General features: G+C 65.5%; 105 protein-coding genes and 2 pseudogenes (1 of these 107 cut by a window edge). 53 read left to right on the top strand and 54 right to left on the bottom strand.

The genetic code is table 11. The annotated features are described in order from the left end of the window. Positions 1-226 precede the first annotated feature (226 nt). Positions 227-619, bottom strand: coding sequence for a TonB-dependent receptor (locus P8R42_06210; protein MDG2304240.1), 393 nt, complete (start codon positions 617-619; stop codon positions 227-229). Here P8R42_06210 and P8R42_06205 point away from each other — a divergent pair. Then, positions 592-1,377 (top strand): protein-disulfide reductase DsbD family protein, encoded by a 786-nt coding sequence (locus P8R42_06205; protein ID MDG2304239.1) that lies wholly within the window; start codon positions 592-594, stop codon positions 1,375-1,377. The genes P8R42_06210 and P8R42_06205 overlap by 28 nt on opposite strands. Before the next feature lie 191 nt (positions 1,378-1,568). On the opposite strand, the gene P8R42_06200 is transcribed toward P8R42_06205, so the two are convergent. Both P8R42_06200 and P8R42_06195 read right to left on the bottom strand, forming a co-directional pair. Next, complete coding sequence (locus tag P8R42_06200; protein MDG2304238.1) at positions 1,569-2,345, bottom strand: SDR family NAD(P)-dependent oxidoreductase; 777 nt, start codon at positions 2,343-2,345, stop codon at positions 1,569-1,571. 27 nt (positions 2,346-2,372) lie between these two features. Next, positions 2,373-4,829, bottom strand: coding sequence for a TonB-dependent receptor (locus P8R42_06195; GenBank protein ID MDG2304237.1), 2,457 nt, complete (start codon positions 4,827-4,829; stop codon positions 2,373-2,375). Between the two features lie 140 nt (positions 4,830-4,969). Between P8R42_06195 and P8R42_06190 the strand changes: the two genes are divergently transcribed. After that, positions 4,970-5,818 (top strand): TauD/TfdA family dioxygenase, encoded by an 849-nt coding sequence (locus tag P8R42_06190; GenBank protein ID MDG2304236.1) that lies wholly within the window; start codon positions 4,970-4,972, stop codon positions 5,816-5,818. A gap of 10 nt (positions 5,819-5,828) precedes the next feature. Here P8R42_06190 and P8R42_06185 read toward each other — a convergent pair whose 3' ends face one another. Both P8R42_06185 and P8R42_06180 read right to left on the bottom strand, forming a co-directional pair. After that, positions 5,829-6,266, bottom strand: coding sequence for a GNAT family N-acetyltransferase (locus P8R42_06185; GenBank protein MDG2304235.1), 438 nt, complete (start codon positions 6,264-6,266; stop codon positions 5,829-5,831). Further along, positions 6,263-7,807 (bottom strand): glycosyltransferase family 39 protein, encoded by a 1,545-nt coding sequence (locus tag P8R42_06180; GenBank protein MDG2304234.1) that lies wholly within the window; start codon positions 7,805-7,807, stop codon positions 6,263-6,265. The genes P8R42_06185 and P8R42_06180 overlap by 4 nt, the downstream gene beginning before the upstream one ends. A 229-nt stretch (positions 7,808-8,036) precedes the next feature. Between P8R42_06180 and P8R42_06175 the strand changes: the two genes are divergently transcribed. Beyond that, positions 8,037-9,449, top strand: coding sequence for a beta-propeller fold lactonase family protein (locus tag P8R42_06175; protein MDG2304233.1), 1,413 nt, complete (start codon positions 8,037-8,039; stop codon positions 9,447-9,449). On the opposite strand, the gene P8R42_06170 is transcribed toward P8R42_06175, so the two are convergent. Together P8R42_06170 and P8R42_06165 are read right to left on the bottom strand one after the other, a co-directional pair. After that, positions 9,446-10,078 (bottom strand): hypothetical protein, encoded by a 633-nt coding sequence (locus tag P8R42_06170; GenBank protein ID MDG2304232.1) that lies wholly within the window; start codon positions 10,076-10,078, stop codon positions 9,446-9,448. The genes P8R42_06175 and P8R42_06170 overlap by 4 nt on opposite strands. Before the next feature lie 185 nt (positions 10,079-10,263). Further along, positions 10,264-10,965, bottom strand: coding sequence for a GNAT family N-acetyltransferase (locus P8R42_06165; protein ID MDG2304231.1), 702 nt, complete (start codon positions 10,963-10,965; stop codon positions 10,264-10,266). An 18-nt stretch (positions 10,966-10,983) separates the two neighbouring features. Here P8R42_06165 and P8R42_06160 point away from each other — a divergent pair, with 18 nt between their 5' ends. From P8R42_06160 to P8R42_06135, 6 genes are all read left to right on the top strand, one after another. Further along, positions 10,984-11,838: a phytanoyl-CoA dioxygenase family protein gene (locus tag P8R42_06160; GenBank protein ID MDG2304230.1), complete on the top strand. Its 855-nt coding sequence runs from the start codon at positions 10,984-10,986 to the stop codon at positions 11,836-11,838. Between the two features lie 133 nt (positions 11,839-11,971). Beyond that, entirely contained in the window at positions 11,972-12,910 is a 939-nt protein-coding gene (locus P8R42_06155) for an alpha/beta hydrolase (GenBank protein MDG2304229.1), read from the top strand. Between the two features lie 179 nt (positions 12,911-13,089). Next, positions 13,090-14,286, top strand: coding sequence for a hypothetical protein (locus P8R42_06150; protein ID MDG2304228.1), 1,197 nt, complete (start codon positions 13,090-13,092; stop codon positions 14,284-14,286). Continuing rightward, positions 14,283-14,693, top strand: coding sequence for an FKBP-type peptidyl-prolyl cis-trans isomerase (locus P8R42_06145; GenBank protein MDG2304227.1), 411 nt, complete (start codon positions 14,283-14,285; stop codon positions 14,691-14,693). Before P8R42_06150 ends, P8R42_06145 begins: the two co-directional genes overlap by 4 nt. 335 nt (positions 14,694-15,028) lie before the next feature. Further along, on the top strand, positions 15,029-16,495 hold the full coding sequence (locus P8R42_06140) for a DEAD/DEAH box helicase (protein ID MDG2304226.1): 1,467 nt from the start codon (positions 15,029-15,031) through the stop codon (positions 16,493-16,495). 45 nt (positions 16,496-16,540) lie between these two features. Next, positions 16,541-16,972: a nitroreductase/quinone reductase family protein gene (locus P8R42_06135; GenBank protein ID MDG2304225.1), complete on the top strand. Its 432-nt coding sequence runs from the start codon at positions 16,541-16,543 to the stop codon at positions 16,970-16,972. 30 nt (positions 16,973-17,002) lie between these two features. Here P8R42_06135 and P8R42_06130 read toward each other — a convergent pair whose 3' ends face one another. Beyond that, positions 17,003-17,863 carry a hypothetical protein gene (locus P8R42_06130; GenBank protein ID MDG2304224.1) on the bottom strand — a complete coding sequence of 287 codons (861 nt, stop codon included), beginning with the start codon at positions 17,861-17,863 and terminating at the stop codon, positions 17,003-17,005. 85 nt (positions 17,864-17,948) lie between these two features. On the opposite strand from P8R42_06130, the gene P8R42_06125 reads away from it, so the two are divergent. Together P8R42_06125 and P8R42_06120 are read left to right on the top strand one after the other, a co-directional pair. After that, complete coding sequence (locus P8R42_06125; protein ID MDG2304223.1) at positions 17,949-18,191, top strand: hypothetical protein; 243 nt, start codon at positions 17,949-17,951, stop codon at positions 18,189-18,191. A gap of 12 nt (positions 18,192-18,203) precedes the next feature. Beyond that, positions 18,204-18,953 (top strand): enoyl-CoA hydratase-related protein, encoded by a 750-nt coding sequence (locus tag P8R42_06120; protein ID MDG2304222.1) that lies wholly within the window; start codon positions 18,204-18,206, stop codon positions 18,951-18,953. Here the strand turns inward: P8R42_06120 and P8R42_06115 are convergent. Further along, positions 18,907-19,308, bottom strand: coding sequence for a hypothetical protein (locus P8R42_06115; GenBank protein ID MDG2304221.1), 402 nt, complete (start codon positions 19,306-19,308; stop codon positions 18,907-18,909). The genes P8R42_06120 and P8R42_06115 overlap by 47 nt on opposite strands. 75 nt (positions 19,309-19,383) lie before the next feature. Beyond that, on the bottom strand, positions 19,384-20,712 hold the full coding sequence (locus P8R42_06110) for a dihydroorotase (protein MDG2304220.1): 1,329 nt from the start codon (positions 20,710-20,712) through the stop codon (positions 19,384-19,386). 71 nt (positions 20,713-20,783) lie between these two features. Here P8R42_06110 and P8R42_06105 point away from each other — a divergent pair, with 71 nt between their 5' ends. The 3 genes from P8R42_06105 (at position 20,784) to P8R42_06095 (ending at position 22,076) form a co-directional block, all read left to right on the top strand. Then, the gene (locus tag P8R42_06105; GenBank protein MDG2304219.1) at positions 20,784-21,479 is read left to right on the top strand and encodes a carboxypeptidase regulatory-like domain-containing protein; all 696 of its coding nucleotides are present in this window, start codon (positions 20,784-20,786) and stop codon (positions 21,477-21,479) included. 273 nt (positions 21,480-21,752) lie between these two features. Then, positions 21,753-21,908, top strand: coding sequence for a hypothetical protein (locus P8R42_06100; protein ID MDG2304218.1), 156 nt, complete (start codon positions 21,753-21,755; stop codon positions 21,906-21,908). A 6-nt stretch (positions 21,909-21,914) separates the two neighbouring features. Next, a complete protein-coding gene (locus P8R42_06095) occupies positions 21,915-22,076 on the top strand; it encodes a cupin domain-containing protein (GenBank protein MDG2304217.1) in 162 nt (53 codons plus the stop codon). Positions 22,077-22,088: 12 nt separating this feature from the next. Here P8R42_06095 and P8R42_06090 read toward each other — a convergent pair whose 3' ends face one another. The 8 genes and pseudogenes from P8R42_06090 to P8R42_06055 all read right to left on the bottom strand — a co-directional run bounded on the left by P8R42_06090 (position 22,089) and on the right by P8R42_06055 (position 29,879). Beyond that, the gene (locus P8R42_06090) at positions 22,089-23,402 is read right to left on the bottom strand and encodes a CoA transferase (protein MDG2304216.1); all 1,314 of its coding nucleotides are present in this window, start codon (positions 23,400-23,402) and stop codon (positions 22,089-22,091) included. A gap of 82 nt (positions 23,403-23,484) precedes the next feature. Beyond that, positions 23,485-23,586: pseudogene (locus tag P8R42_06085) on the bottom strand (CoA transferase). 55 nt (positions 23,587-23,641) lie between these two features. Next, complete coding sequence (locus P8R42_06080; protein MDG2304215.1) at positions 23,642-24,730, bottom strand: acyl-CoA/acyl-ACP dehydrogenase; 1,089 nt, start codon at positions 24,728-24,730, stop codon at positions 23,642-23,644. Between the two features lie 2 nt (positions 24,731-24,732). Continuing rightward, positions 24,733-25,938, bottom strand: coding sequence for an acyl-CoA dehydrogenase family protein (locus P8R42_06075; protein MDG2304214.1), 1,206 nt, complete (start codon positions 25,936-25,938; stop codon positions 24,733-24,735). A gap of 40 nt (positions 25,939-25,978) precedes the next feature. Then, positions 25,979-26,773: a TIGR03084 family metal-binding protein gene (locus P8R42_06070; GenBank protein MDG2304213.1), complete on the bottom strand. Its 795-nt coding sequence runs from the start codon at positions 26,771-26,773 to the stop codon at positions 25,979-25,981. A 42-nt stretch (positions 26,774-26,815) separates the two neighbouring features. Continuing rightward, positions 26,816-27,550 carry an enoyl-CoA hydratase-related protein gene (locus P8R42_06065; GenBank protein MDG2304212.1) on the bottom strand — a complete coding sequence of 245 codons (735 nt, stop codon included), beginning with the start codon at positions 27,548-27,550 and terminating at the stop codon, positions 26,816-26,818. A 200-nt stretch (positions 27,551-27,750) separates the two neighbouring features. Continuing rightward, positions 27,751-29,205 (bottom strand): sulfatase, encoded by a 1,455-nt coding sequence (locus P8R42_06060; GenBank protein ID MDG2304211.1) that lies wholly within the window; start codon positions 29,203-29,205, stop codon positions 27,751-27,753. Next, a complete protein-coding gene (locus P8R42_06055) occupies positions 29,202-29,879 on the bottom strand; it encodes a sterol desaturase family protein (protein MDG2304210.1) in 678 nt (225 codons plus the stop codon). Before P8R42_06055 ends, P8R42_06060 begins: the two co-directional genes overlap by 4 nt. A 209-nt stretch (positions 29,880-30,088) precedes the next feature. Between P8R42_06055 and P8R42_06050 the strand changes: the two genes are divergently transcribed. From P8R42_06050 to P8R42_06040, 3 genes are read left to right on the top strand one after another with little or no spacing between them, the layout of a single operon-like run. Beyond that, positions 30,089-33,835, top strand: a complete 3,747-nt coding sequence (locus tag P8R42_06050) for a hypothetical protein (GenBank protein MDG2304209.1) — start codon at positions 30,089-30,091, stop codon at positions 33,833-33,835. A gap of 16 nt (positions 33,836-33,851) precedes the next feature. After that, a complete protein-coding gene (locus tag P8R42_06045) occupies positions 33,852-35,153 on the top strand; it encodes a HEAT repeat domain-containing protein (protein MDG2304208.1) in 1,302 nt (433 codons plus the stop codon). Then, entirely contained in the window at positions 35,140-35,562 is a 423-nt protein-coding gene (locus tag P8R42_06040; protein ID MDG2304207.1) for a hypothetical protein, read from the top strand. The genes P8R42_06045 and P8R42_06040 overlap by 14 nt, the downstream gene beginning before the upstream one ends. A 9-nt stretch (positions 35,563-35,571) precedes the next feature. Here the strand turns inward: P8R42_06040 and P8R42_06035 are convergent, their stop codons facing one another. Continuing rightward, a complete protein-coding gene (locus P8R42_06035) occupies positions 35,572-36,318 on the bottom strand; it encodes an SDR family NAD(P)-dependent oxidoreductase (GenBank protein MDG2304206.1) in 747 nt (248 codons plus the stop codon). Positions 36,319-36,410: 92 nt separating this feature from the next. After that, entirely contained in the window at positions 36,411-36,545 is a 135-nt protein-coding gene (locus tag P8R42_06030; protein ID MDG2304205.1) for a hypothetical protein, read from the bottom strand. 178 nt (positions 36,546-36,723) lie between these two features. On the opposite strand from P8R42_06030, the gene P8R42_06025 reads away from it, so the two are divergent. Genes P8R42_06025 through P8R42_06005 form a run of 5 tightly spaced genes read left to right on the top strand, consistent with a single transcriptional unit; the run spans position 36,724 to position 40,009 of the window. Continuing rightward, positions 36,724-37,179 (top strand): universal stress protein, encoded by a 456-nt coding sequence (locus P8R42_06025; GenBank protein MDG2304204.1) that lies wholly within the window; start codon positions 36,724-36,726, stop codon positions 37,177-37,179. A 45-nt stretch (positions 37,180-37,224) separates the two neighbouring features. Continuing rightward, complete coding sequence (locus P8R42_06020) at positions 37,225-37,629, top strand: GFA family protein (protein ID MDG2304203.1); 405 nt, start codon at positions 37,225-37,227, stop codon at positions 37,627-37,629. A gap of 48 nt (positions 37,630-37,677) precedes the next feature. After that, entirely contained in the window at positions 37,678-38,715 is a 1,038-nt protein-coding gene (locus P8R42_06015) for an LLM class F420-dependent oxidoreductase (GenBank protein MDG2304202.1), read from the top strand. A 40-nt stretch (positions 38,716-38,755) separates the two neighbouring features. Beyond that, positions 38,756-39,583 (top strand): ion transporter, encoded by an 828-nt coding sequence (locus tag P8R42_06010; protein MDG2304201.1) that lies wholly within the window; start codon positions 38,756-38,758, stop codon positions 39,581-39,583. A 3-nt stretch (positions 39,584-39,586) separates the two neighbouring features. Beyond that, complete coding sequence (locus P8R42_06005) at positions 39,587-40,009, top strand: hypothetical protein (protein MDG2304200.1); 423 nt, start codon at positions 39,587-39,589, stop codon at positions 40,007-40,009. A gap of 104 nt (positions 40,010-40,113) precedes the next feature. Here the strand turns inward: P8R42_06005 and P8R42_06000 are convergent, their stop codons facing one another. The 3 genes from P8R42_06000 to P8R42_05990 form a co-directional block, all read right to left on the bottom strand. Further along, positions 40,114-40,320, bottom strand: coding sequence for a hypothetical protein (locus tag P8R42_06000; protein MDG2304199.1), 207 nt, complete (start codon positions 40,318-40,320; stop codon positions 40,114-40,116). Then, positions 40,320-40,706 (bottom strand): alpha/beta hydrolase, encoded by a 387-nt coding sequence (locus tag P8R42_05995; protein ID MDG2304198.1) that lies wholly within the window; start codon positions 40,704-40,706, stop codon positions 40,320-40,322. Before P8R42_05995 ends, P8R42_06000 begins: the two co-directional genes overlap by 1 nt. 142 nt (positions 40,707-40,848) lie before the next feature. Beyond that, positions 40,849-41,676, bottom strand: a complete 828-nt coding sequence (locus tag P8R42_05990) for an inositol monophosphatase family protein (protein ID MDG2304197.1) — start codon at positions 41,674-41,676, stop codon at positions 40,849-40,851. Positions 41,677-41,727: 51 nt separating this feature from the next. Here P8R42_05990 and P8R42_05985 point away from each other — a divergent pair, with 51 nt between their 5' ends. The 8 genes from P8R42_05985 (at position 41,728) to P8R42_05950 (ending at position 52,328) form a co-directional block, all read left to right on the top strand. Beyond that, positions 41,728-44,955, top strand: coding sequence for an efflux RND transporter permease subunit (locus P8R42_05985; protein MDG2304196.1), 3,228 nt, complete (start codon positions 41,728-41,730; stop codon positions 44,953-44,955). Next, complete coding sequence (locus P8R42_05980; protein ID MDG2304195.1) at positions 44,948-46,042, top strand: efflux RND transporter periplasmic adaptor subunit; 1,095 nt, start codon at positions 44,948-44,950, stop codon at positions 46,040-46,042. The genes P8R42_05985 and P8R42_05980 overlap by 8 nt, the downstream gene beginning before the upstream one ends. Further along, a complete protein-coding gene (locus P8R42_05975) occupies positions 46,039-47,466 on the top strand; it encodes a TolC family protein (GenBank protein MDG2304194.1) in 1,428 nt (475 codons plus the stop codon). The genes P8R42_05980 and P8R42_05975 overlap by 4 nt, the downstream gene beginning before the upstream one ends. A 305-nt stretch (positions 47,467-47,771) precedes the next feature. Continuing rightward, positions 47,772-49,574, top strand: coding sequence for a biosynthetic-type acetolactate synthase large subunit (ilvB, locus tag P8R42_05970; GenBank protein ID MDG2304193.1), 1,803 nt, complete (start codon positions 47,772-47,774; stop codon positions 49,572-49,574). Further along, positions 49,571-49,855: an ACT domain-containing protein gene (locus P8R42_05965; GenBank protein MDG2304192.1), complete on the top strand. Its 285-nt coding sequence runs from the start codon at positions 49,571-49,573 to the stop codon at positions 49,853-49,855. Before ilvB ends, P8R42_05965 begins: the two co-directional genes overlap by 4 nt. Continuing rightward, the gene (locus tag P8R42_05960) at positions 49,852-50,091 is read left to right on the top strand and encodes a hypothetical protein (GenBank protein MDG2304191.1); all 240 of its coding nucleotides are present in this window, start codon (positions 49,852-49,854) and stop codon (positions 50,089-50,091) included. The genes P8R42_05965 and P8R42_05960 overlap by 4 nt, the downstream gene beginning before the upstream one ends. 83 nt (positions 50,092-50,174) lie before the next feature. After that, on the top strand, positions 50,175-51,476 hold the full coding sequence (locus tag P8R42_05955; GenBank protein ID MDG2304190.1) for a hypothetical protein: 1,302 nt from the start codon (positions 50,175-50,177) through the stop codon (positions 51,474-51,476). A gap of 42 nt (positions 51,477-51,518) precedes the next feature. Continuing rightward, complete coding sequence (locus P8R42_05950; GenBank protein MDG2304189.1) at positions 51,519-52,328, top strand: enoyl-CoA hydratase-related protein; 810 nt, start codon at positions 51,519-51,521, stop codon at positions 52,326-52,328. Between the two features lie 12 nt (positions 52,329-52,340). On the opposite strand, the gene P8R42_05945 is transcribed toward P8R42_05950, so the two are convergent. Then, a complete protein-coding gene (locus P8R42_05945) occupies positions 52,341-53,111 on the bottom strand; it encodes a glucose 1-dehydrogenase (GenBank protein MDG2304188.1) in 771 nt (256 codons plus the stop codon). A gap of 48 nt (positions 53,112-53,159) precedes the next feature. Between P8R42_05945 and P8R42_05940 the strand changes: the two genes are divergently transcribed. Next, positions 53,160-53,981, top strand: a complete 822-nt coding sequence (locus P8R42_05940; GenBank protein ID MDG2304187.1) for a crotonase/enoyl-CoA hydratase family protein — start codon at positions 53,160-53,162, stop codon at positions 53,979-53,981. On the opposite strand, the gene P8R42_05935 is transcribed toward P8R42_05940, so the two are convergent. After that, positions 53,982-54,308 carry a response regulator gene (locus tag P8R42_05935; GenBank protein ID MDG2304186.1) on the bottom strand — a complete coding sequence of 109 codons (327 nt, stop codon included), beginning with the start codon at positions 54,306-54,308 and terminating at the stop codon, positions 53,982-53,984. It abuts the gene before it with no gap. Between P8R42_05935 and P8R42_05930 the strand changes: the two genes are divergently transcribed. Next, positions 54,228-54,503 carry a hypothetical protein gene (locus tag P8R42_05930; protein MDG2304185.1) on the top strand — a complete coding sequence of 92 codons (276 nt, stop codon included), beginning with the start codon at positions 54,228-54,230 and terminating at the stop codon, positions 54,501-54,503. The two genes, P8R42_05935 and P8R42_05930, sit on opposite strands and share 81 nt — an antisense overlap. Here the strand turns inward: P8R42_05930 and P8R42_05925 are convergent. Next, on the bottom strand, positions 54,482-55,705 hold the full coding sequence (locus P8R42_05925; protein ID MDG2304184.1) for a serine hydrolase: 1,224 nt from the start codon (positions 55,703-55,705) through the stop codon (positions 54,482-54,484). The genes P8R42_05930 and P8R42_05925 overlap by 22 nt on opposite strands. A 76-nt stretch (positions 55,706-55,781) precedes the next feature. Here P8R42_05925 and P8R42_05920 point away from each other — a divergent pair, with 76 nt between their 5' ends. Then, on the top strand, positions 55,782-56,342 hold the full coding sequence (locus tag P8R42_05920; GenBank protein ID MDG2304183.1) for a hypothetical protein: 561 nt from the start codon (positions 55,782-55,784) through the stop codon (positions 56,340-56,342). A 16-nt stretch (positions 56,343-56,358) separates the two neighbouring features. Here P8R42_05920 and P8R42_05915 read toward each other — a convergent pair whose 3' ends face one another. Continuing rightward, positions 56,359-56,781, bottom strand: coding sequence for a hypothetical protein (locus tag P8R42_05915; protein MDG2304182.1), 423 nt, complete (start codon positions 56,779-56,781; stop codon positions 56,359-56,361). Between the two features lie 318 nt (positions 56,782-57,099). After that, complete coding sequence (gene pdxH / locus P8R42_05910) at positions 57,100-57,744, bottom strand: pyridoxamine 5'-phosphate oxidase (protein ID MDG2304181.1); 645 nt, start codon at positions 57,742-57,744, stop codon at positions 57,100-57,102. Positions 57,745-57,954: 210 nt separating this feature from the next. On the opposite strand from pdxH, the gene P8R42_05905 reads away from it, so the two are divergent. Then, positions 57,955-58,110, top strand: coding sequence for a hypothetical protein (locus P8R42_05905; GenBank protein MDG2304180.1), 156 nt, complete (start codon positions 57,955-57,957; stop codon positions 58,108-58,110). A gap of 573 nt (positions 58,111-58,683) precedes the next feature. Here the strand turns inward: P8R42_05905 and P8R42_05900 are convergent. Next, on the bottom strand, positions 58,684-59,109 hold the full coding sequence (locus P8R42_05900) for a hypothetical protein (GenBank protein ID MDG2304179.1): 426 nt from the start codon (positions 59,107-59,109) through the stop codon (positions 58,684-58,686). A 164-nt stretch (positions 59,110-59,273) separates the two neighbouring features. Here P8R42_05900 and tgt point away from each other — a divergent pair, with 164 nt between their 5' ends. Further along, entirely contained in the window at positions 59,274-61,316 is a 2,043-nt protein-coding gene (tgt, locus tag P8R42_05895; protein MDG2304178.1) for a tRNA guanosine(34) transglycosylase Tgt, read from the top strand. 9 nt (positions 61,317-61,325) lie between these two features. Here the strand turns inward: tgt and P8R42_05890 are convergent, their stop codons facing one another. After that, on the bottom strand, positions 61,326-63,374 hold the full coding sequence (locus P8R42_05890) for a DUF3604 domain-containing protein (GenBank protein MDG2304177.1): 2,049 nt from the start codon (positions 63,372-63,374) through the stop codon (positions 61,326-61,328). 48 nt (positions 63,375-63,422) lie between these two features. On the opposite strand from P8R42_05890, the gene P8R42_05885 reads away from it, so the two are divergent. Beyond that, positions 63,423-64,364, top strand: coding sequence for a TauD/TfdA family dioxygenase (locus P8R42_05885; GenBank protein MDG2304176.1), 942 nt, complete (start codon positions 63,423-63,425; stop codon positions 64,362-64,364). 142 nt (positions 64,365-64,506) lie between these two features. After that, positions 64,507-68,013 carry an Ig-like domain-containing protein gene (locus P8R42_05880; protein ID MDG2304175.1) on the top strand — a complete coding sequence of 1,169 codons (3,507 nt, stop codon included), beginning with the start codon at positions 64,507-64,509 and terminating at the stop codon, positions 68,011-68,013. 23 nt (positions 68,014-68,036) lie between these two features. Here P8R42_05880 and P8R42_05875 read toward each other — a convergent pair whose 3' ends face one another. Together P8R42_05875 and P8R42_05870 are read right to left on the bottom strand one after the other, a co-directional pair. Beyond that, positions 68,037-68,675 carry a methyltransferase domain-containing protein gene (locus tag P8R42_05875; protein ID MDG2304174.1) on the bottom strand — a complete coding sequence of 213 codons (639 nt, stop codon included), beginning with the start codon at positions 68,673-68,675 and terminating at the stop codon, positions 68,037-68,039. Next, the gene (locus P8R42_05870; protein MDG2304173.1) at positions 68,672-69,013 is read right to left on the bottom strand and encodes a thioesterase family protein; all 342 of its coding nucleotides are present in this window, start codon (positions 69,011-69,013) and stop codon (positions 68,672-68,674) included. The genes P8R42_05875 and P8R42_05870 overlap by 4 nt, the downstream gene beginning before the upstream one ends. Positions 69,014-69,099: 86 nt before the next feature. Here P8R42_05870 and P8R42_05865 point away from each other — a divergent pair, with 86 nt between their 5' ends. Further along, complete coding sequence (locus P8R42_05865) at positions 69,100-70,578, top strand: MFS transporter (GenBank protein MDG2304172.1); 1,479 nt, start codon at positions 69,100-69,102, stop codon at positions 70,576-70,578. On the opposite strand, the gene P8R42_05860 is transcribed toward P8R42_05865, so the two are convergent. The 5 genes from P8R42_05860 to P8R42_05840 form a co-directional block, all read right to left on the bottom strand. Further along, positions 70,571-71,662 carry a phosphotransferase gene (locus P8R42_05860; GenBank protein MDG2304171.1) on the bottom strand — a complete coding sequence of 364 codons (1,092 nt, stop codon included), beginning with the start codon at positions 71,660-71,662 and terminating at the stop codon, positions 70,571-70,573. The genes P8R42_05865 and P8R42_05860 overlap by 8 nt on opposite strands. Then, complete coding sequence (locus P8R42_05855) at positions 71,659-72,141, bottom strand: nuclear transport factor 2 family protein (GenBank protein ID MDG2304170.1); 483 nt, start codon at positions 72,139-72,141, stop codon at positions 71,659-71,661. Before P8R42_05855 ends, P8R42_05860 begins: the two co-directional genes overlap by 4 nt. A 10-nt stretch (positions 72,142-72,151) precedes the next feature. Next, positions 72,152-72,526 carry a hypothetical protein gene (locus P8R42_05850; GenBank protein MDG2304169.1) on the bottom strand — a complete coding sequence of 125 codons (375 nt, stop codon included), beginning with the start codon at positions 72,524-72,526 and terminating at the stop codon, positions 72,152-72,154. Positions 72,527-72,717: 191 nt separating this feature from the next. Then, complete coding sequence (locus tag P8R42_05845) at positions 72,718-73,446, bottom strand: dienelactone hydrolase family protein (GenBank protein MDG2304168.1); 729 nt, start codon at positions 73,444-73,446, stop codon at positions 72,718-72,720. 100 nt (positions 73,447-73,546) lie between these two features. Continuing rightward, entirely contained in the window at positions 73,547-73,957 is a 411-nt protein-coding gene (locus tag P8R42_05840) for a hypothetical protein (GenBank protein ID MDG2304167.1), read from the bottom strand. A 232-nt stretch (positions 73,958-74,189) separates the two neighbouring features. Between P8R42_05840 and P8R42_05835 the strand changes: the two are divergent. Further along, positions 74,190-74,411, top strand: a pseudogene (locus P8R42_05835) (alpha/beta hydrolase). 16 nt (positions 74,412-74,427) lie between these two features. Here the strand turns inward: P8R42_05835 and P8R42_05830 are convergent. The 7 genes from P8R42_05830 to P8R42_05800 form a co-directional block, all read right to left on the bottom strand. Continuing rightward, positions 74,428-75,216, bottom strand: a complete 789-nt coding sequence (locus P8R42_05830) for a phytanoyl-CoA dioxygenase family protein (protein MDG2304166.1) — start codon at positions 75,214-75,216, stop codon at positions 74,428-74,430. Between the two features lie 337 nt (positions 75,217-75,553). Beyond that, complete coding sequence (locus tag P8R42_05825) at positions 75,554-75,748, bottom strand: hypothetical protein (GenBank protein MDG2304165.1); 195 nt, start codon at positions 75,746-75,748, stop codon at positions 75,554-75,556. Positions 75,749-75,801: 53 nt separating this feature from the next. After that, positions 75,802-77,571 carry a CocE/NonD family hydrolase gene (locus tag P8R42_05820; GenBank protein ID MDG2304164.1) on the bottom strand — a complete coding sequence of 590 codons (1,770 nt, stop codon included), beginning with the start codon at positions 77,569-77,571 and terminating at the stop codon, positions 75,802-75,804. Further along, positions 77,568-78,389 carry an arylamine N-acetyltransferase gene (locus P8R42_05815; protein ID MDG2304163.1) on the bottom strand — a complete coding sequence of 274 codons (822 nt, stop codon included), beginning with the start codon at positions 78,387-78,389 and terminating at the stop codon, positions 77,568-77,570. The genes P8R42_05820 and P8R42_05815 overlap by 4 nt, the downstream gene beginning before the upstream one ends. Positions 78,390-78,521: 132 nt before the next feature. Then, the gene (locus tag P8R42_05810) at positions 78,522-80,300 is read right to left on the bottom strand and encodes an ATP-binding protein (GenBank protein MDG2304162.1); all 1,779 of its coding nucleotides are present in this window, start codon (positions 80,298-80,300) and stop codon (positions 78,522-78,524) included. A gap of 18 nt (positions 80,301-80,318) precedes the next feature. Further along, complete coding sequence (locus P8R42_05805) at positions 80,319-80,999, bottom strand: response regulator (GenBank protein MDG2304161.1); 681 nt, start codon at positions 80,997-80,999, stop codon at positions 80,319-80,321. Positions 81,000-81,056: 57 nt separating this feature from the next. Next, positions 81,057-82,688: a PQQ-binding-like beta-propeller repeat protein gene (locus P8R42_05800; protein MDG2304160.1), complete on the bottom strand. Its 1,632-nt coding sequence runs from the start codon at positions 82,686-82,688 to the stop codon at positions 81,057-81,059. Positions 82,689-82,810: 122 nt separating this feature from the next. Between P8R42_05800 and P8R42_05795 the strand changes: the two genes are divergently transcribed. Then, on the top strand, positions 82,811-83,203 hold the full coding sequence (locus tag P8R42_05795) for a hypothetical protein (protein MDG2304159.1): 393 nt from the start codon (positions 82,811-82,813) through the stop codon (positions 83,201-83,203). Here P8R42_05795 and P8R42_05790 read toward each other — a convergent pair. Then, complete coding sequence (locus P8R42_05790; GenBank protein ID MDG2304158.1) at positions 83,200-84,483, bottom strand: glutaminyl-peptide cyclotransferase; 1,284 nt, start codon at positions 84,481-84,483, stop codon at positions 83,200-83,202. The genes P8R42_05795 and P8R42_05790 overlap by 4 nt on opposite strands. A gap of 42 nt (positions 84,484-84,525) precedes the next feature. Between P8R42_05790 and P8R42_05785 the strand changes: the two genes are divergently transcribed. Continuing rightward, positions 84,526-86,598: a hypothetical protein gene (locus tag P8R42_05785; protein ID MDG2304157.1), complete on the top strand. Its 2,073-nt coding sequence runs from the start codon at positions 84,526-84,528 to the stop codon at positions 86,596-86,598. A gap of 230 nt (positions 86,599-86,828) precedes the next feature. After that, positions 86,829-87,119, top strand: coding sequence for a hypothetical protein (locus P8R42_05780; GenBank protein MDG2304156.1), 291 nt, complete (start codon positions 86,829-86,831; stop codon positions 87,117-87,119). Between the two features lie 231 nt (positions 87,120-87,350). Here the strand turns inward: P8R42_05780 and P8R42_05775 are convergent, their stop codons facing one another. Both P8R42_05775 and P8R42_05770 read right to left on the bottom strand, forming a co-directional pair. After that, a complete protein-coding gene (locus P8R42_05775; GenBank protein ID MDG2304155.1) occupies positions 87,351-88,937 on the bottom strand; it encodes a hypothetical protein in 1,587 nt (528 codons plus the stop codon). 13 nt (positions 88,938-88,950) lie between these two features. Further along, positions 88,951-89,955, bottom strand: a complete 1,005-nt coding sequence (locus P8R42_05770) for a hypothetical protein (protein ID MDG2304154.1) — start codon at positions 89,953-89,955, stop codon at positions 88,951-88,953. A gap of 118 nt (positions 89,956-90,073) precedes the next feature. On the opposite strand from P8R42_05770, the gene P8R42_05765 reads away from it, so the two are divergent. Then, positions 90,074-90,250 carry a hypothetical protein gene (locus P8R42_05765; GenBank protein MDG2304153.1) on the top strand — a complete coding sequence of 59 codons (177 nt, stop codon included), beginning with the start codon at positions 90,074-90,076 and terminating at the stop codon, positions 90,248-90,250. 9 nt (positions 90,251-90,259) lie between these two features. After that, a complete protein-coding gene (locus P8R42_05760) occupies positions 90,260-90,595 on the top strand; it encodes a hypothetical protein (GenBank protein ID MDG2304152.1) in 336 nt (111 codons plus the stop codon). A gap of 21 nt (positions 90,596-90,616) precedes the next feature. Here the strand turns inward: P8R42_05760 and P8R42_05755 are convergent, their stop codons facing one another. Further along, complete coding sequence (locus P8R42_05755; GenBank protein MDG2304151.1) at positions 90,617-92,794, bottom strand: DUF6351 family protein; 2,178 nt, start codon at positions 92,792-92,794, stop codon at positions 90,617-90,619. 329 nt (positions 92,795-93,123) lie between these two features. On the opposite strand from P8R42_05755, the gene P8R42_05750 reads away from it, so the two are divergent. Next, on the top strand, positions 93,124-93,789 hold the full coding sequence (locus tag P8R42_05750) for a hypothetical protein (protein ID MDG2304150.1): 666 nt from the start codon (positions 93,124-93,126) through the stop codon (positions 93,787-93,789). Between the two features lie 360 nt (positions 93,790-94,149). Here P8R42_05750 and P8R42_05745 read toward each other — a convergent pair whose 3' ends face one another. Next, the gene (locus P8R42_05745) at positions 94,150-96,138 is read right to left on the bottom strand and encodes a DUF3604 domain-containing protein (GenBank protein MDG2304149.1); all 1,989 of its coding nucleotides are present in this window, start codon (positions 96,136-96,138) and stop codon (positions 94,150-94,152) included. A gap of 193 nt (positions 96,139-96,331) precedes the next feature. Between P8R42_05745 and P8R42_05740 the strand changes: the two genes are divergently transcribed. Further along, entirely contained in the window at positions 96,332-97,399 is a 1,068-nt protein-coding gene (locus P8R42_05740; protein ID MDG2304148.1) for an SMP-30/gluconolactonase/LRE family protein, read from the top strand. Between the two features lie 71 nt (positions 97,400-97,470). On the opposite strand, the gene P8R42_05735 is transcribed toward P8R42_05740, so the two are convergent. After that, positions 97,471-98,718, bottom strand: coding sequence for an MFS transporter (locus P8R42_05735; protein ID MDG2304147.1), 1,248 nt, complete (start codon positions 98,716-98,718; stop codon positions 97,471-97,473). A gap of 277 nt (positions 98,719-98,995) precedes the next feature. Between P8R42_05735 and P8R42_05730 the strand changes: the two genes are divergently transcribed. The 6 genes from P8R42_05730 (at position 98,996) to P8R42_05705 (ending at position 103,450) form a co-directional block, all read left to right on the top strand. After that, positions 98,996-99,265, top strand: a complete 270-nt coding sequence (locus P8R42_05730; GenBank protein MDG2304146.1) for a hypothetical protein — start codon at positions 98,996-98,998, stop codon at positions 99,263-99,265. 196 nt (positions 99,266-99,461) lie between these two features. Continuing rightward, positions 99,462-99,869, top strand: a complete 408-nt coding sequence (locus tag P8R42_05725; protein ID MDG2304145.1) for a hypothetical protein — start codon at positions 99,462-99,464, stop codon at positions 99,867-99,869. A 15-nt stretch (positions 99,870-99,884) separates the two neighbouring features. Continuing rightward, positions 99,885-100,508, top strand: coding sequence for a TlpA disulfide reductase family protein (locus P8R42_05720; protein ID MDG2304144.1), 624 nt, complete (start codon positions 99,885-99,887; stop codon positions 100,506-100,508). A 401-nt stretch (positions 100,509-100,909) separates the two neighbouring features. Then, complete coding sequence (locus tag P8R42_05715; GenBank protein MDG2304143.1) at positions 100,910-101,608, top strand: SDR family NAD(P)-dependent oxidoreductase; 699 nt, start codon at positions 100,910-100,912, stop codon at positions 101,606-101,608. 50 nt (positions 101,609-101,658) lie between these two features. Then, on the top strand, positions 101,659-102,684 hold the full coding sequence (locus tag P8R42_05710) for a hypothetical protein (GenBank protein ID MDG2304142.1): 1,026 nt from the start codon (positions 101,659-101,661) through the stop codon (positions 102,682-102,684). Between the two features lie 25 nt (positions 102,685-102,709). Continuing rightward, on the top strand, positions 102,710-103,450 hold the full coding sequence (locus P8R42_05705; protein ID MDG2304141.1) for a hypothetical protein: 741 nt from the start codon (positions 102,710-102,712) through the stop codon (positions 103,448-103,450). A gap of 84 nt (positions 103,451-103,534) precedes the next feature. Here the strand turns inward: P8R42_05705 and P8R42_05700 are convergent, their stop codons facing one another. Beyond that, positions 103,535-104,398: an LLM class F420-dependent oxidoreductase gene (locus tag P8R42_05700; protein ID MDG2304140.1), complete on the bottom strand. Its 864-nt coding sequence runs from the start codon at positions 104,396-104,398 to the stop codon at positions 103,535-103,537. A gap of 257 nt (positions 104,399-104,655) precedes the next feature. Here P8R42_05700 and P8R42_05695 point away from each other — a divergent pair, with 257 nt between their 5' ends. Next, the gene (locus P8R42_05695) at positions 104,656-104,835 is read left to right on the top strand and encodes a hypothetical protein (GenBank protein ID MDG2304139.1); all 180 of its coding nucleotides are present in this window, start codon (positions 104,656-104,658) and stop codon (positions 104,833-104,835) included. Between the two features lie 119 nt (positions 104,836-104,954). Here the strand turns inward: P8R42_05695 and P8R42_05690 are convergent, their stop codons facing one another. The 3 genes from P8R42_05690 to P8R42_05680 form a co-directional block, all read right to left on the bottom strand. Next, a complete protein-coding gene (locus P8R42_05690) occupies positions 104,955-105,872 on the bottom strand; it encodes a DUF1080 domain-containing protein (protein MDG2304138.1) in 918 nt (305 codons plus the stop codon). A gap of 152 nt (positions 105,873-106,024) precedes the next feature. Next, positions 106,025-106,453: a hypothetical protein gene (locus P8R42_05685; GenBank protein MDG2304137.1), complete on the bottom strand. Its 429-nt coding sequence runs from the start codon at positions 106,451-106,453 to the stop codon at positions 106,025-106,027. 108 nt (positions 106,454-106,561) lie between these two features. Then, positions 106,562-106,645: the 3' portion of an MFS transporter gene (locus P8R42_05680; protein MDG2304136.1), read on the bottom strand. The gene runs 1,191 nt beyond the window's last position; the window shows 84 of its 1,275 coding nt (coding positions 1,192-1,275); its start codon lies off the right edge, out of view; the stop codon is at positions 106,562-106,564.

Here is a 106,645-nt window from a genome sequence, read left to right as displayed (position 1 = left end):
GCGATTTTTGTTTAGTCGCGGTTGAAAATCGCATCGAGTCGGACGGAAGCTGCAGCGCGACTAAACAAAAATCGCGAGACTAACCAACGTCCCCACCCAACGTCCGACTGGGAACGAGTACTGGACGGCGGATGTGGGTTTGCAGCTTGGGCGCGTTGCCGAAGCTCTCACCCGACCGGTTGATGGTCGACGCGTCGAAGTCACTCGCCGCGGTCGGGAAGTCGCCTTACTCGCTGGACAGAAGTCCTACCGAGCCGTTGGTTCGTAGCCCGGCGGCAGGGAGGGCGAGCAGATCGACCTCGGCGCCCTTCGTCGTCGCGGTGGCTGCGCTGAGCGTCGTCTGCTCGAGGTCGGGAGCGCCGTCGCCGTTCTGGTCGCCGAGATCCCGAATGGCCGTCACCTGGATGTCGTCGTACTTCCCGTGGAACGCCGAAATATTGAGCGTCGCGCGTTGATCGAAGCTGATCGTTTTCACGCCGACCTCGAAGGAGTCGAGGAACTCGGGTTGGAACTCGGTTGCGTCGTTCGCGATGAGAAGCCCGGTGAACCCACCGCCGCGAAACCCGCGCGCGTAGGTGAAGTCCCCATGAGGTGATCGACGGGAGTATCGAAGAACCAATTCTGCGGCGCCGTCAGAGCGAGTTCGGAATCCTCAACACGTTCATCGACGAAGCCGACGGGCTCTTCTCCGGCATTCCGTATCCGGGCACGTACGTTCTCGACGAAGACGGAATCGTGCGCGAGAAATTCTTCCCGCGTCATCTGGCAAACCGCGAGAGTGCCGACACTGTCCTCGAGTCCTCTCTCGGCCGGGTCTTGATGGGAGACGACGACCCCTCCGCGAACGGCGGCGACGACGACGTGAAGATCACCGCGTTCTTCCACGGTGGCCCACTCAAGTCCGGCCCCCTGCGGCGTCTCGTCGTGCGCTTCGAGCTGCGCGACGGACTTCACATCTACGGTGAACCGGTTCCCGACGGTATGGTGGCGACGCAGGTCACGGTCGAGGGCCCGGAGGGGTTGGTCGTACAAGCGGCCATCCTCCCGCCGACCGAGCCCTTACGGCTCGACGCACTCGATGTGGATCTTCAGGTGTGGAATGGGACCGTCGACATCCCAATCCCCAGATGGGCGAACTCGAAGCTCGTTTGCCTCATGCGTCCGGTCGAGCCGAACGTCGTGACGCTCGGAGTGACGGTGCGCTACCAGGCGTGCGACGACAATACCTGCTTGACCCCTCGCACCGAGAAGCTCCAAGTGGCCGTGCCTCTTGCGCCCCATGTGGTGCCGAGGTTCCTCGGAGATACCGGTCCTCAGGCGGCTTCGATGGACTCGGAGAAGCACCTGGAAGACATGATGGAGCGGTCGCAGCACTAGGGGGACTTCGTAATCGTCACTCTTGTGGCGCCACGTCTGGGGAGCCTTCGGTAGTCCGGCTTGATCTCCCGCGACCCGGTCGTGCACATCCGCCCACGTATCGAAGTGGGCCTTCCCGAGTCGCGGGAGGGGGCCTCACCGAAGCTCGGCCTTATGACGACCAGGTGCTCTCACGGGTACAGGAAGCGCGTTCAATCCCCGTTGATTCGGCGACCGCCATCAATCGTGATGAGGTCGCCGGTGTGGAACTTCGACGCGTCACTCATCAAGTAGACGACGATCCCGCCGAGGTCCTCGGGTGTGCCCATCCGCGGAATCGGGGTTCTCTGTTCGGCCATCGCCTTGAGGCCGGATTCCGGCCCGCCGGTCATGTCGGTGGCGATGAGCCCGGCGCACACCATGTTCGCGCGGATCCCCTGGCCGCCGAGTTCGACGGCGAAGTTGCGAATCATGGCACCGATGGCGCTCTTGGCCGAGGCGTAGTGGCCGACACCGAAGGTCCCGAGGAAATTCGTGAGACTCCCCGTCGCGATGAGCGAGCCGCCGGGGTCGCCGGCCTCGGCGCGCTTCACCATGTGGCGCGCCCCTTCGCGAAGCGTGACGAAGGATCCCATCTGGGAGATCGCGACGTGTCGCGCGAGTTCTTCGGTCGAGAGATCAACCATCGCCGTGTATCCGGCGAAACCGGCGTTCGCGATCACGCAATCGAGGCGGCCGAACTCCCCGAGCGCGCGTTCGAACCCCGCGATCTGAGCGGCTTCGTCGGCGACATCGATCTCATCGGTGAGGACACGCACGCCGAACTCTGCGAGCTGGGCGGCGGCCTCCGCGTTTCGAGCGGCTCGCCTTCCCCACACGACGACGTTGCCGCCGGCCTGCGCGATCGCTGTTGCATAACCGAGGCCGATGCCGGAGTTGGCGCCTGTGATGAGCGCTGTCTTACCGGTGAGGTCGAATGGATTGGCCATGGGGGAGAGACGTACTGGAGCGCGTCCCTAAAGGCGATAGCTGATCTCCGCCCCGTACGTCCGTGGCGCTGCGAAATACGGCAGGCCGATTCCCCACGACGATGCAACCGACGCGAGACCGAACGTCAAGTAGCGCTGGTCCGCGAGGTTCCTGCCCCACAACGCGATCTGCGCGCGGTCGTCCAGAAAGTCGAAGCTCAGGCGCGCGTGCAGGAGATTGTAGCCCGCCTGGTTGGTCGACGTCAGTTCCTCACCCTCGAAGTGCATGAAGCTCTGGTAGTACCAATCGACTCGCGGCGTGAGCCAGCCGTCGAGCCAGTCGGGACCGTCGCCGTCGATCTCGAACGAGTACTGCGCCGAGACATGCGTCTGTAGCTTGGGCGAAGCGCGGAAGGTCTGCCCGGCCCGACTGATCGTCTTTCCGGTGACGTCGTCGATCGCGTTGGGAAAGGAGTCGAAGCTCGTGTCGAGCAGTCCGACTGACCCGTTGAGGCGGAGACCGGCGGTCGGGAACGCGATCAGCTCGAGCTCGGCGCCCTTCGTCGTGGCCTTTGCCGCGTTCTGCGTGAGCTGCACGAGGTTTGGGACCTCATCGCCGGGCATCGTCAGGTCCTGCACGGAGGTGACCTGAATGTTGTCGTACTTGCCGAGGAAGACCGACGCGTTGAACGTGATGCGTTGCTCCCATCCGATCGTCTTCACTCCGAACTCGAACGAGTCGAGCGTCTCCGGTTCGAATGAGTCAAGGCTTTCGGCGGACGGGTTGAAGATGGCGTTGAAGCCGCCACCTTTGAAGCCGCGCGAGTACGTGAAGTAGCCCATGAGGTGATCGAGCGACATCGGCTCGAGCCAGCCCTCCGGAGCACGGAGCGACAGCGACCCCATGGGCGTCCACGAGGTGAAGATCGCACTGTTGCCCGTGTCCAACTCGGGAGGGGTGTCGGGGTTGGTTGGGTCGGAGACCCGGACGTCGGCGCTCTTCTTGTCTTCGGTGTAGCGCAGGCCGCCGGTGACGCTCACCCATTCCATGATTTCGTAGGTGGCCTGTGCGAACGGAGCCCACGTCCAGTTGTCGATCTCGTTGTTGTTGTTCCGGACGAAGTTCAGGACGCCGAGGCCTGACGCCACCGTGCGACTGTCGAGGCCTTTCTCCCAGAGGGCGAAGAACCCGAGGACATAGTGCAGGTCGCCGCCCAGGGCGCTCCCGCCGAGCTGGACTTCCTGGCTGATCTGGCGCTGGAATCCGGGCGGACCGTCGAGGGGATTGGTCCCACCCGCACTCGACAGCTGTACGGCGGGGAAGCGGGTTCCATCGAGTTCCATCCGCAAGCGGGTCTTCTGCTCGCGCCACGAGGTGATGGACTTGGCCTCGAGCGCCTGGAGCGGGCCGAGGTCACCGATGTCCCAGGTGGCGGTGCCCCATGTTCCGTAGCTCTCGACGGCGGACAGCTGGCTGGTGTTGCCCTCGAACTCAAAGGGCTCGGAGGCTTCGCAGGCCTCGAGGTAGCCCGGGTAGACATTTACGAGTGGTGCGTCCGCATTCGCGACGCGGCAACGAGGTCCGAGTCCAGCGTTCTGGTCGCTTGCCCAGCTGCCGGAGACATCGATCGAGAGATCTTCGACTGGCAGGAATCGCAGGCTGCCGAGAAAGGCGAGAGAGTTCCGATTCGAGAGCGTCTGTCCGACGAGCGTGTTGTCGACGTAGCCGTTCGTCTGTCTCGAGGCGAAGGCGACGCGTGAGAAAAGCTTGTCCTTGAACCAGCCGAGCGAGACCGGAACGTTAAGCATCATGCGTCCATCGAACGTTCCGAGGTTTCCGGGCCGGACCATCGCGAAGGCCTCGAGCTCCGGCGAGGGCTTGATCGTGGTGATGTTGATCGCGCCGCCGACCGTATTTTTCCCGAACAGTGTTCCCTGTGGTCCGCGCAGTACCTCGACTTGCTGCACGTCGACGGTGTCCATGATCGAGCCGAGCGCTCGAGGGATGAAGACTCCGTCGACGTAGATCCCGACGCCCGGGTCGAACGCGATCTCGTTCGTCGAGGTGCCGATGCCACGAATGCGGACCTGCGCGGCCTGTCCGTTGTTCGACGTGAGGAACTGGAGGTTCGGCACCAGCTCTTGGATCTGATCGAGACGCACGACGCCGGCCTCGCGCAGTGTGTTCTCCGACAGGGCGGTGACCGAGACGGGGGTGTCCTCGAGAAGCTCGTCGCGTTTGCGGACGCGCACGACGATCTCCTCGATGCGGTCGCGTGCGTGCTTCGAGAGATTCGCGTTGCCCCCGGCGTTCATCGCCTCGGCTTGGGCGGGTCCGGCGTCCGCCTCACCCTCGGGGCCGCCAATGTCCCCCTGGGTTTCGATGTTCTCCAGGTATTCTGATGGGCTCGCCGGTGCGGGCTGGGCGGCGGCGAGCGTCGCGCTCCACAGAAGTAGCGAGAGGGCAATGCCCACGGAACCAAGGGGTCGGCCGCCGTTGCTCATGAGCGGTCTAACTACCACGAGTTCCCCTGGGCGCTGAAATGCTTGGGCCGCAGGGCATCTGCTGCGCCCGTTCGCGCGTCGGCGAGCCCGGGTGGGGCGCCCATCTTGACTGCGCGGCGCTTGCCGAGCATCGTTCTCCCATGACCACAGATGCGGCGGCCTGGGCGAATTACAGGACCATCACGATCGACCCGCTCTCGCCGACGGTTGGCGCGGAGATCGGCGGCGTTCGGATGAGCGGCGACGTGTCGTCGGAGCAGATCGGCGAGATCCGGCGCGCACTCCTCGAGTGGAAGGTGATCTTCTTCCGCGACCAAGATGTGAGCATCGAAGAGCACATCGCGTTTGGACGTTTGTTCGGAGAACTCGAGATCCACCCGTTCGCGACCAACCTCGAGGGCTACCCCGAAGTCGTCGTGATCCACCACGATGAGAAGTCGCGGTTCGGTCAGAACGACTGGCACAGCGACGTGACGTGGCGGCTGGAGCCGTCCCTCGGGTCGATCTTGCGGGCGACCATCGTGCCTCCGGTGGGTGGTGACACCCTGTTTTGTGACATGAACGCGGCCTACGACGGACTCGCCGACGACATCAAAGAGAAGATCGATGGAATGACGGCCGTGCACTCGTATACGCGATTGTTCGGCGGTCGGCTCCCGGAGAAAGAGCGCGCGGAGATGCGCGAGAAGTATCCGGATGCGCGTCACCCAGTGGTGCGGACGCACCCGGAGACGGGTGCCAAGTCGCTCTACGTGAACTCGTCGTTCGTCTCGCACCTCGACGGCGTGGACGAGGTCGAAGGATGCCGGCTGTTGCGCTTGCTCTATCGCCAGTCGGCGATTCCGGAGTTCCAGTGTCGCTTCCGCTGGCGCAAGAACTCGGTGTCCTTCTGGGACAACCGCGCGGTTCAGCACTACGCCGCGTTCGACTACAAGCCGAACGTCCGCCACGTCGAGCGCGTGACGATCGTGGGCGACAAGCCGGTCTGAGCGCGGCCGCTCAGCCCGGCCACACCATGCGCACATGATCGATCTCCGCTTCTAGAAAGACCGGCCCCTCGCGCTTCCATCCCAGGCTCGCGTACCACGGTTCGAGATGCGCTTGCGCGTTCATCGTGGCTGGCCGTCGTCCGATGATTCGCTGGGCCTCGCGCATCAGCGCGCTGCCGATCCCCGTTCGCTGCAGATCGTCGCGCACGGCGACCCGTCCCAACTTGATCGGAGTGTCGTCGAGGCTGAGTCGGGCCGTTGCGATCACCCGGCCCATTTGGTCGCGTCCGATCAGGTGATGGAACGACGGATCCTCGCCATCGACCTCCGGCACGGCCGTGATCTTCTGGCCGACTACGAAGACGAGATCGCGCAGGCAGAGAACCTCGTAGAGTTCCATCGCAGGGAGGTCCTTGAACGCCTTGCATTCAAAGGAGATCGGGTTCACGACGCGCTGCCCCGAGCCGGCGGCGCGGCCGGATCTGGAGCCCGAGTCGGCGCCGCGGCCGCCGTCGCCCGCCTGCCGCGGAAGAGCCGGTAAGGGCCGACCTGCTTCGTCTCCTCGAACCGGCGCTGGAAGAACGGTCGAAGGCGTCGGTGTGCCGGCGCGAGTGGCTCGAAGAAGACGCACTGGATGTCGTGCCGCTCGAGGAACTCTCGGATCGCCGGAAGGCCGCCGCGCGCATGGACGAAGCGAAGAGAATAGACGGGCCGGTCGAGATAGACCGAGAGCGGCGCCCCTTGGAGGGCGCCGACGGTCTCGGTGTCTTCGCAGAATTCGGCGATCGATTCGGCCGCTCGTACGTAGCTCTGATGCCGCTCTACGACGCCGTCTCCGTCGATGGGTGTTGCGGGTTGGCCGAGTGCCACGGCGACGAGCGCCGTGGCGCAAACCACCTGGGCGACAGGTCCGGGCAGCACTCGAGACAAGCCCCACAGCAAGACCTCGGCGGCGGCGACCGTTCCGAGGAACAGAAGCGGGATCGCGAACCGGGGGAGGTACAAGAAGAAGACGGAGAGGAGGACGATCGTGCCCAATGCGAAGATTTCGGCCCCTTCGCGCCGCCTCAGGAAGATGATTGCGAGAGCGGCGAGCCCCAGCGCCGCGGGCAGCCAACCCTTCTGTCCGCTGAGGCCGAGAGAAATCGAATTCGCGGCCTGCGTCAGTTGTCCGGGGATGCGCGTGAAGATCTCCGCCGCGGAGTAGCGCGGTGACGTCGGGTCCGCGCGGTCGAGGTTCCACATGGCAGTCGAGTAGGAGTAGGCGATCGTATGTTCGGCCGGCGCCGGCGGCTGCACGACCTGATTGCGCAGTAGCCACGGAGAGAGCGCGAGGAGCACGACGACGCTCGGGACGAGAAGGCCGGCCCACACCCTTGGAGTCCGGCGCTCGTTCGCAGGGAGGTGGAGCGCGCGCGCCAGGATGAACGCGGGGGCCAACAGCACATTCGTGGTCCGCACGTACGCCGCCGCCGCGACGCAGAGACCGACGATCACGTCCCGCCGCGTCGACGGGCGTCTCATCGCCCACGTCTCGACAACGAGGCTCAGCATCATGAGCGTGACCGATGGAACGTCGGACAGGATCTCGAAGCTGGTTTTCGTGAATGTGGGATTGAGCCAAACGAGGACGGTCGCGGCCGCCGCGACCAAGGGCCCCACGCGCTGCGTGCCGTGGACGAACAGCAGCCCGACCGCCGCGACCGCGAAGAAGCTCACCCAGAGGTTGAGCGCCGCAAAATTCGTTCCGAATACGGCGAGAATCGGAGCGAGCAACAGCGGGAACCCCGGCGGCCGGAGCGCGAACGTGTAGTCGAGGTAGGTGTATCCATCGCCGTTCAGCAGCGACTTTGCGGTGAGGAGGTAGATCGCGCCGTCGACACGAACATGGAAGTAGGGATCGACGCGCCACAGGAGGGTCGCCAATGCGCCCACGAGGACGACGGCGAGCGCGACCGTCGTCCCGAGCTTCCACGGGAACTCCTGCACGTCGCCGTCATAGCGCGACCGGGTCCCGCGCCCCAAACGCCCTACTTTCCAGGGCTTTTCCGGTCCGTCCCTCCGCCCGCTGGGACGATTTCGACTTGCGCGGCTCGCTAGGGAGCCCGATAATCCGCGGATATTGGCCTGCGCGCGATCGAACCGCTTCTCACGCCCCAGACGTCCTTCCTCCTGCCGCTTCGCGCCCGGCGCTTGATCCACGGAAAGGACCCCCGAAATGAACACGCTCGACGTCACCGGCGAGACCGGTGCACGCACCACCTCACGAGGTTTGCCCGCATGGGCCGCAGTTTTCGCTGCAAGCGCGACGCTCCTCGTCTCCCCCGCCCTCGCCGGGACCGGCGCCCTCACTCAACTCGCCGGAACCGACGGCTGCGTGAGTGACGGCGGCAGTAGTGGCAATTGCGTCGACGCAGAGGCGCTCGACGGGATACAGGGCCTCACCGTCTCGAACAACGGGCTCAGCTTGTACGCGGCGTCCGACTTGAGCGACGGCGTGGTCGTGTTCCTTCGAACCGGGTCGGGCGCGCTAATCCAGCAGGCGGGAACTTCTGGCTGCGTCACGGACGATGGGAGCGGCGGCGCGTGCGCGGACGGCCGGGCTCTTCAGGGCGCGCGCGACGTGGCTCTCGACAAGAAGGCGAAGCATCTCTACGTCGCGGCACCGGGAGATGATGCGATCGCGGTGTTCGCGCGCGACAAGACGGGCACGATCCTTCAGCTTGCCGGAACGGACGGTTGCGTGAGCGATGACGGCACGGGCGGCGAATGCGCGATCGGAGTCGCGCTGGACGGCGCGCGCTCGGTCACGGTCGGCCCGAAGGGGAAGTTCGTACACGCCACATCCCTTCACGATGACGCCGTTACCGTGTTCGCGCGCGACAAGAAGACCGGTGTGCTCACGCAGCTCCCGGGAACGGATGGGTGCGTCAGTGAGGACGGTACGGGCGGGCTGTGCGTCAACGGTAGGGCTCTCGACTTCCCGACCGACGTCGCCGTGAGCCCGAAGGGCGACAGCCTCTACGTCGCGGCCGTGGGCAGTAGTGCCGTTTCGATCTTCGCGCGCGACAAGAAGACCGGCATCCTGAGCCAGTTGGTCGGCACCGCCGGCTGTATCAGCGAGGACGGGACCGGAGGAAACTGCACCGACGGCCGAGGGCTCGCTGGGGCTTTCGGCGTGACCGTTTCTAAGGATGGAAAGTTCGTCTACGTCGCCGCCCGCGACGGCAATGCCGTCGCCGCGTTCGCGCGGGACAAGTCCACGGGCGCGTTGTCGCAGCTGGCAGGCACGGACGGCTGCATCAGCGAGGACGGTAGCGGCGGGGAATGCGCGGACGGGACGAATCTCACAGGTGCGCTGTCGGTCGTCCTGTCTCGGGATGGGAAGAACGCCTACGTGGCATCGAACGTGAGCGACGCGGTCGCGATCTTCTCCCGCGACAAGAAGACTGGAGTCCTCGCCCAGTTTGCCGGCACCGAGGCCTGTATCAGCGACGACGGAAGCGGCGGCGCGTGTGCGGACGGTACGGCTCTCGTCGAGGCGTCTTCAGTGATCGTCACCCGCAACGGCAAGAGCGTATACGTCGCCTCGCCCACGAGCGATGCGATCTCCGCCTTCGATCGGGACTAGGGATCCAGATTCGGTCTAGATTCGGTCCGGACTCGAACGGACCCGGCTCGGATCCGTTCGAGGGTGACGTCGGGGATCTCCTCCACCATCTCGTGCACGAGTGATCGCGATGGCACGAACGGCCGCGCGAACGGTCGGGGATCCGAGATGCGGTCCATTCGGAACATGCGCGGTGCGTCCTTGTCCACGTCGACGGCGAGGATGTACCAGAGCGGTAGCTGGCGAGAATCCCACGCGGCTCTACGCGCCGTTGGGTCGTGTTCTCCACGCGGTCGCTCATAGGTGAAGTTCAGGCAGGTCTCGAGGCTGAAGCATCGTTCGAACGCCTCGAGCAGGGTCGGACATATCTCCTCAGCCGACGCTCGCAGGCGTGGGCCTGCCGGTCTACCCACGAGGATCCGGCCGTAGAGTTGGCGCAGCTTCTGGCGGCGTGCATCGGAAAGCGCGGCGAGCACCTTGTTCAGCGCGGCCCCGCTGTCTTCGGAGAAGGGCAGTCCGGTGGCGCGGCGTGCGAGCTGAACCGAGAGCCACAGTCCGACAACCTGACTCTCCTCCAGTCGTAGCGGAGGGAGGGGCGCGAGACGGGCGAAGCGGACCCCGCCGCCGCCTCGTTCGTTGTCGATGTCCAATCAGCGCAGGCGCAGCGTGTCGATGTCGCGCCGAACGGTTCGCAACGAGACGCCCAACTCGTGGTGAAGTTCGATCTCGAGGTCACGTTCAAGCCGACCGGTGAGCGGACGCAGATGTCCAAGGTCGAAATCTGCACCGTCGTCGGCGGCAAGCTCGGCTAGAAGGAGTTCCTCTACCTGCGAGCCTAGCCAGTCCAGACTGCTGCGACGGCGTCGACATTCCGTCTTCGTCGAAAGCCGATCGCCTCGTAGAGGCGCAGCGCGCTCTCGTTCGATGCGAGAACGTGCAGAAACGCTTCGTCGCCGCGCTTGCGAATGTGGGCCGCCATCCACAGCGTGAGCGCGGCGCCGTAGCCGAGCCGGCGCGCGTTCGAATGCGTGCAGACGGCGGAGACCTCCGTGAAACCCGGCGCCTTCAGTCGCTCGCCGGCCATCGCCACGATCTTTCCCTCGTGGCGGATCCCGACATACGTTCCGAGCTCGATCGTTCGAAGGAGAAATGGCCCGGGCTCGGTGAGTTGGGTGAGCGCGAGCATCTCGGCCGCGTCGTCCGGCGCCAGGGCTTCGACGGGGACCTCGGCGGGCGGTCCGAGATCTCCCGCCACCAGTTGCCAGGTCGGGCCCCGGAAGACTTCCTGCCAGCCTGCGGGCGGCGTTGGAACCTCGTCTCGGAACAGAATCGTCGTGCCGCCCGGACCGACCAGCCTCGCCTGGGCCGCCCAGGCCTCGTCGTCGAGTCGGTCGACCGCGGTGAACACCGTGACTTCAGGGTCGAAGCGGCCGGCGCGGCCGTGTTCTTCCCACTGGGACAGCCGGGCCTGTGGCCCGCGCAGGGCGTGCCACGCAACGTTGTCGAGCACGTTCTCGGTCGCCGTCGCCGGAGTCATGGTGTACTTCAGTAGACCATGGCGGCTGTGGCGACCAATAGATTCACTGTTCCGATCGGCGCGGAGGACGAGTCTCTGGCGGACCGGGTCCGGGAAGATGGGTTCGCGATCGTCGAGGGCGTTCTCGAGCGGAATCGTTGCGCGGATCTCATCGCGGAAGTCGACCGGGTCGAGCGTGAGCACGGGATCGAATTCGGTACGAACGACTTCGAGGGTTTTCGGACACGGCGAATCTTCAACCTCATCCATCGTAGCCCGTTGTTTCGCGAGCTCGTGATCCACGAACCGATGCTCGCCCTCATGGAACGCCTCCTCGGCGTAGATTTCCTCTTGTCGGGCACCACCTCGATGCACATCAGTCCCGGCGAGACGGAGCAGCTTCTGCATTCGGACGACGGAATGATCACGCTTCCGCGCCCACATGTTCCCACGTTGATCACGACGCTGTGGGCTCTGAGCGACTTCGCCGGTGAGAACGGCGCCACGCGCATCGTGCCCGGATCGAACCAGCGGGAGAACATGCCGAAGCCCGGCGAAGAGCACGAGTCCATCGCCGCCGAGATGCCCGCCGGAAGTGTCGTCGTCCTGCACGGGTCGACGTGGCACGGCGGCGGAGCGAACGGCACGACGGACACCGAGCGGTACGGCCTTTCGATCCAGTTCGTGTCCGGCTGGTGCCGCCAGCAGCAGAACCTGATGCTCGGAACCGACCGCGAGACGGCGGCGACCTACCCCCGGCGCCTGCAGGAGTTGATCGGGTATTCGTTGTACCTCAACGTGATGGGGCACGTGGATCGCGCCCATCCGCTCACGCTCCTCGGCATCGACCAGGCGCCTAACATGGTCTGGGAGAAGATGGGCAAGGACCAATAGGCAGCGCGGTCAGATCGCAAGTTCGACCGGCAGGCTGAGGACGGATTCCAGGAGCTATTTGCGTTCTCCGGCGGAGTGTTTCGGGTCGTCGGCGACGGGGCGAGCGTGCGGTCGCTTGTGTTAGTAAAAAGGGATGGTCTCGTTGTCTCCCCCTCGGTTCGAAGGTGCTTTTCGTCTCGAAGACGGCCGGGAGCTCGGCTACGCCGAGTTCGGTCCCGCGACCGGTTTCCCGATCCTGTGGTTCCACGGGACTCCCGGGGCTTGTCGCCAGATCGCGCCCGCGACGCGCGAGGCGTGTTGGAAGCGAGACGTGCGCCTGGTCGCCGTCGAGCGGCCGGGCATCGGCGCGTCCACGCCGCACGCGTACAGCGGGATCGTCGATTTCGCGCACGACATCGGCCAGCTCACGCGTGCGCTGGCCATCGAGCGCTTCGGGATGGTGGGCCTGAGCGGCGGCGGTCCCTACACGCTTGCGTGCGCGCACGAGATGCCGGATCGCGTCGTGGGAGTCGCCATTCTCGGCGGCGTCGCACCATCGGTGGGGCCGGACGCGCCCGAAGGGGGAGCCGTCTCGATCACGCCCGTAGTCGGTCCCGCGCTCGCCTTCCTACGCGGGCCGCTCGGGTTCGGGATGCGAGGCCTTGTTCAGGTTCTGAAGCCGCTTGCGGATCCCGCGACCGACCTCTTCCTGCAACTGCTCCCGCCCGGCGACGCCAAGGTGTTCTCCGATCCGGCCACGCGGCGCATGTTCCACGAGGATCTGATCCACGGAAGCCGAGATTGGATGCAGGCATTGTTCCTGGACGTGGCGTTGTTCGGCAAACCGTGGGGCTTCGCCCTCGGCGACGTTCGGGTTCCCGTCCATCTCCTGTACGGCGACGCCGACAATATCGTTCCTCTGGAGCACGGCCGGCACATGGCGGGCCTTCTGCCGCACTCGACTCTGGACGTTCGGCCGCAGGAAGGTCACCTCGGGGGCCTCGGCGCGACCGATGAGATCTTCGATGCACTGCTCGGCGAAGCGGACGTGGAAGCGGAGCCGGTGACCCCTCCCACTCTCCTCCGGCGCTGAACGAGACCGGCCCGGCCGCGGGAGGGCGCGCGGAAAGCCTCCCACGGGCTGCGCCGCAAGGAGGCCACTGCACTTCCGCATGTCTCGGACTGCGCCGGCCGGCCGCGGCCCCTGGGTTTCTTGACGGTTCTCCCTGGCTTGCGCCTTGCAGTTGCGCAAAAGGAACGGAGGGTCGGCTCGTGCAAAACCGAATCCATATTTTCTGTGCACTCCTGCTTCTGGTTGCCGAATTCGCGGCATCCGTGTCCGCGGCAAGTGTGAGCGAACTCGTCGACGAAGGGGTGTCGCTGACCTTCGAGGGGCGCCGCGACGATGCCGACCGGGTCTGGGAGACCCTGCGGACCGAGCATCCGAACGATCCCTCCGGATGGGTGCACCAGGTGGACACTCTGTACTGGCGTCAGATGTTCGACGAGGGAGATACGTCGTACGACCAGGCGATCGAGTTCAACTCGCAGGAGGGCGCACGAATCGCCGAAGTGCGAATCGCTGCCGAAGAGAGCGACGCGCGGGCGCACTATCATCTCGGTCGCGCTCTGATTCACCTCGGTCGCCTCGAGGGTATCCGCGGTAGGTACCTCTCGGCGGGCACCTACGGGGAGCGGGGACGGCTGCATCTCGAACGTGCCATGGAGCTGGATCCGACTCTCGTCGACGCGCGGTATCCCCTGGGACTCTACTACTTCTACGCAGACCTGGTGACGCGTTGGTTCAAATGGCTCACGTGGTTGTGGTTCGTCCCGTCCGGCGATGGGTCGACCGGCCTTCGCTACATCGAGGAGACGACGGAACACGGCGGGGTGCACCAGAACGATGCGCAGTTCGTTTTGGCCGACATCAGCATGGAGTTCGAGCCGCTGCGCGTGGAGAAGGCGACCGAACTCATCGATGATCTTCACGGGCGCTTCCCTAAGAACGCTCTCATCCACTATCAGCTGATCGATGCCCGATTCACTTCGGGTCGATTTGAAGACGTGATCGACGAGTCGCATCGCTTGGAGGACGGCTCGGGCGGTGATGGTCTCGACACGTTGATTCGCAGCATGGCGCCCCTGTGGCGCGCACGCGCGGGGCTGCAGATCGGCGACGTCGACGGCGCTCGCCGTGCGCTGGAAGCTTTCCCGCTGGACGGTCCGCCGCGCCCGCATTGGGGATCGGCTTGGGTCGGCCTGACGCGAGCTCAGCTCCTCGATGTGGTCGGCCGTCGTGAGGACGCAGAAGCGTTCTACGAACGGGTCGTGGCGTTAGAGGTCCCGAAGCGTTCGCGAAAGGCGGCGGGCCTCGCGGAGATCGGACTCGCCACGCCGTTCGCCCCGGTCGTCGCCGAGGGACACGTTTTTAGGGCCCGACCAGGCCTGCTAGAATCGCGGCCGTGATCAAGGACGGCAGCAAGGTATCGATCGAGTACACGCTCACGCTGGATGACGGTTCGAAGGTCGACTCGAATGCCGGCGGCGAACCGCTCAGCTACACGCAGGGCGAGGGGCAGATCATCCCGGGGCTCGAGAAGGAGATGATTGGACTGGCCGTCGGTGACACCAAGGCGGTCCGCGTCGTCGCGCAGGATGGCTACGGAGTCTCCAGCCCGGATGCCTTCAAGGAGATCGAGACCTCGGAGGTCCCCGAGGACGCGCGCAAGGCGGGAGCCATGCTGATGGCCCAGGGCCACGGGGCCCCGGTCCGCGTTCACGAGGTCCGGGGCGACAAGATCATCCTGGACTTCAACCACCCGCTTGCCGACAAGGACCTGAACTTCGACGTGAAGGTCCTCGCCGTCGAGTAGAGCACGCTCCCGGCCGCTCTCGGGCCGGCCAGGGTTCGTTCCCGAAACCCGGTTGCGGGGTCTCGGCGCGTATGCCAGCTATAGTGGAGCGAGTTTGGACTGGTCCGCGCCTCTGAGGCTGCCGACCGCCGCCCTGCCCATCTCGGGAAAACTCGATTTCCGGACCCAGTGTCGTAGCCCAAGGGCGAGCGTCGATGCGGGGTCCCGCCACTGCGCGCCACACGCGCGCCGGACGATGCCGGTTCCGACCGGCCATGTACGTCCATCTTTGGAAGAGGTTTTTTTTGAACACCAACACGACTCCCGAGCTGCAGCCACAGGCCGTAGCTCAATTCATGGACCTGCCGCTCGCACCTTCGCTTCAGCAGGCCGTTCGCTCCTCGGGCTACTCGACGCCCACGCCGATTCAGAGTTCGGCCATTCCCCACGTTCTCGAAGGACGGGACGTCTTGGGCTGCGCCCAGACCGGTACCGGAAAGACGGCCGCGTTCGCGCTGCCGATCTTGCAGCACCTGCTCGAAACGCCGCAGGGCGCTCGTCGCCGGGGCGCCGTTCGCGCTCTGGTGTTGGCTCCGACCCGCGAGCTCGCCGCCCAGATCGGCGAGAGTTTCGGTAAGTACGCGCAGGGCTCGAACCTTCGTCATCTCGTCGTCTTCGGCGGTGTGGGGAAGGAGCCTCAGATCCGAGCGCTCAAGCGCGGCGTCGAGATCCTCGTCGCTACTCCCGGCCGCCTGCTCGACCTGATGCAGATGGGCGTCGTCTCGCTGTCTAGCGTCGATCACGTCGTCCTCGACGAGGCCGACCGGATGCTCGACATGGGCTTCATCCACGACATCAAGCGCGTGATGGCGAAGATACCGGAGAACCGTCAGACCCTGCTGTTCTCGGCCACGATCCCCAAGGAGATCGAGTCGATGGCGGGGAAGTTCCTCAACCGGCCGAAGCGCATCGCGGTCGATCCGGTCTCGTCCACGTGCGATCCGATCGAGCAGTCGGTGTACTTCGTCGAATCGGCCTCGAAGTCGGCCCTTCTGGTCGAGCTTCTCCAGGACGGCGAGATCGACCGGGCGCTGATCTTCACGCGCACAAAGCACGGCGCGAACCGGCTCGCCCAGAAGCTGACGAAGCGGAGCATCCCCGCGTCGGCAATTCACGGAAACAAGTCCCAGTCCGCCCGCGAGCGGACTCTACTCGGACTTCGCTCCGGCGAGACGCGCGTCGTGGTTGCGACGGATCTCGCCTCCCGCGGCCTCGACGTGAAGGGCCTTTCGCACGTCGTCAACTTCGATATCCCGAACGAGCCTGAGAACTACGTCCACCGCGTCGGCCGGACGGGTCGGGCGGGAGAGTCGGGCATTGCGGTGTCGCTCTGCGCGCCGGCCGAGCGGCCGTACCTACAGGCGATCGAGAAGCTCACGGGTCGCAAGCTGATTCGTCGCTCTGCCGAGTCCTACGGTCTTCCGGCGCCTTCCGCGGAGGATACGCGGGAGGACGCGGAGGTAAATCGTAGGCGTCTGTCGGGCCCGCCCGCTGGAAGGCGGAATCAGGGCCGCAATTCGAAGGGCGGCCATGCGCGTGCGAAGACGGGTTCCGGCGAACCGCGGCGGACGTCTGGAGCGCGCGACGAAGTCGCTGCGCGCAAGCCCCGCCCCGGCGGTTCCCCTTCGGGGCCGAGGAAGAAGACCACGGCGAAGGCTCGTCCGGTCTCTCACGGCACCGCCAAGGATCCGACGCACGCCCCGCGCGGTTCTAAGCCCCCTCGTCGGGGAGGCCGTCCGGCCCGCGCCCGCGCGGATCGCTGACCCCGGCCGTTTGCGGCTCGCCCCGAGGGTGGTACGCAGGCGATCATGCCGGCCGTCAAGAAAACGTTCTTCACTCAGCTTCTCTGGAACCTTCACCCCCACATCTACCGCGCGTCGGGGGGGAAGGTTCTCGGGAAGCTGGGGGACAACCAGATCCTCTTGCTGACCACGAAGGGTCGCAAGTCCGGTCAGCCGCGCACCAAGGCGCTCGCGTACCTGACGTACGGAGACGCGAGCGTGGTCATCGGCTCGTTCGCTGGTGGCCCGAACCATCCGTCGTGGTGGCTCAACCTTCTGGCTGATCCTAGCGCCAAGATTCAGCGTGGCGCCGAGGTCCTCGAGGTTCGCGCCCGTGAAGCCGAGGGCGAAGAGCGTGAAAAGCTCTGGTCCGAGATGACCGCCATCGAGGATGGCTTCAACACTTACCAGGAGTGGACGAAGCGCAAGATCCCGGTCGTCGTGCTCGATCCCGTATAGTGCGCTGCCGGCGACAGCGCTGCACTAGGACTACGACCCGGCCGCAGAGAAGAAGTCCCACATCGCATCCGTTGCGCGGTACGGCCCGGTCGGGTCGGTCGCTCCGCCCGGCCACTGGTGCGAGATCCCGGAGACGGCGCAGAGCTCTACCGTGGTGCCGCTTCCGCAGGACGGGGCCGCATCGCAGACGGTGTTCGACGCTGGTTCGGTCGTGACCCGCTCGGGTCCGCAGGCGTTCAGGCCCGCGAACTGATCCGCGGCGACTTCGCCCAGGACGAACGGGACGAACGGGTCGTCCACGTTCTGCACGATGAGGATCGAGTCGTCGTGAGCCGGCTCGCAGCTCGAGGCGATTCCGCCGGCCACGGGCGATGTGGCCACGAACAGGTCGGCGGCCTGGCACGCGAGGCGGAACGTCATCGCCCCTCCGTTCGAGAAGCCCGTCGCGAAGATCCGACCCGAGTCGATGCAGACCTCGTCTTCGATCGCGGTGATCATGTCGCGGGTGAAGCCGACATCGTCGATCTCGAGAGACATCGCGGGGTCGCAGCAGGCGCCGGCGTTCCACGAGCGGTCCACGCCCGCCCCGGCAGCGACGATGAAGCCTTGTTCGGCGGCCTTTTCTTCGAAGGCGGTGACGGTCAGGAAGGCCTCGGGGGTCGAGGCGACGCCGTGGTAGCCGAGCACGAGCTCGGCGGGCCGGCCCGTGAGTGCGGACGGTGGTACGGACAACAGGAAGCGGCGCGTGCGTCCGCCGGACTCTATGAAGACCTCGCGCGTCCCGGCTTCCATGCTCTTTCCGGCGCACCGATCCGCCCCGGTGGTCGAACTGTCACCGCACGCTGCGAGGAAGAAGGAGAGCAGCGTGACAATCGCGAGTCGATGGGTCATGGCCGGCAGCTTCGCCGCGGCCGCCCCGCGTTGCAAGCCCGTGCCCCGATCGTGCAACTCAGCTCGCGTCTCGGAGTCGGGCGGAGTGGCAGGGGGGAGTGAGCCGAGCGTCGGGGCTGCGGATTCCGTGGTCGTGCCGCGTGTTAATTCAAACGCCCGGGCGGCGGCCGCGCTCCTGGTTCCTGCGGGGCTCCGGCTGCAGGGGGCGTTCTGTGAACTCGCCGACGCGGATCACGGCCTGCGAGATCTCTTCGTCGGTGGACCGTTCCAGCACTCTGTGCGACTGCCGGTCAATGCGGATCTCGCGCGTTCTCGTAAGTGCTTGTGATAAGGGCGGTTCATGCCTGTGAAAATGCAACGAGAAGGTCGGGTCGCGGTCGTGACTCTCGACCGCGAGGCGAAACGCAACGCGATCGACGAGGAGATGACCGGCGCGATCGACGCCGCGTTGAACGAGCTAGAGGACGATCCGGAGCTCTGGGTCGGCGTATTGACCGGGGGAACCGCAGTGTTTTCCGCCGGGACGGATCTTTCGGGAGGCTCGGGCCCGCTGACACCGCGCGGAGGCGAGTACGGAATCATCCGGCGCCACCGCATGAAGCCGCTCATCGCGGCCGTCGAAGGCGTCGCGTTCGGGGGCGGCTTCGAGATCGCAATGTGCTGCGACATGGTGGTGGCTTCCCGGGCTGCACGGTTCGGGCTGCCCGAGGTGAAGCGGGGTGTGGTCGCGACGAGTGGCGCGCTCTTCCGGGCTCCGCGGGCCTTGCCGCTCAACGTCGCGCGCGAGTTGCTCCTCACGGGTCAGGAGATGGATGCCGGGCGGGCGGAGCGGCTGGGGTTCGTGAATCGGGTCGTCGAGCCGGGGGAGGCGTTGTCGGTTGCGGTCGAACTGGCTGGGCTCATCGCCCAAAATTCGCCCGTCTCGGTCCGCGAGACGATGGCCGCCGTGGACGCGCTGGTGAGCGCCGACGACGATGCCGGCTGGGCTACGACCGAGAAGGCGAAGGACGTCGTTCAGAACTCGCAGGATGCGATCGAGGGAATCAGCGCCTTCTTCGAGAAACGGACGCCCAACTGGCCGGGGCGGTGATGTCGGCCGGGTTTCCAAGTGAGACATCGCGGTTCTGAACGTAGGCGACGGAATCGCGCGTCGGCACGACCCCGTCGCATTGCTCGAGCCGACAGAGTCCCGCGTCCACCGCCTCGATTCTACGCGAGAACACGAAGTCGATAGTGAGAGGGACGGCGCTGCTCGCCTGGCGATCGTCGGGGTCCAGTCGACCATGTGCGCCGAACAGCTCGATGAACTCGGTCGCGAGGACGTAATAGTAGCCGAGGGCCTCTGCGAAATCGTGCGTGACGTTGCGGAAGTCGGTCCGCTCACAGCCCCGGTCCGTTTCGCTGAGAAGTAGAATGTCCGAGATGGGGGCGAACTCGCCCTGCACGAGCAGGTCGATTTGCGCTTCGGACTCGAACCCGTGTTCGACGTTCCACGTGACGCCGGTACGGGTCCTCCGGCCTCAGCCGAATTGTATGGGTTGGCCGTCCGCCGCCCCGACCGGGGCATGATCGCGATAGGCGATTCGTCCCCGCAGCACGGTCACCAGAGGCCATCCGGCAAGTGCCGCGCCCTCGTAGGGGCTGTAGCCAGCCCGCGATCGCAACCATTCGCGCTGGAGCGGTCCCCGTTCGTCAGCGTCGACGACGACGAGGTCCCCGTCCATGCCGGGGGCTAATCCGCCCTTCCTCTGAATGCCGTAGACGCGCGCCGGGGCCGAGCAACTCACCCGAGCGACGTCTTCGAGCCGCAGCCAGCCGTCGCGAACGGCGGTCAGAAGCAGGCCGAGAATCGTCTGGACGCCGGGAATCCCCGACGGGCACTCCGGGTACGGTTTCGCCTTCTCGTCGGGGGCGTGAGGCGCGTGGTCACTGCCGATGCAGGAGAGCGTGCCGTCGGCGAGCGCCTCGCGCAGCGTGTCGCGATGGCGGACGACGCGGACGGGCGGGTTCATTTGCACCCGTGAGCCGAAGCGCTCGTAACAGTCGGGTGCGGTGAGAAAGAGATGGTTCGGTGTTACCTCGGCGGTGAGGAGTTCCCCCAGGTCGCGGTCGCGCAGGAGTGCGATTTCTTCGGCGGTGCTGACGTGCAGAAGGTGGACCGGTCGCTTCGTTCGCTCCACGAGATCGAGTAGACGGCGGGTGGCACGGACGGCGCACTCCACGTCGCGCACGTTCGGGTGCTCGGTCACCGGCGTGCCCGGCTGGATTGCAGCGTAGCGCTCGATCAGTCGCGGTTCGTCTTCGCTGTGCACGGCGACACGCCGACTTCCAGACCGCAGCACGCGCTCGAGAGTTTCGTCGTCGGCCACCAGGAGGGAGCCTGTTGATGATCCCATGAAGACTTTGACGCCTGCGCAGCCCGGCGCCTGTTCCCATTCGCCGAGGTGCTCTGCGTTCTCGGCGCTGGCGCCGAGGAAGAAGCCGTGGTCGGCGTGGGTGCGTCCCTTCGCGCGTTCGAACTTGTCGGTCAGAAGCTCGGGGGTCGTGGTCGACGGCTTTGTGTTAGGCATCTCGAGGAACGACGTGACGCCACCGGCGATTGCGGCGAGTGAGCCGCTCGCGAGGTCTTCCTTGTGAGTGTTGCCGGGCTCGCGGAAGTGCACCTGCGGGTCGATCAAGCCCGGAAGGACGAGCTTGCCGCCGGCGTCGATCTCCGGTGTCCCCTCGGGAGCCGCGAGCCGGGTGCCGACCGCCTTCACCCGGCCGCCTTCGATCCACACGTCCGCATCGGTCACCGAATCCGGCGACACGACCCGGCCGCCCCTTACCAAGAGGTCTCGATCGCTCATCGAGTTGGCTCCTAGCCTAGGTTCGGGGCGAGGTCACGCGGGGGAGGGCTTCGAGTGATACGATCTCCGGCGTGCGGACGTGGTGGATCGGGGTCTGGCTCGTGCTCGTTTCGGCGGCCGTCGCGCAGGCGTACGAGGAGACCCTGGTGGAGAACGGCGCGACGCTCTCGGGGCGTGTGGTCTTCGCCGGGGAGAGGCCCGCCCCCGCCTTCCAACCCGTTCTCAAGAACCAGGACGTGTGCGGAGATCGGATTCCAGACGAGAGCCTGGTGGTGTCGGAGGAGGGCGGCGTCGCGAACGCCCTGGTCGAGGTGGTCGGGGTATCGGCGGGCAAGCCTCGGGGCCTCGCACCGGCGAGTCTCGATAACGAAGGATGCGCGTTCGTGCCGCGGGTGCAGGCACTCGTGACCGGACAGTCGATGGAGATCCGCAACAGCGATCCGATCCTGCATGACGCCCACGCCTGGCTCGGGTCACGGACGATCTTTAACCTGGGACTGCCCGAGTGGAGACGGGTTTCACACGAGTTCGAGGAGTCCGGCCTCCACGAGATCAATTGCAACGTTCTGCACACGTGGATGAAGGCGTGGGTGTTCGTTGCAGACCATCCGTATGTCGTCGTGACGGGGAGGGATGGTCGGTTCTCGTTCGAAGACGTTCCGGTCGGTCGCTACGAAGTGCGAGTCTGGCACGAGCGGCTCGGTGAGAAGCTGCGGCCCGTGGAACTCGGCGAGGCGGAGGCCGAAGTGGACTTCGCGTTCCCGTAGACCAAGACGAACCCACCGAAAATCGCGCCGAAGCCCATCCGCTTGAGCGAATCCTGGAGTGGCTCGAGAGCGGAGCCGAGGTCACCGAGTGCGTACCCCATTCGAATCGGGACTCCGAGGTTTTCCCGAGCCAAGGTCACCAGCACTCCGTTCGTCTGCGAGAGGGCGAGGATGCCGAAGAGCTGACTCGCAGTCAGCGACGTGACGAAGCCGAATTCGCGAAAGTGGAGGTGCGGATCGGCCTACATCCGGGGCTGGCTACGAGGAGACACCATGCCCTTTCTCAACATGAACGACATCGGACCCTTGGGGCGTTTTCCGGGCTGGTTCGGCAGGACCTGGGTGTCCGAGAACATGACCTTCGCGCGTTGGGACTTCAAAGCCGGCACGAGGGCCCATGAGCACCACCATCCTAACGAAGAAGTCTAAAGGATCATCGAGGGCGAACTCGAAGTGGCCGTCGCCGGCGAGACTCAGACCGCAGGGCCGGGCGGTGTCGCGATCGTTCCGTCGAACGCGCCGCATTCGGTGCGCGCGGTGACCGACGGACGCGCCCTCGTGGTGGACAACGGGATCCGCGACGATCGACCGAAATAGGGCCGGCGCGCGTCAGCGGATCGGGAGGATCTCGGTCCCGTCCAGGTACGAGAGCGTCACCAGTTCGGTGCCCGGGGCGACGAGGGCGAGTTCCTCGCGGATCGGAGCGACGTCCGTGTCGATGGAAAACCCGGGCAGCCAGTCGTCGTGATGGCAGAGGATCACCCGGCGCGGTCGTAGGAGATCGGCCTGGCGTGCAACGAACTGGGCGAGTGAGCCTTGGATGGGTTCCCCGTCCACATTCCCGCGTCCGGCGGCCGCGAGGATCGCGACGTCCGGTCGCAGCGTGTTCAGGATTCCGCTCCAGTGACCGGACGTGTCCTGGTACAGGAGCCGCCCGTCGGGCGTGTCGAACAGGTAGACGAGCGCGCCGCCGTCGCCGCGATCGCCCTGGCTGCTCGCCATGAGGTGCTCGATCGCAACCTTCTCGAGGTCGTTGGCGAAGTACCCGATGAGTTCCTCGAAGCGGGCGCGTTGTTCCTGCCAGGTGAGACCGAGGTCGCCGATACAGACCTCTCCCGGAGGAGCCATCTGCGTGTGCGACCAGACGCACGAGTGCTGGCTCGGGTACGCCGTCACCGTCACGTCGTTCCCGAGATTGATCGTCTCCCCGCCGGCCACGCAGATCATCTGTCCGACGGAAACGCCCGCCTGCTCCATCACGCGGATCGTCTCGTAGCTGCCGATCAGCTTGGCTCCCGTGTTCGCCGCGATGCGCTCGGCGCCGTAGAGGTGGTCGAAGTGGGAGTGTCCGACGACGATCCAGTCGCACTCCTTCACGTCGTCCGCTCGAAGGCCCGTGCCCTGCGCGTTCGCGGCTCGATCGATGTAGGCGTCGAGGAAGATCTTCATGCCCGCCGTCTTCAGGCAGAACGTGGCGCACCCGTACCAGTCGATCGTCGTCATGCGGCTACAGTACGCCGCTCTCGCGGAGCGCGGCAATCTCCTCCCACGAATAGCCGAGGTCGAGGAGGACCTCCTCGGTGTGTTGGCCCCGTTCCGTGCGATCGCCCCCGGTCGGCTCGGGGTGTCGCTCATGCGGATCGGGCAGCCGACCATGGTGATCTCTCCCCATTCGGGCTGCTCGATGCGCTGGAGGTACTCGTTCTCGTAGAGCGCTTCGTCCTGCGTGATCTCGTCGTAGCTCCGCACGAGGGCGTATCGACGGCCGCTGGCCCAGAGAAGGTCGGAGCACTGCGCGAAGATCTGGCCGCCGACGAGGGAGACCTCGACCTTCTGCCCGCGACCCGTTCGCTCGCGTGCGAACAGGGTGGCTAGAGTGCCGTTGCTCAGATTCTGCGATCCGATGTGGTCGGCGACCGTCACGTCGACCGGTGTCGCGCTCGACGGGCCCAAACGCGCTCCCCAAACCGACGAGGATGCGTGGGTTTCGCTCGGCGAGCCGCTCGTAGCCGAGGTTCCAACGCTCCAGGGTTCCGGGAAGGAAGTTCGAGACGACGACGTCGGCCGTATCGACGAGGAGTTGGGCGGCTTGGGGCGCTTGGACCAGGAGTCCGAGATCGAGCCCCCGGACGCCCTCGGGCGCTCCTTCGGGGGGTCCGGGTTCAGGCGCTGACGTCCAGTTCTTGCAGGGAGGCCGCTCGTTCGCGGAGGTACTCCGGGCCGCCGAGGAGGTGACGCGCCACTCCGATGCGTTTGAACCAGAAGTGGAGGTTCTGCTCGTCGGTCCAGCCTGTACCGCCATGGACCTGCGTGGAGATGCTCGCGATCTCTCGGCCGATCTCGGAAGCGTGCGCGAGCACGTGGCATCCCATGAGCGGCGCGTCATCGGGCTTCGTGTCGAAGCTGTGCGCGGCCTGCCACATCAGTGAGCGCGCCGGCTCGAGGTCCGCGACCATCTCCGCGCACATGTGCTTCACGGCCTGGAACGAACCGATGATGCGGCCGAACTGTTTGCGTTGCTTCGCGTAGGCAACGGCCTGTTCGATCATCGACTCGCACGCGCCGATGGTGTCCGCTGCGAGCGCGATGCGTCCGGCGTCGATCATGCGCGAGAGCGCCTCGCCGGCGTGATCGAACACGGCTTCGGGGCGGACGCCGTCGAAGATCAACTCGGAGGTGCAGCGGGTCTGGTCCGTCGTCGGGAGCCGGCTCGTAGTGAGTCCGCTCGCGTCGCTGCGGACGGCTGCGATCCGGTCTCGACCGAGCGCGACGAGGGTGAGATCCGCGCCGTGTGCGTCGAGCGCGATCATCGCCTTCCCGCGCAGGACGTCACCGTCGAGCTCGATCCCCGCGTCCTCGCGCACCGAGAACGTCTCGGTCACCGCCACGCCTACGACGAGATCTCCGGTCGCCATGGCCCGCAGCCATCCGTCGACCGGCCCGGCGTCGAGCGCGCCCAGTGCATGCGGTGCCATGACTCCGGACGAGAGAAACGGGGCGGGCGTCGCGGCGTAGCCCAGAGACTGCGCGACGAGGGCCGCATCGAGGAGTCCGAGACCGCTCCCGCCCCGGGCTTCCGAGATGAGGATGCCGGTGGCGCCCAGATCGGCCAGGTCCTTCCAGATGGTTCGTTCGTTCGGGCAATCGAGACTGCGAAGCTCGCGTACGCGGGTGATCGGTACCCGGTCGCCGAGATATCCGCGAAGGCTCCTCTCGAGGAGCTTTTGATCTTCAGAGAGGCCAAAATCCACGACTAGGCTCCCGCTGTCTTCGCGGGCTTGGGCTCGCGAGGTAGGCCGAGCCCGCGCTCGGCGATGATGTTCTTCTGGATCTGGGCGGTGCCGCCGCCGATGATGAACCCGAGAGACAGGAAGGAGTGCGTCTGCCAGAAGGCGTGCTCCCGTTCGTACTTCGAGTGGTCGTACAGCACACCAAGCTCGCCCATGACGTCAATTGCGAGCGAAGCGACGTCGAAGTTGAGCTGGCAGTTCTGGAGCTTCACGACGAACCCGGTGAGTCCGGGAGGCTCGCCCTTCAGGTTGTTGGTCAGGACCCGCATCGAGTGAGCCTTCATCGCCAGCACGCGGCCTTGCAGCCGCATCAGGCGATCCCGGAACACGGGGCTCGCGATTGCGGGTACGCCGTTGACGGTTTCGTTCTTCATCAGGCGAATGAGCCGTAGGAGGGTGCTCTCGGCGTTCGCGTTCAGGCTGTTGCGCTCGTGCACGAGCGTCGCGTTTGCGATCGCCCAGCCGTTGCCTCGTTGCCCGACGACGTTGGTGCGTGGGACGCGCACATCGGTGAAGAACACCTGGTTGAACGAGTTTTCGCCGAGATCACCCGACATCGTGCGCAGCGGCTGCACGTCGATCCCGGGTGTGTCCATGGGCAGCAGGACGTAGCTGATGCCGCCGTGCTTGGGGGCGTCCGGCTCGGTGCGCACCAGGATGAACATCATCTCGGCCTTGTCGGCGCTGCTCGTCCAGATCTTCTGCCCGTTGATCAAGAAGTCGTCGCCGTCTTCGGTCGCCCGCGTCTGAAGGCTCGCGAGATCACTACCGGCGCCCGGCTCGGAGTAGCCCTGGCACCAGAGGAATTCGGCCCGCATCGTGGGTTTGATCCAGGTGCGCTTCTGCTCTTCGCTGCCGTGCTCGAGTAGCGTTGGCACGAGCATTGACGGCCCCTGCGCCATCATGCCCCGCGCGACGCCCGCCCGGTTGAACTCCTCGTCCATGATCACCGTTTCGAGGAGGTCCGGCGCGGCGCCGAAGCCGCCGTACTCTTTGGGGATCGTTCGCGCCCAGTAGCCGTGCTCGATGAGAAGCTCCAACCACCCCGACAGCTCCGCACGGGGCATGTCGTAGATGTGGCCGGGCGGACGCTTCGACCTGTACTGCCACAAGAAGGCGACAATCTGACGCCGGAACGCCTCGTACCGCTCTCCGTATTCCAGATCCATGGGGGCTCCGTTCGATGTCCGTGTGGTCCGGGGACGGGGATCAGCCGAGGCGTTCGCCGGGCTTCGGCGGGTCGACCGCCGCGCCGGCAAAGCACTGCGCGATCGACATCCAGTAGGTCGCGACGGGGCCCTTCACAGCAAGGGACGTGTCGGCCACATTACGCCCCTGCGTCACGACGTGGCAGAATTCGACGGCGCTTCCGCGGACGTACTCTTCGTCGCTGGGGTCGCCCCATTCCCACACGCCACCCGAGGGCGAATCGATCCGGACGTACGGCGGCGGGCCGGGGATCTCTTCGCCGCGGTTCACGAAGGTCCAGCCGAAGGTCTTCATGCCGATCACCGCGATGTGCTTGATGCGGTCGGTCTGCGCGCGGGGATGATGAAGGAGATCGTAGATGTCCTGGCCGTGCGCCCACGTCTCCATGTAGCGCGCGGTCGTGAACATCGGGACGCCCATGTCCGGTCCGAACCAGGGGAGTCGCCGCTTCGGCTCCGAGGCGCCCAGCGCATCCGCCATTTCGCGGCAGCTCTCGATCCACTTCGTTCGGAGCGTCTCGGCATCGAGTCCGCCCAGAACGCGCTTGGCTTCGTCGGCAAGGGTGATGCCCTTCGCCATTTTGGCAACGAGATCGTCACGGCAGGTTGCGAACGCGTCGGGGTCGTTCAGAGAGAGGAGCGAGACCTCGTCGAAGAAGTGCAGATGGGCGACGACATCCCACGGCGTCCAGTTCTTGAACGGGGTGGCGCGGGTCCAATCTCGCTTGTCGAGGGTTTCGAGGAATGTGTTCAGCTCCTCCGCCTCGTCGCGGAGGTCCTGGCCGACTTGCAGCATGTCTTGATTCCTTCTGGGTAAAGAGGTGGGTGGGGCGAGGGCTCAGTCGCCGTCGTCGGCCCAGGACGGTTTGCGCTTGCCGAGGAAGGCGGCCACGCCTTCGGCGGCTTCTGTGCCGCGGAAGAGCTTGGCCGAGAGACGGCTCGTCGATTTGAATGCGGCGGCCTGGTCCATCTCGGGCACGTCGTAGACGAGCCGTTTCGCAAACCCGAGCGCGTTCGGGCCGCCCTTCTTGATGTCCGTGACGACCTCGTCGACGGCGGCGTCCAACTTGTCGGCGGGAACGGCCCGCGTGATGAGGCCGAGTTCCGCGGCCTTCGCGGACGGAAACCGATTCCCGCGCAGAAAGGCCTCCATGGCCTCGCCCCGGCGCATCTTGGGGAGACAGACGACGGAGATGATGGCGGGCGCGACGCCGAGCCGGACTTCGGTGAATCCGAACTTCACGTCTTCGGACGCGATCGAGATGTCGAGCGAGGACGCGAGCCCGTTCCCGCCCCCCACCACGTGGCCGGCGATCCGGCCGATTATCGGGGTGGGGGAGGCCTGCACGGCCTCCAGGAGGTCGACGAAGCTGGCTCCGCGGTCATCGTAGTCGGTCTGGCCCTGGCGCTCCTTCAGGTTCGCGCCGGCGCAGAACGTGGAGCCCTCGTTGGTGATCACGACGGCCCGGACGTCGTCGTCGGCGTTTGCGGCTGCGATTGCGTCGAAGAGGCCCTGGATGAGCCGGGCTCCCAGGGCGTTGCGGTTCTCCGCGTCTGCCAAGGTGACGGTCATTACACCGCTGGAGACTTGGACACGGACTTCAGTCGAGGTTCGTTCTGGGGCGGCCGGCATCCATGCATTTCGGTATCCGGCACCCATCTGTCAAACGGCGGGCGTCAGGCCAGGCGGAGGCTCGCGCACGTGCGGGGGAGCGCCCGTAGGCGTTTGCGCGGCGGACGGCGTGTGTCCGTCGACGTGACGGAAGGCGCCCGTCAGTCGACGTAGCCCAGGGCGCGCAGGCGCTCGGCGTTCTCGGCCGACAGCGGTTCCGCCGCCGTCGGAGCCGCTCGGCGCGATTCACACTTCTCGAGGTAGCTGCGGGCGAATGACTTCAGGCGTATGGTGCGCTCGGGTTCGGCGGCGCTCCGGTCGTTCTTCTCGCCGGGGTCCTGAGCGAGGTCGTAGAGTTCCAGGGTGTCGGGCTCGACGTTCCAGATTGCCTTCCACCGGCCTTCGCGCACGACGAGGTTTTGATCGCCGCGATGTTGCTTCCACGGGCGGTAGTATTTCTTCGCGTTCATCCGCATCGACGCGACGAAGGCTTCGTTGGATGTCGAGGGGGTCGTTGTCAGCAGAGGGACGAGGCTCTTGCCTTCGAAGGCGTCCGGCGGGGTGGCGCTCCCGGTCAGTTCGGCGATCGTGGGTGCGACATCGAGGAGGCTGACGGGCGTCTCGATGCGGTGTCCGGCGGGCTCTGCGGTGGGTAGGCGCAAGACGAGCGGAGCGCGTACGACTTCGTCGTACACCGAATGGTCGTGGAGCCAGCCCCCGTGTTCGCCGAGTTCCTCGCCGTGGTCCGACACGACGAGGACGAGAGTATTCTCGAGTTTTCCGCGACGCCGGAGTTCACTCAGTGTCGCGGCGAGTTGGTCGTCCGCTTCGCGTATGCGCGCATCATAGGCGCGCCCGTAGGGCTCGGCGAGGGCGTCGAGTCGGGCGAGCGCCTCGGTCTGTTCGGTCGTGTTGTCCGTGGAGCCGATCTTGGTTCCGGCGGAGTGGTCGGTCCGGGTCAGCCGTCGATACCGCAGCGCCCGGTTCTTCATGCGCTTGAGCACGGTCGGGTCGATGGGGCCGAAGGGTGCCAACGCTTTGGCGGTAACGTCGTAGGGGTCGTGCGGGCGCACGTCGTGGACGTAGACGAAGAACGGTTGGTCGGGGATCTCGTCGAGAAACGCTCCGACCAGCGGGGCAGGGTCGTCGATCGGCCCGTGGTAGACCTCGAAGCCGCGCTCGAGACCGGCGGGCCGTCCGGCGTAGGAGTTCGCGATGAAGCTGGCCGTCGCGTAGCCCGCGTCGTTCAGGATCTCGGCGAGCGGCGTCGACTCGGCGTCGATCTTCTTGCCGTCGATCACGACCCCGTGTCGACACATGGGCTGCGACAGCATGAGGGAGACCACGGACGGGAGTGTCCACGGCCCTGGTGCGTAAGCCTGCTCGAAGACGAAGCTCTCGGCGGAGAGTGCATCGAGCGCGGGCGTGGTCGGGTACTTGTAGCCGTACGCCCCGATGCGATCGCTCCGAAGAGTGTCGATCAGATAGAGGAGCACGTTTGGTCGGGTGGTGGCCACGGCTGCGGAGCGTCTCGGGGGTTCGTCCGTGCTCGGACTCGTGCAGCCGATGGCGAGCGCAAACAGGCACGTCAGAAAAAAGCGAACGTTGAGGCTCATCGAGAGCGGGCCGCTTCGGCGTGAAGGCGATTCCAGTCGAAGGGAAGTCGCAAGTGGCTCGCGTACGTCTGGGGAACGTCGATCTCGGGCAATCCGATGACGTCGTAGACCGCATCTCCGGGACGGGGCTCGAGGCGGGTTCCGAACACGAGGTCCCGCATGATCAACACGTCGCCGAAGTTGGCGCCGAGCTTAGACTCCCGCTTTGAATGGTGAAGTCGGTGCAGCTCGGGCGTCGCGAAGACGTAACGGTAGGGAAACGTGTCCATGCGAATGTTCGAGTGTTGCACGTAAGAGTTCGCGCCGGTGAAAACCAGGATGAGGGCGAACAGGAATTGGCCGACGAGGGGCCACTCGGTGGGCCACAGCCCGAAGCCGGTTTTGCGGGTGACCCAGGCGGCGTACTTCTCGCCCTCCCCGTGTGCGAGCACCGGAATCGCCATGTCCTGCAGGAGCCCGCACGTGCAGGCCTGGTCGGCTGGTGCGGAGTGCAGCTCCTTCGGGAGGGCTTTGGCCGTCGCGGCTCTCCACGAGGCCAGCAGCCAGAATCCATTCGGATCGTATCCCGGGGCCGAGGGCGAAGGGGCGGCGCGGGCCACGGCGATGGACAACACGAGCGACTCCACGGCCGAGTTGCCCGGCGGGGCCGGGACGGCTTCGAGGGAGGGCTCCACATGGGGTGAATCGGCTTTTCGGCGTGACACTGAGCCCCGCAGAGGCCATATGGGATGTGCTAGAGCCTCCTAGCCCCCCTCGCGGGACACGAGGCGCCTCGGGAAGTGGCTTGACAGGTCGTGTCCTGGCGCTGGATTGTGGTCCCAGCATTCCATACAGCCGTCGCCACACCTCGACCGACCTACCGGTCGATCACGAAAGGGACCTCATGCTGCTGCGTTTCTCGGCCACCTTCCTATCCCTCCTTCTCTTCGCCTCCACCTCTTGGGCCATTGACCTGACGTATGACCAGCGGCGTTGTCAGGCTGAGGTCGGCCGTCAGGGAAGGACGTTCTTCAAGAATGTCACCAAGGCGCTGCGAAAATGCGAGACGAAGATCTCGAAGGGGCGCCTCGGGGCTGGGACGGACTGCACTCTGGAGCCCAAGGCGGCTGCGACCATCGCGAAGTCGGCCCAGAAGCTCTCGGAAAAGCTCGCGAATCGTTGCGACGACCCGCTGGTCGCCTCGCTCGGTTTCGGAGGTGACTGCCTTGGGGCGAGCACTCTCGCGGACCTGACGACCTGCCTCACGGACAGCCATCAGGATCGCGCTCTGGAGTTGATCGACACGGTGTTCGCGACCACGGGTATGGTACCCCAGTCCGGGCAGCGAAAATGCCAGCTCAACACGGCGAAGGAGGCCGAGAAGGTCGCTTTCCGGCGGCAAGACCTGCTTCGTCGCTGCAAGGACGACATCGCGAAGCGCAATCTACCCTCCGCGACGGACTGCGAAGACGAGACCGAAGGGCAACTCAACTTGACTCGCATGAAGTCGGATCAGAGGACCCAGGCGTCGTGCACTCCGGGTCAGGTCTTAGGTCTGGATTGGGGCGGTGCGTGTGAGGGCGTGACGGCGTCGGCGAGTCTCGCGGCCTGCGCGATCGGCTTGCATGAGCAGGGTGCTGACGCGCTGATCATCGCCGAGTACGGCAACTTGAACGGCGGCGAAGACGCGGCCCTCGCGCTGATCTCGGATCCGGCGGACTGTATCGAAGGACCGCTCTCTCGCTGCCTGGTGGGCGACTACATCCTGTCGAACGGAAAGATCCGGGTCGTCGTCCAGGCCCCCGGACGCAACTTGCTCGCCGTCGGCGAGTACGGCGGCAATATCATCGATGCCGACCTGGTGCGCACCGGGCTCGATCCGGACCGCGACCAGTTCGAGGAACTCACGACGAGTCTGAACTTCGAGAACGGCGCGCATTACACCGATCTCACGATCATCAACGATGGCAGCGACGGCCAGGCCGCGGTGCTCCGTGCCACGGGTGTGGACGACTTGCTGACGTTCGCCAACCCGAGTTCGACCGTGAATGACTTCGGATTCCCGTTCCCTTCAGCGGCGGACGATACGGATCTTCCCGTCGAAATCGTCACGGACTATGTCCTACAGCCCGGCGAGAACTACGTCCGGGTCGACACGACCATCACGAACACCGGCGGCACGGGGCTCGATCTGTTCCTGGGGGCGTACATCGCGCCGTCCGGCGAGATCGAGACGTTCCAGCCGGGCTATGGGCTCGGTGAGCCGCTCGTCGGCTCGTCTTGCCCGGCGTCGGCCCCGAACCCGTGCAACCTGATGGCCTTCCGCGGCTTCGGGGGCGGCGACGGCGTTTCGTACGGATACGTCCACAACATCCCGGGGTCGTCGAGCTTCGCGACCGCCGGTGTCGCCGTGCCGCTTCTCGGCGGGGAGACGATTCTCGCGCTCATCGGTGCGATTGGTCCCAACTATTCCCTTGCCGCTTCGGGCAGCCCGGGCGATGCGGTGACATTGAACCAGCACTTCGTCGTGGGTGACGGCACGGTGTCGTCGATCCTCGAGGCACGAAACGAGATCCAGTTCCTCCCGAGCGGCACGATCTCCGGGACGGCGACCGTCGCTGGAGTTCCGACGGCCGGCGTGAAGATCGTCGCTCTCGGCAGCGTCGCCGAAGGCCCCGCCCTCGGTGCCTTGGACAAGAACGTCGTAAATCACACCATCAGTGATGCCACCGGGCAGTACTCGATGGCCGTGGCTCCCGGCAGCTACGCGGTCGCCGCAGAGTACGAAGGGCATCCCTACGAGGGCGGTGGCCCCGCGCCGATGGAGCACGCGGTCCTCGTCGTTGCCTATGCGACGGTCTCGCAGAACGTCGCGATCCCCGCTGGGGGGACGCTCGACGTCACGATCACCGACGAGACGAGCAGCCCGATCGCAGCCCGCGTGACAGTGGTCGGGTTCGATTCTTCCAAGGACCCGCTCAACACCCAGAACATTCTCGGCCAGGTGAACAACGTCACCGGCATCTTCCGCGATCCGGGCCAGGATACGACGTATCCTCACGGCGTCGCGGTCGTACACTTCGTCGATCAGACCGGGCTGTCCGGTCCGCTGACGGTGGAGCCTGGCGACTACCGGGTCTACGTTTCGCACGGAACCGAGTATTCGATCGGCTCGGCCGACGTGACGATCACGGGGGGCGCCACGACGTCGGTGGCGCTGCAGATCGCGAACGTCATCGACACGACGGGCTTCGTCTCCGGCGACTTCCACGTCCACTCGATCGACAGCCCGGATTCCAAGGTCCCGCGCGAAGACCGCATCGTCTCGATGTTGGCCGAGGGCGCCGACTTCTTCGTTCCGACCGACCACGAGTCCGTGCAGGACTTCAGCGCGGACATCGCGGCGCTGGGTGCGTCGTCTCTGATCGGCACCGCGCCGGGCTCGGAGATCACCACGTTTGACTACGGCCACTTCAACGCGTGGCCGCTCACGCGGGATCCGTCGCAGCCCAACGGTGGCGGCATCGATCACGGTGGGGCTGCTCCGGCGGGGATGCACTTCCCGGAGTACGGCAACTACAACCTCACGCCGGCCGAGATCGTCGCGGCGGCACACGCCGATCCGGGCGTCGATACGGTCCAGGTCAACCACATCTACAGCTACTTTTCGCTCGGTGGCTCGGGCCTCGCGATCGACACCGGCATGGAACCGCCGCAGAGCAACGTGCCGGGCACGGTGCGGCGCCTCGATCCGACGATCACGAACTACTTTACCGATACCTTCGACGCGCTCGAGGTCCTGATCGAGTCGGGTCGCGGTCAGATCTTCGGTAACTTCTACGGCCGCAACCTGGGTGACTGGTTCAACATGATCAACCAGGGCATCGTCAAGACGGCCATCGCCGATTCGGACACGCACCGCGTCGTGCGGACCCTGGCGGCCATCCCCCGTACCTTCATCGCCTCGCCGACGGACGATCCGGCGGCACTCTCCGCGATTGCCGAGACGCTGTCGGGCAACATCAACGACGGTCGGGCAATCGGCACGAACACGCCGATGATGCGCGTGACGAGTTCCGCGACTTCGACCGGCGAGATGGGTGGCCTCGAGTTGGGACTCCCGCTCGAGATCGAGACCACCGACGGGGCGGTCGACATTACGGTTGCCGTGCAGAGCCCGATCTGGGCCGAGTTCGACACCATCGAGTTCTACGTGAACCCGGTGACGACGCGCACGGTTACGCAGGTGAACTCGGGTGACGCATTGGTCGACCCGGTCGACGTCGCGGCCTACGGAGTGGCCCCGGACTTCATCCATACCGCCGGAACGGATTTCGCGATCTCCACGGTGGTGGTCGACGGCTCGATCCCGGGCGCGTCGCGCCTCGAAGCCACGACGACGTTGAGCCTCGCTGGACTCACCGGTGACGTTTGGGTCGTTGCGATCGTCCGAGGTACGGACGGCGTCTCTCGCCCTCTGTTCCCGGTCGTGCCCTTCGATCTGAATGTCGGATCGAACGTGACCCTGCTAGACCTGCTCGATGGCAATCTTGGTGAAGAGGGAGTTCCGGCCCTGGCGTACTCCAACCCGCTCTTCGTCGATGGCGACGGCGGTGGTTGGACGGCGCCCGGCATCATGGTCACTCCGTAGGATTCGAACTTTTCGGGTGAAGGAACACCTCTGGATCCGACTCGCGGTCGGACTCGCATTGGCCTGTGCGGCGCTCGTCGCACAGGCCGGCGAGGCCGGCTCTGCGGGCGCCACGACGGCCCCGCGTCTCGCCGGGAGACTGGCGTCGTCGCCGGTGGTTGCCGTGGGGCACGTCTCGCGCGTGCAGCCCTTCGATCACGATCGCGTGCGGGTGATTTACCTCACGCTCGATCGGATTCTGAAGGGCGAGGAGCGCCTCGGGGCGGGTGGCGGGGCGCTGGAGATCGTCGAGATGCGCGATCGCCCGTCGGCCCCCGGTCTACTCAATGCCGGGGACTACGCGGTCGTCTTCTTGAGCCGGATGAAGCGCGGCTCGTACCTCGACGAGACCCTCGGTTGGGCGCGTCGCTGGCAGGCAAGCGGGGGGGCCTCCGGCGTGATTGCGGACGCCGACCAGACCTCGGTCCGAGCGGCCGCGGCGTTGGTGGGCCGTCTGGCCGACTGGAGCCGGAATCCGGCGGTGACGGCCGGGGAAAGAGCGGATGCCCGGCGCGCGTGGGTCTTCGATGCGGTGTCCGGGGATCACTGGGCGCTCGTCGAGGAGGGTGCCGCGGGCCTCACCGAGATTCAGGGTCTCGACGGCGACCTGCAGCCGATCGAACGAGCGCGCTTGGAGAAGGCCGTCCAGCGAGGCGATCTCCCGCCGCGTGTGCGCGCCGCACTGATCGCGGCAATCGGAGACGCCGGGCTCACATCTTTGGGCCCCACGCTCGTGACGTTGAAGATCGATGCGCCGGAAGTTCTCGAGGCGTCGTGGCAGGCGCAGACGACTCTCGGTGTCCCGCCGCGAACCGCCGACATCGAACGCCGGCTCCGCGATGGGAAGCCGGCGGTCCGTGCCGTTGCGGCACGGGGGTACGTCAACACGGCGCCCAAGGACGCGGTTCCAGCGTTGGGCCGGTTTCTCGCCGGTGAGGACGACCCAACTGTCCGAATCGCCGCTCTGGAGGCGCTCGGGACGCTAGAGGACGAAGAAGCTCTGAAGGTGATCGAGACCTCGTTCGTCGAGGACGGTGAGCTCGCCGTGCGGCAGGCCGCGGGCCGGGTGGTATTCGAGCAGGGCGGCGACGTGGCGGCCGAGAGCCTCGGGCGTCTGGCCTTCGAGGCGGCTCCCGAAGGCCAGCGACACGCGGTTGCGCTCCTCATGGCGCTGCGCCGTCCGGCCGATGATCCAACCTTGAAGCGCCTTCGCGAAAAGCACTCGGATCCAAAGGTACAGGAGTTGCTCGAACATGGGTTCCCCGATGGGCATCACTGAGATCCTCGGGCGTTTCGCGCTCGGGCTGTTGGTCGTCCTCGGTTCCGTTGGAGTGTCTGCGGCGCACGAGGTCCAGCGCACCGCTGTGCGTGAGCTCGTCCGTCTGCAAGGCTATGTCCGGCCGGCGAAGGACGCCGAAGCGAAGGATGTGATCGAGCTGAGCGTGAACGGTCGTGCCTTGCCGTTCGTCGTGGGCGATCGTCAGGTATTCATCACGGTCGGCGCCGCGTCCCGACCGGCGACGAAGGAGCCCACGCGGGTCGTGGTGCAGGGGATGCGGGAGCTTCTATCGCGAATCCTCCACGCGACGCCCGAGCAGCGCGTGACGCTGCTCGGTGAGCGTCGGCCCGGATCGGCGGAGTTGTTTCTCGCTGCCGTCGATCTCTGTCCCGAAGCCGTCGCCCCCTGAGCGGCGCGCTCAGGCCTGTTTGGGTTCGTTGCTGACGTTCACGATCTCGCCAGCGCTCTTCGGATCGCAGACGAGTTCGAGAACCTTTGCCGCGATGTCTTCGGGCCGGAGCATCTGAACCGCGTCGATCACGGACTGAAGCCAAGGGTGCGGGCCGTCGGGGCCGCTCTCTTGCACCATTTCGGTCGTGACGAGCCCGGGGCACACGCAGCTGACGCGCACGCCGTGGCTGTCGGCGAGCGCGACGCAGGACCGCGTGAAGTGCACGACGCCGGCTTTCGTCGCGGCGTAGACGGCTTGCGGAGGAAGTGCGGTGAAGGCCGCACCTGAAGCCGTGTTCACGATTGCGCCGCCGCCACTGCGTTTCATCGGGTCGAGCGCGAGACGCGTACCCAGGATTACCCCGCGCAGGTTCACGTCCACGATTGCCGCGGCGCGCTCGTCTGCGACGTCGGGCCAGTCGGTGGCTCCCTCGCCGATCCCGGCGTTGTTATGGAGGATGTGAAGGCCGCCGAATCGCGCTTCGGTCTCGGCGACTGTGTGACGCAGGGAGCTGAGGTCCGAGACGTCGGTCTCGAGAGCGAGGGGCTCGGCACCCTGGGCGCGCACGAGTTCGGCAGTCTCCGCGGAGAGGTCCTGTTTCACGTCTGCCAGGACGACGGCGCGCGCGCCGGCCGCGGCCAGCGCGACGGCGGTCGCCCGTCCGATGCCGCGTGCGGCTCCCGTGACGATCGCTACCTTGTCTTCGATTTCCAAGCTGGACGCCTCCTCCTCCGACCCATAGCAAAAGGCCCGTGGATCCGGGGATCCACGGGCCTCTCTGTCCGGATGGGGACGCGCGTCGTGACCTACGGGCAGGCCGTTTTCGAAACGTTCGCGGTGCTCTGACAGATGTCGGTGCCGCCGCCGTGGATCGTGGCCCAGAGGTACGGCGTGGAGCCGTTCACGGCGAGCCGGAGGTCATCGTCGCCGCCCCCATTCATACGGAACTCGAACGTCGATGTCGTTGGCCGCGTTGTCGCCTACGACCGTGAGAGTCTTCCCGCCGGATTTGAGCAGTGCATTCCCGGCCGCGTCGGCGTCGGGGGTGGCGACGGGTAGAAGGCCGCAGACGGCGGAGGGGCTCTCGTCGCCGGCTGTGGTGGGTGATATAGCGCCGGTGTGTCCAAGGTCAGTTATCAGCGAATCGTAGTAGCGGTGGACTTCTCCAAGACCTCCAAGGCGGCTCTCCAGCAGGCCCTCGGAGTTGCCGAGCAGCACGACGCAACACTTGAGGTGATCTACGTCATCGAAGACGCGTTCCAAGCGACACTGCCCTGGATGAAGCAAGGGCAGGAGACCGTGAAGCAGATGCGGTCAGAAGCCGTGGACGTGGCAACGGAGAAGCTCCAGAAGTTCGTCGGCAAGACCGCGGTCGAGGTTCGTCGTACCGTGAAGACCGGCGAGGTCGACGAAGAAGTGATCCGCCTCGCGGGTCGGCGCAAAGCCGATCTCATCGTGCTCGGCAAGGTCGGGCGGCGTCGGGTCGACGAGTTCCTGATCGGCTCGTCGGCGAACGACATCATTCGCATTAGTACGGTTCCCGTACTGCTCGTCCCCGCGCCGAAGAAGCGCTGAGAAGAGACTCAACGCACAGCCCGAACCACAACTTGGAGGACTCCCATGAATCTGGAAGGCGGATGTTACTGCGGTGCCGTGCGGTTTCGCGCGGAAGGCGACGCGATGTTTCAGGGGCAGTGCCACTGCCGTGAGTGCCAGTACATCTCGGGCGGACATCCGAACGTCGTGATCGCGATGCCGGAGACGGGCTTCTCGTACTCGAAGGGCGCGCCCAAAGAGTTTCGACGAAGCGATCTCGACAACCCGGTGACGCGCAGGTTCTGTGCGGACTGCGGCACGCATCTTCTGACCGAGACTCCGTCTCTGCCAGGCGCGAAGCTCATCAAGGTCGGCGTACTCGACGACCCGTCCGTGTTCAGCCCGCAGATGGCGATCTATTTGGTCGACAAGCAGTCGTTTCATCACGTCCCGGAGGGGATCGGGGCATTCGAGCGCGCGCCGGGCTGAGTTTCTTCTGGTCTGTCGGTATCTCGGAACTTTGTTAGGGACACGGACATGAAGATCGGAACGATGCTGAATTATGCCGCCGGCTTTCGCGAGGCGGCGGATGAGATCGCCGAGCTCGAGAAGTCGGGACTCGACACGGTGTGGGTCGCCGAGCCTTACGGGTTCGATGCGGTCAGTCAGATGGGCTACCTCGCCGCCAAGACCGAGCGCGTCGAGATCGCGTCCGGCGTGTTGCCGATCTACACGCGGACCCCGAGCCTGCTCGCGATGTCGGCGGCTGGGGTCGATGCGCTCTCCGAGGGGCGCTGCATCCTCGGGCTGGGTACGTCAGGCCCGCAGGTCATCGAGGGCTTCCACGGCGTTCCGTTCGATGCACCGGTCGCCCGGATTAGGGAAATCATCGAGATCTGCCGCAAGGTCTGGCGTCGCGAGGTGCTGACGCACGAGGGGCCGAAATACCCGCTGCCGCTTCCGGCCGGCCGGGGGACCGGCCTCGCCAAGCCCCTCAAGATCCTCACCCGCCCTGTGCGGGACGACATTCCGATCGTGATCGCGGCGCTGGCTCCGAAGAGCGTCGAACAGACCGCGGCTCTCGCCGACGGGTGGCTGCCGGTCTTCTACCATCCGACGAAGGCGCGGAATTGTTGGGGTGACGCTCTAGACAAGGGTGCGGCCCGCCGAGATCCGTCCCGCCCGCCGATGGATGTGTACGCCGGCGGTCTCGTGGGAATCGGCGAGGGCCTCGAGTCGCTTCGCGACCGGGGCCGTCCCGGGATGGCACTCTACGTCGGCGGCATGGGCGCTCGCGGCAAGAACTTCTACAACGACATCTTCGCGAGTTACGGCTACCGCGAAGAGGCGGCGCGGATTCAGGATCTGTACCTGTCTGGCGAGAAAGCGGCGGCGGCTGATGCAATCCCTTCCTCGTTTCTCGAAGAGACGACGCTTGTTGGCCCGGAATCGTTCGTCGCTGAGCGGCTCGCCGAGTACGCGGAGTCCGGCGTGACGGCGCTGAACGTGAGTCTCGTCGGCGACACGGTCGCGGATCGCGCTCGCACTCTCGAGAAGCTCAAGAGCCTGCTGTAGTTCCTTGACATCGTGCAGGATCGCGACGAACGTCGCGGGCATGCGCGATCGTATCGCGGCCGCTCGTCCGGAGACCTGGCGCGAGCACCTACACGAGATCATCTTCGAGGCGGACACGCCGGCCGGGAAGAGTTTCGACATCGGGCTGCTGATCGCGATAGCTGCGAGCGTGCTCGTCGTGACGCTCGATAGCGTCGACCAGCTCCAGGACGACTTCCACGGACCCCTGTCCGTCGCCGAGTGGGTGTTCACGATCGGCTTCACGATCGAGTACCTGCTCCGTCTCGTCTGCGTGCGGAATCCGCTTCGCTACGCTGTGAGCTTCTTCGGGATCGTCGATCTGCTGTCGATCCTGCCGACCTACGTGAGCCTGCTCTATCCCGGGACCGAGTCGTTGCTCGTGATTCGCTCGTTGCGGCTGCTGCGCGTTTTCCGGGTCTTCAAGCTGGCCCGGTTCCTAACGGAAGCTACCGAGTTGCGGGCGAGCATCGGCGCGGCGCGCGCCAAGCTCGCGGTCTTCATGGTCACGGTCGTCATTTCGGTCGTCATCGTCGGGGCGGCGATGTACGTCGTCGAGGGCCCGAAGAACGGGTTTACCTCTGTTCCTGTCGGGATGTATTGGGCGGTCGTGACCCTTACGACCGTGGGGTACGGCGACGTGACGCCGCAGACGCCCGTTGGACAGATGCTCGCCGTCGCGATGATGATCCTCGGCTACAGTCTCATCATCGTCCCTACGGGTATCGTTTCGGCGGAGATGGCTTTGGTGCAGGCGCATCGCATGACGTCGCAGCACTGCCGGCGCTGTTCGCGAGAAGGGCACGACGTCGACGCGGTACACTGCAAGTACTGCGGCGGGGCGCTCTAGCGCATGGAACTCGTGGGCGACGTAAAGCGCATCCGCGGAACCGCGATAGTCGTCGGGCTCGTCGTGGTCCAACTCGGGCTCCTACTCGCGACGGCGTGGGACAAGTCCGACACGGCAGACGGCTGGGGCGGCGGGCCGGAGGGCGGGCCCCAATACCTGATTCATCGTGAGGATTGGGGCCAGGACAAGCGCCGGCTCGCCCTCTGGCAGCGCGACAACGCGATTCCGGTGGTCCAGTACGCTTGGTACGGCCCGAACCCCGCTCGCTGGGGTGTGGTCCGCGAAGAGGTGTCCTGCGAACCGGCGGTTGGCGTGTGCGCGCTTTGCGCGGTCGAAGTCCATCGTCCGCAGTTTGCTCTCCGGCCGGGATGTGTCGAGTGGCTCACGATCGAGCCGCCGGATGAGCGTCTGGGGTACTCGATCTAGATCTACCGCGTGGATGAGGACCGGCTCGCGCAGAAGAGGGATCAGAGCGTTCCCCCGTTCTGGCGAAGCGGCACCCGGGATTGACGTCCTCGCCGCCCCGGGAATCAGAAAGCCGTTGTGATCGCCCAGATCCCGGACACGACGACGATGAGCGCGGTGCTCCCGGCACCGATCCCGCGGAGGACCGAGAACTTGCCGTCCACACGGAGGCCGATCGGATGGAGGATCCGGGCGCCGACGAGCCAGGCGGCGAGGCCGAATCCGACGAGTGCGAGCAGGACCGCGTAAAGTGCCGTGATCGGTAGAAGCATCAGCCATTCTCCTGTGGGCTCGTGATCGACTCCTTTTGTACGAACTTCGTGATGACGTCCGCCAGGAGCGGTGCGTGGGTGACCGGCAGCATGTAGCTGCCGTCCTGGATGAATATCGCTTCCGCGTTCGGCATGCTCCCGACGAGGTACTGCGAGATCCTCACCGGCGCGAGGCGGTCGTCGTCACCGTGGATCAGCAGAGTGGGGGTCTCGATCTTCTTCGGGTCGAAGTCGCCCGGCTCGATTGGGTAGAACATCTCCTCTTTGTAGGTGCGGACCGTTTCGGGGCGCGAGAAGTTGGCCGCGACGCTCGGAAGCCACCAGTACGGCTGCGGTTGGCCGCAATACGCGGCATCAGTCGCGGCGGCGGGAAGGCCGTGTACCACAGCGGTGGCAGTGCGATTGCTGCGAACAGAAGCTGGAAGAGAGCGGATCCGATGCGTCGCATGAAGGGTAGCTCCCCTGGAGGGGGCGACCAATCCTGCCACGCGATTCTGCCGGGGCCAACTCGGTGCAGAGGGAGGTCGTTCAGAGAACCGTGAGGAGTTCGGCGTGGATCGCCGTGGGGGCGGCCAGAACCTCGGACGCGTCGAGGAACAGGTCCCGTCCCGCGCGGTTCGTGGCGATGCCGCCCGCGCGCCGGACGATCAGGACGCCTGCGGCGATGTCCCAGGCGTGGAGGCCGCGTTCCCAGTAGGCGTCGAAGCGGCCGGCAGCGACGTAGGCCAGATCGAGGGCGGCGGCGCCCGCCCGGCGGAGATCGCGGCAGCGGGGCAGGAGGGCCTTCCAGTCCTCGAGGTACTCGTCCGCTCGTTCTCGTCGGTCGTACGGGAACCCGGAGGCGACGAGCGCCTCGCTCAGGCTCGCGCACGGGCTTGTCTGGATCGGCTCTCCGTTGAGTTTGGCCGGACCCGCGGCCGTCGCTTCGAAGAGTTCGTCGCGCATGGGGTCGTAGACGACGCCGGCGAGAATTTCGGCGCCCGTGCTCGGGGTTTCGAGCGGGTCGCCCGGTTGGAAGCCGCGCACGGCCGCGATCGAGACGGCGAAGTGGGGAACGCCGTGGGCGAAGTTCACGGTGCCGTCGAGTGGATCGACCACCCAGCAGACCGGAGCTTCCGCCCCGGTCGTTGTGGCACCGGTTTCCTCGGTGAGTCGTGCGTGGTCGGGAAAGGCGGCGGCGAGACGTTCGGAGATGAGAGCGTCGATGCGGTGGTCGGTGTCCGTGACGAGATCGACCGAATTCGCCTTGGTCGCGATCTGGCGCGGGCTCGGGACACGGGTACGAATCTCGGCCCCCGCTTCCCGCGCGATCTCCGCTGCGACCGAAACCAGCTCCGAAGGGCTTGACGTGTTCATTCGCGAATAGGTAGCGCCCCCTGGCGCGCTTTGACAGGATCACCAGAGCCTATGATCCGACGCGCCCTGAAGCTCCCGTATGTCGTCACGGTGGGCGCGCTCGTCGCAGTGGTGTTGGGCATCTTGTCGTACACCCGCCTGCCGGCCGATCTTCTGCCGACCTTCACCACCCCGGCGGTCCAGATCGTGACCTTCTATCCCGGCATGCCGCCCGTCGTGATGGAGCGCGACATCATGAGTCGACTCGAGCGTTGGACGGGCCAATCCGTCGGGATCGAGCATCAGGAAGCGCACGCGATGCTCGGCGTCAGCATCGTTAAGGACTTCTTCCGCGAGGGCATCAGTCTCGATACCGCGATGAGCCAGGTCACGTCCTACGCGATGAGCGACATGTTCTACCTGCCGCCGGGGACGATCCCGCCGATGGTCATGCCCTTCGACCCGACGGCCTCGGTGCCGCTCTGTCTCGTCAGCGTGTCCTCCGACACGATGAGCGAGAAGGAGCTGTACGACGTCGCGTACTACGAGCTGCGGAATCGGCTGCAGTCGATTCCCGGGGTAATCGCGCCGGCCGTTTACGGCGGCAAGCTCCGGCGGATTATCGCGCAGGTTGATCGTGAGCGGCTCGATTCTCGCGGGATGTCGCCGATGGACGTCGTCCGTGCTCTCCACGAGCAATCGGTCTTTGTCCCCGCAGGGAACATCAAGGTCGGCGAGACCGACTACCAGATCTTCGCAAACGCGATGCCGGAGAAGGTGAGCGAGCTGAACGATGTACCCGTCGCGGTCCACGATGGGCGGCCCGTCTTCATGCGCGACGTGGCGAGTGTCCAGGATTCCGCCCAGATCCAGTCGAACATCGTGCGGATCAACGGGCGTCGACAGGTCTACATTCCAATCTACCGCCAGCCGGGTGCCAACACGATCGAGATCGTCGACTCCATTCGCTCGCAGCTCGCCCGCATTCGGCAGCGTCTGCGGGAGATGGATGACCGAGCACAGGATCTCGCGCTCGAAGTAGTCCTGGATCAATCGGTCTATGTTCGGGATTCGATTTCCGGGCTCCAGCTTGCCGCTCTTCTCGGGGCGGTGCTGGCCGCACTTGTCGTCCTGGTATTCTTGCGCGACGTTCGCCTCACCGTCGTCGTGGCTCTGGCGATTCCGCTCGCTACGCTGGTCTCCCTCTTCGGTCTGTGGGCAACCGGTCGGACGATCAATGCGATGACCCTCGGTGGGCTCGCACTCGCCGTGGGGATTCTCGTCGACCAGTCCATCGTTGTGGTCGAGAACATCGTTCGTCACCGGCAGATGGGGAAGGACGCGGCCGAAGCTGCGGCCGCTGGTACGAGCGAGGTGGCCGCGCCGATCGTCGTGTCGACGCTCACCTTCGCCGTCGTGTTCTTTCCGGTCGTCTTCCTGTCGGGGATGGCGCGCTTTCTGTTTACACCGCTCGCGCTCGCCGCCTCGTTCGCGATTCTGGCCTCGCTCGTCGTCGCGGTGACCGTGGTTCCCGCGCTCTGCGCGCGCTTGCTGCAAGGACCTCCGCCGCCGCAGGGCACGCAGCCCGGCGGCGGCATCGCCCGCTACGAGCGTGCGGTCGATGCCGCTCTACGCCATCGGAAGTCCGTTCTCGTGGGGGCCTGCGTTGCGGCCCTGGCCGCCCTGGTTCTCGCCGGGAACCTCGGCACCGAATTGTTCCCGCGGGTCGATGCGGGGCAGTTCCAGGTCTACGTGCGCCTTGCGTCGGGCACGCGGATCGAGCGGTCCGAGGAAATGGTCGCCCGTGTCGAGAAGGTCATCGTCGAGGAGTTGGGGCAGCCGGATCCGGAGTACCCGAAGGTCGAGCGTTATGCGGACTCGCATCTTCAGATGCTCATCTCGAACATCGGTGTCCTTATGGATTGGCCCGCTGCGTACACGCCGAATCGAGGCCCGATGGATTCGTTCCTCCTCGTGCAGCTGAAGGACTCGTCGTCGACCCCCAGCGTCTTCGACATCGTCACGCGCCTGCGCGCGCGGCTTCGCAACGATTTCCCGCAGGCGGAGTTTGCCTTCGACACCGGCGGAATGCTCACCGCGGCCCTGAACTTCGGCGAACCCGCGCCCATTCACTACCAGGTCCGCGGAAGTGATCTCGATACGCTGGGTGACATCGCAGCCGACATCGCGACGGTCGTGGCACAGGTGCCGGGCACCGAAGACGTGCGGGTGTTGCAGCGCAACGACTACCCGACCATCGAAGTCGAGATCGACCGCGTGAAGGCCGCGTTGGCCGGGCTCACGGTCGAAGACGTGATGCACAATCTCGTGACCGCGACGAATTCGAGCATCAACTTCCAGCCGGCATTCTGGATCGACGAGCGAAACGGCAACCACTACTTCATCGGAGCGCAGTATCCCGAGACAGAGCTGATCTCGATCGACACGCTGCGCGACATTCCGCTCACGTCCGACGAGGCGATGGAACCCATACCCCTCGGCACGATCGCGACGATTCACCGCGGTACGGGCCCGTCGTTCGTCAGTCACCGGAACATCACGCGAAGCTTCGACGTCTATGCCGATACGGTCCCCGGCGTGAACCTCGGGGACGCAGTGACCGCGATCGATGAGCATCTGATGGCTGACGAGAACCTGGGTCTCATGCCGTTCGACAGCGGGCGAGAAGAGGTGGCCTACGAGATAGGCGGCCGGTACGCCGGGCGGGGCTACACCCTGGCGGCGAGCGGCGAGATCCAGACGATGCGGGAGTCGTTTCGGCAGTTTGGGGCGGGGCTCCTCATCGCCGTGTTGCTGATCTACCTCTTGATGGTGGCGCAGTTCCGCTCGTTCGTCGATCCGTTGCTGATCCTCGCGACCGTTCCGCTCGGCATGATCGGGGTCTCCCTGGTCCTCTTCGTGACGGGGACCTCCCTCAACATCCAGAGTCTGATGGGCGTGATCATGATGGCTGGTATCGTCGTCGAGTACGGAATTGTCCTGGTGGACTTCGCGAACCGGAATCTCGACGAGACCGGCGACGTCCGGGGCGCGGTCCGCGAGGCGGCGCGGGTTCGTTTCCGTCCGATCTTGATGACGTCTCTCACGACCGTTCTGGCCATCGCTCCGATGGCGGTCGGGCTGGGCGGCGGCGAAGCGAACATTCCCTTGGCCCGCGCGATCATCGGCGGCGTCCTCGGGGCAACGGCCCTCACTCTGTTTGTCCTCCCCTGTCTGTACGCTGTAGTGAAGCGTCCCCCCGCACCGGCCGCGCCGGATCTGGAGTCGTCGCATGCGTGAGATCTTCGCCCTGCTGTTGGTCGTTTCGATGGGCTGCGGGGGCGGCGGGTCGACGTCGGTCGGAACGGGAGCGGGTCTCCCACGCATCGTGACGACACGACCTGCGGTCGAGGACGTCGCGGTGGCGTATATTCTGCCGGGCTCGCTCGAGCCGCAGGAGATGGCCGCGCTTTACGCACGCGTGACGGGCTACCTCGAATCGGTCGACGTCGACATCGGCGACGAGGTGAAGGCGGGAGACCCACTCGCCCGAATCCTCGTCCCCGAGATGGATGCCGACGTGCAGCGTGCACACGCCGAGGTGAAGAGCCGGGCGGCCGAAGTCGAGATCGCCGGCATCACGCGCCGCCGTCTCGAGTCGCTGCGCCGTCGCGAGAAGGATGCGGTCGCGAGTCAGGACGTCGATACGGCGGCAGCGCAGGAGCAGATGGCGATCGCCGGCCTCGCACGGGCTGAGGCGTCCGCCGCGCGTCTGAATCGGCTGGCCGAGTTTTCGGTCGTGCGCGCGCCCTTCGATGGTCGGATTTCCCGCCGTATCCTCCACACGGGGGCGCTCATCCGAGAGGGTTCGACGCCGGGTGCCGAACCGGTCGTGGAGATCGTCCGAACCGATTCGCTCCGCCTGGTCTTCGATGTCCCGGAGAAAATCGTGCCGAGCCTCAAGGTCGGTCAGCCAGTGCGCATCACCCTCGACGCGTTCCCGGGTGAGGAACTGGAAGACACGGTTACGCGCACGGCCGGCGCGCTCGATCCGCGAACGCGCTCGATGCGCGCCGAGGTCGACATCACCGATGCGACGTTGGGTCTCGAGCCCGGCATGTTCGCGCAGGTGCATCTCGGCCTGACGACCCGCGAGGGGGCGCTGGTTCTTCCGTCTCGCGCGGTGCGGGGGCAGGGGAGTGATCGTCACGTTCTCGTCGTCGAAAACGGGGCGCTGGTGCGCCGGCCGGTCGCGGTGGCTTCCGATGATGGACGTCGAGCTGTCGTAGCGTCCGGCCTCGCGGCAGGCGACAACGTCATGCTGAGTGGTTCGCCGTTGGCGCGCGAAGGTGCGGCGGTGGATGTCGCGGAGACCCCGAGCGAATGATCTTGCGTTTCGCTGCACCTGCGACGGCGCTCTTGTGTTCGCTGCTCGTCGCAGGTTGTTCGGCCTTCTTGGGCTACGAGTCCGATCCGTCGTTGATCGAGCCGCCGGTTTTGCCGGCGGAGCTTCAGCCGGAGTTCGCGAAGGCGCCGCCGGTCGCTGTGCCGCTACCCGAGACCGAGTTGCCGGCGCACCTGCAGGTCCGCGCGGTCACCCTCCAGGAAGTCCTTCTGCGAGCAGGCGAGGACAGCATCGCGGTGCTCGATGCGGAAGCGCAGTTGGAGGCTGCGGCCGCGCGTACCCTGGCTGCCGACGCGGCGTTCGTTCCCGGAGTGCGGGGCGACTACCGCGCCTGGCATCTCGACGGTCGGCAGGTCGGATCGTTCGGAGTCGTGGAAGACGTCGCGTTCGGACGCTTCGAGGCGGGTCTCTCGGTTTTCTATCGTCTGAATCCCGGTGGCGCGGTGGAGCAATCGATTTCCGCGCGGTACGGCCAGGATGCTGCGGCCGGAGACGCGGGAGATTCTGCGCGACGTGCGATGGAGAGCGCCGGCCTCGCGTACTTCGACCTACTGCGCTCCCGCGCAGAGGTCGAGATCGCCGACCAACTCGTTGCGGCCACGGAGAGATTCCTCTCGATCGCACGTGCGCGAGCGGCGGCGGAAGTCTCGTCGCGTGCCGACGTCGCGCGCGCCGAGGCGGAGCTCGCGGCGGCGCGCCAGGTGCACATTCGGGCGCGCGGTACGTGGGAGGTCACGAGTGCCACGCTGGCCACGCTTCTGCGTTGGGACCCGACGGTCCTTCTCGCTCCGGCCGAAGCCGAGGTGCGCCCGCACGCACTCGTCGAAGGCGGCGCGGGCGAGTTGGCGGAGCATTCGACTGCTCGCCGTCCCGACGTACGGGCGGCGGAGGCCCGCGCGCAGGCTGCGTTGCACGCAGAGCGCTCCACTTGGTGGAACCTGCTCGGTCCGACGATCGAACTCGAGGGCCGACAGCGCTGGCTCGGAATCGAGGCCGACGATCTGGGCGCGGGCACGATCGGGCTCGCCGCGATCGGCTGGAGCTTTCAGTTGAGCGAGTTGGCGCGGGTGCAGGAAGTGGCCGCCGAGGCACGGTCGAGAGACCTTTCGGCGGCTTTCGCGGCCGAGCAGGCGCGCGGACAGGTCCAGGGAGCCCTCGTCGAGGTCTCGGCGGCCGCCGATGCGATCCCGGAAGCGAACCACGGGGTTCGGGCGGCCGGTCGAAGCTGGCGGATCCAGATCGCTCGCTTTGAAGCCGGCACGGGGCTCGGGCTCGAGGTGATCGAGGCCCAGAATGCGGAGGCCCGGGCCCGCTTGTCGCTCGTCACGTCGATTCTTCGGTACAATGCGGCCCAACTCCGGCTGCTGGCGGCGAGTGGCCTGCTCGATCCGGACATCGTTCGCTGAGCCGGCTTTCCACGATGGTGGAGGGAGCCTTGTCGTGGCGGGGTTGCTCGGGTAGCACCATCCGCAGGAAACGAACCGATGTCCTTGTTCCGTAAACAGATGGGTCGACGCGCCAGCCGCGTCGAGCTTCGACTTCTCGTACCCGTACGAGACGTCGTCGTCGTGGTTAGCCCCGCGAGGCGGACCACTGCGACCGAATGGAATTCGTGACTCTGTAGAAACGAAGAAAACCGACGGTCCCAAAGGCCCGCCTCTCTCGAGAGGCGGGCCTTTTCTTTTTTGGAGCACAGACAAGGAGCGAAAAGATGCAAGGAAGTGCAGCAATTGCGACGGCGCAACAGGAACGCAGCGGCGCCGAGATCGTCTGCGATGTGTTGAAGGCGAACGGAGTTGATGTCGTGTTCGGTTACGGCGGTGGCGCGATTCTGCACTTCTATGATGCGCTTCATCGAGATCCGGCACTGCACCACGTGATGGTGCGGCATGAGCAGGGTGCCGCCCACGCGGCCGCCGGGTATGCGCGCGCGTCGGGGAAGGTGGGCGTGTGCGTGGCTACCAGCGGGCCCGGCGTGACGAATCTGGTCACGGGCATCATGGACGCGCACCTCGATTCCGTTCCCCTCGTCGCGTTGGGAGGACAGGTCGCGACCCCGCTGATCGGCCGGGATGCGTTCCAAGAGACGGACATGCTCTCGATTACGGCGTCCATCACGAAGCACGCATTCCAGCCTCGGTCGGTCGCCGAGGTCGCCGAGGCCATCTCCCGGGCCTTCGAGATCGCGCGTTCCGGCCGGCCGGGGCCCGTGTACGTGGATCTGCCAAAGGACGTGTTGATCGCGACGGCCGCGGTAATCGCCTCGGAGGCGCCGAATTCGCGCGGGGCGACCGAGCCGGAGTGCAATTCGGAAGCGATCGGATCGGCGGCGCGCTTGCTGGCGCAGGCCGAGCGGCCGGTGATGCTCCTCGGCGGTGGTGCAGTGATCGCGGAGTCGCGCGCCGAGGTGATCGCGCTCGCGGAGCGTTTGAAGCTGCCGGTGGTGAGCACGATCAACGCGAAGGGGCTGTTTCCCGAAAGCCACCCGCAGGCACTCGGGATGATCGGGATGTACGGGCGGAAGTCCGGCGTCTGGGCTCTGACCGAAGCGGATGTCGTGCTCGCGCTCGGCAGTCGATTCACGGATCGGATTACGGGGCAGACCGACGCTTTCGCGAAGGGAAAGAAGATCATCCACATCGACGTAGATGCGTATGAGCTCGGCAAGAATGTCCCTGCCGAGATCGCGATTCAGTCGGATGCGCGAACCGCGGCTCGGGCATTGGACGCGGCGTCTATCGGGTTTGCACCGTCTGCGGAGAGGCTGAGCTGGGTGCGTCGAACAGAAGCGGCTCGCGAAGTCTGCGTGCAGTGCGTGCCGCACGTGGCGAGGGTGGGGTCCCATCCGAAGAACGTGATGGATGCGCTTGGTCGTGTGCTGCGGCCGCAGGACATCGTCACGACCGGCGTCGGGCAGCACCAGATGTTCGCGTGTCACTTCCTCGAGTTCGACGAGCCTCGGCGTCTGCTGACCTCGAGCGGCGCGGGGACGATGGGCTACGGCCTCCCGGCGGCCATCGGTGCGGCGAAGGCGTGCCCGGAGTCGCGGGTGTTCGTGGTGGACGGGGATGGCAGCTTTCAGATGACGAGCCAGGAGCTCGCCACCGCGGTGCAGGAGCATCTGCCAGTCATCACCATCGTACTCGACAACGAGCAGCTGGGGATGGTCCGCCAATGGCAGGACCGGGAGTACGAGAGTCGCTGGGAAGCGGTGCGGTTCGACGACCGTCCCGGCCATCCGGACTTCGCGATGCTCGCGCGGTCCTTCGGCGCACACGCCGCAACGGTGTCGGATGATTGCGGGCTGGCGCGCGCGCTGGAGGAGGCGATCGCCTACGGAGGCCCGGCTCTGATCCACGTGTCGATCGATCCCGCGGCCGACAATTTCCCGATGATGCCCGCGGGGCGGACGTTCGCCGAATACGGCGGCAACTGTGTGTCGCGCCCGGGGGAGTTCTTTACACAAGACGAAGCGCAGCGGATCGGTGCTGCGGGGGACGAGGTGATCTCATGAGCACAGACTACTTGCTGCAGGCACGGGCGTTTCATCGTCCGGGAGTGCTAGCCCGGATGACCGGCATGTTCTATCGCCGCGCTCTGAATATCCGGACTCTCTCGGTCGGCGAGGAGGACGAGGAGGGGCTAGTGCCGATCGTGGTGCGCGTAACGGGGCCGGCCGCTGAGATCGAGCGGCTCACCCTCTCGATCCAGAACTTGATCGACGTCACGCACGCCGAGTTTGCGCCGTTTCCTTTGACGGCTCCCGCTGACGGCGGATACGAACTAAAGCCATGACGACACGGATTGTGAAGATGTTGGGAGTGGCGGTGCTCACGGCCGGCCTCTCGGTGCCCCCTGCCTTCGGCGCGTCGCACGAAGAGGAGGCTGAGCCGGCGGCGATGCCGGAGGGGAGTCGCGGTGGTGGTGCAGCCGCTGCGCCGAAGGATGCCGCCGGCGACGGTGCACCGGAAGATGACGCGAAAGATGCCGCGAAGAAGGAGTCGGCGCCGGCCCCGCGCGAAGGCAGCTGAACGACGACCAATCGCTCGCCCGTCGCGGCCCGGCTCTCGGGCTCGCGGCGTGCGGTGCGGTCCTCCTTGCGAGCCAGGCCGGCGTGGCCCCGCTCGCCACCTCGTTCGTGTTCGGCACGGGGCACGCAGAACGACCGTTGGCGACGTTTCTGGGGCTCGAATTCGCTGCGTTCGTGGCCTACTTCCTTGCGGTCGAGATCATACGCCGTGCCCGCTCGCGTCCGTGGCACTTCGGCTTCATCCTCGGGGTCGCGCTCGCGTGCCGATTGGTTCTGGCCCCTGCGGGGATGATCCAGGAGGTCGATCCGTACCGTTACGTCTGGGACGGCCAGACCATCCTCGCGGGTGCGAATCCGTACGTCTTGGCACCCGAAGAGGCCCACGAGGCCGGCGCCGCTCCGGCCGGCGGCCTGGGGCCGGCCGGCCGCTTCGTCTACGAGCGCATCAACTATCGCCACGTACCGACCATCTATCCCCCGGTTGCCCAGGGGCTCTTTGCGATCGGGCAGTGGCTCACGCCGTGGGGGCTCGGCGGGTGGAAGGCGCTCGTGTTCTTCGCCGAAGCCGCGAGCGTGGTTCTTCTGGCCCTTCTTCTGGTTCGCCTCGGTCGCCCGCTTTCGTGGGTCGTGGTCTACGCGTGGAGCCCGCTCGCGCTGAAGGAGTTCTCGAACAGCCTGCACCTCGACGCGTTCGTGGTGTTGGGGCTGAGCGCGTTTCTGCTCGCGGTCGTTCGAGGCCGGTGGCTTCCGGCGTTTGCGGCGATCGCGTGGGTGACGCTCCTCAAGTTCTTTGCAGTGGCTCTGGTGCCGATCGTGGCGGCGCTCGTCTGGCGGCGGGACCGGGCGAGGGCGGTGCAGGGCGTGGTCCTCTTTGGCGCTCTCATCGTCGTGGCGTACCTGCCGTGGGCCGACGCGAGGCTGCAGTTGTTCGACGGATTGTTCGCGTTCGCGCAGGGCTGGCAGCAGAACGACAGTCTCTTCAGCCTCGCGACGTTCGTCGTGGGCGATCACGCACGGGCGCTCTGCGGCCTCTCCATGGCGATCGCGGTGGTCCTCGCGGCCACGTTGGTGCACCGGAACCCGGAACCGATGTGTGCCGCTGGTGCCTCGCTCGTCGTGATCGTGGCGATCTTCCTTCTCGCGCCCACATCGAACCCCTGGTACTTCACCTGGGCTCTGCCGTTCCTCGTCGTGTTCCCGTCGCGCGCGCTTCTCGCTCTGTCGGGTCTCTTGTTTCTGTACTACGCGGACTTTTACTTTCTGTATCGGGGCGAGTCGGAGCGCTTCGAGGTGGTGCGTTGGCTCGAGTACCTGCCGTTCTACTTGTGGCTCGTCGCCGAGTTCTGGCAAGCCCGTCGTGGCGGGCGGCCCGGCTGGCGCGTCTGAGAGATCTGGCGCCGCGCGGGGTCGACATGCCAGACTCCCCGCATGCCCGTACGACTCGAACGGCCCGCCGAACACCCGCATGTGGCCCTCGTGACGATCGATCGTCCCGAGAAGGCGAATAGCCTGAACCTCTCCATGTTGCGCGAGCTCGCCGGCGCTTGGCGAGAGATCGCGGCTGACGACGGCGTGCGGTGCGCGATCGTGACCGGTGGCGGGGGCCGGGTGTTCTGCTCCGGGATGGACATGCGATCCACGATTCCGGTCTCGCAGCGCTTCGCACGCGGCGAAAAGGTCGACGACGACGACTTCGAAGGACTGCGGAGCGTCGCGACGGCTCTCCTTGCCGGCTTCGACCTGCGAACGCCTCTGGTGTGCGCGATCAACGGCCATGCTCGCGCGGGCGGGTTCGACATGATGCTCGCCTCTGAGATCCGTTACGCGGTACCCGAGGCCACCTTTGCTCTTGAAGAGGTTGCTCTCGGGTTCTATCCGACCGGAAACTCCACGGTGCTTCTTCCACAGCAGATCGGCTGGGTGCACGCCCACGAGATCATGCTGACCGCGCGCCCCTTCTCGGCCGAGCGCGCTGTAGACATCGGCGTGGTGAACCGGGTCGTGGAGTCGACGGATCTCCTGGCGACCGCCTTTGAGACCGCCGATGCGATCGCCGGCAATGCGCCGCTCGCTGTGCGGGAAACGCGGCGGGGTGTTCGTGAAATCGTCGGGATGTCGCTCGAAGACGGCTACAGCCGCCAGGAGGCGATCGGTCGCGAGCTTCGGAAGACCGACGATGCGCGTGAGGGCCAGCGCGCCTTCGTCGAGAAGAGGCGGCCGGAGTGGCAAGGGCGCTGAGTTCCGACGTCCCTATGACGTCGTCATTCCGCCGTCGACGATGAACGTCTGCCCTGTCGCGAAGCTTCCGGCGTCGCTCGCCAGGTAGAGGGCCATCCCGATCATCTCTTCGGGAGCGGCCATGCGCTTCACCGGAGCCGCGTCGCGCATCGCGGCCTGAGCGGCGGGATCGGTATTGCGGACCATGTCGGTGTCTACGGTGCCGGGAGCGATCGCGTTCACGCGGATATTGTGCGATGCGAGTTCGTGGGCCATCGTGCGGGTCAATGTACGGAGGCCCGCTTTGCCGGCGGTGTAGAGCCCGACGAATTGCGCGCTCGTGAAGACGCCGGCGCTGATCACATTGATCACAGAAGCGTGCTCGCTCTTCTGGAGATAGGGCAGCGCAAATTGGACCAGGAAGAGCGGGCCGCGGAGGTTCACGGCGATGGACTTGTCGAAGGCCTCGGCCGTGATTTGTCCTACCGGTAGCGCGAGTGCGTTTGCGGCGTTGTTCACCACGATGTCGACGCCGCCGAAACGGTCCACCGTAGCCCTCACGAGATTCTCGAGCGCCCCGATGTCGCCCAGGTGGGTGGGGACGGCGAGGGCTTCGCCGCCGGTGGCCTCGATCTCGGCGACGGTGGCGTCGCAGGCGTTTGCCTTCCGGCTCGCGATGACGACTTTCGCGCCGGCCGCGGCGAATCCCCCGGCGATCGCCTTTCCGATGCCCCGGCTACCGCCGGTGACGATCGCTACCCGGCCGGAAAGGTCGAACATCTTGTCCAGCTGTTCGCGATTTATCATGGTGGCAGGCTAACGGAGGCCCAGGGGGCTTGCTATTCGTGGCTGATGTCCTTCTCTTCCGACGTCCTCTCTATCGAACGCTCCGGCGCGGTTGGCACCTTGTGGCTTGACCGTCCTGAGAAGCGCAACGCCATGTCGCGCGAACTTTGGCAGGGCCTGCCGCACGCGATCGCGGCACTCACGGAGAATCCGGAGATCGGTGCCGTCGTGTTGGCTGGTCGCGGGAAGAGCTTCTGCGTCGGACTGGACCTGACCGACGCGATGGTCGGCCAAGGGGACAAGCCGGCATCGAAAGCCGTTGCGAACCTCGAGCAGATGGAAGTGACCACGGCGTTTCAGAAGGCGATCTCGGCGGTCGCTGCCTGTCCGGTTCCGGTGATCGCCGCGGTGCACGGGCACTGTCTCGGCGGGGGGATCGATCTGATCACCGCGTGTGACATTCGCGTCGCCTCGGCCGACGCGACGTTCAGCATTCGCGAGACCCGCATCGGCATCGTTGCGGATGTAGGCACCTTGCAGCGTCTTCCCAAGGTCGTGAGCGCGGGTCACGTCGCGGAGTTGGCGTACACGGGTAAGGACATCGATGCGGCGCGCGCCGAGAAGATCGGCCTCGTGAACGACGTCTACGCTGACGTCGATACGGTGCTCGCGGCGGCGCGGGGCCTTGCCGAGGAGATCGCCGCGAATGCGCCGATGGCGGTGCGCGGAACGAAGTTCATTCTGCAGCAGAGCGAGGATCTCACGACCGAGCAGAGCCTCCTGTTGAACGGTCTGTGGACGATGGCGACGAGTCTTCAGTCGAACGATCTGCGAGAGGCCGTGACGGCCTTCATGGAAAAGCGCACCCCGGAATTCAGCGGAACCTGATTAGTGGGTCGTCGTCGACTCCTCCGAGAGCACCTCGATGACTTTGCGCCCGAGTTCCTCGGGGCCGAAGGGCTTCTGGAGGAAAGAGGCGGTCTCGGGGAGCGGACGACCGGCGGCGCCGAGTCGGTTGGCGTAGCCCGAAACGAGCAGGACACGCAGGCCGGGCGGCAAGAGGCGCAGCTGCTTGGTGAACTCGACCCCGTCGATGCCGGGCATGACGACGTCGCTCACGACGAGAGCAATCGGGTGTTTCAGCTGACGGACGATCTCGAGAGTTTCTTCTCGGCGTCGAGCCTCCACGACCGTGTGCCCGGCGGTCGTCAGCACTTGAGCGAGGAAACCCCGAACGCGGTCGTCGTCTTCAGTGATCAGGATGTGCTTGGCGGCGGTCTGTGCGGGCCGCGCGGTGGGGACGGCAGCCGCTTCGTCGCCGAGAGCCAGGTAGGGAGGGCCATCCTCCTCGGCCTATCCCAACGGCAGGGCAGCGAAAAGTCCGAACGTCAGTCGATCAGGGATCCGTAGACAATTTGCTTGATCTGTCCGCGAAAATTGAATGTCGCAGAGGGCATGAGCTGGGTCAGGAAGATCACGATCAGTTCCTCCTTCGGGTCGATGAAGAACGCGGTGCTGGCGGCGCCGCCCCATGCGAACTCGCCGCTGCTGCTGGTCACCTTCGCTGCGACCGGGTCGAGGACCACCGAGAAGCCGAGGCCGAACCCCGTGCCTTCGTACTTCGTCTCGCTGAAGGCGCCGACGCTCATCTGGGTGAGGTCTCGGTCCTCCGGCAGGTGGTTCTTCGTCATGTAGTCGATCGTGCGAGGCCCGAGGATCCGCGCGCCGTCGAGTTCGCCGCCGCGCAGAAGCATCGTGCAGAAGCGAAGGTAGTCGTGGGCTGTGGAGACAAGCCCGCCGCCGCCGGAGAAGAGGGTGACGTCTCTGCAGTAGACGCTCTTCTCCGGATCGTCTTGTAAGACGAGTCGCTTGCTGCGCGTTCGCCCGTAACACGCGGCGAAGCGTTCCCGTTCGCTATCGGGGACGGTGAAGCCGGTGTCGGTCATCCCCAGAGGGCCGAGGATGCGATTCTGCAGGAAGCGGTCGTAGGGCTGCCCGGAGATCGTCTGGACCAGGTAGCCGAGCACGTCAGTTGCAACCGAGTAGTTCCAAGAAGTTCCGGGGGAGAACTCGAGCGGGAGCTCGGCGAGTCCCTCGATCATGTCGCGAAGGGTGGGTCCATCGGTGCGCCCGAGGATTCCGAGCTTGCGGTACGCCGCGTCGACGTTCGTGCGTTCCATGAATCCGTAGGTGAGGCCGGCGGTGTGGGTCAGGAGGTCGGCTATCGTCATCGGGCGCTCTGCGCGGCGGGTGACGAACCGGGGATGGTTGCCCGACTCGTAGACGCGCAGGTTCTTCCATTCCGGAATGAAGCGGTGGACGGGATCGGTGAGCTGCACCGAGCCTTCCTCGACGAGCATCATCATCGCGACCGACGTGATGGGCTTCGACATCGAATAGATGCGGAAGAGGACGTCCTCGCGCATCGGCTTCTCGCGCTCGAGGTCCATGGAGCCCTGAGCCTCGCAGTGGACGATGTGGCCCTTGCGGGCGACGATCGTGAGGCAACCCGCGATCTTCGCCGGCACGACGTAGTGCCGTTCGAGGTGATTGGTGATTCGGGCGAGGCCGGGGGTGGACAGGCCGACGTCTTCGGGGCGGGTGATCTCCATTCGTCGTTTCTACCAGCGCGAACTGCGAGTCACGAGCCCTTCCAGAGTGCGATCCGTTCGGGCAGGATGATGGCCGATGCCGACCCCGGACTTGAGCCTCCGCATCCACGAGGCGGCGCTTCTGATCGAAAAGCTGCCGTCGGCGCCTTGTGAGGAGGTTTCGGAGGATTTGAAGCTGCTGTTCCTGACGCTCCACGACGGCGAGGAGGAGCAGCGCAGTACCATTGAGGGCAATATCTGGGAGATCTGGTGCGCGCACGAGGATCCCGAGATCGAGGCCGAGATGGAGCAGGCGATCACCGCGATGAACGCGGGTGAACACGAGCGGGCCGAGGGGATTCTGGACGGGCTGGTCGGCGCGTGGCCCGGCTGGGCCGAAGCCTGGAACAAGCGTGCCACGCTGTACTTCGTCCTGGGCCGTGATGCGGAGAGCGTCGGCGATATTCAACGGACCCTCGAGCTCGAGCCCCGTCACTTCGGGGCCCTCTGCGGTTTCGCGCAGATCGCCGATCGGAACGGCGATGCGCATGCCGCACGGATCGCCCTGGAGCGCGCGCTGGTCGTCCACCCCGGGTTACCCGGCGTGCCATCGGCGATCGAGCAGCTCGGCGCGAATCGAACCGAGACCCTTCACTGATCGCAGCGTGCGCCCGTCAGTTCTGCGGCGGTGTTGGCATCCCGGTGTCGATGATCCGGCGTACGAACGGCTCGTTCGAAAGCTCGGCGAGAACACTCGCCCAGTTCGACTGACCGGTGTTGCCGACGCAAAGAGCCTGGTTGGGCAGGCAACCGATGCGGCCCGGGACCCCCGGGTGGCAGCGTACGGTACGGTCGATACTCTCGACGCCGCCGGTCGCATTCGGATTGGCGGGTACGCAGAACTCGTACGTGAGAGGCTGAAAGCCGGAAGAGGGCCGATTCCCCTGCGGGTCGAGTTGCCGAAGGTTGAACTCCACGACACCCGGGCGCATCGGCATCGGAGGTGCTGCGTTTCCGGTGAGGCTGGCGCAACTCGTGAGGAGAACGAGAGCTGCGAGGAGGATGGAGTTCGAAAGAGGCATTATCTGTTCCTTCATCTTAGAATTGATAGGTGAGCTCTGCGGCCCACAGACGGGGCGGCGCGTAGCCGCGTTGGATGATGCCGAGCGGCCCCGCGATCGGCAAGGTGGATTGGAAATACGTTTCGTCCGCCAGATTGCGCCCCCACAGCGCTACCTGCGCGGGATCGTTCAGGAAGTCGTAGCTGAGGCGCGCGTTGATCAGGTTGTAGCGGCCCTGGGTCGCTTGCGGTAGCTCGGTGCCGACGTCGAACCGTGCTGGCCGGTTGGCATTACATCAACTCGGCGTCTCGGGCGTTCCTGTCGATGGGCGACACGCTGTTGGGCTGAACCCGCTCAGGGCTGCAGCCGGGTTGCGGTCCAGGTCTCGCCGGGCGCGGGGCGCGTCCATACGGCGCGGTCGTGGACCCGCCCGACCCGGCTGACCCAGAGTTCGATCGACTCGGCGACGAGCGTGAGTCCGCCCCAGTGGGGCGGGCGAGGTACGACGTCCTCCTCGCGTACCGCCCCGAAGCGGGCTTGAACGGCGGCGACGGCGGCGAGCAGGTCGGCGCGGGACGCGAGCGGCTCGCTTTGACGGCTCGCCCACGCGCCGATACGGGCCTCGAGCGGTCGGCCGGCAAAGTAGGCGTCGCTCACCTCGTCGGGAGTCCACTCGATCCGGCCTTCGACCCGGGCCTGGCGTGCCGGCCAGTGGAAGGCGATCGCGGCGCGTGGGTCCGCAGCCAGCGCGCGGCCCTTTCGGCTTTCGCGGTTGCTGTACATCGTGAACGCGCCCCGGGCGGCATCGATCTGGCTGCACAGGACCATCCTTACTGACGGCCGACCGTCGGGATCGACGGTCGCCAGGGCGACTGCATGGGGACTTTCCTGACGTTTGGTCTGGAATGCCTCACTCAGCCACTTCTCCACGATCGCAGCCGGCTCCTCCGGCAGCGGATCCTGTGCGAGCCAGGCGTCGACAGTCTCATCCGTGGTCATGCGTAGGCTCTAACTCGGGTCCGCGCGGGGGTCACGCCTCCGGGATCTTTCGCCTCACAAGGGGCTTGGTCGCCGTTTGGGACGTGGTGTATGCCCGACTTTCCAACCGCTGTCTCAACCACGAGGGCTTCACAGGAAGCAGAGAGATTTGTCATGCAAACAGACACGAGCACCAGGTCCCCGATTCGGGTGGCCTGAGGCGTGTTAGCGTTGGGGCTCGGTTTCCTGTTGCTGGCAGACGTGGCGTCGGCCGAGCGCCTCCTGCCGGCGTCGGTTCTGAAGCGTCTGAAGTCCGGTGACCACACGTTCACCGTCGTTCCGGTCGGCGACGAGAAGTTCAAGAACAACCTGGGCGCAACCTACTGAGCTGCCTCGGAGGCGAACGAGAGTAAGTATGAACTCGACGTCGAGACGTATGGACTCAAGTCCAAGGAGACCGGCGAAGTTCCGGGGCATGTCTTCGGCAAGCCGTTCCCGAGGATTGATCCCGAGGATCCTATGGCGGCGTGCGGGATTGCATGGAACTTCTATCTCGGCAATCAGCTGGGCGGTGGGGTCGCCGCAGGTGGGGGACAAGGGCACGCGCCTCGATGTGCAGATTCCCTGCCTGAAGGCCGGCGGAGCTCAAGCGTCTCTTCGACATCGAGCACGGGAGCGTCTTGAAGAACTCCGGGCTGAACCTCGTGGTGGAGAACGTACGGTTTCCGGGCACTGGTGTGGCAGTCGCCGATGGCACCTAGGAACCCTTCGGAGCGACGTACCCGGCCGGCAACGCGATTGGCACTCGTACCGGATACTTTTTCTACGTCGTGGTGAAGGATGGCGACAGCTCGAAGGTGAGCGCGATCCGTCTCATGCTGCCGGCAAGTCTCATCTGGCGCACACGCTGAGTTTCCGATGACTGGGGGCGCACGAGAGTGTGTCCCCCGGTGCACGGCCCTAGTCGGCCTCGTTCATCTGTAGGAAGCCCCAGTCCTGCCGACGTCGGCCGACGGCGACGAGGGACCAGGCGCCGGCGCAGCGTATGATGCGATGCGCGTGCTCGGGTGGGAAGCGCCGCAGATGCGGTGCACGCATTTCACGGGCGACCAGGGTGCCGTCGGGGAGAAGAGTCTCTTCTTCGTAAGAGCCCCAGAAGAGGAACGACACGAACGTCCTGGGGTGGTTGTGCGGCTCCTCGGGGTCGTCGAAGCGGAAGCGGTGGAGGTAGAGGCGGCGCTCACCGAGTCGGGCTAGCACCCACCGGTCGAGGTAGGTGACGCCACGGCGGCCGATCGGCTCGTAGGCGAAGATCCGAGCGGCGAGGCGTCCGATCCGGCTCGAGGCCGAAACCTCAGGCGGATCCACCTCTTCTTTCGCGAACACCGGCATCCCTTAACCCCAAACGTGTGAGCATCGCCGGGGCAAACCCGGCTCCCGCCGCTGCAGGCGGCGACTCGCCAACGAGTGTACGTGAATTCCGGGATCACGCGAGTCTCTTTCGCGGCCTCGCCCGCCCCGCCCGCCCGATTGGCCCGGAGACCGGCCGCATGCCACCCTCCCCGGGGATGACTCGCCTTCGCTTCGCGTTGGAGGGCACGGCGACGGACTCCCAGGCCCGCGCCGGCCGCTTCCACACCCTCCACGGAGAGGTGCTGACGCCTATCTTCATGCCTGTTGGCACGCATGCGACGGTGAAGGGTCTTCACACCGACGAGCTCGAGGCGGCAGGGGCGCAGGTCCTCCTGGCCAACGCCTATCACCTGCTGCTGCGGCCGGGCCCCGAGGTGCTGGAGCGCATCGGCGGAATCCATCGCTTCATGGACTGGGGCGGCTCCGTTCTGACGGACTCGGGCGGCTTCCAGGTCTTCTCGCTGCCGAACGATCGCGAGATTACGGAGGAGGGTGCCGTTTTCCGAAGCTATCTCGATGGCACCGAGATCGTCCTGAGCCCGGAGCGCAGCATCGCGACGCAGCTCTCGATCGGAAGCGACATCATGATGGCGATGGATGAGTGCATCCCGTCGACGTCGGATCACGCGGCGGCCGTGGCGGCGATGCATCGCACGCACCGCTGGGCTAAGCGAAGTCTCGAGGCGCGTGGGGATGCGCCGTCGGCGCTGTTCGGAATCGTCCAGGGCGCGTGCTTCGATGACCTCCGGCGCGAGAGCGCCGAAACCCTGACCGCACTTCCGTTCGACGGCTTCGCGATCGGCGGCTTGGCGGTGGGAGAGACGAAGGACGAGCGCGAGAAGTTCACGTCCCTTACGAGCGCTCTGCTGCCGGAGAGTTATCCGCGGTACCTGATGGGTGTCGGCATGCCGATCGACCTCCTGGAGGCGGTGGACCGCGGCGTCGACATGTTCGACTGCATCATTCCGTCGATGCTTGCGAGGCAGGGCGTGACCTTCACCTCGGTCGGTCGCTTGGACGTCTATCGGGGCGTCTATAAGCTGGATGAGCGTCCGCTGGATCCAGATTGCTCGTGTCCGACCTGTGCGCGCTACACCCGCGCCTATCTCCATCACCTCATCAAGGCTAGTGAGACGCTCGGGTGGAGCCTCTTGAGCCTGCACAACCTTCACTTTTACCACCGTTTGATGGCGGACATGCGGCGGCACATCCTCGAGGGCACGTTCGCCGCGTTCCGGGACGAGCAGCGTCCTCTTCTCACGGCGACCGATCCGGAGCATCCGCCGCTCGTGTCCAAGCCCCGTCGTCGCCGGCTGGGTAAGGAGGCGCTGGATCGGTTCGAGGTTCGCGTCTCGGAGAAGGGATTCGCGAGCGTCGCGGACCGAACGTCCGGAGAGATCATGCACGCGGGCCTCGATCCCACGGTCGAGGCCCAGCAGTTGTACGTCGAGCAGGGACGGATCGCTCAGCGGCTCCGCGAGCCTACGACGGAGCCGCTCGTCGTCTGGGATGTCGGTCTCGGCGCCGCGCACAACGCGATGGCCGCGCTCCGCTGCTGCGAGGGGACCGGAGATCTAGAGCAGAGGCCCGTCCATCTCGTGAGCTTCGAGAACGATGCGGGCTCGCTGCGCCTCGCGCTGCGAAGCGCGCGACAGTTTCCTCACCTGCGCTGCGCCGCGCCGAACCTCCTCCTCCGGTTCGGCGAGTGGAAGTCGGAGCGGGTCCCCTTTGAGTGGAATCTCCTCGAGGGAGACTTCCTCACTCGCATTGAGGACGCCCCTATACCCGACTGTATCTTCTTCGATCCCTTCTCGGCGAAGACGGACGGGCCGCTGTGGACGCTGGCCTGTTTCGAGCACGTCTTCGCGGCCTGCGGGGAGCGCGACACCGAGCTCTTCACCTATTCGGCGTCCACCGCCGCGCGGACGGCGATGCTCGCCGCTGGCTTCTACGTCGGCGTGGGAGCCCCGACGGGGACACGCCCCGAGACCACACTCGCGATGACTCCCGCCGCCGTTGCGCACGTCGCCGAACGGAACCGCATGCTGCTGGGCTCGGCGTGGCTCGACCGCTGGCACCGGAGCCACGCCCGCTTCCCGAGTGACGTCGACGAAGCATCGGAGGCCGAAGTCGGCGGCCGCATCACGAGGCACCCGCAGTTTGGTTCGGGCGCCGTCTAAGCATTCTGCTCAGAGCGCGCCGGCCGCGGGCGCTGTCTCGCCGGTCGGCAGGTACCAGATCGGGGAGGACCAGGCTCTCTCCTGCAAGGTCTGCGGCAGGTCCGGTCGCGGTTCGACGCCGGCGCGGACCGCGTCCCAGGTCGACCAGCGGCACGTCGGGTTCTCGAGAGCGCGAACGTAGTAGAACGCGCGTTGCGCCGGGTCGAAGTCAGGGTCGGACCAGACGGCGCTAAGCTCGTCGCTGCCGGTGTCGGTCGAGATCTCGCAGGTGCTGATGTTGACCTTGGCTCCGTTGTCCGGGCAACGGTGCGTTTTCGGATCGGGCTTCGCGCCCTCGGAGCAAGCGATGTCGTAGACGCGTTCGTACGTCCCATCGGCGTCCGACCATCCCTTGATGATCTGCAGGCGCTGAAGGGGTGTGCCCTTGGGGTCGCGCGTCGCCCACGCCAGGAAGCTCGGTCGGTCGATTCCCTTCGCCGGCAGGTCGGCGCCCATCGTCACGCCACGTGCGTACGCTTGGCTGACGACGTCGTGGGCGTTGAGTAGGTCCTCGTCCAGGTCGAAGCCGGCGAAGAAGCGCACGCGCATCCGCGGGCCGGAGGTCGCGAAGGTCTCTTTGCGGCGGAACGCGTCGTAGATCGCCGCGCGCGTGTTCTCTTCCGCCCAGACGGCCGCGAGCCCGGAGGCGCCGTATGTTGCGGTCGCGCTCCAGCCGTACTCTCGTCCATCCAATTCCTTCACGAGATTCGGTTGCGCCCACTTCGCGGCCATCGATTCGAAGAAGCCCAAGGGTACGGAGCCGCGGAGCTGTGGGGTGCTGTCGAGGATTCCGACCTTCGAGAAGAAGTTGGATTCGTCGTCCGAGATCGCGCCTGTATGCGTATCGCTCGAGCCGATGAAGCCGAATTTGTAGGGGTTTTCGACACCGCGCTCCTCGAGAAAGAGTCCGCGCCGGAGCGCATCGCGCACATAGCTGCCAGGAGGCGCGCTGGGCAGCATCGTGGCGACTCGGTAGGGCATGATCTCGAAGTCGGCCCATTCGTCGGAGTCGGATAGGGCGGGATGCGTGTCCGATGTTCCCTTCACCTGCGTGATCTCAACAAGAGGTTCGTTGCGCGCGCGTTGCTCCGCGTACGTGTCATCGAGGGGATCGCCCGCCCAATCGACGAGCTTGAACATCTGGCCGTTCGAGCCGTTGGAGTTGTGCGGGATCGCCAGGCTCTCGATGCCCTGTTCGCGGAGGCCGTCCATCCAGTCCCACAGGCCTTCGGGGTTCTGCGAATGAAACCGGGAGAACGGGACCGCGGGAAGGTGGTCGCTGTCTTTGAAGATCACGTTGCGGTGGAGGTTGCCGCGGTCGTCGGACGACGACGTGTACTCGTACGCGACGAACGTCGTGAACTCTCCGGGTTCATTGAAGTGCTCGGCCGCGTCGATGGTGTCCTGCCACGCGCTCTTCGTGACCCGAGCGGCGATCTCTTTGTCGACCGATCCGTCCGCGAGCCCGGTGAGCACGTTGGGGATGAAGGTTCCGAAGGTCTTGATCCGCTGCGGCACGCTCAGAAGGCTCATGTTGTCGGGGGCGTTGAGGTCGTGGAGTGGCTCAGACAGCGGCAGCTTCGAGAACTCGGTGGATGTGTCGGCGGCCGCGCGAACGAGGCCGAGGAACATCGCGTGGTCGGTAACCGCATAGAAATCGAGGGGCTCGCGGAGCTTCACGTTGAAGCCGCCCGGGTGCAGAAGGCCCTCGCCCTTCGCGTATCGGTAGGCGTCGGACGGCATCGCGGTAGTCCCGAAGGCGTACGCGTCAAAGGAGTAGGCGGTATGGACGTGCAGGTCTCCGAAGAACGCTTCCCGGTCACGGTTCGGCCCCGTCGGAACCTCGACGATCTCGTCGCTGATCGGAAACTGCTGTCTCGGGAACCGGCCCTGGTCACTGGGCTCCTCGGTGGTCATGGGGTCGACCGTGAGCGCGTCGGTGTCCGCGTCGCGGTCGGAACATCCAGAGGCGACGATCAGCAGGGCTGCCAGTATCGGCATGATGACTCGAATTTTCATTCCGTTTCCCCTTCGCAATGCGGCATGTCCGTGTGTCAGACTGTCCAGATGATCTACCAGGGAATCAAGCTGCGTCGCGTCACTGGCAGCCTGGGGGCCGAGGTCTCCGGCGTGAATCTCGGCGCGCTGGACGACGCCACATTCGGGGAGATTCACCAGGCCCTGCTCGAGAACGAGGTGATCTTCTTCCGGGATTCCGGGCTCGACGACGAGGCGCAGATGGCGTTCGCGCACCGCTTCGGTCAGCCCAGCGTCTTCCCGTTGCTGAAGCTCATGGGTGCGACCGGCCCCACGTTCCAGGTGATCGAAGACGGTCCGGACAGCCCGAACGAGGCGGACTACTGGCACACCGACGTTACGTGGACCACGGAGCCGCCGAAGGTCGCTCTCCTGCGCGCAGGGGTCGTTCCTGAGGTGGGCGGCGACACGATGTGGGGTTCGATGACGACGGCGTACGAGGCGCTTTCGTCGACCATGCAGGAGTTGCTCGCCGGTCTCGAGGTGGTGCACGACAACGAGTCGTTCATCGAGGCGGCCAGCCGTAAGATGGGCGACTCGGAAGAGGCGCGTAAACTCCTGGATGAATTGCGAGAGAAGTACCCGCCGGTCACGCATCCGCTCGTTCGCACGCATCCGGAGACCGGACGGCGAGCCCTCCTGTGGGGTGGCGACTTCATGCGTCGAATCGATGGCATGACGGACGACGAGAGCACTGCGATGCTCGCGTTCCTGCGTCGACACATCGAGCAGTCACGCTTTCATTGCCGGTGGTCGTGGCAGTCGGGCGACCTCGCGATCTGGGACGAGCGCTCGACGGTGCACCGGGTCGTGAACGACCACTTCCCACAGCGCCGGAGCGTCCATCGGTGTGTGGTCGACGGTGACCGGCCGTTCTTCGATCCCGCGCGTCGCGTAGCCTCTATAGGGCACTCTGCGGCCGCGGTTCGGAACCGTGCAGGCATGCCCGGCCTGCCTGGAATGCGGGGGTAGGGGGGCGCTCGACGCCCACGAACCCGCGTGAATGCGAGGGATCTGCGAGGCCTCTTGGCGTGGGTCTTGCGACATCGCAAGTTGGTCTGTTTGACCAAAGGCTACCGGTGCACCCTAGCCCTGCTTCACGGCCCCGACTCCTATGAAACAACTCCTCGCCGTACTTCTCCTTCTGATGTCCTGCGTCTTCGCCGGCCCGGTGATCTCGCTCGCGGACGAACCCGAGCTGGATGACTTGCTCGTCGAGCCCGCAGTGATCGAGCTCGGTCCCGGGGAAGAGGCCGATCTCAAAGTGACCGGGCTCTACGACGACGGCTCGACGGCCGACCTCACGGGGGCCGTCTCGTTCGATAGTGAAGACGAAGACGTGGTGATCGTCGTCGGCTCGACCGTGATCGCGGTGGGCGACGGCGACACGGAGATCCGCGTGGAGCACCTCCCCACGGGCGTGCGCACCGACGATCCGCCGCAAGTAACCGTGTGGGAGATCCTGGAACTCACGATCGCACCGACGGCCGTGACGATCGAGGTAGGGGAAGACGTGCGCCTCAGCGCGCTCGCAGAGCTGGAAGACGGTCGGATGGGCTTCGACGTCACGGGCGTGGTCGAATGGGAGTCCAGTGAGGAGGCTGTCGCCGTCGTTTCGAACGGACTCGTCGATGGACTTTCGGCCGGAGAGGCCGACATCCAGGTCCGCGATCCGGCTTCGGGAACGGAGTCGGAGGACGACGCGGCGGTGGTGACCGTCGAACCGGCCCCCGACCCGAATGCGGAGCTGTTGGAGGTGATCGCGTCGCCGGAGGCGGCGGCGGCGCTCATCGGCGACGTCGTCGCACTCACCGTTCTCGGCGAGTTCGACGATGACACGATCCGCGACATCACGTCCGAGGTAACGTATCAGAGCAACCGTCCGGCGATCGCGTCGGTGGACAGCGCGGGGCGCGTGTACGCGCTGTCGCCCGGCACCGCGAGCATCCGAGTGGACCACGTCCCCTCGGGGCGGTCGACGTCCGATCGTCCGGAGATCTGGGTCGGAGAGATGGAGCAGCTCCACCTCAGCCCGGCGAGCGCCCAGTTGATGATCGCACAAGAGCTTCCTCTGGCCGCGCTCGCAACCTTCGACAATGGCCTGGGTGCGGACGTGTCCGAGGAAGTGCTCTGGTCGTCGGATCAGGCTTCTGTCGCCGTCGTCTCGGGCGTCGCGGGGACGCGCGGCCGGGTGACCGGGATGTTTCCCGGCACTGCGAATATCTCCGCCGTGCATGGGGTGACGGGCATTGCCTCCCCGGTAAGTGAAGGGGAGATCACGGTCTTGGCTCCCACGCCGACGCCGGGGCCGTCCGCGACGCCGACACCGGAGTTCACCCCGTTTGTCGAACAGATCCGGGATCTGGTGTTCGATCCGGCCATCGTTCGTCTTCTGCCGGGCGACAGTGCACCGCTTCTCGTCACCGCCGTCCATCACGACGGCTCGATGACGGACGTGACCGACCGCGTCGTGCTCCGCGTTCGGAATCGCGGCGTGGCGACGATCGATTCGGGCGTGGTTACGGCTTGGGCGGAAGGACGTACGACCGTGCATGCGCACGATCCGCTGTCGGGTCGGAGCGGACGGATGAAGGGTCGCATCGAGGTCACGCGGATGCTCCGGCTCCGGATCTCGCCGGCGAGGACGAGCCTCCTCGTGGGAGAGCAGGGCCCGTTCACGGCGCTTGCGGACTTCGATGACGGCCAGACGAACGTCGACGTCACCGCGCGCGTCGTGTGGGACGTCGCATCCGGAGCCGGCATCGGGGAGGTCGACGACGGCATCAACAAGGGACTCGCGACCGGACTGTCCGATGGCCTCGCCGTCCTTCGCGTGGTTGATCCTGTCTCCGGCATGAGCTCCGATGCGACTACCGGGCGCCTGGCCATCGGTTCGGCTCCGGTCGAGGATCCGGCCGAACTGGTGGGGCTGCGGTTCGACCCAAGCCACCTCGTCGTCGCGAAGCGGGCTGACCAGGTGTTCTCGGTGGAGGGCGTGCTGGTCGACGGCTCCACCGTTCCGATTCCGATCGGAGATCTTCAGCTTCGGTCCGCTCAACGCCGCGTGGCGCATGCTCGAGCGAGCGGGCTCGTTCGCGGTCGTCGCCCCGGGATTGCGACGATCGAAGTGGTGCATCCGGCAACGGGAGTCACGGCGTGGCTGCCCGTCACGGTGCGTTCGCACCAGCGGATCGTCGTCGATCCGGCGTCAAACGTCGTCGAGGTCGGGCAGGTGATCGATCTTGGCGCGACCGCGACCTATAACGACGGAACGGGGCCCTTCGACGAAACGGCGACTCTTCGCTGGCGGTCGCTGGATCCCGATCTCGCAGAGCTCGATGGAGATGTGCCGGGCAGGGTGATCGCTCGCGCGGAGGGCATCGCGATCATCGAAGCGAGTGATCGGGGATCGCGAACCCGTTCCGACGCGAAGAGCGGTGTGGTCCACGTCGTGACGGGGCTCGTGTCCGTCTCGGTGGAGCCGCGCGCCGTCGCACTCTCGGTTGCGGGCACGCAGGTGTTCCAGGCGCTCGGTCACTATTCGGACGGGAGCGTGGTCGATCTGACCAGTGAGGTGGATTGGTCCGTCGGCTCGACGGCCGTGGCGTCGATCGCTCGCGGCGCTCTTGTCCGGGCGAATGCCGACGGCGACACGCGGGTGATCGCCACCCATCGGGATACGGGCATCGCGTCGGTGGGTCTCGAGCGCGCGGTCGTTGTCGTGGGTCGTACGCTCGTCGGGTTCCAGGTGTCCCCGGAGCCGGGGTTGCGCGAAAGTCCGCGTCGGAGTCTCCTCGATGCGGGGCAGACCGCCCGATTGTACGGACTCGGGCTTCTTGACGGGGGCGGGGTCGTGGATCGCACGGACGATCTTCTCTGGTTCTCGACGAATCCGACGGCGGTGGCGGTTACGCAGTCGGGCCTCGTCACCTGCCGTTCGATCGGTTCCTCCAGCATCTTTGTGATCGATCCCGCTCCGCTGCTCACGTCGACGGACACGTTGGGCGACACGACCGTGAGGTGCCACGCCGCTTCCGTCGCACGCATCGAGGTTCGTCCAAAAAAGGCGAACGTCGACTATCCCGACGGCCGGAATCTGCGCTCGTTCCGGATCTATACCGACGGCCACGAGGTCGACGTCACTGCGAAATCCCAGTGGACGTCGGGAGACCCCGCGGCGCTTAGCGTCGAGTCGACGGGGCCGAACGGGGGCCGGGTGACCGGGCTCGACGACGGGATCGTCACGGTGACGGCATACGACGTGGCCTTCGGCTTCAGTGCCGAGGGCGTCATCACCGCGCGCAAAGTTCGGGTCGACCTGAGGATCTTCGAGAGCGTCCCCGAGGCCGACAAGGATGGCGTGTTCCGAGGCCAGGTGGGCGAGCCGTTGAAACTGAAGGCGCGCGTCGAGTACGCCTCCGGGGCAACGCAGGGGGTGAACCAGATTCCCACGTGGACGTCGTCGAACCCGGCCGTCCTTGCGATGGGCGCCGACGCGGGGCTCCAGCCGAACTGGGGGCAGATGGTGGGCGTCGGCACCGCGACGATCACGGCGACGTGGCCCGCGGACGAGTTTTCCGCCGAGCTGACGGACATCGTCGAAATAGAGGTCGAGCCTTGAACGGTGCTGGCTTCCGGTTCCGGTCACGCTTTCCGTGCGCTGACGATCCATAGAGGGTCGGCGCCTGTGGGTGAGTGATCGGTGGTTTCGATGTCAGTGAACCGTCCGGCCTGCTCGAAGCATTTTTCGACGAGTCGGGGGCGCTCGCTCGGCGGCAGGGCCTGCCAGGCATGGATGGCCTTGGTCGGGAACACGCGGTGCGACACCGCGACGAGAATGGTCCCGGCGGGCCGAAGTTTTTTCGCGATCGAGAAGAACACCGTGACCGGCTGCGTGAGGTACTGCGCCGAGAAGGCGCTGATCGCGAAGTCGAACGACTCGTCTTCGTAGGGGAGCGTCGGCGCGGCGTTGAGGTCATGGACCAGGCGGTCGGTGAGTCTAGGGTTCTCACCGAGTTCGACTGCGTTCATGCCCTGCCCGGCGACCCGTTCGTAGTCGATATCCGAAGGGAGGTGCGAGATCCACGACGACATGAAGTCGAGGATCGATGCGCCGGCCGGGATCCTATCGCGGTACACCTTCGTGAGTGCGGCGATCGTGGCATCGTCGACGTGGGTGACCAGGCGCGGTTGCTGGTAGAACCTACGATCGTCCGATTCGTCGGACCTGCGAACGAGGTGAGGTGCGAGCTCCGAGGGATCGCTCACGATCGGGTCGCTCACGTCAGCATGGGAACGAGCGCTGCCTGGCTCGTTCCCTCCGCGGCGAGGAGCTTGCCGTCACTCTGGACCGGCGCGGTCAGCGCATCGACAAGCCGGCCGAGGCGCTCTGGTTCGATTTCCACCTTAACCGCTCGCCCGGCCGGGACCGGTCGATGGAATCGGGTGGAGAAGCTCAGGGGGCGGGGGTGTTCCGCGGCTCCGGAGACCGCGACCAGGCTTGCGGCGGCAACGAATCCGCCGAAGGCCGTTGCGGGAAAGCCCTCCCAGACATCCGAGACCGTAAGAGTTCCGGCGGTCGGGTCGAACGCCTCCCGTAGTTCCGCTTCGAAGTCGATCACCGCAGCGATTCATATGCGGTGGGGCTTTCTTCGGTCAAGATTGGCGTCGGGTTCAACCTTTTGCTTCCTTCGCGCGTCTGAGATTCATGAAGCTCAGCGTATCGGCGGCAGAGGCTTCGCAGTCGCGGCCGCCCACGGCGCTTCCCGCCATGAAACGCAATGCATCCGTACCGTTTTCGACGAAGCTCCTCTACGGAAGTGGCTCGCTCGCCGTCGGTGCGAAGAACGCCGTCTTCGACATCTTCCTGCTGTACTACGAGACCAACGTTCTGGGCTTGCCCGGAGCCATGGCGGGCTTGTCGGTGTTTCTCACGATGTGCGTCGATGCGGTGAGCGATCCGCTGATGGGTTCCATCTCCGATCACTTCCGCTCTCGCTTCGGGCGGCGTCATCTCTTCATGTACATGGCGGCACTTCCTGTCGCGCTGAGTCTCTACGGCCTTCTGAGTCCTCCCGAAGGTCTCGGTACGGCCGGTCTGTTCGTCTGGCTCACGGTCCTGTCGATCGCGGTCCGGCTCTCGCTCACCCTGTACCAGGTGCCGAGCGACGCTCTCGCTCCTGAGTTGACGGATGACTACGACGAGCGCACCACGATCGCCGGCCTGCGGGCTCTCTTCGAGTTCGGTGGGACCGTCGGCTTGGCGCTCGTGGCGTGGACGATGTTCTTTCCGAACTTCGAAGGCGGCCGCAACGATCCGCAGGCGTACGTCTCGGTCGCGACGGCAGCAGCGGTGATGGCGTTCGTTGCGATCCTCGTCTGCACGGTAGGAACGCACAACCTGATTCCAAGCCTGCGGAAGCCCCAGTCGTCGTTCAGTTCGACGCGGTTGGTGAGTGATCTGCGCGAGGCGTGGGGGAACCATTCGTATCGGATGATCCTGATCGCCACGATGATCGGCGCGATCGGAATGGGGTTCGACGAGGCCTTCCGCCTGTACATGACGACGTACTTCTGGGAGTTCGACGATTCCGATCAGGCGGTCCTGCTGGGCATGGTCGTTCTTGCAGTACCGGTCGCGGTCGTTGCGGCCCGACAGATCAGCCTGTTCCTCGACAAACGACGCGCCGCGACCGGGCTCATGGCCTTCGCGATCGTCTTCTCGCCGCTGCCGATCTTCGCGCGATTTCTCCATATCCTCCCGGAGAACGGCGATCCGCGGCTTCTGCCGATCATCGCCGGCCATGCGGCGATCAGCCTCGGTAGCTTCCTGGCGCTGATGATCCTCATGCGGTCGATGATTCAGGACTCCGTCGACGAGAACGAACTGATCACGGGCGAGCGTCAGGAAGGGGTGTTCGTCGCGGCGATCGCGTTCGCAGGGAAGGCGGTCTCCGGCGTAGGGAATCTTCTCGGCGGCATCACGCTGCAACTCATCGCGTTCCCGGCCCGGGCGATTCCGGGGACGGTGCCGCAGAACAAGGTCGACCTGCTGGGTTGGGCCGTCGGCCCGTGGATCATCGTGCTCAATCTGGTCGCGCTGTCGTTCCTGCGAAAGTATCCGATCACGCGCGAGCGGTACCGGGAGATCGTGGCGGAGCTGTCGCGCCGCAAGGCTCTCAAGTGATTGCGGCGATGGCGTCCAGGTCCTGAACTGCGGCGACGGTCCGCGCGATGTTCTCGGTCGTAATCTCGACGCCGTAGTTCGCCGGCGGGCAGATCAGCCATCCGATCACGAGCCCCCACAGGGACGCCTTTCGGCACAGGAGCCAGGCCTCTTCGGCCTCGGGAGGGTCGGTGACGCCGGCGGCGCGGAGTCGGTCGAGGTAGTGTTCGAGGAGCGAGCGCTGGTGGGTGCGGCGGACCTCCGTCGCGAGCCCGGTCACCATCAGGTAGATCACGTCGTGGGCGAAGCAGCCTCGCGTCAGAAGCTGGAAGTCGAGGAGTCCGCCACGCTCGCCAGGCAGGAGATATGTGTTCCCGATGTGTGGGTCGCCATGAAGTAGGGTCGGGGGCAGAGCGGTCTGCTCCTCCCGAACGCGGGTCAGCAGCTCCCAGAGCTCGGAGACCGATCGTCCGAGCGGCGCGATGAGCTCCTGCTTGAACGGATGCTGATCCACCTGGCTCTGCACGAATTCGCGGCCGAACTTCGTGAAGATGTCGGCCATCCCACCCTGCATCGGCGTGGGGACCCACGCGAGATCGGTGCGGAGGCGTGGGCTGCGCCAGAAGCGAGCGTGGACCGTGGCGAGCTGCGTGAGCAGGGATTCGATCTCGGGCAGCGTGACGGTGTCGAGGGCATTCGGGAAGCGCGCGTCGCGCTTCTCGAGGTCTTCCATGAGAAGTCCGAACGAGCCCGACTCGGGTGCGAAGTGACAACCGAATGCCTGTGGCATCTCCGCGTCGAGGCCTGGTCGAATCTCGTCGTAGAAGCGGACCTCCGTCTCGTACATCTCCGGCGGGGCGTGTGGGCCGACGAGCATCGTCTTCAGGATCAATCTGGTCGGGAGCCCCGGCGGTGAGCCGGCGCCATACGTGAGTTCGAGCACGACTCGGTCTGCGGTGGAGGCGACCCCTTCTCCGGCGTGCTTCGTGACCACGACCTCGAAGCCGTCGACGATCACACCGGGGGTTCGGGCCGAGAGAACGGCGGTCAGGAGGTCGGTCCTCAGCTCCTCTACGCTCGTCGGGAAGGAGATGGGTCCAGTCATTTGCCACCGCTGGCTGCTTGGCGCACGAGATCGGCAAACCGACCACCGACGATGTACTTGGTTCGTTCGATGCGCTCCGCGAAGCGCCAGCCGGCCGCCGTGCGGACATAGCGGTCCTCGTAGATCGCGCCGACGTCCATCAGCTCTTCTGTTCCCTCGAAGTCGACGCCGTGTCGGGCGAGGACGTGCAGAGTCCCCCGAGCGGCGTCTGCCTTCTCGAAAACCACGGTGTGCGTCGACATGGAGTGCAGGCTCCATTTGAAGGCGGCCATCGCCTGCGGCATCCAGGCCCCGAGCTCGGCGGGGGTTCCGGCGATGCCGCCGGCTTCGCGATAGTCGATCCGGGCATCCGGAGTGAAAAGCGCTCCGAATCGCGGCCAGTCGTGTCCGTCTACCGCGTCCGCGTAGGCGTTGGTCAGGTCTTGGATCTCCCACCGATCGACCACCCGGTCGCCGGACATCCGCTCGATACCCGTCATGATCTCGCTGTTACCCGTCTCCCGCTCCGCTGTCGACAGAATCGAGCTCGATCGGGACACTGCCTGGGCCGAGGAGTGCAGGCCCGCTGCCCGCTCCGTTCAGCCCAACGCCGAGAAAGCCGGAATCGGGCTTGTGTCCGGCGGTGGGGCGGTCCCATCGGTGCTGTAGCTCAAAGTTAGTATACGGCCGTTGCCAGAGCCACTCCCGGTTCCCGATCGCATGCAGGAGGTGCAGGTCAGTGGACCAAGCCTTGAACGTTGGCCGGTCGCGATCGTAGAGCGCGAGGGCGCGCCCTGCGTAGTCCATCCAGGTGCGTGGCCCGTCGGAGTAACAGATGTTTCGGGGAGTGAAGACCGACGCCCGAAGCGCCGGAATCCCGCCCAAGCGCGGTTCTTCCAGCCGAGCTTCGATGACCAGATCCGGCGTTCCATCGGTCGCGTTCGCGCGGAAGAACGTGAAGTCACGCTCGATGCGTCCGAGGACCTCTTAGTCCTTGGCGGTGATGCGAACACCGACGCCGTACAAGTCGAGGTGGAGTGCCGGATCGGTCGTCGTGGGGCGCGGAGGCGCAGCGCTCAGCCGAAGATCTTGCCGAAGAACGCGCTCATGTCGGCCCACGAGCGGGCATCGGCGTCTGCGTCGTACTTGAGCGGCATGCCGTACTTCTCGCCGGCCGCGGTCGCGTCGGAATTCGAGAAGCTGTGGAAGGCGCCGGGGTACGCTTCGAAGCGGTAGTCGGCCCCGGCGGCGTCCATCTCCGCCTTGAACGCGGCGACGTCTTCCTCTGGCACGAGGGCGTCCGCGGCACCGTGGCAGACCAGGACCTTCGCCTGCACGCTTCCCGGCGCCGGCTTGTGGAACGAGCCGAGCGAGCCGTGGAAGCTCGTGACGCCCGCCAGGGGCAGACCGATACGGGCGGCATGAAGAACGACCGCGCCGCCGAAGCAGTAGCCGATCGCTGCGATCTTCGAGCCGTCGACCCCGGGCCGGGCCTTGAGTGCATCGACGGCGGCCTGGAAGCGTTGCTCTAGGGCAGGGACGTCGCCGAGGGCGGCCGACATGAGGCCGTTGGCTTCCTCGGGGTTGGCGGCGGTCTGGCCACCGCCGTACATGTCGACGGCGAGAGCCTCGTAGCCCAGCGCGGCAAGCTGCTGCGCGCGGCCTTTGACGTAGTCGTTCAGCCCCCACCATTCGTGCACGACGAGGACGCCGGGACGCGGAGTGCTTCCCGTTCCAGTTTCGGCCCAACCGATCAGCTCGGTTCCACCTGCATTGTATTTGATCGTTTCGCCGCTCGTTGCCATGGGGGGCTCCTTTTCGATTCGATGGGGACGCGCCGGGTCTATTTCGTCGAGAACCGGACTTGGGGTTCGGTGCCTGCGTACTGTTCCGTGAGGAACTACGCTACGCCGCTTCCCCGTGGAGGTGCCGCTTGAAGAACGAGACCACGTACAGGTTGGTGAGACCGGTGGCCTCGGTGATCGAAAGGACGTCGGGGCCGCAGGTCGTGGTGTACGGTTCGAGAAGTGTTTCGGCGCCGACGTCCGCCGCGCCACCGATGAGGAGTGTGGGTACGACGATGCTCTCCAACGGTTCGCGGGAGAAGCCGGCGTTCGGTCCCGTTTGCGTGCCTTGGTGGAGATCGCCGTCGGTCACGGCCGAGATCGGAGCGATCGCAGCCACTCGGGGGTCTGGAGCCGCGCCGACCCATCCCGCGGCCATACCGACCGCGGTCATCGCGCCGTCGCCGCAAGCGGCGAGGCCGACGACGAATGCACAGAGAAGGAATGCGGATGGGATCCAGTTCTTGCCCACGTGGTGGGCATACCGCAGCCCGGGGCCCGCCTCCAGCCGGCACCTGCGGCGGCATCGCGTCGGCCCGCCATCTCCATCCTTGCGGTATGGCTTCCGAAGACGCCCCGCAGTAGCTGGCTCAGGCGCTCGCCGTCCAAGCCGAAGAGGACGAAATCACGGTGAGCGGTTGCTCGATTCACCGGATGGCGTGGGGGGAGGGGGCCAGCCGGGGTTCGTCCTGATTCACGGCGGCCGCGTTGCGCTGATTCGATCGGAGTTCGGCCTCGTCACCGCGCAGGTAGGTGCCATCATGTACGACGCGTTGGGTCGTGTTGCCCCGGTGGTCGAGATCTCGCTCGCCGGCCATCACATGATGCTCGATCAGCCGCTCTCATTGGTGACGGCGCTGCGGTCTCTGCTTGCCGAATGGGAACACTCGGCTCCGTTCCCGCGCCAGCACATCGTTCGGCGGTGACGCCCAGGTCGGGCGATCAGCGTGGTTGGGTTCGCTCGGTCACGGGTTTGCCGAGGAAGTCGTCGTTGATTGAGATGCGGACGTGTCCGGACGCCCCTTCCTGGCCTTCCGTTCTGAGCTCAGAGCGCTTGTCGGCGTAGTAGGTTTCCCGGAAGTCGCCCTTCGAGGCGCTGTTGTAGGTGAGGTACATAAGCCGACGCGGTGCCTTCGAGCCGTTCGTACCGCTCTTGTGCGGGGCGTAGGAGTCGAAAAACACCAGATCGCCCGGCATGGCTTCGAGCGGCTCCCACCGGGCCCCGCTCAGCCACGTCTCGTCAATGCGGCCGGCGGCGTTGGGAAGCAGCCCCTCGTCGTAGCCCGGCGCGAAGTACAGGCACCCGCTCTCGATGGTCGACGGGTCTATCGGAACCATGCACGAGATGTGGTGGTCGATGAACCGGTAGGCCGGCGCGTCTTGATGCGGAGCGAAGCCGCCCCCTCCGGGGTACTTGAAGTTGATCTTCTCCTTGAACAACACGGCGGGCTCGCCGAACAACTCCTCGAGGACGCGAGCGATTACGCCGTCGCGCATGAAGGCCGACAGCCCCGCGTGATACGGATCGAAGTCTTCGGAGCGCGCGAGTCGTTCCTCCCCGTCGATGTCCTCGGTGTGGTGCAGCCCCGGTTCCTTCGGAATCGACCAGGAGGCAACCTCCTCGACCCACCGCGTGAGTTCCTGGACCGTCTCCGGACCGAGCTCGCCCGGCAGCGAGAAATACCCGTGCGTCTTCCACTGTTCTTGCTGCGCTGCGTTCAGGAGTCCCATCGGATGATGCCTCATCGTATAGCAAGGCGAGACGAGATTGCCCTGCCGGCGGTGTCGAGGCGTTCGGCGGGGCTGATGGGTACGACCCGGGCACGGTAATGCCCCCCGTGCCCGACCGAAATCAAAACGAGTTTCCGAAAGCACCCGTCACGAGAGTGACGAGTAAAGAAATCGTCGAGATTAAGGAACGTCCCCACTCAAGGAACGGTTCTACTCAACGAACCGTCAGGACTTCGACGCGGAAGTTGGAGCGCAACTCTGCGAGGCTTACTTGGAGGAATTCCTCGAAGTCGTCCCAAGCAAGGGTCGCGTAGATCTCCTGGGACTCGGGGAGGTTTTAGTCGGACAGGAGTTGGCGGAAGCCGGCGTTGGTGCCGAAGAGGACGTGGGCGGTGTCGTGGCAGCGGAAGAACTCTTGGGCCTGCGGGGAGAGGCCGCGGCCCCTGGTGAGGTCGTCGCGGCTCGCGTGGTACCCGGCGAGGCCGTCGGCGAGAGTCATCGTGCTCGCGCCGTTCTGGAAGTCGTGAAGCATGGTTCTCTCCCGTCGAAGGCCGGCTCTCCCGCAGCCGACCCGGGGTTCGCCTCTCAATGAGTCGCGGGGACGACCGGGATCAGCAGGTGCGAGTCGTACCGTCCACCCAAGTAGATCACGTGGACCCCGCGATTGGTACGCGCATCCTTGCGAAAGGGCGGCGAGGGCACGATCTCCGTGGGAGACACGATGAGTTCGATTCCCTCGCCGGCGGCGAAGAACGTGCTGCTCGCGTTCAGCGCGATCTCGACGGATACGATCTGTCCCGCCTGGAGCTTCTCATCCTGGTCGTTCTTTAGGACCGGTTCCCACCTCGTCGACTGCGCCCGGTCGAGCTTGCGTCGGGAAACGGCCAGCAGACCCCGCGTCATGATGTCGGCGTGGTTCCCGACAGAGCCGTAGAAGCGGACCTTCTGCCCGTGGCCGTCGATTTTCTCGACCCCCGCGAAGAGGATCATGTCGTCCGGTGTCGGTTCGGTCCCGTCGGAGCGCGCCTCGACCCACAGTCGGAGCTTCATGTAGCCGGTGAGCTCGGTGTCTTCGGTGAACGCGAAGCGTAGGCGAAGTTGGCCCGTCCGAGCGTCGTAGATCAGCTCGGACTCCTTCGGCACGGCGGCCTCCGTCAGTTCCTCGCTTGCCAGGTAGAGCCGGCGGTACGACGTGCGTGCGATCGGCCACTCTTGCTCCTCACGAACTTCGTGGATGGTCTCGCGCGACGAGCGGATTTCGAGCCGGACGGGCGCCTGGTCGAGGAACCCGTTCTCGGTGTCGTCCTTCAGGAAGCAATCGAAGAAGGCGCGCGTAAGTCCCAGAACTTCGTCTGAGTAGTACGAGTCCCACTTCAGGCGGCGATGCGTGTAGAGCCACTTCTGAGCCGAGCGTGCCTTTCGAAAGGCGCGGAGGCTCCCGCGGGAGTGCAGCCCCTGATCGGAGAAGCTCGCGCAGATCAGCATCGGGAGGTCGATCGCTTCCAGGGCGGGGACCTTCGCGCGCCAGTAGTCGTCGTAGAATGGATGGGCCTCTGCGACTTCCTGCGGCAGGTGGCCCTCGCTCGCGCCGAACTCTTCGACGCTGCAGTTGATCGTCGGTCGCACCTCGGTGTGCCACCAGAAGACGGGAAAGCCGGTCTCGGCAACCCCTCCTTCGCGGAACATGTCCTGGAAGAGGTTCGAGATGCCCTCCCATGGACTGATTGCGCGCAGACACGACGGAACGCCGCGCGAGGTCTGGCCGGCGGCCACGGCGTACTGGCTGATCGCGAGGTAGCTCACGCCGCTTAGCCCGACCTTGCCGGTGCACCACTCGCGAGTCCCCACCCAGTCGATCGCCTCGCCGAACGCCTCGGTCTGCGACGCCGAGAAGAGCGTCGGTCGGCCGCCGCTGTTCGCGTAGCCGGGCATGTTCATGTTGACCACGGCGTAGCCCGCGCGCACCCAAAAGTTGGGATCGGGCGCCTCCCAGCTCGTCAGCGTCGAAAAGGTGGGCGCGTCTTCCTGCGGGATGAGCCGGTACTGCTGCGGGGGGCCGCCGAGGGGCGTCTTCCCGAGCGCCGGAATCAAGTGGTTGTCGTAAGGATGCGCGCACATCACGACCGGCACCTTCTCGCCGCGGGCGGCCGCACTCTTCGAACGGAACACGTTCGCGGTGACGTGCGTGCCATCGGCGAGCGGGATTCGGACGTCCCATTCGCAGAGGATGTCGGGGTCCGGGTCGGTCAGGTGGCACTGAGGCCGGAAGAGTCGGCCCGAGGTGATCGCGTTTTGGAGAATTGGCCAGACGGCGCCGGCCATCTCCACGAGTTCCCCGAGGCTGGGCGCGCTCACTTCGTCTTCGCGGTGTCGTCGGCGCGCTTCTTCGCGCGCGCGGAGGCGTCGCGCCACAGGGTGTCGGCATCGGCGCCCAGCGAGTGGCCGATGAGTCCCGTCAGTCGCTCTCGATACTCCTCGACCGACGTGATCTCGTGCTCCTGCTTCTCGTTGTCGACGGCTTCGATCCACGTGATGTCGCGAAGGGCGCGAAATCCACCCGGCGTGCGGCGAATCACCAGCGCGAAGATGCGGAAGATCGAATCGTCCTCGGTCTGGAGCATCGTGCACACCTTCTGGAACGACGGCAGTTCGCGGGGCTCTTCGGTGAAGTCGCACGAGAGCGCCAGGCCGGTCTGGTGGTTGTGAAAGCGCCACCACGGGCCGTCGAGGCGCTCCAGTCGGAACTCGAGTGGTCCCTCCGACCAGCTGCGTTCCTCGAGAGGGAACGGTTCGCTCGGCCCGTCCCCGAGTCCGACGTCGACCACCCACCGGCGGTCGAGATCCGCGAAGGCGATCAGGTGGTTGTCGTCCGCGTCGTCGCCGATCAGCGCTCGGCCGGCGGCTGCGGACGCACGGGTGATATCGAAGCCCATCTCGCGCAGCGCCCAGGTGAGCAGTCCGTTCATCTCGTAGCACCAGCCACCGCGTCGCCTCGTGACGATCTTCTGGACGAAGTCGGCTTCGACGAGGGTGTTCTCGCCTCCGAGATGGATCGCGAGGTTCTCGTACGGCACCGCGTCCATGTGGGCGCGGTGAACGCCGATGAGCGTCTCCAGGGTGGGGCTCGTCGGGCCGGTGTAGGCGATTCGTTCGAGGTACGCGTCGACGGACATGGTGCTCCTCCTTACGCCAAGAGCGGTCGAAGAACCATGTCCGTCGGTAGGGTCATCGAGTGCTTCACGCTGTGAGCCCCGGCGACCAGAATCACGGATTCGGCGATGCTTGTCGCGTGATCGGCTACGCGCTCAGGAGGTCCCGGCCGGGGGTTTTCGTGGGAGCCGGAACGAGAACGTGGATCCCTTGCCGAGCTCACTGTCGACCGCGATGTCGCCGCCCATCCGCTGCACCAGGTGCCGAACGATCGAGAGGCCGAGCCCGGTGCCGCCCATCTCGCGGGATCGGGCCTTGTCGACACGGTAGAAGCGTTCGAAGATCCGGGCGAGATCCTGCTCGGGAATGCCGAGGCCGGTATCGGAGACCCGAGCCTCCACCCAGGCTTCCGACGGCTCTACCCGGACCTCTACCCGCCCGCCGGGCTCGGTGTACTTGATGGCGTTGTCGATGAGGTTCGTGAGGACCTGCTCGACGCTCTGGCGCTCGGCCCACGCCTTCGCGGGGGCGCCTTCAACCAGCCGGAGCGTGACCTCGGCTGCGTCCGGGCGCCGCTTGGCGTCGTTCACGAGAGCCTGGGCCACCGAGGCGATGTCGACCTCGACGAATTCGAGGTTCGCGGCGTCGCTTTCGGCGCGAGACAGAATGAGGAGATCGTCCACCAGCTTGCCGAGCCGCAGTGCGTGGCGCTCGATGATACCGAGATAGGAGTGTTTGTCCTCCTCCGAGAGCTGCGGGGCACGAAGGAGCGTCTCGGTGAACCCCTGGACCGCCGCGAGCGGAGTCCGAAGCTCGTGCGACGCGTTCGCCACAAAGTCTTGTCGTATCTGTTCGAGACGACGGAGTTCCGTCATGTCGTGGAACACGGCGACTGTTCCCACGCGCGGAACGTCACCCGAAGGGAACCGCACGGCCTGAACGCGCAACTCGCGTGTGATGGGTCCGCCGACCTGGATGTCGCAGGACACCGGATCGTCGGTGGCGCTCGCGTCGACGAGGAGCTGCTCGAAGTCTGCGTTACGAACGATTTCGAGTGGCGGTCGCCCACGCAGAGGCCCTCGCGCGTCGAAGATCTGACGGAGTCGGTCGTTTGCGAGGAGAAGCTCGCCGCCGGCATCGACGACGAGAACGCCCTCCACCATCGCGTTTAAGACGGCGTCGAGCCGTTCCTTCTCTCCCGTCGTCTCGTCGAGCTGTGTTCGGAGTTGCTCGGCCATCCGATTGATGGCGTCGGAAATGTCACCGAGTTCGTCGCTCACGCGGAGAGGGAGACGGGTTTCCAGGTCCCCGCCGGCGATGGATGCGGCCACGCGGCGCATCTCCGTGAGGGGACGGAGCGTCAACCACGACAGGACGAACGAGAGGGCAAACGCGGCGATCAAACCGACGGCCGTCGCCGTGATCAACTCGCGCCGCAGATCCCAGACTGCATCGTCTAGATTGGAGATGTCTACGGCCAGCCGGACGACGCCCTTCCCCTGCTGACGAGGCGCGGCGAGATAGAAGAGTTGCCGCCCGATGGTTCCGCTGCGGCGTGCGTCCTGCCCGATCTTCCCGCGTAGCGCCGCGCGAACCTCGGGCCGGTCGGCGTGATTGTCGACCATGGGAAGCCGGTCGAGAGCGACCTCGGAGTCGCCGACGACCAGGCCCTCGGGCGTGATGAACGTCACGCGGGCGTCGGCCGCGGCGGCGGCGCGGTCGGCGATGGCATCCAGTTCCGCGCTCCGCGCGGCTCCGAACGTGGTCGTCCCCGTCAGTTGCTCGACGAGGGCCAGGCGTTCGCTGAGGGAGCGCTCGATGCGCTTGGTCTCGCGTTCCCGCAGGCCCCGCTCGAGAAGAACGCCCGAGAGGAGGCTCACGAACAGGATGAGCGCGGTGAGCGCTGCGGTGAGTTTTAGTTGCAGAGTCGGCATCGGAGGGGTTCGCCGGGCTCACTCCGCGAAGCGGTACCCGACTCCACGGACCGTTTCGACCAGCTCTCCACCGGCGCCGAGCTTCTCGCGGAGCCGCTTCAGGTGCGTATCGATCGTGCGCGTCGTGACTACGACGTCCGAGCCCCACACCCGATCGAGCAGGTGTTCCCGCGTGAGGACTCGGCCCGGGTTGCGCATCAGAGTGTGCAGGAGATCGAATTCCTTCGCGGTGAGGATGATCTCCTCACCGCTGACGAAGCAGCGATGGCGTTTGGGGTCGAGCATCAGAGGGCCGGCTTCGACCGACCCCTGCGGTTCCGACGGTCCGCTCTTTCGACGCAGAACTGCGCGCACGCGTAGGACCAGCTCGCGGGGACTGAATGGCTTCGTCACGTAGTCGTCGGCGCCGACCTCGAAGCCGACGACGCGGTCGACCTCGTCGGCCTTCGCAGTCAGGATGATGATCGGGGTCTCGGACAGGTCCGGGTCGGCGCGGATTCTGCGGCAGAGGTCAGTGCCCGAGATGTCGGGCAGCATGAGGTCGAGAACGACGAGGTCGGGCTTCGCCCGGCGGAGCTCTGCGAGAGCCACCCGACCCGAGCTGGCGAGGTCCACTCGAAACCCCTCTTGAGCGAGGTTCACCCGAACGAGTTCGAGAAGATCAGGCTCGTCGTCGACTACGAGGATTCGCTCGGCCATCTGAGCGGAAGCTATACACGGGCGGCCGGGCGCGCAAAGGCCGAGAGCAGATCGGTCTCAGGAGCCGGCGCCGATCCGATACGCGACGAGCCGAGGCGGGTTCGCCAGGCCGACGGGCCAGAGGAGATCGTCGCCGACGACCGCGGGCCAGCCGTTGATCCCGCCGGGTGCTTCGATGGTGTGGACGACGTCGCCGGTTGCGCGGTCGAGTGCGTAGATGCGGCCCTGGAACGTCGCGGTGAACACGAGGTCGTTCACGACCGTCGTTCCGCCGAGGGGATCGCCGTCGACTTCCACGTCCCACAGAATGCGACCGTCATCGGCGCCGATCGCGATTATCTGCCCGGGCGCCGTTCCCAGCTCGGAGCCGATGTAGGAGGGACGATCCGGTTCGAGTCGGTTCGGCGCGTTCAGGGTCGCGACGTAGACGACCCCGTCGGCCGCGGAGGGCGGGGTGAGCACTCCACCGTAAGTTCCCGGCCAGACCTCGGTCGGCCCGTCGAGTTCGAGGAGATCGTCGTTCTCGTGCCGGCCGACCGGCGTCTCCCACAGCACCTCGCCGGTCTCGGGGTCGAGTCCGAGGACGAGACCCGCCTTGCCGGTTCCTACGACGCAGGTTGATGTCTCGTCGTCGATTTCGACGTCGACGAGGAGCGTGTGGATGAGGTCTCGGTCGAAGAGGTCGTGTGGCGTGACCTGGTGGTACCACTGCATCGCGCCGTTCGTCGCGCTGAGTGTGAGGATGGAGTTGGTGTAGAGGTTGGGGCCGGGGCGGCTCGAGCCGTTGGGGAAGTCCGGCGTGCCGGGGAACGGTGCGGGATTCGCAACGCCCCAGAACATCCGGCGCGAGTCGACGTCGATCGCGGGTGGGAACCACGAGCCGCCGCCGGAGTTCACGTCGGGCTCGCCCCAGATGTCGTCCGAGGCGATCGTGTCGAACTCCCACGCGATCGTGCCACTCTCGACGTCCCTCGCCTGCAGGATTCCGCGGTCGCCGCCGGCGTAGATGCCCTGGAGGCTGACCGGGACCGTACTCGCGTACACTTTTCGTGCGAAGACGGTCGGTTGAATGTCGACGCCGTCGGTATTCGTGCGGGTGAGCCTTCGGCGCCAGACCTCCGTCCCGTCGACGAGATTGAGTGCGAAAAGATCGTCCGTGCCTTCGACCCCGTACAAGAGCCCCCAGCCGACCGCGACGCCGTTGGGGCCGATCACGAAGCGGTTGAACTCGCGTTTCCAACGCACCGCGCCTGTTGTCCGAACGATCGCCGTTACGTTGCTGGAGAGATCCTGAATGTAGACGGAGTCGCCGAAGACGAGCGGCGTCGTCGACGCGTTACCGTACGCGCCGCTTCCCGGGAGGGGAACCTCCCATGCGATGCCGAGGCTCGCGACCGTCGACGAGTCGATGGTGGAGTTGGTCGTGGCGCGGGAGTTTCGGTAGTCGCGACCGGGCAGCGGCCAGTCGTCTGCGAACGTCGACACCTCCGGCGGGACCAGGTCGTCGGGTCGCCCAGGTACTTCGGTGGCGATGGGGGAGGGCGCCGGCGCCGGGGATACGGTGACCTCCGGCGGTTCGGTGGGCCCCCCCGAGTCGTCCTGGCCACTCGAGGAGCAGGCCCCGAGGGCGAGAATACCGACGACGGCGAGCCACCGGCCCGATCTTTCGCATGCGCTGAATGCTGCCACGACGCAGTCGTATGCCGGGCGGTTCCGCTCGGCAACGAGGTCCTGTAATGCCCGCCTTCGGTGGAGCGGATGAGAAGCATAGGGGGGACGAGAACATGTGGTTTCTCAATGGCTTACGAACCGTGAACCGAGCGCTCGTTCGAACCATGCTGGTCGTGATTCTCGGTGTAGTCGCCTCCTGCGGAGACGGCGCGGCCGCGCCCACGATCGTTCCGGATTTCGAGCTCGAGGCGCCCGCACCCCCGGTTGGGGATCTCACGGCGCGTCCCTATGTCTTCCACTCCCGCTTCCCGCCCTTTATGGGGTCGCCGGGCGGGGTCTTTACGCTCGATCGGTACGTGTCGTTCATCGACGTGGTCACCGCCGGCGTCGAGAAGAATGTCGGGTTCATCCCGCTGACCGGGGTCTACGTACCGAGAAAAGCGATGGCGGCATGGGCGGCCACTTCTGCGGCGGACTACAAACCCTGCCAGCCGAACGGAAAATCGGGCGCGTGCTCCTCGCGCGCTTTCTAGCGCGCGGCTGAGAAGCGTACTTCGAACAGCTTGGGCCAGAACTTGCCGGTGATGAAGTACGTATCACTCGAGGCACGGTACGCGATGCCGTTCAAGACGTCGGCCTCGGCTCGCTCCGTCGCCGTGAGAAGGCCTGACGCATCGATCGCAGCTGTGACGTTCCCGTTCTGTGGGTCGATCTCGTAGATCCAGTCCGACATCCACTTGTTCGCGTAGACCTTCCCACCGACGCACTCGAGTTCGTTCAGCTGTTTGAGAGGCTTGCCGGCTTGCGTGACGGTGACCTGGCCCTGTCGTGCGAACGTCGTCGGATCGCGGAAGTAGAGTGTGCTCGTTCCGTCGCTCATAACGAGGCGCGCGCCGTCGTGGCAAAGACCCCAGCCCTGCGTGGCGTACGAGTGCTGGCGCTCGAGCGCGAAGGTTGCGCGGTCGTAGACGCGTGCCACGCCCGACGTCCACGTGAGCTGGATCAACTGCCCTCCAACGGATGCGAGCCCTTCTGCGAAGAGGCCGGCGGGCAGATCGATGCTGCGCCTCGTGCCTCCGGTCACGAGGTCGACTTCGCGTAGGGTCGAGCGACCGCGGAGGCCGGTGCTCTCGTACATCGCTCCGTCTTCGAGGAGCAGGCCCTGCGTCCAGGCCGTGCGGTCGTGCGGGTAGGATCGCACGATCTCGAGCGTCTTCCGCGGGATGTCGCTCGGAGGCTCCGCGTTGCCGTCGCCGGCGCCGCAGGCGGTGGCGATCAAGATGCTGAGGGCGGCCAGGAGTCGGAACACCTGCGGGATTCTAGCAGGTCCCTCCGGGGCGGCTCGAAACCCGGGGATTCGCGCGGGCTGGGTGGCCGGATCCGCCCGATCGGCTGATTGGGGGTCGATCCGGCGCACTGCGACGGGGGGAGCGGATCTGGGAGCTCGTCCGTGGCCGAGCACCTCACGCCCCTCGTCGGACAGGGCGAGGCCGTGCCACCTTACCTCGGAGAGTCCGGCTTCCCGCAGATAGGTCTCGTAGGTCCCCTGCGTCCCGAAGAAGTTCCGTACGCGGTACGTTCCCGTGTCGTCGCCCCTCGTGGCGAGCACTTCGGTGCCGTCGCGACGCTCTCCGCCGTCCGAGAGCTCGATGACGCCCCCGGTCTTCTCGATCCCCATCTGCACGTCCAGCGCGATGCGGGGGTGGATCATCGTTGCGACGAGACGTCCGCCGGGCGCGAGGTTGCCTGTAACCTTGGGGCACATCGTGCGAAGGGCGTCCCGCGTTTCGGCTTCGTTCTCTTCTCGCTTCATCGCTGCGATTTTACCTGACGGGTGCTACCTCATCATACCCGTATGCTCTCCCCGATTCCCCGGTTGGCCCAAGCCTATGCCTTCCTCCTCATCCTCCTCATCCCGGTCGTCGCGGACGCGAGTTGGCCTCTGGGTGGATGGGGCGGGCGCACGTTCTCACGGGTCGAGATTCCGGGAGCGAGTTGTGGCAACGGCTCGCCCTACGCGGTGTTCTTCTCGCAGGCTCCGAATCCGGCCGAGCGGCGCGCGACCGTCTACTTCGAAGGCGGTGGTTCGACGAAATGCCTCGAGGATGCGAATCCGTGTCCTTCCGAGAGCGTCGATACCTCGATGCGGAACCTCGCCGGAATGGATACGCGCCTCGTCGTCGCGGCCGAGACGACCGCGACCGAGCGGCTCTTCATGGACCACGCGGACAACAACGCCTTCATCGGGCCGGGCCACTGGCTCGTCCTCCCGTACTGCACCCAAGACATGCACGTTGGGCGGCGCACCGACGTGCAGACGTACGACATGACGACCGTCTCCGAACACGATTCGAGTCATATACTCGTGTCGCAAGTGGAAGATCTTCTGAATGGCGGTAGCACCGTTGCAGAAGTCGAGACAGATTATCCCAGTCTGGAGGTTGCGGCAGTCAGTGGCTCGCAGGGTAGTTTTAAGGTCGATCAGCTGCTCGCCCACGTGACGCACACGGGCGACGACAACGTCGCGGCAGCGATGCAGTGGTTCGCGCAGGCCGCGACCACGATCGATCCCGCGTTCTTCGACACGGCCGAGGTCGTTGTGAGTGGGGGGTCGGCCGGGAGTTTCGGAGCCTGGTACCAATTCTGGCGGATCGCGGATTTCCTGGACGACAAGCCGCAGACGCGGCTCACCCTCGCGCCGATGGCGGGGAGTCCAATCGAGCGCTGGTACTCGGAGCAGGCCGGGGGCCTCGTCGAGACGCCGAGCCTCGTCGACGAGATCGATCAGCGCTGGGACTTCTACCAAGGGGTGCGTCCGTGCGAGGTCGCCGGCGGTGATCACGTTCCGGCGGCGGGAGACGCCTGTGACGACGTCCTCGATCTCCTCGACCACTACCGCGCGCAGCGCTACCCCGGTCGCGACATTCGCTACATGCCGATGGGGAACAAGGAAGATTTCGTCGCGATTCACGTGCTCTTCGGCACGGACCCCGAGATCGTCCTGGGCTTCTGCCAGACCGTGCACCGCTACTTACAGTACCTGGCGCGCGTGCCGGATACGCACCCCTACGCGCCTTGGCTCTTCTTCCAAGAGGGAGGGGTTGGTGCGCCGCAGCGTGAGCACACGCCGGACCGGGCAACGATGTTGATGGAGATTCAGCAACCGTTCGGCTCGGCGACGGCGAGTCCGTACTCGCAGCTCCGGTACATGAACGCGCTTGCGAGCAGGACTCTCACCGAGACGACGCCCCAGATCGAGCAAGTCCCGGTCGTCGTCCACGACATAGACGACCCGAACAGCGCGTTCACGCTCGGGGCGACGCACTTCACTTACCCCGGGTGCAACGTCGCACGACCTCTGACGGTGGAGTCGAAGAAATTCGAGATGCGCGACGATGTCACGCCGCCGATCCTCGCAAAGCGGCGCAGTCTCAGATTCACCGCGTCGACGAAGAAGTCGGACGAGGCGAATCGCGTGCGGCCGCCGATGCCGGGCAGTGACGGCGACCCCACGATTCACGGGGCGCGCCTGACGGTTGTCAACACGGCAGGCTCGGGCGAGATCGCGGTGTTCGATCTGCCGGCCGATCAGTGGTCCGCACTGGGCTCTCCCGCGAACCCGAAGGGGTTCCGCTGGAAGCCGACCGACTCGAACTCCCCGGTGTCCTCGGTGCAGGTTCGCGACGACGTCCTCAAGATCAAGGCTGGCGACGCCGGTTTCTCCTACACGCTAGATGAGGCCACGCAGGGTTCCGTCGGTCTGCGTCTGGAGTTGGGCACGCTGGGCTGGCTCTATTGCGCGGACGCGCCGGCGCGCACCTCCGGAGATCCCCCCAGTTCCGCAAAGTACGACAAGGCCGAGCGATTTACCGGCGAGAAGCGGGCGCCCCCGCCGGCCCTCTGTCCTTTGCTTCCGGCGTTTCCCTGAGGACCTGTTGGTGCACCGGGTTCCGGTTGTGCACCCGCACGAGATCGGGCCCTCTCGGCGACTCCTCGGTGATGCTGGGGATGTCGACCCAGGAGCCGGCCCGGGAGGACTAGAATGGTGACGTCGCCGACGAGAGCGCGGTCGGCGCACGGTGGCTCGGTCTACCGCGGGAGTTTGTTAGCTTCCCGGCGGGATCCGACTCGTACACGCTGACCTCGTCGGATCCGAAGATGGACTACTTCTTCGGAACCTTCTTGCCGAAGTATCCGGGTCTCCCGAACGATCAGACGTGGCCACCGCAGATCCTTCTCCCGGAGCTGCTCACAGGGGTCGCCGCTCCGCACGACGACGTGCAGCGCATCTCGCTCGGGAACGAACTTCCCATTCACGATGAGCCCTTCCCGGGTGGGTTTCCGACCGCCGCGGCCTACGTGAACTGGGCTTCGAGCATCTACGCGAGTGCTCCGACGGCGCTCACCGACAAGTTCTGGATTCAGACGGGAAAGCCCCTGCGGGTCTAGGCCTGCACCGCCGCGAACGTCGCGACACCTGGTGAGCCAGGCGCCGAACAAGAGCGTGAGATTGTGCGTCAGGACCGCGTTTTCGGTGAGCCAGTATCGCCGCCACGCCGCAAAGGTCACCGCGATCGTAAAGCCGAAGGACGCGGCCAGGAGGGAGTGTCGCTGCGGCGCATCCGCTGGTAGTCCGTCGTCTCGCCCTCGTCGGCTATCGTCGCGTTCGGAGCGGGGTGTTCACGGAGAGAGGAGACGGTCCTGCTCGGGGGCGCAGACACTGCCCGTGCGCGCTTCGGGCGGAAGCTCGAGGACGAAGAACGCGCCGTTTCCAAGGACCTCGGTCGCGTTCGGAAAGATCTCCTGCACCTCACCTTTCGTAAACGCGTCTGCCCAGACGTAGCGTACCTGGAAGTCCCGGCCGAGCTTTCGAAGAACGTCGCCGGGGTGCTCCTCTCGCGGGGAACTGTGCGAGCGACCGCGAACGAATGGCTGGCGGTGGTGGTAGACCGCTTCGATGCCGCCCGCGAGGGTGTTGGAGTACCCGAGCGTCGTGCCCGTCGGAAGGAGTGCCAGCCGTCGCGCGATGGGAAGCATGGCCTCGTACGCTTCGGAATGAGGCGCGTCGTTCAGGTAGTAGCGGGTCGGAGGGGACTCGAAGTATGCGGGGACCATCCACGCGAGGGCGATGGCGGCGCAAGCCCCGGCGAGCAACCGTTGCTTGGAGGCCCAGCCGGCGGCGAAGCCGATCCCGGCGACGACGTAGGTCAGCGGGAGAAGTGGGACCACGAATCGGTCTCGAAAGAAAAAGGGCAGGACGAGCCCGAGGTACAAGGCCAGTGGGACGAAGCGATACGCGAGTCCGCGTGCGTTGTGGCGGAAAAGAACAATGAGGCCTGCCGCGGCGAGAGCGAGCGCGCCCGGGCCGCCGTCGCGGAAGAGTCCGACGAGAGTCTCCCCGGTGCTCTCCGCGATGGTTCGAAGGGTCACTGCGCTCGCGCCGTCCCGTGGGGCGTCGAGCCACCGCCAGGTGATGACATTTCCCCAAATGCCTTCCTGTGCGAATCCGAGGTTCGTCCAGAGGACGTGAGGGCTGTAGCTGTAGAGAGGCGACCCGAAATTGACCAGGTTCCACGTGAAGTACGGCGCTGCAAGAAGCGCGGCGACGCCGAAGAAGATCGATGCATCGCGCAGCGAGACGCGCCGCCACTCGAGCGCGCCAACCACGACGAAGGCGACCGGAATCGAGGCGAGCGCGGAGTGGATCTGCGGCCCGAGGGCGGCGAGGGCCCCGGCCAGGGCGAAGTCCGCTTTTCGTGTGTTTGGAATTCGCCCGATGAGGATCGTCGCGAGGAGGAGGAACAGGCCGGACCAGATGTAGGGGCTGCCGTTCGCCGAGAAGTCGACCAGGCTCGGGGACGCGCAGACGAACGCCAAGGCTACCATCGCACCGTGGTCAACCGTAGTCCGCGTGCGGAGCGCCAGAAGAAGCAGGAGCGCGGCACCCCCAATCGCCGACAGGAGCTTCAGAAGGGGGAACGTGTCGTCGGTCCCGATGGCGCGACCGACGGCGCCGGCGGCGAGTGGGAAGAGGGGCGGATGCATACTGGCGACCGATTGGGTTTCGCAGTAGTCGACCTGGTCGCTGAACTCGTACTTCATCGGATACCGGAGCTCGCCGGTCTGAACGAAGTTGCGTGTGGTGAGTGCGAACAGACTCACGTCGCCTTGTAGGCGTTCGTTCCATTCAAAGCTCGATACGCGTAGGGCGGTCGCCAAGAGGAGAAGGCCGACGACCCACGGCGCTGGGCGGGTTCTGCTTCCCACGAGAAGACCGTGTTCAGGGCACGCTGTCGGACGCACCATCAAGCGCGGCCGTGGGAATGAAGGGCACCACCCACGCCGGGTAGTGCGTGTAGAGAACGGTATTGAAGTCGACGAACACCACGAACGTGAGAAGGCAGCTCGTATAGACGCCGATCGCGCGCGTTGCGGCCAGCGCATAGACCCCTGCGAGTAGGGCCAGCATGGGGAGGCGCGCGAGGGGGCCGCTCAGTCCGAGTGCGGCGTCGACGGAGTATGCGCTGAAGTGAGTTCGCGCGTTTCGGGTTGCCGAGAAGAGAACGCTGCCGAAGAAGCCCGGCGCGTTCCAGAGGAGGAACGGAAGTGAGGTCGCGATGGGGATCAAGGCGATGAGGAGCCCCGCCCGAACGACGCCGCGAACGTCTTTCTTGGGCGAGAGCTGCCACGCCCAGATCAAGTAGAGCGGCGCGACGAAGATCCCGATCTGCTTCAGCGAGAGCGAAAGGCCGTAAAGGAGGAACGCCGCGGTTGGCCGCTCGCGCAGTAGGAGGAGAGAGAGGAGCAGGAAAAATATCGGCAGGAAGTCGAGATGTCCGATCAGGACGATGAAGAGGCTCCAGCGTCCGAGCCCCCAGAGCCCTGCGGCGAAAACGCCGAGAAGCCACGCGCCGCGTCTCCGGCAGGTCTCGAAGAGCAGGAGCGTGATGCCGACGTCGAACAGGCCGAAGATCACGCGCCAGAACGCGAGCCAGTCGCCATACGCGCGCAGGCCCGCCCACTGCGTCAGTGCCGAGAGCTCGTAGAAGAGCGGGAAGTACGTCGCGTATTTGTCGTTCTGCCGGAAATCCCCTTCGAGAACGCGCGCATACGGGTTCTCTCCCGCGACGATCCGCTGGCCTTCGACGAAGCTGAAGTAGATGTCTTGCTGCTGGTCGCCCTCGCCGAAGTACCGGATGTTGGCCACCACGACCGCCGCGAGGATGACGAGGATCGCCGTGTAGGCGGCGGTTTGACGAAGTTCTTCGCGGGTGAGGGAAAACATCGCGTGGAGACGTTGTTCTCAGAGCCTCGCTCGGGATTCAACCTCACGGTCGTACGGGCGGCCGAGCGGGACGCGGTGGCGGCGTTTTTGAAGCGCGATCGTCTTGTTCCTTATGGCGATGCACTACGCGGTGGAGGTCCCCGCCGGTGAGGCCGGAGAAGCGTTCCGGCGGTGGATCGGTGGTTTGTACGAGTCGGGCTGGTCGACGAATCCGCATTGGAGCGCGAAGACGTCGCTCGCCGCGGAGCACCCCATCGCGCGAGGGGTGGCGCCGTTCGAGGCGTTCGACGAGTGATACTTCAACTTGCGGTTCCGCGAGGACGCGGTCGGCGTGGTGCCGATTCTGACCGCTGTTCTCGCGGACGAGCCGCGCGGCGATGGCGGTCGAGGTGTCGGATTCACCGGGGGGCACTTCCACTGGAACTGGGGGAATGACGATTTTCGGACCCTAGTCTTGAACGCGATCGTCTGGACCGCTGGGGCGGAGGTGCCTGCGGACGGCGTGCCGTCGCGGGCGCCGGGCGCGACAGAACTCCTGGCGCTCGAGCCGGGGTCGATGACGAAGCGGCTCGATCGCTGGTTCGGGTTCGATCGCGAGGAGGTGATCGGGCAGTTCGATCTTGCGGACGCTGCGGGGTGAGTGCGGCGTCAGGCTCGCGTCTCAGTAGCGCAGCCACGTCCCTTGGAGCGGCGCTTCGCCGATGCCCGGAACGTTGTAGTCGCAGACGCCGTCCGGGAAGACGGCCTCCAGGCGCGCACGCTGGGCGTCGGTGAACTCGACCGCGTAAATGCCGGCGGTGGTGGCGTCGGACACCGACATGCGGCTGCACTTCAAGACGTGCTCGGAGACGGGCCCGCCTGAGACCATTCGAGGCCCGGCACTGATCGGATACGGATCGGTGCACGGGCCCGGGTTCTCGTAGATATCGAGACCGGAGAAGTGGTCGCCGTCCGCCGTGATGCAGTTGTCGATCGCGGCTTCGGGGCGGGTGCTCTCGAGGTGCGTGACGAAATCGGTTCGGTCGGTACCTTGCATCGCGGTGAGCCAGTCGTCGAGGACGCCGACGGGACTGACGCCGGCATTGGCACCTCCGGCGAAGCTGTCGATCAGCGCCGCGCCTGCGGGGTCCGTCGTCCAGATCATGAAGCCGGGGGCGTTGGATCCGTCGTCCAGTCGCAGTCGTTCGCGGAGGCCGAAGGCGCGCACGCGATCGTGGATGTCGGCTTGATCGTCGGTCCAGATGTCGGTCGTGATAATCGGGATCTCGCGCAGGTTGCTCTGCCCCGTCACGACGCGGCCGGTTTCGTACGCGAGGCGAACCGTCTCTTCGGTGGCAGCGGTGCGGATCTCATGAATGAAGCCGTCCTCGTCGTAACCGCCGATGGTCTCGTTCAAGTCGAGGAACTGATCGACGGAGATCATGCCGTCGTTCAGTGCGGCCAGTCCGTACTGCACTCCGATATTGTCCCAGGCACGGCGAGCGAGGCCGGTCTCGGGATCGACGCCGACCACGTTGATGTTGGTGTCTTGCACGGTGCAGCGCAGGCCGTCCGGGTTCTCGATCGGGTCGTAGAGCAGGCCCGGATCGATCGGGGGCAGCGCGGGAATCCCCGGGAGCGCGCCGGCGACTCCGATGGCACACCCTTCGGTCGCGCGGATGCCGGGTGTGAACGTGAGGTCCCAGAAGCCGCAGGTCCCGGCGGTCAGGTGGCCGTTCACAGCAGTTTGCTGTTCTACGGTCCAGTCGGCGCCGGCGGCCTCGTAGAAGTTGAGGAGAAGGCTGCAGTCGAGCACGCCCAGCGCCGTCGTCAGGACGTCGGCGAACGGAACGGTGGGGGAGAGCGCGTCGAGAAGCCCCGGATAGTTCTGGCCGATCAAGTACTGCTGGATCGCGCCGCCGGACCCGCCGTGGCCGATCGTGAGCTCGGGGACGCCGTAGCGTTCGGTGAAGCGCTCCTTCACCATCAGAACGGTCTCAGCAGACAGGACGTCGTTACACATGACCTGCATCGTGTTGAACGTCGCGGTGGCGAACGCGTAGCCGCTCGCGAGAGCGCTTGGGCTCGGGGCCCCCTGTAAGCGGAAGCCCTGGGTGTACGTCGTGCCGCAGCCGCCGCCGAATTGGTACACGAGTCGCCCGTTCCAATGTGATGCGTCCCAATCGGATTCGCCTGGCGACGGGTCGAGGACGGTGATCCAGTAGATCGCTCGGTTGATCGTCCCGACTTCTTCGCGCACGACGAAGGGCAGGTCTGTGCCGTCGACGAGCATGACGTCCGACGGAAGCGAACTCGGGTCGTTGAGCACATGCGACTCCCCGTCTGCGTCGTAGTAGCGATACCGAATTTGCGTGGGGGCGGAGCAGTTCGCGTCGACCGCCGGGCCCAGCCCGTGGGCATCGGTGGAGCAGACTGGGAGGGGTAGGTGATGCCCCGAAAAGATCGGCCCCGTGACCGGATAGTTCGTCACCGAAAGTTGCTGGTGCGTTTCGCCGACGCTCAATTGCAAGACATTGTTTCCCTCGGGGAGGCCCTCGACCAGCACGCCCTGGCTACCATCTCGCAGAGAGCGGAAGGAAGGTTCCACCGTCGTTCCGTTTGCCTGCACCTCGACTTCGGAGGTATCCGCCCCTTCGGGGAGGTCGAAGGCGAGGAGGACGTCGCCGCCGCTGATCATGTCTGCCCGTTGTGTGACGACGGCCAGATTCAGACCCTGGGGCGCCGTCGGAGGTGCGGGGGGTGCGGTGCTCGTGCCGGAGCCGGACGTCGAATCGTCGCCACAGCCGGAGGCGGCCACGAGGGCGAGGGATAGGGCGGTGAGTGGGAGCAGTCGTTTCATTTGGTTTCTCCGAGAGGTTCGGGATGGGAGCTTCGGGTTCGTACCACGAGCCGACGGCGGTCGTTGCTGGGGCGGTCGGTCGAAGCTACCGTGCTCTCAGAGAATCTCCCATTGTGGGTTGAACGGATCGACCCTCTTTCGGCGCGGGGCCGTCCGCGAGGTTTTGCGTGGTGCTTCGGCATACGCGCCGCTCGAGAGACCGAATGCGCGCGGTTCGGCCCGTTGGGTTGTTAAGAGATTGCTGCGAGAGGGCAGGCGAAGTAGGCGTGAGAACACCATTGAAGCCGTGGCCGGCGGATGATCGCTGCGCTCTGCTAGGAGGAAGCCCATTGTCATCGTATCGCTTTGTCATCATCTGTTTGGCCCTGATTATCGCGGCTCCCGGAGTCGCTCGCGGTGCATCCGCCACATGCGATGAGGCGTTCTCCTGCATCGCTTCTGACTGTGGCGAGGAGGATATTCTGACGGGTATCAAGCTCGGGGCCGTCGAAGGGATCGGGGCGCTGCTGTGCTTCGTCGAAGACGCGAAGTGTCCTTGTTTCCAGCAGATTACGAGCAAAAACGGGGGCCCGACTGCTGACGAGTGGGAGCTGGAGGTGGATGATATCCTGAATGCGTGTGAGGGCTCGCCGAGTGGCGGGCGCTCGCTGAGCGGGATTGCCTTCGAGGCGGCGAGCACGGTGTGTACGCCGACGTTCGCAGACGACGTCCTACCGGTCCTCGATGCGGCGTGCGGCGACTGTCACCTTCGGGGCAACTCGGGCGACTTTGTATTCTCCAACGGAATCAGCGACTTGGTGAATGCGCCGTCGGGCCAGAGCAATCTGGACTACATCACGCCCGGTGACCCTTCTGGGAGCTACCTTTTGCTTAAGATCCAGGGAACGCAGGGTGATGCCGGTGGTGGCGGCAGCCGCATGCCCCTCGGTGGCATGCTTGCGGCGCGGGACGTCAGTCTGATCAAGGCGTGGATTGAGGGCGGCGCGCTGCCCTGAAGTTTCGGGCTGCGACGTGACGGCGCGTTCGCCGTAGTGGGTGGTGCGCTATCCGTCTCGGGTGTCGCTTTGCGGTGAGAGTCGTTCGTTCGAGTCGTCAGTCGGTCGTTTTCACGTAGTGCGAGAGGTTTGCGCCTACGAGTAGGGCCGCTCAAGTTGTAGAACCGTTGCGCGAGAATCCAGTACAGGGGATCAGCCACCAGACTGCGCGTCCGAAGTCGACGAGCACGACGGCGATGAGTCCGACCACGACTGGAACGCGGATGCGCTCCCCGTAGCTCGGTGCGCTCGCGCCCCAGTACACAAAGCCTCACACGTAGACCGCGAGGCCCGCGATCACGATTCCTTTGAGCGTCGAGCTCATGTGGGGCTCTCCTTTGCCTGCTCGGGCGGCGCGTACCAGATCGGCGACGTCCAGGCGCGCTCCTGGATCGTGCGCGGAAGTTCCTCCGAAGTGCAGCCGTCGGGGCGTCCCCCTGCCGGCAGGGAGTTGCACAGTCGGGTCGACCACCGGCAGCTCGGATTCTCGACGACGCGCGCGTAATAGACCGCGTCGACCTCCGGGTCGAAATTCGGATCCGTCCACGCGCCGCACAACGACCGCGCTCCGGGCCCCGTCGGCGTGCATGTCTCGAGATCGACCCCCGCCCCGTTGTTCGCATCGCCGGCCACGTCGTGGACTTCCTGATGGAAGAGCCCGTCCGCGCCCACCCAGCCTTTGACGATCTGCAGGCGCTGAAGCAGCGTCCCGGGCTCCCCCACCACCCCCACATCGCCCATCGCCGCGACTACGAAGGTAGCAGGAACGTTCTTGGAGGGGCCCGAGGGCAGGCGGGCGCCCATGGGAACGCCGGCCGCGTACCCCGCCTTCGCGAGATCGGGGGCGTTGCAGATGTCGGGGTCGATGTCCCAACCGCCGAAGAAACGGGGCACGATGCGCGGCCCACTCGTCGAGAACGTCTCGCGACGTTTCAGTGCATCGAAGATCGAATCCCGCGTGTTCTCTTCGGCCCACACCCCGGCGAGCCCGCCTGGATTCCAGAACGAGTTCGCGCGGACCTTGTCGCCGATCGTGAGGAGAGCCTCTGGGGTGGCTCCGAACTTGTGCGGGACGCCATACTCGCTGACCGAGCCGGGCGTGGACATGTGGTTGTCCGTGCTCCCGATGAAGCCGAACTCGTACGGGTTCACCCCGATGCGGTCGCCCTCCCGGAGACCTTCGAGAACCGCGTACCGTACGAAGTCGGTCCTGGATTGGCAGCCCTTGGCTGCCTGGGCACCCCAGCCGGCACCTTCTTCGCAGTCCTCGAACTTCTGTGGACCGAAGTCGCGAATTTTTTCGAAGCCGCAGAGTTCGTCGGCTGCGCCGACAACCCCGTACATGCCGTTGCGGCACTCGCTCTCGCCCTTGATCTGCATCATCTCGACGATCGGCTCGAGCCGGGCTCGCAATGCGGCTTCCTTGCGCTGCTCTTCCAGAGGTAGGTCCGCGTACTCGATCTTGAACATCTGACCGTTGGAGAGGTTTGGGTTGTGCGGAATCGCGATCGCCTCGCAGCCGGTGTCGGTGTCGTTGCACTGGTCGACGAGTTGGTGGCGAAGGTCGATCTCGCGTGGGGTTTCGAGGGAGGAGATCGGCAACTCAGGAACGATCTCGTTCCGAAGGATGATGTTTCTATGAACCTTCGTAGAGTTCGGTGAGTGGCTGTACTCCCAGGCGTGAAAGGTCGTGAACGAGCAGTTGTCCGTGCGGTCGTACCAGCGTTCGGCTGCGTCTTGCGTCGTCTTCCAGACGGATGCGATTTCGTCCCGGCAAACGGAATCCCCGTCGCCGCAGACGTCCGAGCGTCGTCCTCCGAGGCCGATGAGTCCGCCGATCCGTGCCCGGAAGCCCTTCAAACCGAGAAGTGTCGCGAGCCAGGAATCCTCTTCTCCCCGATAGATCTGGCAGCCATCGCTGCCGTAGGTTGCCGCCCCTGGGGTCGTGCAGAGGGAAACCTCGGCCATCCATTCCGCGTGGTCCGTGACCGCGGCGAAATCCAGTGGGCGATCGATCTGCGCCGTTCGAGGCGCATCGGACGGGCTTCCTGAAAAGACGGGGATCGGTTCCCCGGTCGCGTATCGGTATGCGTCGTCGGGTGAAGTTCGGGTGCCGAGCGAGTTGGCATCCATGGAGATCGCCGTGTGGATGTGGAGATCCCCGAAAAGGGGCTGCCGCTCCGGGACGTGGGTCGAGCAGGGCGCTCGGTCGATGAGCCGAGTCGGTTTTGCCGGCTCCGGAGGCGGAGACCACGGCTCGGTGTTCACCTCGAAGCTGCAGCCAACGATGAGCCCCAGAAGGGCAGCCATGATCGGATTCCGGCTATGGGTCATCTCATCGCCCCCCGCGTCACTCGATTGTAGAAACGGCTGCTAGACATGGATTGCATTTCTATTCGGACGGTGAGCATCGCATACGTGCGCCTGAATTTCCGGGATCTGGGCCAGAGTAGGCGCTTTCCCCAGGGCCAATGGCGCCACTGAAATCGAGAGAGGTATCGTGATGCAAAGGCTGATCGCTGTGGTGACCGTGGTCGCCATGAGCTCGATGACGACGGATCTGCGCGCCGAGACCGCCGGCATCATCGGATGTGAGCCCGTAGGGGAGATGACACCGCATTGCGGCTTCAAGAACCCGGAGGACCTGGTCGCCCTCCCCGGTGGAAGGTTCCTGCTGCTTTCCGAGATGGGGTCGATGCTCGACGCGAGTGTGGAGGGGGAGCTTTCTGTCTTCGACATAGTTCAGGGGAAGCGGCTCCCGCTGGAAATCCGTTGGAACCCGAACGGGGAGAACTGGGCCGATCCGGAATGCGCGGTGCCTCAGATCCTCAACCCCCACGGAATCGACCTGTTGCGTCGCCCGGATGGGCGGCTCGCGCTGTTCGCGGTGAACCACGGGGGACGGGAAGCGGTAGAGGTCTTCGAATTGATCGAGAACCGCGGATCGTGGACGGCGGTTTGGCGGGGCTGCGCGCTCCCTCCGGGCGATCCACTGCTCAATGACGTGACGGCCCTTCCGGATGGGGGCTTCGCTACCACGCACATGTGGGACAAGGACAGTTTTACGCCGGTGCTGGGGTTCAAGCTCCTCCTCGGCCTCGACACCGGTTGGGTCTGGGAGTGGAGGCCGGATTCGGGGTTCACGCAGATCGCGGGGACGGAGGGCTCGATGCCAAACGGGATTGCCTCGTCGGCGGACGGACATCTCCTCTACATCGATTACTACACGGAGAACCGGGCGGTCCGATTCGATCGCACGACGGGTGAGGTCGTCGGTGAGTTCGAGATCTCACAGCCCGACAACGTGGTGATCGATGAGAACGGCCAGCTCTGGATCGCCGGGCATCACCAGTTCATTGGCAACCCCGATTGCGCCGGAATCGAGGGTGCTTGCCCGTGGAAGTACACTGTCGCACGCGTCGACCCGACAACCATGGAGGGCAAGGTCGTTCTGGAGCACGAAGGTCCGCCCATGGGCTTCGCGACGGTCGCGCTCCCCGTGGGCGATCGATTGTTCCTCGGTACGGCGGAGGGGGACCGAATCGTGTCGATGCCGCGCCCGGCGGATTGACTCCGCCGAAGCGGCGCTCGGTCAGGGCCACGGCCTGTTCCCAGTCAGCCGCGGGGGGCACATCCAAGTGTTCACGCGAACTGGGTCTTGTTCTTTGCCTCGAGGTCGTCCTTCAAGGTTCGTGCCGCGAGCGTGTAGTGAACGACCGACCAAGCGGCGAAGGTCACGACTGTCGTCAGCAGCGCGTAGCGCAGAGATTCGACGCCGAGCGAGGGGTGGAGCAGGTCGCTCAGTAGCCCGACCGCTTGCGGCCCGAAGCCGAGCCCGATGAGGTTGATGATGAACAGGAGGATCGCTGATGCGAGGGCACGCATCTCCGGGCGCACCAAAGTCTGCGTCATTGCGAAAGTAGGTCCCAGGTACATTCCACCGAGGAGCGCTCCAGGAAGCGCCATCCCGAGCGCTGCGTGTGGTGTCGGCCATAGATAGAGGAGGAAGGCGAACGGGAGATAGACGGCAGTCGAGATCGCGGGCAGCCACATGTACCAACGAACATCGCGCTCAGCGATGCGATCGCTCAGATAGCCACCGAGATAAACGCCGATGACCCCACCGGTAAAACCAATCCCCGCCAGCCACGTACCAATTTCTCCCGTAGAAAGTTCATGGGACCTTACGAAGAATGCGGGATTGAAGGCGCCGGCGCCGTAGCCATAGAACGCGTGGAGCGCCGCACCCATTGACATGTGCCGGAAGGAGGCGAGGGACATCATGAAGCGCAGGCCATCCCCGAGGGAGGGCGCGAGCGGAGTGTCCGTCGAAGCCGGTGCGTCGTACGCGCCGCGGATGGGCTCTCGCAGGGTTAGCTGGACCACGCCTGCGAGGATCACTCCAGGCAGTCCGACGATCACGAAGGCGGTTCGCCAATCGAACCACTCTGCGAGCCATCCGCCGGCGAGGTATCCAATGCCGCTGCCAATCGGAATCCCGAGCGCGTAGGTTCCTAGCGCTGTCGCACGCTGCTTTTCGGGGAAGTAGTCCGAGAGAAGAGAGTGCGCTGGCGGGCTGCAGCCCGCTTCTCCGACCCCGACTCCGATGCGCGCCGCCAGGAGCATCCCGAAGCTCTGCGCGAACCCCGTAAACGCGGTCATGCCGCTCCAGGTGAGTACGGCGAGCGAGATGATCGAACGCCGGACGCCGCGGTCGGCCCATCGTGCGATCGGGATCCCCAAGAATGTGTAGAAGAGCGCGAACGCGAGGCCGGACAGAAAGCCGAGCTGCGTGTCGCTTAGAGAGAACTCGGCCTTGATGGGCTCGAGTAGGATCGACAGGATCGTGCGGTCGACGAAGTTGAAGACGTACACGACGACCAGCAGCACCAAGACGAATCTCTTGTACCCAGGCGAGAGATCCCGGGGGTCGACGGTCGCTGGTGTTGGGGGAGATGACACCCGCGGGAATCTGTCAGGATTTCATCGACGACGCGAGTGCGCCGCGCGAGCCGGGGCACGCTTGATTCGTTTGACGGTGTAGCCAGCTGCTTCCTCCCAGTGCTACAAGCCGTTTCAGGGAGGTTCGTGGTAATTGTCGGCTGTCTCGGTTGAGGCGGAGCTTTGCGAGTCGGTTCGGCTACTCGCGCTCCCCGGAGAGGACGCTATGTCCGAGGTCGGAGCGCCCGGCAAGACGGCGGACCGAATGGCTCATAGGTTCGACGAAGCGTACACGCGCTGGGTGGCGGAACTTCAAGACCTACCGCCGGTCGCGTTGTTTGAAACGCTTCAGCGTATCGACGGCGCGTTACTCGAACTCGCCCGGCCCGAGCATCGAGAGTTGTGGACCGACACAGAGCTGTGCGGGCACGCCGCTTGGCAGGGTGTTCGAGTGCTCGCCGCCGACGCCTTCGCACGCCTTGAAGGCGTATTGTGAAGGCAGAGCCAGAGGTCGCTCGCGGCGCCTATTAAGAGGTTCGATCAGCTCTGGGAGCCATCTGGCGTCGTCGTCGGCGCTTCAGATCCTGTTCTCCGCGATCGTTCGCTCGAAGGGGTCGTGAGTCGACCTCTCCGTGCGGGTCCGCTTCATACGGGTTGACCGCATCCAACGACCGCGCGAGTGTAGCCCCATCATGGATCTTACGATTCTGCACGATGGAGAGATGTGGACGGGGCCGGTCGTGGCTGATGGCGATGACGTCCGACTCTCGGGCGACGCGCTGGAGCAGGCGCTCGGCTTCCGAATCGAGCCAGAAGGGCTTTGCCGCGGAGCCGTCTGTATCCCCACTGCGGCGCATCAGGGCCTGGTCGCGGCGCAGGGAGTAGGACTCGCCGAGCTGGCGTCGGTATTGGGACAGCCGCTCGCGTGGGACCGAGACGCAGGCGTTGCTTCGCTAGGCGAGTCACCTGACGACCAGCGGGCGCGACTCGAGAGTCTCGCGGCGCCTGATTTCGAACTTACCGACCTCGAAGGAAAGCGGCGGCGCCTCACCGAGTTCCGCGGTAAGAAAGTACTCTTGCACGCTTTCGCCTCTTGGTGAGGATGCCGCGAAGAACTGCCAGGCTGGCAGTCACTCCATGACGAACTCGGTCCCGACTTCACGGTACTGGGGGTGGTACTCGATACATCGGCGGACGCGATTCGGCCGTACGTCGAGAAATCGGGTGCGAGCTTTCCGATTCTGGTCGACCCGGAGCATCACGTCGGTCACCTCTTTGGAATCATCAACATCCCGACGGTCGTCTGGATCGACGAGACTGGAACGATCGTTCGGCCGCCGCGGATCGAGTACGGGACGAATCTCTGGCAGGAACTGACCGGCGCGGACTGCGCGCCGCACATGGACGCTTTGCGGGCGTGGGTACGCACGGGCGAGGTTGGCATGACCAGCGAAGAGGCTTGTGCCGGTCAGGTGCCCCCGACATTTGATGAGCAACTCGCGCGCGCAGAGTTCGCCTTGGCATGGCATCTACATTCGCGAGGAGACCAGCGCGCCGCCGAGCCGCACTTCGCTCGCGCCGAGGAGTTGGCACCGCACGATTGGACCATCCGCCGTGGATCGATGCCGATTCGTGGCGAGGATCCAATGGGAGAGCGCTTCTTCGAGCTCTATCAGGAGCATCAGGCCGCGGGACGGCCGAGCTATCCGGAATTTGCCGCAGCCCGCCGAAAGGACTGAGAGCTCGAGAATGCGCCCGGGGCATTCTTGGCTTCAGAGTGAAGGGCTCATGAAGAAGGTTCCAGGAGCGTTCGTGGCTCTGTAGGTTGGTAGGCCTGCGTGATGACGCCGAGTTCCGAGGAAGCAGAGGCGCGGCCGCGCAGCCGGCTCGTGGCTCGGGTGGGCGGCCTCTTGCTGGTCCTGTCGATGGCGTTGTGGCTTGCGTTGCTCATCCTTGCGGTTCTCTCCATCGACGGGGCCAACAAACTCGCGATTGGTGGGGGACTCGTCGTTGCTGCGGGAGTCGCGTTCTGGGCAGGAACTGCCCTAGCGGGGCCCGAAGCTGGTGGAGGCGAAGTGACCGAGCGCCCAAGGCCGATTGAGGACGGACGAAACGAGTTTCGTCCGTCGGAGGATGCCCAATGCAAGACGAAGTCTGTCTCATCACTGGAGTCGGGCCAGGCACGGGAAGCGCCCTGGCAAGAAGGTTTTCGGAAACCTACCGCGTTGCGATGGTCGCTCGGAGTGCAGAGCGGCTCGCGGAACTCGAGCAAGAACTGCCCGGAGCGAAGGCCTTTCCCTGTGACGTCACCGACAAGGGAGCGCTCGAAGACACCGTTGCGTCGATTCGCGAGGTCATGGGCAAGCCGAGTCTCCTGGTCCACAACGCAGTGGGGGGTGCTTTCGGAGATGTCCTGAAGATCGATCCGGAGCGATTCGAGCTCAACTTCCAGATCAACGCCATGTCTCTACTTCACCTGATCCAGGCGCTCGGCCCCGACATGGTCGAGGCTGGCCACGGCGCGATCTTGGCGACGGGGAACACCTCCGCTTACCGCGGACGTTCGAATTTCGCCGGGTTCGCGCCGACCAAGGCCGCACAACGAATACTCCTGGAGTCCGCGGCGCGGCACCTCGGTCCGAAGGGGGTGCATGTTTCGTACGTAGCGATCGATGCGGTCATCGATCTCTCGTGGACGCGGCAGGCGTTCCCGGATCGCCCCGACGAGTTCTTCTGCAAGCCGAAGGACATTGCGCAGGAGTGCTACCGGATCGCGCACCAGGCTCGCTCGGCTTGGTCCTTCGATGTCGTGATCCGCCCCTACGGCGAAAACTGGTGACGGTCGAGAGTCAACTGGCAGGCCGGTCGGAGCAAGTGTAGATTTCAGGCGTGGAAACCACAAAGCTCGTCTATTCTCGCGAGGAGCTCATGTGCTCGCACGACTACGCGAAGCCCCAAGTCGTGGCCGGGCGCAAGCTCCACGGCGGCTTTTTGGCCGATGGAACCTACGTCCCTCCGCGGGCGCTCTTCCGGGAACCCGCCGTAGAGGCGTGGGCCAACGCCCTGATGGCCCGTGGCGGGGGCCTATTGGAGGCTGACTCGTCCCTTCTTGCCGGCATTCGGTTTCCGAGTGTTCCGCAGCAAAAGCTCTTGCTCCAACGAGGCCTCGGCCAGACGTTCTGGAACAGCTTGACCATCACCGGGATGATCGAGGCTCGCGGGAGAATCCTTGCGGATCTCACTTTTCCGAACTTCCAGAAGATCACGGACATCGACTTGTCGGATTGGGCTCTCGGACACCTGCCTGTGCTTCTGGTGGCGCACGGTTTGGACGAAGGCGGCGAACCTGATCGCGGCGTCGGCGGCCACGACGAGATGTGGTTTGCGCTCCGGGACCTCGCGTTCGGCGCCAGCGATCTCCCGATGCCGATCGTCCCCGAGAACATCGGTCGTGAGGATTCCGGCCGAGTTTTCCCGGCGTTGGCCGAGGCCTACGAGCGTACCATCAGCTTCCTGCTAAACCTGCTCATGATCGAGTTTCGGGCCGAGCGCGGCTTCGCCTTGTCTGAGCAACTTCTGCGCGATCCCGAGCTCTTCGTGGACCGCCGTCGGGAAGCCTCGGAAGCCGCTGAAGTCGTCGATCGGATTCGCACCGATGAGCTCATCCACGTCACGTCCCTGCGGCTGTACCTCGGAGAGCTTCGTTCCTTGGTTTTGAAATGCCAGGACGGGTCGACCCTTGCCGGCGCGGAGGTCATCGACACGCTGTGGCAGCAGATCGTGCATTGGGCGACGGTCGAGCAGCCGCCGCTGTTTGCGGCGCAGCAGAAGGAGCTCCTCACTGCCCGAATTCTCGAGCATCCCGACGGCGAGGTCATTCTGGAGCAGTTTCACGCGCTGGCAGAAGCGGCTTGACCGGAACCTGGACTGGAGTGACGCGATGACAAGAAGCTTCCTGGTAACTTCCGCCGCCTTCGTGGGGTTGTTTCTCGTGACGTGGGTTGTCGGCCCCCTCGCTGTCACCGCCGCAGACCCACCCGCGGGTCAGGAGATCCTCCAGGAGATCCGAAAGGGCGCGACTGCCTTCGAGGCAGAGTACGTCGGTAGTTTCTCCCGCCGCAACGTGAAGGCCACCGTGAGAGATACGGACAGTGGCGAGGTGAAATCCATCAAGGACACGGTCGTCGACGTCTGGGCGTATCACGGCGAGCACCCGATCCGGGAGATCCGTGAGTGCCGGGTCGACGGGAAGGCCGTCGATCTCGAGGAGTGTGTGGAGAAGCCGCAGGTCGAGCCCTCCCATCGGTTCTTCGCCGAGGACGCAGCCGAGCACTATCGTCTGGAGTATGAAGGCGTGGTTCCTTGGAAGGGCCAGCCGAGCCATCACGTCCGACTCGTTCCGCTCGAGGAGACGACCCGGCACTTGAAGGGCGACGTGTACTTCGACGAAGAGACGAAGCGGCTCGTGGGGATGGACGTAACCCTTGCCGCCTATCCTTTTGGGGTCTCCGCGCTCTCCATCGACATGGATTTCATCGCCAGCGACGGAGCCCCCGTACTCAATCGGGGAAGAAGCGAGGTGGAGGTCTACGTCCCTCTGTTGGCGAACGACCGCATCGTGACGGAATTCACGGCGAGCAGCCAGCGCCTGCTTCGCGAACGGGAGCCGCGAGGTGATTAGAGCCCAGCGCCACGTGGTCCTCCGTCGCGTCGTGTCGTAACGCATCCAGGGACGGCAGGATCGTGATGGACAGTCGCTAGATCCTCAGATCTTCGAGAGGATCCTGTCGTTCAGATCGTCCAGCCCCTTGCTCAGCGAGTCCATGTCGAAGCCCATGGGCGCGATTCCGATTCGAGCCACGCCCAGATCCTGACATCGTTTCACGTAGTCGAGGTCGGCAAACCCCGCGCCGACGGAGAGCTCGACTTCGGCCGGGTCGCGGCCGAGTCGAGTGCATTCGGCCGTGATGACGCCTTTCAGGTGTTCGACCTGGGCGAGGTCCTGCATGGCAGGGAAGAAGCCATCCCCGTACCGAGCTGCCCGCTTGGCTGAGATGTCGGTATGTCCTCCGACGACGATGGGCACGCCGCCCGCTTGCACGGGCTTCGGGTTCGACTCGATCGCAGGCCAACGGAAGAATTTGCCGTCGTACGCGTGCGCACCGTCCTTCCAAAGCGTGCGGATCGCGTCGACACACTCTCGAGTGCGCGAGGCGCGATCTTCGAAGGGGACGCCAAGAGCGGCAAACTCCTCGGCGAGCCACCCAATCCCGATGCCGAGCATGAACCGTCCACTCGATAGCTGATCGAGTGTGGCCGCTTCTTTGGCCACGTAGATCGGATGCCGCTGAGGAAGGATCAAGATGCCGGTTCCGAACTTGATCTTCTTCGTCACCGCGGCTGCGAACGCCAGAGGCAACATGGGGTCGGGGATCGGCGAGTTCTCGGGGCCCGGCATCTTTCCGTCCGGACTGTACGGATACGTCGATTCGTATCCGACGGGGACGGCGACATGCTCGACCGTCCAGAGGGATTCGATTCCGGCGGCCTCGGCAGCCTGCGAGAACGAGGTGAGCATCTCCGGCTGCCCGAAGGGCCCGACGTTGGCGAACATCAATCCGAACTTCATGACCGCGTCCTAGCACCAAGTGTCCGCTACCTCGATCCGGCGGGCTGGATTAGCCAGAGCCAAGGGGTGATGTCGGTTCTGTCCGCGCAGCAGATCGAGCAGTTTCACGACCGGGGGTTCGTGCTGCTGGAGCGGGGTTTCGGGGAGCCCCTGGCCGCCGAGCAGAGAGAGTCGATCTGGCGAGAGCTCTGCGACGGCTACGGCCTCGATTGCCTCCTCGGGAGTTGGGAGGCGCTGGGCCGGAACACTGGGGAAGCGTGCTGTTCACCTTCCCGAACGCCGACACATGCAATGTCCTGCGGAAGACCTGGCGCTGGGACAACCCGATCACGCCTCATCGCGAAGGCTGCGCTGCTGTTTGGATGTTCTCCTTCTTGGCGCCGATGCGACCCGGTGGGGGTGTGACGGTCATCGTGGAGGGGACGCACCGCGAATGATGCGGAGCAAGTTGATCCTCAAGGAAGGATTCGACTGGGGTTACCTCGCCGGCCACGTCGACTGACGTCCCGAGGAAGCAGCAGGAACCTTCTAGGAGAAAGGGATCTCCTAGGTGCAGCTACTTGGGAAGGACCCATACGTTGCGGTACGTGACCGGATCCCAGTGGTCCTGGAGGTGAATCGGGCCAGGCGTGTCGGCTTCTCCTGCGCCGCCGCCGGTCGGGCCGGGTATCTCCGTGTCGTCCTGGATCACGACGCCGTTGTGCCGCACGGTGACGCGCGCCGGGGCGGTTTTGTTGCCCTCGGCATCCCACCGGGCTGCGGTGAAATCGATGTCGTACGTCTGCCAGCGCAGAGGCGGGAACGACATGTTCACGGCTGGCGGGCTCACCTGGTAGATTCCGCCGCAGTCGTTGTCCTTCTCAGGGAGACCGAACGAGTCGAGGACTTGCACCTCGTATCGGTCCTGCAGGTAGACGCCGCTGTTGCCGCGGAACTGGCCATCGCCGTCGGGCGTGAAGGGTGTGCGGAACTCCAGATGAAGCTTGAAGTCGCGAAAGCTCCTTCTGCTTTCTGCCCCCGCGAGTAGGAGCCCCTGGTTGTTCATCGTGCCGTCGACGTCCTCGGTCCCGCTGCCGTCAAACACGACGCGCGCGCCAGGCGGCGGAGGTTGGCGAAGGGTTGGGCTCTCACGTTCTATCTTGATCAGAGCGAGCGCTTCTCCATCCGGTCCGGTGCCGACGAGCGAATCGTTCTCGAGGGCAAGAGTCGCGCCGCCGGTGAGATCGAGCCGGCCGTCTTCCCGTTCGCCCTCAAGGGCGATGCGGGGACTACGGTCCCATCCGGCTCCCGGGAGGCCACCGCGATACAAGACCGCCTCGAAGTCGCCGTGTCCTCGGGCGACGACTTGTGCTCCGAACGGCGGGTTCTCGCTCACGTACTCGCCCTGAACCGCGTAGTCGGGCCCGGCGGTTGCAGGGTCGACGTGGCTCTTCGACGTGAGGAGTAGACTGCACCCGCTCGCGACCAAGGTCACTGCACATCCAACCGCGACTCTCGTAGTTCGGCGGGTATCTACTCTCGGAATCCACAGCATGGGCCTCCCCTTTTGGCTGTACCTACAGGGAGGCGAGCATCGATTCCAGACAGGCCCGCAGTCGCGGACAAGTCGGATGGATGTTCTCGTGCCTACTCGGGCAGGTACTCCTGGAACATCTCCCCGAGTTCATTCTTCGCTCGGGGAGGCACCTTGTAGTACGTCCGCACCACTACCGAACCGTCCTCCTCGAATCGGTAGGTCTCGATGCTGCGCCCCACCACTTCTTTTCCGTCGACGGTCAGGTGGTTCTCGAGGAGCCACGCGACCTCGTTGCCGTTGATGAACAGGCAACCGTCCGCGATCTTGAAGCGAACGCGTTGCTGGAACAGATCCCACGGCTCGAGGGCGCAGGCGGCGAAGCCCACCTTTTGGGGTGTTCCGACTGGGTCGAGCATTCGGAACTTTCCCGGCGCGACGCTCCGCCAGTTTTCCACCCAGGCGTCTTTGTCGCCGGCGTTCCAGAGTTCGACGTAGCGTCTTGCCCAGGTCTTGAGTTGATCGAAAGTTGGTGTCGGCATCGTTGGCTCCCGATTCGGTACTGCGTCCGTATCGTCATCGTGATCATTTCCGTCGCCGGAAGACCAGGGATTACTCGCTCGCTGGATGAGAAGGTTCCGGGTGCGTTTTCAATGGAGGTAGTCGCGGTCGATGGTGCGGGCCGTGAGGGCGAAGATCACTGCCCCGACCCCGCAAGTCGACAGCACCCCGAG

The organism is Candidatus Binatia bacterium (assembly GCA_029243485.1).
Lineage (GTDB): Bacteria > Desulfobacterota > Binatia > UBA12015 > UBA12015 > VGTG01.
The sequence above is the reverse complement of the archived record's forward strand: the minus strand, read 5'-3'. Positions and strand labels throughout refer to the sequence as shown.

Excerpts from the sequence above, each read along its gene's own strand:
- P8R42_05685 (MDG2304137.1), bottom strand. The coding sequence starts at position 106,453 with ATGCCGACACCAACTTTCGATCAACTCAAGACCTGGGCAAGACGCTAC.
- P8R42_05990 (MDG2304197.1), bottom strand. The coding sequence starts at position 41,676 with ATGAACACGTCAAGCCCTTCGGAGCTGGTTTCGGTCGCAGCGGAGATC.
- P8R42_06200 (MDG2304238.1), bottom strand. The coding sequence starts at position 2,345 with ATGGCCAATCCATTCGACCTCACCGGTAAGACAGCGCTCATCACAGGC.
- P8R42_05755 (MDG2304151.1), bottom strand. The coding sequence starts at position 92,794 with ATGAAACGACTGCTCCCACTCACCGCCCTATCCCTCGCCCTCGTGGCC.
- P8R42_05880 (MDG2304175.1), top strand. The coding sequence starts at position 64,507 with ATGAAACAACTCCTCGCCGTACTTCTCCTTCTGATGTCCTGCGTCTTC.
- P8R42_06135 (MDG2304225.1), top strand. The coding sequence starts at position 16,541 with ATGCCGGCCGTCAAGAAAACGTTCTTCACTCAGCTTCTCTGGAACCTT.
- P8R42_05790 (MDG2304158.1), bottom strand. The coding sequence starts at position 84,483 with ATGAAGCGAGAAGAGAACGAAGCCGAAACGCGGGACGCCCTTCGCACG.
- P8R42_06005 (MDG2304200.1), top strand. The coding sequence starts at position 39,587 with ATGGAACTCGTGGGCGACGTAAAGCGCATCCGCGGAACCGCGATAGTC.
- P8R42_05780 (MDG2304156.1), top strand. The coding sequence starts at position 86,829 with ATGGACTACTTCTTCGGAACCTTCTTGCCGAAGTATCCGGGTCTCCCG.
- P8R42_05705 (MDG2304141.1), top strand. The coding sequence starts at position 102,710 with ATGACAAGAAGCTTCCTGGTAACTTCCGCCGCCTTCGTGGGGTTGTTT.
- P8R42_06070 (MDG2304213.1), bottom strand. The coding sequence starts at position 26,773 with ATGCTGCAAGTCGGCCAGGACCTCCGCGACGAGGCGGAGGAGCTGAAC.
- P8R42_06075 (MDG2304214.1), bottom strand. The coding sequence starts at position 25,938 with ATGGATCTGGAATACGGAGAGCGGTACGAGGCGTTCCGGCGTCAGATT.
- P8R42_05980 (MDG2304195.1), top strand. The coding sequence starts at position 44,948 with ATGCGTGAGATCTTCGCCCTGCTGTTGGTCGTTTCGATGGGCTGCGGG.
- P8R42_05965 (MDG2304192.1), top strand. The coding sequence starts at position 49,571 with ATGAGCACAGACTACTTGCTGCAGGCACGGGCGTTTCATCGTCCGGGA.
- P8R42_05700 (MDG2304140.1), bottom strand. The coding sequence starts at position 104,398 with ATGAAGTTCGGATTGATGTTCGCCAACGTCGGGCCCTTCGGGCAGCCG.
- P8R42_05740 (MDG2304148.1), top strand. The coding sequence starts at position 96,332 with ATGCAAAGGCTGATCGCTGTGGTGACCGTGGTCGCCATGAGCTCGATG.
- P8R42_06100 (MDG2304218.1), top strand. The coding sequence starts at position 21,753 with ATGCCCTTTCTCAACATGAACGACATCGGACCCTTGGGGCGTTTTCCG.
- P8R42_06155 (MDG2304229.1), top strand. The coding sequence starts at position 11,972 with ATGGTCTCGTTGTCTCCCCCTCGGTTCGAAGGTGCTTTTCGTCTCGAA.
- P8R42_05940 (MDG2304187.1), top strand. The coding sequence starts at position 53,160 with ATGTCCTTCTCTTCCGACGTCCTCTCTATCGAACGCTCCGGCGCGGTT.
- ilvB (MDG2304193.1), top strand. The coding sequence starts at position 47,772 with ATGCAAGGAAGTGCAGCAATTGCGACGGCGCAACAGGAACGCAGCGGC.
- P8R42_05825 (MDG2304165.1), bottom strand. The coding sequence starts at position 75,748 with ATGCTTCACGACTTCCAGAACGGCGCGAGCACGATGACTCTCGCCGAC.
- P8R42_05765 (MDG2304153.1), top strand. The coding sequence starts at position 90,074 with ATGCACTACGCGGTGGAGGTCCCCGCCGGTGAGGCCGGAGAAGCGTTC.
- P8R42_05855 (MDG2304170.1), bottom strand. The coding sequence starts at position 72,141 with ATGACGGGTATCGAGCGGATGTCCGGCGACCGGGTGGTCGATCGGTGG.
- P8R42_05845 (MDG2304168.1), bottom strand. The coding sequence starts at position 73,446 with ATGGCAACGAGCGGCGAAACGATCAAATACAATGCAGGTGGAACCGAG.
- P8R42_06110 (MDG2304220.1), bottom strand. The coding sequence starts at position 20,712 with ATGAGCGATCGAGACCTCTTGGTAAGGGGCGGCCGGGTCGTGTCGCCG.
- P8R42_05830 (MDG2304166.1), bottom strand. The coding sequence starts at position 75,216 with ATGGGACTCCTGAACGCAGCGCAGCAAGAACAGTGGAAGACGCACGGG.
- pdxH (MDG2304181.1), bottom strand. The coding sequence starts at position 57,744 with ATGACCACGGATGAGACTGTCGACGCCTGGCTCGCACAGGATCCGCTG.
- P8R42_05920 (MDG2304183.1), top strand. The coding sequence starts at position 55,782 with ATGCCGACCCCGGACTTGAGCCTCCGCATCCACGAGGCGGCGCTTCTG.
- P8R42_05975 (MDG2304194.1), top strand. The coding sequence starts at position 46,039 with ATGATCTTGCGTTTCGCTGCACCTGCGACGGCGCTCTTGTGTTCGCTG.
- P8R42_05925 (MDG2304184.1), bottom strand. The coding sequence starts at position 55,705 with ATGGAGATCACCCGCCCCGAAGACGTCGGCCTGTCCACCCCCGGCCTC.
- P8R42_06030 (MDG2304205.1), bottom strand. The coding sequence starts at position 36,545 with ATGAATGGGGGCGGCGACGATGACCTCCGGCTCGCCGTGAACGGCTCC.
- P8R42_06175 (MDG2304233.1), top strand. The coding sequence starts at position 8,037 with ATGAACACGCTCGACGTCACCGGCGAGACCGGTGCACGCACCACCTCA.
- P8R42_06000 (MDG2304199.1), bottom strand. The coding sequence starts at position 40,320 with ATGCTTCTACCGATCACGGCACTTTACGCGGTCCTGCTCGCACTCGTC.
- P8R42_06130 (MDG2304224.1), bottom strand. The coding sequence starts at position 17,863 with ATGACCCATCGACTCGCGATTGTCACGCTGCTCTCCTTCTTCCTCGCA.
- P8R42_06010 (MDG2304201.1), top strand. The coding sequence starts at position 38,756 with ATGCGCGATCGTATCGCGGCCGCTCGTCCGGAGACCTGGCGCGAGCAC.
- P8R42_05915 (MDG2304182.1), bottom strand. The coding sequence starts at position 56,781 with ATGAAGGAACAGATAATGCCTCTTTCGAACTCCATCCTCCTCGCAGCT.
- P8R42_06190 (MDG2304236.1), top strand. The coding sequence starts at position 4,970 with ATGACCACAGATGCGGCGGCCTGGGCGAATTACAGGACCATCACGATC.
- P8R42_05785 (MDG2304157.1), top strand. The coding sequence starts at position 84,526 with ATGCTCTCCCCGATTCCCCGGTTGGCCCAAGCCTATGCCTTCCTCCTC.
- tgt (MDG2304178.1), top strand. The coding sequence starts at position 59,274 with ATGCCACCCTCCCCGGGGATGACTCGCCTTCGCTTCGCGTTGGAGGGC.
- P8R42_06040 (MDG2304207.1), top strand. The coding sequence starts at position 35,140 with ATGGGCATCACTGAGATCCTCGGGCGTTTCGCGCTCGGGCTGTTGGTC.
- P8R42_06020 (MDG2304203.1), top strand. The coding sequence starts at position 37,225 with ATGAATCTGGAAGGCGGATGTTACTGCGGTGCCGTGCGGTTTCGCGCG.
- P8R42_06015 (MDG2304202.1), top strand. The coding sequence starts at position 37,678 with ATGAAGATCGGAACGATGCTGAATTATGCCGCCGGCTTTCGCGAGGCG.
- P8R42_05865 (MDG2304172.1), top strand. The coding sequence starts at position 69,100 with ATGAAGCTCAGCGTATCGGCGGCAGAGGCTTCGCAGTCGCGGCCGCCC.
- P8R42_05985 (MDG2304196.1), top strand. The coding sequence starts at position 41,728 with ATGATCCGACGCGCCCTGAAGCTCCCGTATGTCGTCACGGTGGGCGCG.
- P8R42_05960 (MDG2304191.1), top strand. The coding sequence starts at position 49,852 with ATGACGACACGGATTGTGAAGATGTTGGGAGTGGCGGTGCTCACGGCC.
- P8R42_06140 (MDG2304226.1), top strand. The coding sequence starts at position 15,029 with ATGGACCTGCCGCTCGCACCTTCGCTTCAGCAGGCCGTTCGCTCCTCG.
- P8R42_05730 (MDG2304146.1), top strand. The coding sequence starts at position 98,996 with ATGTCCGAGGTCGGAGCGCCCGGCAAGACGGCGGACCGAATGGCTCAT.
- P8R42_05860 (MDG2304171.1), bottom strand. The coding sequence starts at position 71,662 with ATGACTGGACCCATCTCCTTCCCGACGAGCGTAGAGGAGCTGAGGACC.
- P8R42_05715 (MDG2304143.1), top strand. The coding sequence starts at position 100,910 with ATGCAAGACGAAGTCTGTCTCATCACTGGAGTCGGGCCAGGCACGGGA.
- P8R42_05950 (MDG2304189.1), top strand. The coding sequence starts at position 51,519 with ATGCCCGTACGACTCGAACGGCCCGCCGAACACCCGCATGTGGCCCTC.
- P8R42_05885 (MDG2304176.1), top strand. The coding sequence starts at position 63,423 with ATGATCTACCAGGGAATCAAGCTGCGTCGCGTCACTGGCAGCCTGGGG.
- P8R42_05770 (MDG2304154.1), bottom strand. The coding sequence starts at position 89,955 with ATGTTTTCCCTCACCCGCGAAGAACTTCGTCAAACCGCCGCCTACACG.
- P8R42_06120 (MDG2304222.1), top strand. The coding sequence starts at position 18,204 with ATGCCTGTGAAAATGCAACGAGAAGGTCGGGTCGCGGTCGTGACTCTC.
- P8R42_05810 (MDG2304162.1), bottom strand. The coding sequence starts at position 80,300 with ATGCCGACTCTGCAACTAAAACTCACCGCAGCGCTCACCGCGCTCATC.
- P8R42_05805 (MDG2304161.1), bottom strand. The coding sequence starts at position 80,999 with ATGGCCGAGCGAATCCTCGTAGTCGACGACGAGCCTGATCTTCTCGAA.
- P8R42_06050 (MDG2304209.1), top strand. The coding sequence starts at position 30,089 with ATGCTGCTGCGTTTCTCGGCCACCTTCCTATCCCTCCTTCTCTTCGCC.
- P8R42_06160 (MDG2304230.1), top strand. The coding sequence starts at position 10,984 with ATGGCGGCTGTGGCGACCAATAGATTCACTGTTCCGATCGGCGCGGAG.
- P8R42_06060 (MDG2304211.1), bottom strand. The coding sequence starts at position 29,205 with ATGAGCCTCAACGTTCGCTTTTTTCTGACGTGCCTGTTTGCGCTCGCC.
- P8R42_05890 (MDG2304177.1), bottom strand. The coding sequence starts at position 63,374 with ATGAAAATTCGAGTCATCATGCCGATACTGGCAGCCCTGCTGATCGTC.
- P8R42_06165 (MDG2304231.1), bottom strand. The coding sequence starts at position 10,965 with ATGACTCCGGCGACGGCGACCGAGAACGTGCTCGACAACGTTGCGTGG.
- P8R42_05745 (MDG2304149.1), bottom strand. The coding sequence starts at position 96,138 with ATGGCTGCCCTTCTGGGGCTCATCGTTGGCTGCAGCTTCGAGGTGAAC.
- P8R42_06195 (MDG2304237.1), bottom strand. The coding sequence starts at position 4,829 with ATGAGCAACGGCGGCCGACCCCTTGGTTCCGTGGGCATTGCCCTCTCG.
- P8R42_05815 (MDG2304163.1), bottom strand. The coding sequence starts at position 78,389 with ATGTCCGTCGACGCGTACCTCGAACGAATCGCCTACACCGGCCCGACG.
- P8R42_05725 (MDG2304145.1), top strand. The coding sequence starts at position 99,462 with ATGGATCTTACGATTCTGCACGATGGAGAGATGTGGACGGGGCCGGTC.
- P8R42_06065 (MDG2304212.1), bottom strand. The coding sequence starts at position 27,550 with ATGACCGTCACCTTGGCAGACGCGGAGAACCGCAACGCCCTGGGAGCC.